Raw genomic sequence first — 115343 nt, 5'->3', positions numbered from 1 at the left:
CATCTTTTTCATGAGAAACGATGATACGACTTGGAAATAGATTGTCATGAAGTGCTTTTGATTCTCTTAAAAATTCTGGACTAAAGATAATACGATCTGTTTGGTATTTCTTTCTAATCCTTGCGATAAATCCAAGTGGAATCGTTGATTTAATAACAATAGTAGCTCGATCATTAAGAGCAAGAGCTTTTTCAACTACTGTTTCTACATGAGTTGTATCGAAAAAGTCAATCTCACTATCATAGTTTGTAGGTGTTGCTACTACGATGATATCAGCGTTTTTATAAGCGTTATTAGAATTTAAAGTTGCCTTTAATTGTAAATCAGCTGTTTTTAAGTAGTACTCAATATCATCATCTTGAATAGGTGAGAGACCTTTATTAATGAGGTTTACTTTTTCCTCAACAATATCAATGACTGTAACCTGATGTTTTTGTGATAGTAAAACACCAAGAGATAGACCAACATAACCAGAACCTGCAATAGAAATTTTCAATTTTTCAATCCTTTCTTCGAATATATTAGATGAGCGTTTCTTTTTTACGGGTACCCCATTCTGCATTTCTTATCGTAAAGAGTGAATATAGTTTCAAAGGTTGTAGCACAAAAAGATGCAAGGCACCATAAAAAGGTGACAACAAGAAAGCTAAAGGATGCTTAACCATGTAGTGCACATTACGGCAAAGCGCTACAAGGAAGATAATAATTAAGAAAGCAGCAACCTTTAAGAGATTAAATTCTTGAGCTTCACCAAGAACAAATCTAATAATTGAACCAATTAACATGAAGAACATAGCAACTTCTGTTACTGTCCAGATTGCTACACTTGGAGTAGTCATAAGCTTCTTAAAGGAGATAATAGATTCCCTAAAGAATGATTTATTCCAACGATTTTGTTGTTTTAAGTAAACTTTAAACTTATCTGGGACATCTGTATCACAACGTGCAGTTGACTGATAAACAGTTCTACCTAAGTCAGTTGCATAGTTGGTTAGACATCTGTCATCACCAATACTTACTGGAATTCCCAAGAATGTTTGTGAAGTGTAACGTTCAATATTTGGAACGATAACTTCTCTTCTATAGATACTTAATGGTCCTGAACACACAAGGATATTCCCTGTTACGGACTGAGCTGCTCTTTCAACACCAAATGCATTGTCATAACGGATGTCTGTTAAACGTGTTAAAAGATTGATTTCACGATTACGTGCATTTAAATGCCCTGTTGCTGCATAGACATTTTTATCATTAAAGGCTTTTAATAACTCTTCTAGAGCATCAGGATAAATGTAGGTATCTGAATCCACGGTCAAAAAGACGTCAGCGTCTGAGCGCTCAAAAGCCCATGCTTGAGCATGTCTTTTACCAACGTTTTCAGGCAGACGGTGAACAATTACCTTATCTGAAAGCTTATTCTCGTTGACATAATCTTCGATTAGTTTTATACCCGTTTGGTCAGCACTACCATCATCAATGATGAAAATTTCGTCAATAGGATAGGTTTGAACCAAAATACTCTTTAATGTATCTAAAAGTCCATAACCATCTTCATTATAAGATGGGACAATTGCTGCCACCTTATAATTTCCTACTTTACCTTTATAAGGCCGATAAAAAAAAGATAGGCCCATTTTTACTGACAGATAAATTATCAAGATGATTCCGTACACGGCTAAACTACCTTTTGTTCCAAATACAAAGACATTTAATAATACGATGAGTAACCATAATATAATAAACGTCACAAAGGTGACCAAGTTCCTTATTTTTTCCATTGTTTCCTCCTTGTTAATTAGCTTGTCTCACCAATAATCCCAATCACTTTTAATATGACTTTTTTTGCATAAATAATCTTTAAAGGTAGTGGAATTTTTAAGCTAAAATAAATTATAAGTGAGGCAAAAAACTTATTCAAACCAATAATTTATATCAAAATTAATATTTTGAGCTCAAAACAACCTTTTAAGGTGTCTTCCAAAACCCTTTAATAACAGAGTTTTATGAAAAGTATAAACAAAAGTTATGGTTTTCAATATATTTTCATAATCCTTGAAAAATAGGTTGAAAAGAGGCCTTTTAAAGAGAATTATTAGAAGAAATAGAAGTTTCCAATAATCACATATTTGTAATTTCATTCATTAATTGAATATTTTTTTATATTTTTAAAGCCATCTAGGCAGCCAAAAAAACTAAAAATCTTTCTCAAATACTAGGCAAACTCTTCATTATTATTTTTTACTGACCTATTTTTTATCCTATATAAGGGTCTAAGCCAAACAAGTGTAGCTTAGCTGATAAAAGAGCCAAAAAGGGCTCCTAGCACCCTGCTGAAAAGCTTTAAATCTATACTGGTCTTTGATTACCTGTTCTTAAAATGAAGAAACAAATGGGAGGCTAATAGCTTTTCTTGACAAATAGATTAAGCTGAGCCTTTCTAGCCCTCAAAAGCAATAAAAAAACTGAAGAAAAATAACTTTCTCTTCAGCCTGAGAGCCCACTTAGGAGCGCTCATATATTAATTAGAGGCGAGCATTTAATTCTGCACTGAGGTCTTCAAATCCTGGTTTACCAAGCAATGCAAACATGTTTTTCTTATAAGCTTCTACACCTGGTTGGTCAAATGGATTAACGCCATTTAAATAACCTGAAATAGCAATAGCAATTTCAAAGAAGTAGATGATATAACCTAAGGTAAATTCGTCCTGTGCTGGGATGGTCAAGTAAGTGTTTGGCACACCACCATCTGTGTGGGCAAGAAGAACGCCATCAGTTGCTTTTTTATTAACAAAGTCAACATCTTTTCCTTGTAGGTAACCTAAACCGTCCAGATCTGCTTCTTCAGTAGGAATAGTGATGTTTTTACGAGGTTTATCAACACGTACAACTGTTTCAAACATATTGCGGTAACCTTCTTGGATAAATTGTCCAAGTGAGTGCAAGTCTGTTGAGAAGTTTGCAGAAGTTGGATAGATACCTTTTTGGTCCTTACCTTCAGATTCTCCCGCTAATTGTTTCCACCATTCACTAAAGTATTGTAGAGAAGGTTCATAATTAGCTAAAACTTCAGTAATGTAGCCCTTACGGTACAAGATATTTCTAATAACTGCATATTGGTAAGCTTCGTTTTCAGAAATTTTTTCTGATGAATAAGCTTGACGAGCTGCATTGGCACCTTCCATCAATTTAGTGATATCAGCACCTGAAGCAGCAATTGGAAGTAGTCCAACTGGTGTTAAAACAGTAAAGCGTCCACCAACACTATCTGGAACAACAAATGTTTCCCAGTTATTAGCATCTGCTTCTACTTTCACAGCACCTTTTTCTTTGTCAGTAGTTGCATAGATCCGTTTGTTTGCTTCTTCCTTACCATATTTTTCAATAAGAAGTTCTTTGAAAACACGGAAAGCAATTGCAGGTTCAGTTGTTGTCCCTGATTTTGAGATCACATTAACAGAGAAATCCTTGTCTGCCACATAGTCCACTAAGTCCGCAAGATAGTTGGATGAAATAGAGTTTCCAGCATAAAGAATTTGAGGTGCTTTACGATCTTCTGCAGTTTGTAGATTGAAGAAAGAATTAGTAAGGAAATCAATGGCTGCACGTGCTCCCAAGTAAGATCCACCAATACCAATAACAACAAGCACTTGACTGTCAGATTTGATTTTTTCAGCCGCCTTTAAAATACGAGCAAATTCTTCTTTATCGTAGTCTTCAGGCAGGTTCAACCAACCAGTCATTTCTGAGCCAGGACCAGTACCTTGACGAAGAGCAGCATCGGCCGCAGAGACATGCATTTGCATAAAGTCTAATTCGTGCGGTGCAATAAATTGTCCTAAAACTTTTGAATAATCATATTTAATATGTGACATTTTTTACTCCCTTTATTTTCGCTTTCACTATAATCATAACCTTTTCCAGCTAAATTTTCAATATAAACTACTCTATTTAATAATCTTTTCACAAAGTTTGCAAGTAGATTTTCAATCCCCTTCTCTGCTCTGTCCTTATGACAATTCTAAAATACCAGTTTCGCATAAGGAAACTGGTAGTAAATATCGAATAAATAAACTGGATCTTAGACAAGTTGATTTTGTGACTGACCTCTAGTAAGGATATCATTGAAGTTTTCAAATGAAATTGAAATCATATCTGTTAAGGCATCTGATGTATATGAACCAATATGTGGTGTCAAAATGACACGAGGATAGAGTTCACACATGCGATCAACCAATGGATCTCCTGTTTTTCCTTTGAAATCTTTATTGAAGAAATCTTTTTCACGAGTGATAACATCAGTCGCAAAACCTTTTAATTTTCCTGATTCTACAGCATCCAAGATAGCTTCTTCATCAGTGATTTCAGCTCGAGCTGTGTTCACTAAAATAGCGCCATCTTTCATTTTAGAAATTAATTCACTATTAAAATGATTTTCATTAACACCAACGATATGCGGCACATGTAAAGAAACAATATCTGATTGGGCTAAAAGGTCTTCTTCTGACTGATAGTCTAAGTATTCTTTTGCTAGGTCATTTTCATAAATATCGTAACCAACAACCTTGGCACCAACTGCTTTCCACAGTTTAGCTTCAGCTAAACCAATGCGACCAGTTCCAATGATCCCAACTGTCAAATTAGATAGTTGAGGTGCAAACATGCTTTGGTTGACCACAAAATTACCTTGCTGTGCATTATGTATAGCTAAAACGGTATTGCGATGCAATTGCAGAGCTAAATTAAATGCCAACTCAGCCACTGCATAAGGTGAGTAAGTTGGAACATAGGCAACTATTTGTTGATTAGCCTTAGCAGCCTCAAGATCTATATGAGCATAGCCAACTGTCCGTGTAAAGACATACTTAATACCGTAAGTATTTAAAATATCCAAGTTGGTCTTATCAGCAACATTGTTAGCACGCAAGAGTACAGCATCATGGCCTTTGGCTGTTTCAACATTGTCATGACTTAAATTTTCAGGAACCAGTGTTAAGTCATAATGGTATTTATTTAAATTTTTAAAGTATGGAATTTCGTTTTCACGAACACCGTAACAAATTATTTTCATTTTATAAAATCACTCCACTTGTGTGTAAAGCTGTCAGTACAACCACCCAGAAAATAATAGCAATAACTGATAGGACTGAAGTTACTAGTGAGGCATTAGAAGCAAGTACTTCTTCTTTCTCAAAACGAATAGCGTAAGAAACCGCAACCGTTGCCGGAGGAGTTGCTAACATGATCATTACACCTACAATAGCATAGTAGCCAAGTGGGAAGAAGCTGTTGATAGCAATCATGATAGCTAAGAAAATAGCTGGAACCAAGATGAGTTTAATAGCTGTATAAACCCAAACAAATTTATCTTTGATAGCTTCTTTCATAGAGATAGAAGCTAAAGTCATCCCGATTGCTAACCAAGCAAGTGGAGAAGATAGACTAGCTAAAAATCCTAAAGCTGTCACAAACCATGGCAGGGTTAAGTCAAAACGGAAAATAGAAACTGTTAATTTAGCAGGTAAGTCACTGCCAACAGTGTATAAAGGATTTGCTACAACTGTCTGTGGAAGTGATTTTTGGAAAAACCATAGAATCATCCCTACAAAAGTTGCTAGGACAATTGGGTTTAAAAAGATTGTCTTCAAATGCTTAGGATCAAATTTTTGATCACTCATTGTCATTAAAGCATAAGAATATAGGAAAACACGGTAAGCAATGTTAAACAAGTTAGCATAGATAACTGCTTCAGGATTTTCCTTCATGAAAAAGGCAGTAATAATTGGGATACCATAAAAGGTTGTTGAACCAAAGGCAGTTAAAACTGTCATAGTATCACTTTTCTCTTTCGGCAAGCCTTTATAGATTAATTTGCCTAATAAAATCAGAATGATATAAGCAATGAAGCCAAAAATAAAAATATTGCGGCCTGACGTAAAAGTCTTAGCATTGATATCTGACAAGAAAGCTTTGAAGGCAAGAGCTGGCAAAGCAACTGACAATAAGACACTAGATAATACCTTTGCACCATTTTCAGGAACAAGGTTTTTCTTGCGGACATAGTAGCCGAGCATGATAATCATAACAGTTGAAAAAACTGCTCCACGTAGGGATACATTGCTAAAAACGGCACTTGTAATTTCTAAAAAATTCATTTCATCTCCTAAAATAAAAATGTGAGTCATATCACATATTCTACCGAGATATTATTTCTTTGTCAATATGTATTTTGTCTCGTTTTCATAGGCCTAAGGCTTATAAAACCTATTCTAATCACTAAAGCAAGTGTCTTTTTTCAGCTACTACTATTTAAAATAGCATGATTTTTGCAAAAAAAAGAGAAAACAAGGAGTTTTCTGAAAATATTTAAGTGTTTTCAATGCTTTTTTGCAATAAGATTGACCGGCTTTTTCTACGACAAAAGTGTCTTATGAACAATTTTTTCCTAAAGTAAACCCATTTTATTGAAAACTTTTTATCAGCTGGCCTTTCTTAACTAAGAGCTGAAGCCAGCTTTTAGGACTTGATCCTAAGGCAAAAAATAGAGCACACGCCATATTGCATCAATTACAAGTTGTTACATATTCTTATAAAAGCCTTTGTTATAGGCGTTTCTAAATTTACTTTTACAAGTTATTACAAACTTTTACTATTTTTTTGCCCCTTTTTTGCCCCCTGTAGGAGATAATTGCAAAACAAAAAATACCCCCAGCCATTGCTGAGGGTTTTGTCTTATCTCGAGGAGCTTTACCTCCATGATTTTTTGCTGACCGACATTGATGTCGATCACATTAATTTACCCCAGAGACTAATACGATTACCATCTTTATCAGTCTGGCCAATAGCTAGATAGTTACGCTTACCAGATCCACCAACATAGCTAATCCAGTAGTAACCATTGGCGTAACCCTCACTGTCAAAGCTGACAGTATCACCTTGTTTGTAACTACCTACTACTTCGCTCGCAAGGCTTGGCCAACGTCTGATATTAATCTCTGCAACATCAAGCGTAAATGTACCAGATTTCGGCGTCTCTACGATAGCTTCGGAGTTTTGTGGTGCTGTATCTACTGCCTGACTGGTATGGTCAACGGGTAATCTAATCCAGCCGACAATACCAGTAAAGTCACGAGTATTAAAGCGAGCCGGTCCGCCTACTTGCAGACTATCCCAGTTGCCGTCAATGTTTTGTTCAACAGTTTTAATGGTATAGCCATCACTGTCCTCAATAACAGCTCCTGTGTGTCCGTATGGGCTTCCAGCTACCTCCATGACAAATAAGTCACTGGCTTTGGGATTGACTCCAGGAGCATTATAGATAACCTCTAATCCTTGTGCGGCTGCACTATTTAACAGGTCAATCGCATTGCCCCATAAATCGATGCCGAACCAGTTTTTGACGATAAAGCATGGTAAGTCAACACACTGCGTTCCATAAGCACCGTCTTTGTCAACACCCATACCTGAATTGGCAAGATTAACACAGTATTGTACAATTTCCTTTGCGGTTGTCATTGTTTCCTCCTTATTAGTTTTTAAGGCTTCGGCATCCCAAGATTGCAAGCTATTTTCCTCAATCAACTGGATAAGCAGCTCTGCGTATCCACTCGCTGTGGCATAACCTGCGTCCTTAATGGCATGACAGGCCTTTCTGTAGTCAGTCTCACCAATCACAACTTTGTAGCGTGGATTATCGTTTAAAAATTTACCGTGATCAATAATACTATCGGTCCAACTATCATATGCCCTAAAGCGGTCTACAATGTCCGTGACCACACCAGGCTGATATTCCTCTTGCGTTTTAGTATTAAATGACTTACCAGTCCAGCTTGCATCTGCCTTAATACCAAATAGAGCGTTATGTGGGGCATGCTTACCCCAACCGCTCTCTAAGATAGCTTGCGCTGCAGTCAAGGATGGCAAGATTTTGTAATTTGTCCAGCCTTCTAAGCAGCCTTGCTTAATGTCATCTAAAAAGGTCATCTGTCCTCCTTATCTAAAAATGGATAAAAGATAAGAGCAACCACAGACAGTGGAAAATATAGCACTATGATAGCTATGATAACGGCTAGTTGTGTGATTGCTTTTCTCATGCTACCCTCCTATTTTTTGGGCTCGTGGTAAGTCAAGGCTTGCTCACTGTCAGACAAGCCTTTTGTAGTTGGGTCTGTGACAACCCCAAGCAATACCAAAAGCGTTACAGCTGTGTTGGCGATATCCGCAATATTGGATGGTAATTTAATACCTAATTGCTGCGCTAGTAAAAAGATAGCTCCTAAAATAGCCATCAAGGTTACTTTGTTTTGTAGTCGTAATTTTAAATTGATCATGCTTCACCTCTCATAATATCTTTAAGTTCTCTTACCTCACGATTGAGGTTTTTAATTTGCTCGGTCATTGTGATAAGCGTTTTGTTTTGTTCGTCATGCTCCTCAAGACGCCTAGCATTTTGACGAGTGACAATTTTTAAATGCTCAACCTCAGATTGCAACAGCGTAATATCTGTCGCATGCTTGATGGATTTTGCATTAAAAATATTGTAAGTCGTTACGATAGCTAAAATAAAGCCACCAAGACCAAATATCAACTCTGTTGCCATAACCTACCTCGCTAATCTTGTTTAACGAGATCCGCATATTTGATGACTGTTACTTTTTCCTCTGACTCGAGCTCCTCTAAGGTTTGTTTGTCATACTCAAAAGTCTCATTGACGTGCACAAAGACTAGATTTCCTTCGCCTGCTTGGTCTTCGTGTGCTGCATCTACGACAGTAAAGACATCATAGGCTTGGTACTCACCTTTTTTGACAGGCTCGATAAGCTCTAACATGCCTTTGTAGATGTCGGGCTCTACTCGGCCCCCGCTAGTCAATACATGGATGGTTTGTAGATTAATCATCTTTTGTGTGCGCTCTGCGGATACCTTAGCTAGTCCAGCAGCTGCTTGAGCTGTTTTGGCAGTCTTGGCAGTTTCTTGCGAGATTTTCTCTAGGTCATCAACTTTTTGGACAGCTTCGCCCATAGCGATTTCGACATACTCTGATTTTTTAAACTCTTCGAGCGCTGCTGCGATAATTTCTTTATCATTTGTGCCTGTTAGGTCTCGCTTAATCAGTTGTGGGATCACAGCACCGTCTTCTGCAGTGATGATAACGTGTGTACTTGCGACTGCTCCTGTGCCATCATATTGTGGGTATTTTCCTGTGACTTTCCAATTTCTCATGTTTATTCTCCTTTAACTTCAGGTTTTGTCGCTTCATCCAGTTGTGCATTAAGTTCTTCTATTTCGATTTCGCGCTGTGCTTTTAATTGTGCATTAGCTAATGTTAAATTAGCAACTTGGATTGTTAAATCATTGATAATTTTATTTAATATTTTTTCGTTCATTTTTTCTCCTGTTATTGTTATAACTGTCTCATATGTTTGTTATACTCGTTGATGATGTCTTTAGCCGCTGTGTTCCAGTTCCACGACGCTTTATTAGCGTGTAGCCAACATCGTGACAAAGCGAGCACTGCATCGTATAAATTATTTAAATCTACTATTTTTTTAAGCTTTGTTGGGCTCATCTTAAAGCCTCGAGAAATATTAAAGTCATCAAAAAAGTATATACTGTCTCCATATAGTTCCACCTGATCAACAGTTGACTCATGATTTGTACCTTTTGCTCCTCTAAAACATCTAAGTCCAGCAAAACGACCTGATGACATCGAGTTGATACCATCACCAGATGAGGTAACTCCGATTGCAGCATATACCGACCCGACACCACCATCAGATTTTGCTAACACATCATTAAAGTGTACAAATCCTGTATGAGTACCCTTTTTTCGGATGAGCGCATTGTAATTACTGTTAAAATTAATAGATGCATTGCTGTTAAAATCTATTTGAGATTTATTTAAATCTATAACCATTGCGCCATTGCGGGATTTAATAACTTTACCCTCGAGCAAATCAGTAATCGCATGTCCGATTTTTGCTTTAATAAAATTTGCATCTAATCCAACAATGCTACTGGCATTAAGATTGATAACTCTGACTTTTGCAGCGTCAATCGTACCTGCTATGATTTGATCAGCTTTAATTTTAATAGCCTCTGCAATTTTTGTAGTAAATGTACCTGCAACAACCGTGTTACCGTCTAAAGATATTTGCTTACCAGCAATTTGTACACCGTGACTATTTAGATTGATGGCAGATACAATCTCTTTACCTGACATTTTGCTAGATGGTAATTTACCCTTTATAGCAAGCATAATACTATCACCGCTTGATCTGATAACACTGTCTAAGTCTCCTCTTGTAACGCGTTGATCAATCAAACCTTTTAGTTGCGTAAAATTTGATTGTATTTCGCCATCGTGACTGGATATCCTACGCTCGTAGCCTGCTACGGTCTCTTTAAGACTGTTATAGTTCCCTTCGGCAGATTGTAGACGTTTATAGTAACTCCCGATTGTTGACTGTATATGGTTAAACGCACCTTCGCGGTCTTTAATCTCTTGAGTGATTTTGTTAGCAGTTTGTTGTACTGTTGACTGATAGCCACTGATTTGACTAGATAAGGCTGAGCGGACACCCTCGACCGACCGTGTAAATTCGGTTCGTAGGCCCTCAAGACGATTTTCGTATTCTTCGGTTGTCCCTGCTGACGTCGTGGTTATTTTAGCTGATAGCTTGCGTATCTCATCATCATACTTTTGCGATAGCCCTTGGGCAGAGGCCTTAATCTCAGCTTGCAAGCCTAACTTATCATCACGCATAGTGGCTTTTAAGCCATTAATGCCTGCTTGATAGCTAGTTGATAGTCGCCTATCGGCGTCTTGATACTCACGTCTGATGCCATCAATGGTGTCATTTATGAGCGCTAGCTTTTTGTCTGTATCCTCGCTGATACGACTGGCGACACCTCTTGCGCTACTGATAATCTCGGTCTTAATCGTACCATCGTAGTACTCCTGCAACATGCCACGGTTAGTCAACTTGATTTTTGACCACAGATTTGAGTTTTCGGTGTCTGTTAGCTCTAGACTAATCTCTTTAAGATCCTTAAAAATCCCCGTTGGGTTGCCGCTACCCTCAACTACCACTGGAGCGACGTAGCTAGTGGCTTTATCCCCTCGCTCAATCATGAGCTGGTTAAAATGCGCTGTCCCTAGACAGTTGCTAGCTAATCTGACTTTTTGGTTATCGTCCTCTGCGGTAAACGTGTAATGCACACGTCCATCTTTACTGATGACAAGGTTTGACTCGTCTAATGTTAATGTTGGATCTCTGCTCAATTGTTACCTCCTTAAAATGCAAAGGCTATTGTGTTTCTTGAATGATTTACAAAACGCTCAACGTTGCTCAATTGAGTTATCGTAATCAAGTAATACGTATTAGCTTTTGTAAAATCAACTTTTGCACCGTCTGCAAGCTTTACATTATTTATATAAACGGCTTTGATGTCACCAGAACCTATCAATGTCCTATCAACATCACCGACAAGAGCGTATAGATACATGGAGTTTGTGCTCTCTCTGATGTCCAAACTACCTGCAACTCGAATAGTCTTTTTGATAAACGATGTGACAACTTTTTTATAAATCAATGTGCCGTCATACCAAACGGAAGCTATTTCTTTGTCGTTGACATAAACAGCCTTTAAGTTACTTTTTGGTAAATACTCTGGCACACCAGGTTCGAGTGCCGAGGGTGACTGATAATTATTTTTATTAGCCCTGTACACATCAGCTTGTGTACTGGAGATGATTTTGTAGATGTCAACATCTCTGCCTGCATCAAAGCTGTACGCATCAACTGACAAAATGTAAAATTGACCGATTACTAAATCTCTAAAAAAAGTAATCGAGCCAAGAGTGCCGCTGCCAACAATTTGTTTAAAGAGTCTTTTTGGTATCTCTTGCACTGCCATCGCTAAGCCCTCTCGAAGACAATCATACCTGAGGTATCATGCGGCACACTACCTTTATCAACCACACGGACTGATAGGTATTGGCCTGTCATCTCGTCTTTTAACTTACCGATGTTGTTTAACTGATGCTGTATCTCAGCTAACCTAACATACCCAGATAATTGACCTTGACGGACAATATCTCCTGGTAGCTCGGCATTTTTCCCAGGAGGCCCCACTTCTCCTCGCTGACCATCAGCTCCTCTTTGACCAGGTTCGCCTTTATCACCTTTGGGGCCTCGTGGGCCTTGGAGTTGTTGGCGTTGTTCTGACGTTAATTGCTCAAAGGTCATTTTACCGTCAGCACCCTTAGGGCCTTGCGGGCCTATTTCTCCCCGAGGACCTCTAAAATCGCCCTCGACAATAGCCTGTGAGCCATCATCTAACCTAAGAGTTAATTGTCCGCTATCAACTGTTCCACTAACAACCTTGGCGCCAGTGTCTCCTTTAGGACCCTGCTCTCCCGTGGGGCCGGGCGGACCTTGCGGACCTGTATCGCCTGTGTTCCCTTTTGGTCCTGTAAGACCAGTAGGACCCTGAGGGCCAGTTTCTCCAGTTTTACCTTGGGGGCCAGTAAGGTATTTGAGGGCACTAAAGCGGCTATGACCATCACCAAATTTGGCAAATCCTGTATCAGTCTCAAAACCAATTTCCCCTTCAAGCAAGATGACATCACTACGAGCCCATTCTTCGGCAGTCATCCGCTTGAATTGAACTCGTAGCGGTATATTTTCCGTCATTGATTACCTCCATCTAAAATGATTTGTGGGCTATCTGACCATTGCCCCGTGATTGTGGCATTGTTACCATCCACAACCTCTTTATAAGCCATCTCCAGAGCTAATTCCTGCGTGTCTGACGCATTTAAAGCTATTTGCTTAGATTTATACCAATCACCCGTTAAAGTACCTGTATAACTCAAAGGCAGGACGTTGATGACCTCTTTATCTTTAGTTAAATTAAAGGTCTGTGCTTCCATTTTTGCCTTGGTGGGTGTCAGCACCAGTTTGACACCTTTATTATTAGCCTGTGTCAGTGTGATAGCCACTTTTTTGAGTAGCTCGCAAGTTTGACTAAAGCTAATCGTGTAAGTCTCGCCACGTTTAAAGCCACCGTCATTAGCTTCAACTTCAATGTAATCTTTGTCATAGGTTTTGGTGCGGTTAGGGTCGCCAACAAGCAAGTTTTTGTTGTAACGAGTCTTACCGTCTGTCCCTATGATTTCAGCGTTTAATCGTGCGGTCTCGCTCGTCTCGCTGACCTTATTTTTGAGGTCGTCAAAACTTTGCTTAAGTGATGGGATGTCATCGACTTTGATAGACTCAGTAATTTTTTTGATGGCTTCTTCAGGCAAAGCTAGATTTTTGAGCGTTTCTCTAAACTCTTCAAGCTCTTTATCGGTGCGTTGGTTGATTTCTTCTTGCGCTTTTTTAGCTTTTTCGAGTTCGGCTATTGCGGCATCATAGGATCTTTGACCAAAGTCCAAGTCTTCAGTATCAATGATTTTAACCCATTGATTACCATCCCATAGCCATGTCCGCTGATACTTACCATTTTTCTCAAACCAGTAATCGCCTATCTTGTGCTCAACGTTGTCATCGGGCTTTTCGTACCATACTTTATTACCATTGATGTCTAGGAGATATTTAGGCAAGTTAAGCTCAAACTGCTTCTGGTTATTGACAATCACTTTTTGGTTGTTTTCTAGCGCGTTGATACGCTCTGAGACCCCGCCTGTTAAACTCTTAGAGATTGACTGGCCAATCGTGCCCAACTTGATAGTATGATTGCTATCTGTATAGACGTCATAGACAATCTCCACAACTTTTTCGGTCTCAGTTGTAATGCCGAATTTCGGATAGTAAAGCGGTACAATGTCGCAAAGCTCGACCTCCTCCATAACCCTAAAATCTTGGTAGTCAAGCGTTTGCGATAAATCGATATAATCAACCTCTATGCTGACTTTAGGGGCACCTACGTTGTTATCTTTAAGGTATTTCTGAGCCAGCTTTCTGATTTCTTCGACTGTTGGCTCTTTTTTACCTTTGTCATCGTTAAAATGACTAGATAAATCAACCATTTGGATTCTGCGTTGAGCATATAAGTCAAGATACTGACCATCAATGATAAATTCAGGCAGCGTCACCAGCTGTTCTTCGGGTTGTTCATGCTCGCCTACATGCGGCTTACCAGAGGCTTCTTCTTGCGGTTTTGGTTGTGGCGTATATCTAACAAACGGATAGATAGAGGTGTAGTTGCCATCTAGCAATCGCTCCTCCTCTACGCTGACAATATTGCGACCATACTCTAGCACAGTAGGTGCTTTGCGTCCCATTTGTTTGTGTAAGATGATCGTGCGATTATCAAACTCGTACTCACCGCCGAAGACGTCTAAAATTGAGCCAGAGACACCTCCTAGAGCGCCACGGGCATTACCGATTTTATCGACTTCCCAGTTAAAGCTGCCAAGCGTTAAGATGTCACTTTTAACGTCAAAAGTATCATCACCAACAAGGTTTTCTTTCCAGATTTCAAGAGCTGATTCAGCTCCTACGCTCGCACCGTTTACAAACGGCTTTAAAGCAATATCTTGTGTGCGCATTGAGATGTGACGCGCAAAAATCTCGATGTGATCTTTGCTATTTCGTAACACTCGGTTTATCTCAAAAGTCTGCCACTTGGTTCTGCGACCTGCATCAGACTTAATTTTCATCTCCTCTTTAAAAACAGAGGCAAATACTCCATCAAGAGGATATTTGATATATAGCGAGTAATTGCCGTTACGCTCACGAGTAGCTTTAACCTCGTAAGCGTCCGCAATCTCTCCAAGACCAAAAGTCCTGAATTTAGTCTCTTTGGCCTCGTATAAAACTGGTATCATACTTTAACCCCCCAGTTTGGTGTTGCGGTGATAGTAAAGTTACCAGTCCACGAGATTTTATTTTGTCCAACATCAAGTAAAGGCATCCGGTGGCGCTCTGTCCGCACGATATTATCCCAAGCAGAAAGAACATCTTTATAGACAAGGTGTCTCTCCATGTCTATAACAAGCTCACCTTGTACGTTTTCGAGGCCTGTCTCAAAACCATTGATAGTTAAAACGCCATTGCCTGTACCTTTGATTTTTAAGATAGGTTTAGCCTGAACATTGCCAGGGTTTTGTAAGGTACCGCCGTTGACAAGAGATACCTCTTGCTTGCCTGTTTTTAGGTATTTGATAGGGTGGATTAAAAAGTTAATTTTTAGTCTGCCGAACTGTTTTAAAATCTCATCTATCTCAAAAAGATTGACGACACTAGCACAATAGATATAACCCTTGTCCCAAGACAAAACTAAATCATGCCAACCTTTGACGTGTAACCACTCGCTTATTTTTTGCTCATAAACTGTGACATCGCCAACCAAAGAAAACGGGAAGTCTTGTTCGATGGCTTTCAAACGACTATTGTCCTTTAAGAGTACACCGTCGCGTCCATTAACTTCAATTAAATCAATGTCGTTACTCGTTGACTTAATAGATCGTTCACGCTCTAGCAAAAGACCAAAGCTATTACTTTTTTTGCCATTAAATTCAATGTATCGCATTAAGCCAACCTCCCTTCCTCTCCGTTTATATAGTATGCAAGCTCTCTTAGGAGACGTCTCATATTTTCCTGACTAAACATACCATCAGAACCGCTTCTGTTTGTAGCGTTCAGCGTGTAGTTATTTGTGATGTTTCTGTCATCCTTATCCTTAAGTAACTTAATTAACTCGGCAAGTTGCGGATCAGCATTAACTACTACAGTTCCTTTGTCATTCACAGATTTAAGACGACTTGCTAGGCTAGCAATCTTGGTATCGTTAAAACCTATACCATTTTCATAGTGTGGGAATAGTTGTTTTGTACGACTAGCTTTTAAGACTTTCGCTCCTCTTGGCATATTAGGAAGAAAGACATTACGACCTTCTGGTATGAAAGATAGCCCATTTGGATAAACAACTAATTCACGATAAGTAGGTCCTTTTTGGTCATTGACCAAGGCAGGTCCCCCACTGTGGTAGTTTGTACCGTTTTCCAATCCCACAAAGTTTTTTATAGCATTGATGCCGATTGTGATTGTTCTAGGGATGCCTGCTAAAGCACCCAAAACTTGTGACACAACACCACCTGTATTATTTTGTGCGTTGATATGTATAGGTCCATTTTGTTTAGGACTATTGACAGCCCTATTAGCACTAGCTACATCTGGTCCAGTCTTATCTGATGCTTTCACATCAGCTGGAACTCTCTGTTTAACATTGTCAATCTTACTTTGTGCTGATTGAGTATCGCCAGCTGTTTTATCCGTAGCATTAACGTCAGCTGGTGTTGTTTGTTTAACGCTATCAAGAGCTTGTTGTGCGGACAGAGTTGGTTCTTGTGTTAAGTTTTTCGCTAGCAAAACCTTTTCTTCTGGTGTCAACGCTTGCCATTGCGCTAATAACTCTTTGCTATCAAAAATTTCAATCATAGCCTGTTGCCCATCGACAACTAATTTTTTCTGCTCGAGAGTCATGTTTTGCCATTGTCCACCTGCTACAAGCATTTCTGCTAGTGCTGCTCGACCTGTTGGTTCAACATCTGCATTTTTGACCATGATTTCAAAGCTATTCCAGCCCTCGGCTGTTGACAATAGCTCGTTTAAACTTTTCTGAGGGTTATCGCTAGTAAAGAGACTATCCCACTGTGCATTAGCTGCGGCAACCTCTGCCGTAGCGTTCGTGGTATTACGTGATAAAACTTTTAGTGTTTCGCCGGATTTTTCCGTATAATAAGCCAATTTTCGATAAGCGTCATCGTAGCTAATGCCAAGTTTTTGAGCCATGTCTGATGCCATTTGGCTTATTCCTTGATGGATTTCCTCTTGACTCTTACCAGATTCTTTTAACCGTTGAACACGTTCTCGTTGAATAGCAAGGTACTGATCACTTAAAGCTTTAGTCTTTAAATTGTGCTGCATATTAAGTTCTGTAAGTCTATTCAAGACTTCTTGTCTAGCAGCCAATTCTTCAGCACTCAATTTACTAGTGTCGTTACCAAATTGCTTCAAAATCTCTTTTAACTCTGCTTTTTTTGTTTTGTAAGCAGAATTTTCTTTATTGAGCATCTTAACGGTGTTTTCAGATACTTTTTCCAATTGTCGGGCGTTCAACGAATCTAACTCGTTATTCAAAGCTGCTGTTAAAGCTTTCTTTTCCGATGCAGAGAACTTCATCAAATCAAGCTGTGTGCTAATCATTCCTCTTTGATTGCGCAACACTAACTCTTTTTCCGTCGCAGAAAATTTGCTCATATCGCCATTATGTCTTTCCATAATAGCTTTTATCTGAGTGTTCATTCCTTTAACATTATTAACAACCGCTTCAGTCTTGGATTTTAAAGTATTTATAGTTTTTTCTGACAACCCCAATTTTTTAGCTAAGTTTATATTCTTATCTAATTTTGATTGAGCTAACTTTTCAATACTTCCAACCAAGTCGTCAAAAGCTTCGGTTACTTTCTTGACGCTACCTACGCCCGCTTCAAACATTTGTAAAGAGTTATTTGTCTCATCAACTTTTTTCTTAAAGTTGCTTAGAGCTGTCGCTTCTGTGGCAGAAATAGCTGTTCCCCACTCTTCCGTACGCTTTTTAGCTTTATGAATGCTATCAGCGATTAGACCTATACCGATAACCGTTGCGCCACCTAGCAGCACACCCCAAGTTACAGGGGTACTGAGTAAAGCAACCGCGCCAGCCATTCCGCCCATAGAAGTTGCTGCAGCTTCAGCGCCAACACTAGCCGCCACTGCGCCAGATTTAAATGTTCTTAACCAACCAGACAAAGCCCCCAAGCCTTGACTCATTTTTCCAATCCCTCGAATTGTACTTCCGATGATTCCAATGCTTTTACCAAAAATAGATAAGGCTGGTCCTGCTGCAGCTGCTATAAGCCCCCATTTGACAATTTGCTGTTGTTGCTCTTTGTCAAGAGAGTTAAATTGTTTGGCTAAGTCAGCCGCCATTTGAATGATTGGTTTCCCTGCTTCAAGCCCGTTTCTCAATGCATCAACTAGAGGTCCACCAAATTCAATGGCTACATCATTAATTTCGTTTTTAAGCATTTTTAGTTTAGATTCTGTTGTCTCGTAACGTTTGTTAGCTTCATCAGTCAACGCTGTATTTTCTTGCCAAGCCTTATTAGATATTCCAAGAGCCTTGCCTAATGTTTCAGATGCTAAACCTAAAGATTTAAGCATGTTAGACTGACGTACACCACTGAGACCCAATTCATCTAGTACTTTTGTAGCACTTTCGCCTTTTTTATCCAACCGCCCAAGGCCTTTGATAAATTCCTGCAAAGCGACAATTGGCTTTTCTTTCCATGCTCTAGCAAAATCAGCGGATGACATATTAGCGATCTGCGCAAATTTGGTTAAATCTTCACCACCCGCCGATACTGCACGCTCAATGGCTGATAATGACTGAGTCATTGCCGTGCCACCAGCTTCTGCCTCGATACCAACGCTTGACATAGCAGTTGCTAAGGCAAGCATTTCTTGATTTGTTAAACCTGCAAGTTTTCCAGAAGCGGCAATACGGTTTGTCATTGCTACGATGTCTCTTTCAGTTGTTGCGAAGTTGTTACCCAATGCGACAACAGCACTGCCAAAACGCGAATACTCAGATGATGCTAGTCCTGTAATATTTGCAATTTTAGCAATAGATGTCGCTGCTTCTTCTGCAGATAGATTGGTAGATTCTCCTAAATCAATCATTGTACGAGAAAAACTAAGGATGTCTCCTGTTTTAATCCCTAACTGACCTGCCGCCTCTGCAACGTGAGCTATTTCTACCGCGCTAGCTGGTAGTTCTTTAGCCATATCCCTAATCCCTTGAGATAATTTTGCATAGGAAACTGTTGCTGTTTCATCAACGGTTTTCTTGACACCAGCGAACGCAGACTCATAGTCAACAGCTGCTTTAATCGCATACCCTGCGCCCGCAACAATCGGAGCGGTGACTCCTCTTGTAAATGCAGCACCAACTCCAGCTACCGAATCGCCAAACGACTTCATCTTGCTGCCGACTCTTTCAGCGGCTTTACCAAAGCGAGTAAAGACACTTGTTTCGGTAGCTAAAGCTCGCAATCTGTTTTGCAATTCTGTGACTTTCGCAGCAGTCTCCAGCATAGCTGATTTTGCGCCAATCAGTTTTTGCTTTTGTTCAGCAGTAGCATTGTTGACATCACCGATTTCTTTTTTTAAGTCGCTATACTTTTGAGATTGAGCCTTTAACAAATCTTGATAACCTTTTAAGGCGCTACCCGTTTCAGTATAGACTGCTTTAAGCCCCTTAATTCGCCCACCATGACCTTGGAAACTTTTTTCAACTGCTTTTAACGAGTTATCTAAACCTTTCATGTAGGTTTTGAGATTTCTTGTGTTCGACATAAAGGGTGATATGTCTAATGTAGCTGTTGCTACTAAATCACCTATATTCCCCATTTAGTCTCCTTTCTAGCCGAAAAGGAATGGAAATGCCTTATCCAAGGTTGTTTCAATCACTTCTTCTTTTTCGACAGTTTCGATTTCTAGCGCTTGTACCATCAATTCGATATCAGATAAGCGCATTCTTTTAATATCTAAAATGGTATAACCGTTTTTCAAAAGGCTCTGTATCCACAAGAGTAAGTTTTCCTTTGCCTCTTGAGGGGTTATTGTTCCTTTTTTTCGATTTCTTCTTCCTCTTGCTCTCCTCCGAGCGCGGCGATATAAAGGTCGTTAAGCGTGTTAAAAACACTCATGTCAGATTGCTTAAGATCATCAACTGTAAATTGACCACCATACATGTCAACAAACATTTGCAAATAAGCTTCGTTTAATTTCCTATGTGCTTTAGAATCAAGTCGTCTTTTCTCATCGCTAAACACGGCGCTTTGTCTAACTTGATGCTCAACAGCCAAAAGATTATCTTCGACATTGATAAAATCCTTCGCAAAAGTCTTGTCAACTCCGCCTTTTTTTAAGGTAATTTCGTACATATCTACTCCTTATCAAAAATAAAAGGTTGGATTTAAAATCCAACCTTAGACAACTTCATCTCCATGGTGACTACCAGAAAGACCATCAGGGATTCGATGGTCTTCCGTTACGACTTTGGGAAAACTAATTTTTTAAAGTTTTCGAAATCGAATCCAGAAGCGTCTTCGCGACCAATGAGAATAACCTCTCCTCCTTCGCCACGTGATACGAAGTTCCCTGTAACAGTATCTGATTTCGGGTCTGGAGCACCTTCTTTTGTCTGTGCTTCCATGCCAGGAATATTGAATTTCCCTTTAAGTAACCCTACCCAAATTGCCTTGCCAGCTTCGTCGCTTGTACGGAAGATGCATGCGATGTCATTTGGTGTAAGTGACTTGTTGTATTTCTCTACACCATTATCAACAGTGATTCCAAAAAAATCTTTGCGTGCATCAGACGTTAAATCTAGCACCTCAATTTCAAGTTTTGTTTCGGTAATACCACCAGATAAAACTACGTATGGCCCATCATCTGCTGACACGGTAACCAATTCATTGGTAATATCAAGTTTTGCGGATTTCATACCGGGTAATTTTTTGGTTGTTTTTACCTTATCTTTGTCATCAACTACCCCATATTCAAAATCACGTAGTCCAAATTTTACTTTTCCCATCTATTAGCTCCTTTTCTTTAATAAAAATCAAAATAGCGGTATTTTCTTACGTTCATTAGTAAGTCAATATCGCTATCTTTATATCTTGGTTTTTCATTGGCGGTATATCTTTCAAACCCACTTTTTTTTAAAATATCATCTATACATTTTGCAATCTGGTCAGATTCTGATGCTGTTCTGCACCAAAAATTAATCGTAACCCGTTGCTCGTTACACAGTATCTCATCATCAGCATAATCAGCAGGACCATCTAACGTTGTATTGATCCGCATAAAAGGTGCTAAATCTACTTTGCGTAAGTCAACTGGGTTATCCGGAATATCATAAGTAAATATGCCTTGCTTAAACCCATTTTTAAAAGGACCACCTCTGAGCCTATCCATCAGCTCGTTTAGTGTCTTATCATTGCTTAATAATTTATAAGCTGTCGTTTCAGCGATCAAAGTCCTAGTCCCTCCTTAACTTTTGCTGCATAGATTTCTCGAGCTCTTGGCGTCATCTGATTGATTGTTATTTCCTTGAAGTCCTGACCGCGTTGATAAATCGTCCCATCATTGGGATAATGAGCGCGCCAGCCAGTCGCTTTGCCATAGCCGATTTCTTTTGAAACAATGCCGACATTAGCACCTTTGAAACCGCTGATAACAGTATCTTCCTGTAGTCGCTCATCTGTTTCAAACGCATACACAGGCGTGTTTGCCTTTAGTGCTTTTTCAAACTCTTTAGCAACTTCGGTGACTGCTAATTTTGCGGTTTTTGGGGCTTTCACTTCAAGCTTCGTGAGATTGGCTAGAATTTCATCTAAACCTTTTGTCATGATAGGCTCACCCCGCTGATCATAATCATGTCCTTCCCAGAATCGTCAGGTTCAATTTTATCTATCTTATAGATACGATTGTTAAATTCAACAAACATCGTGTTATCGATAGATAACTTAGGATTATACCTAATCAAAAAGACCTTAGTATCTTTGTTGGTAGGTAGGTTGCTAGCATTTTGAAACTTGGACTGGTAGTTAAAATCTCTTAATTGAGTTTTTAGCACCTCTGCCCAACATGTATAGATGTCTTTTCTGATTGCAGAGATAACCTCTCCGTCTTCATTCTGACCGCCAGATTGACTAAAGATAGTTATCCTGACGTTCATCTTGCGTGTGATCACGATTCATCACCCCTCAGTCTTAATTGATGGATAATGTTTAACACACCATTAGCCAGCGGATAGCGCACACTATCCGCTGACAAACCACGGTGTTCGTACTCTTCCTTGACTTGTTTTTTGACGGCTAAAGCAAATTTAGCGCTATCTTTGAACGTGTCTGCGGTTGAGCCATTTTCTATTGCAAAACAGATTTGTTCTTGTGCCGATTTAATCATTTCTTCGATGATGTCATCTTCAAACTCAAAGTCAATTTTACAATAGAGCTTTACACTGTCTAATAATTCTTTCGATACAGCCATAGCTATACCTCTTCAACGCCTGCTAGTGCAAGTAAATCTGATTTCAATGTCTTACCACTAAAGTCAATTCCCTTGCTTGTTAAATAGCGCTTAATTTCCTCTACAGTGCTCTTACTAGTTGGTTTCGCCACTTCTTCAGTGGCCTTATGAGGGCAATTGTGCTGGTGTAAATGTTACATAGTAACCAGCTTTGTCGTCAACTTTAGAAACGCCAAAGCGAAGAACCGCTTGTAAATATTGACCGTAAATTTCGTTATTTGCCCAACGAAGACCTAAGTCTTTACGATCGGCAAATAATACACCACGTTTGAAATCTCCAACAAATGCTGTATCTTTACCTAAAACCTCATCAGCTAGTACAAAAACAGGTTTTCCAAGAAATACTTTCCCAGAAACAGAAGTGATCGAATCTTGCAATAGGTAACGACCATTTTTATCTTTTAGTGTATCCATTGTTTGATAGAAACTTTGAGATACGATAAATGACACGTTGTAAGCAGGGTCTAAATCAACGTTGAGAAGCTTCTTGATTTCGTCTAAGTTTTTTACTGTCTTAGCTTCGAATTTTTTGAGAATTGTTGCGATAGCATCATTGGTTGTATTAACTTTCATTTGACCGATTGTTTCAGCAACAATACCAACCAAATCTACATCTGCGTCGTCAATTGACTCTTGAGACAACGGGATAGCTCCACGGTAAGTTTTAACTTCCCATTCCACGTTTTTAAATTGTGGTTTGCCGAGCTTTGGATTTTTTTCTAGCTCTTCTACACTTACCATTTTTTCGGTCGCACGTTGCAATACCGGCCATTTTCCTGATGCTTTTTTAGCTGGGTGGATGCTAGTGAATTGTTTCAAATCAACAACTGTCTTAACTTCACGAGCTGGTGTGTAAAGAATCTCTTCACTAGAGACAGGTTTTACATCTGTTTTCTTAACACCGTCCGTTTTAGGATCTACAGGAGTTGTTTGGTTAAGTGGGATAAGAACCTCGTCTTTCCCTTCAAAGCGCAAAGCTTCGTTAGTTACTGTTCCTTTTGAACGAATAAATTCGTTAACGCTTTCGCGGTATGTTTTAGTTTCTTGTGGCACTTCTTTTCCTCCAGTATTTTCTGCACCGCCTTTTTCAATGCTAGCTTCATACAATTTCAAGTCGTTTTCTGCTTCTACTAGGTTTGCTTTAACTTCTTCAACTTCTGCTTTAATTGAGCGAGCAGTTTCAAGGTCATCTGACTCCAAAGCGTTTTTTACTTCTGCTGTTTTAGTAGCAATTGTTTGGTTTAAGCCAGCGATAGTCGCTTTAATTTCTTTAATTTTTTCTTCGAACATAAATTCCTCCAATAAAAAAGAGCCTATAGCCCTTGTAAAATTTCTTCTTTTTCGATTTCTAGCAACATGTTGCTAATTTCTTTTTTACGTTTATTTCTACTTGCGTAATAATCATCAATTACCGCTTGTGGCAACATTGAATTATCAATGCTAGCGACTGCTTCAAACGACATCACTTCGTCAGCAAAACCTTTTTCTACGGCATCTTGAGCGGACATAAACGTTTCATTTCGCATCAAATCCATGATTTCATCTTCCGATAACCCTGTTTTTGCGACATAGGCATTCACGATAGCTTTATCGCTAGATTTCAGAGCGTTAGAAGCTTTGTCTAGATCATCGCTATTACCAGACACCCAATTAAAAAGTGCTTTGTGCACCATCATCTGAGCGGTTGGACTCATGACGACCTTATCAGCTCCCATAACAGCCACTGATGCTGCGCTTGCAGCCATACCAGTGATTTCTGCGGTTACTTTTCCTTTATAATTTCGCAAAGCCGTATAGATTTCACTTCCAACAGTGACTAGACCACCATTTGAATTAACTTCCAAGATAATATCGCTATTGTCTTCGGGAAGGTTATCAAAAATACTTTTTGCACTAACAGCTTCCATTCCGTAATAGTCGTAAACTTCTTGAGAGTTATTTGATATTAGTGGCCCTTTAAGATTTATCCTCTTTGGCATTTACCTCACCTCCTTTCCCTTTGATACCAATCTTGTCCTGATATTCTTCTTTTTTGTCTAAAAAGACGTAGTTTAGGCTCGACTGATACCTATCCATATTAGGATCTGTAGATTTTTGCTTACCAAGTTCGACAAGGCCTTGGTTAGGTGTCAATATTTGATTATTGACTAGCTTAACAATCTCGTCTACATTACGACCTGTGACACTTCGTGTGTCGAATTCGATACGATAGAGACGTCTGTCATTGTCGTTTAGTGTTTTCAGCCCTAATTCGCTTGTAATTGCGTCAAAATAAAAAGGCAAGTCATTTGTGACATAATCCTCTATCAGTTGAGCTACAGATTGGTTAGGGCTATTAACACCTAATTTATAACTTGGTACTCGTAAAGCCTTGGCAATCTGAGCGGTTGAAAAATTGTTACTCGTGATTAATTGCAAGACGTTAGTATCAATTTCTAGCGGTGTATATTCCATTGTGCTATCAAATACTAGCGGACTTCCACCAACAGAACCTTCTCGCATTTTCTCAAAGTCTTGTCGCGCTCTTTGCCGTGCTTCTCCACTTAATTGAGCACCTTTCATGGTTAAGATACCGCTAGAAAATCCATCTTTGAAGAATTTAATTAAGGTATTGATACCGCCAGTTTGCAAATCAATCTCATCTCCTAACGACAATAGCGGAGATCTGCCAAGGATTGTGTCATGGCTAAAGAATTTCCAGTGTATGACATCATGAGCAAAGCATTTAATTTGTTTACCAGTCAAAGTGTCAGTAAAAGTGTAGACAATATCATGATTGTCCGTTTCCTCAACTGTTGTTTCTGATGGTCTGTAAAACTGAAACTGCAAAGCCTGACCTGTTTTTGGATTGCGCAGAATTCGGGAAAAGGAGTTGCCGGTCAAAATGGCATTGACTGCCATAGCAAATTTCCAAGTCCTAGCACTCGCATTATTTGTGGATTTAACATTTAAAAGATAATTAATATCTTCGTCATGGATAATATCGCCGTTAACGTCCTTTTTAACAAGAGGAAACCTAGCAATATCTCCAGCAATAATAGACGTTGCTGTTAAAATATCGCTGTTTTTTAATGCCGATACACCTAAGTATTTTTGAGAGACATCACCAGCCAAAACAGATGATATATAGTCATCGTAGGACACCTTTGAACTGCCCAAAGGTTGAAAAAAACTCATAGATTCTCACCTCCTTTCTACCGAAGGCATAATAAAAAGCCGTATCGCTACAACTTAGCTTGATTTGTAAAGGGGTCGAATTCGATACGGTTAACCTTTATTTGCCTCGTTTGCTAATCTGCAAATGCTTTATTTGAAACTTTGGCATAAACATCTACGTAAGTCTCTTTTTTATCGCCATTGTGTGTGACCTCTGCATAATCACCACATTTTTCACCCGTTTTAATTTGATTTGTACTGACAAGCGCTTTCCAGTTCTGCAAAGTCTTGCTGAACCAGACTACAAAGCAGTCTTCTGGTTTAATTTCACGACCAGAAAGACGTGTAAATTCTTGTGATGCTAGTTCTTTAGCTTTTCTGTATATCCCATATTATTTCTTTCCCCACTTCCGTTTATAATTTTTCTCAATGTAGTTAACGTCAATTGCAATATCTGCAATAGCTGATTGATTATCTAAAGCTAAGCCTTTAACTGCTGCCAACTCGTTATTTGTTGCTTGAGCATTTGCTGACACAATGGCTCGTAATTCAGTGACTTCTTTAATTAGCATCACAACTGCTGTTTCCAATTTACATTTTTTCTTAATACGTTTATTCATGTCTTCCTCCTATGCTATCTACGTAGGTAGCTAAAATAACTAAGATAAGACCACTTGATATAAAGCCGACCTTATCGCCAAACAAAAAAAGACCGTATATTAACAGTCCTAATCCAATCAACAAGATTAATGTATGTATGTTTTTTAAAATAAAACCAATCAAAACAGCGTCTCTCCTCCTAAAATTTTCTCACTTGTCCAGTAACCAGAGCCGTCAAATGGCTCTAAGTAACAAACTGCATACCCGTCTAAAGCTGCGTCCAGAGGGTCTATCTTATTGCTATTCTTATTCTTATCAATCCTCATACCATTGTTATCAGTCTTGATATAGGCGTTGTTTACAGCCATGGTCAGCAAAGGGTTACCAGAGTGCTTTATTTTACCTTTTTTGAGGTCGTCACGGAATTGTTTTGTCGGCATGTTCAAAACCATTGTCGTTTGACTAACCTCAATCAGAGGCCACTCTGGATGCCTTTTTTCAATCATTGTAAGTAATGTTCCAAATTGATAAGGGTCATAACAAATTCCATTAACTTCCCAGTCATTTGTATAGACCATCTCTTCAATTTTTTCTAGGACACGCTCATCATCAATAACCCCGCTTTCAAGTGTTGTTATCTCACAATAGCCTTGACGTTCTAAATTACTGTAAGACACTCCGTCGCGTTTTTCTTTGGCCGTCAACCCGTACTTTGTGGCGACAAAAGAGAAGCTATCCAAATACCAATAATCATCCATCATGATTACAGGACTAATGGCAAATAAATCACTAACACGGCCTACATCAACACCGATCCAAACCCTACGCTTTGTAGTGTCTGGTTTTTCAATTTTGGCATCTTCCCATGTTTGCTTGTCGATATAAGATTCCTCACTAGATTGACGCCACATATTAAAGTTTTTTACTAGGACCTTATTAATTTCACCAGTCTCCAAAGATGTTGATCGGCGTTTCCTGAGGTAATCCATTATTTTTTCATTAAGCGCTTTGACTTCTAAAATTGGATTTGACTTAATCCAGGTTGATTCATCTTTTATTTCTTCTTCTGAATCTTGCTCAGCAATATAAGCAAAGTAGCTGTCATCTTCGATTTCGCCATTTAGTAATTTCTCGACGTAGTTATACTCAATTGTGTGCATTGGTACATTTAGATCAAGTCCAGCTGTTGAGATAATCAAGATTAATGGATTGTCTAACTGACCTTGACCAGATTCCAATAACTCAATCATTTCATTTGTTTTTGATGCTGCATACTCGTCTAAAACTCCAACATATGGCTCAAAGCCATCAACTGCACCAGTATCGCGACTAAGTGCTCTGATGTACGATTCATCCTTTTTGTTAGTCAACTCATCTCGCATGACTTTTGTAGCTTTTCTGATATCTACATCCTTTGCTCTTAATGCCTCAAGCTGTTTCTTAGCCATGGTCCATGCGATCTTAGCTTGCGTCCTATCATTAGCTGTACAAAACAACTGGCGACTCATTGCCGGATTATGGCCGAACAAAAACTCATAAAGCAAGATACCAGCTATTAAAATTGTTTTACCGTTTTTACGAGCTACTGATATAAGAGCCTTTTTAAATCGTCTAATGCTTGTGTCAGCTTTTTTCCGCCAACCGTAAATGTTACCAACATTAAACTTTTGAAACTCAGCCAATGGATATGGTTTACCAGTTTTTACATCTGGTAATAATTCCATAAAATCTATGACGTTTTGAGCTTTTTCTGGAACATAAGTATAAACATATGGAGCTAGATTAATTTTTTTGAGGTCATCCAAATGACGGATACAAGCTTTGATAACTTTTTTTCCTGCCACACGAGTACCGTCTACAACATCTTTAGCATAATAAAAAGCGCTGTCTTTATAGACATCGCTAATTGTTGAGTAATCGTAAGTAATTGTGATAACCTCCTTTCAAATTATCCTCCAAATTTATCAAACAAACTTTTCGGTTTTTCTTCTTCTTTTGGTATAAACATTTTCATACGGCTATCAACTGTTAGCCCTAACTGACTTGCACTGCTTCTAATGTGAGCCGTCGCTTTTTCTAAAGTTAAAATAAGCGGACTTGGAATCAATCCTTTATCTAGATCGTTCGTAAAATAACCAACCTCATCTAATTTTTTTGCAGCTGCTTTATATATCGCATACCATGTACAATAACTTTCTAAGATGGCTCTATCAAGATTCCTAAGGGGTAGGTTTTGGAGATCATCTATAATTCTTTTGTATTCAGCCCTTGCAACTTGATTTAAATGTTTTGGCGGTGTTATTTGTAGTTTAGATAATCCGTCAGAAGCCTTATTCTGTGCGGTTTCTCTTGCTATTTTTTCTTCTTTTGTGAGGTGTTTTTTTGTTGTTTCAACCACCTTTAATTTTCTTCCCATAGAACCTCCTTTACACGAACTTTACAGTTTTAAAAATTTCAAAAAGGGAATTTTTTGCACGGAAAAGGGCGCGTTCTTTATTTTCTGAACGATATAGCCCCGTTCAAAATGAATGGGGGTAGTTTCCGAATGTTTGTGCCGTATATTGTTTTTTTATAGCCATTTATTCGCTATGGCTTTTACACCTTTCTCTTATCGCTTTACTGTCGTTACAAGCTTTACAGCTTGCTTGCAAGTTATTCCAATCTAATCTTTTGTTCCAATCTTTTTTACACTAATAATGTGGTCAGTCATAGTCGCTTCGCCACCACACATAGCACAAACATAATCGCTTTGTAATAAGATTTGCTTACTTGTCTCTCTCCATATCTTAGAGTTATAAAACTGTTTAGTCTCTTTATCATACTTCCAGCGATTGCGATTGTAATCACGATACTCTGCTGATCTATCGTCGTAGTCGACCGTTGTACGCCTACCTCCAGCAATGGTTAGCTTCTGCGGCCTCATACCCTAACCTCGCCAATTAGTCTATTGATATGATGAACTAATGTTGTGTATGGGATAGTATAATCATTGTCAACGTATATATTACTTACTTCTTTATCCCATTGTGATTTGCTGTACGGATATTTATTTGATCTCATTTGTTATCTCCTGGTTTTTGTGTATTTTATACACATTATGTATTGACATCCACCTTATTTATGTGTATAATATAAGTATAGAAAGTGAGGTAAGCAATATGCCAAGAACCGCAAGAGAAATCATCAAACTCTTGAAAAAGAACGGCTTTGTAAAAGTCAGTCAAAACGGTAGCCATGCAAAGTACAAAAACTTTGAAACAGGCAATATCACAATCGTGCCCATGCACAAAGGTGATATTCCAAACGGTACCGAAGACGATATTCTCAAGAAGGCAGGGCTGAAATAAGCCCTGGCCATCTTGGTTATTGTTTACCTAGAAAGGAAAAAATTATGTTAATCTATCCAGCTATATTTACACACGATGACGAAACTAGCTCAATTGGCGTTCGTTTTCCAGATGTTCCTGAAGCTATTACTTTCGGCAACAATTTAGAACACGCCTATGAAATGGCTGTCGAAGTCTTAGGTTTTGCCCTCGAAGACTATGCTGACTATCCAAAGGCTAGCTCCGTTTCCGATTTAAAAGAACAGTATCGTGATTCTGATATTGCTTTAATTGGCATTGATATGATTGCCTACATGAAAAAATATCACTCCAAAAAAGTCCGCAAAAACGTGACTATCCCTGAATGGTTAAACGACGCAGCCGAAGATAAAAACCTCAATTTTTCTCAAGTCCTTACTGAAGCGCTTGAATTAAAATTGCAAGCATAAGAGCCACTTAGTGGTTCTTTTTTGCATAATAAAAAGCCACCACTAAGTGATGACCAATCTCGTCCACGCTATGACCTGATAACAGTTACCACATGCAAGTGTGTACCTTTAACATAACGCTACTAATAATAGGAACAGTCGGAATCGAACCGACACAGTGCAATTGCATTCGAGGCTCTACCTCTTGTAGCTTTCCAATCACTACTCTATGTTCCTAATGCCTTCAACCAATAGGCAGCTGTGACCGTTTTTTTAATTATCGACTACAAACTGGTACGCATTGTAAAGAGACAACATGCAGTCTTAATCCTACTGAGGCGGCAGGATTCGAACCTGCTCCTCTAGATTAAAAGTCTAGCGCTCTGCCACTAAGCTATATCTCGTTGTATTTAGGTTTGACATAAAAATAAAATGGAGTTTCAACACGAGGAACCAAAACAGGCAATACTTGTCTCTTCCTAAATACTTCATGCTACCATAATATCACTTAGAATGGATATTTTGGGAATAAATGGATATTAGATTTTGAATACCTGATTTCCTGATATTCTGAAACGTTTTTGGATGACCGTTTAGTTCAATCGAGATATCTTTCCAGCTCATGCCATTTACATAGAATAGTCTTAGGACTGCAGTTTCAATTGGATCATGAAGCTTGTCAATCATATATACCAGCTCACTACGTTCATCGTATAACATACTTATCTCAGCTTCTATCTCTTTTGCTTTATCTACAATTTTTATGTTCAGGTCTTCTGTACTATTTGACTCACTATCTCCTTTTGGTTCATCAGAAAATTGTGGGGACTTTTGAATTCCTGCTTTTAGAGAAGTTAACTCATCTTTTTTTGACCTAATGATAGTATCAAATAACCTTAATTTCTTTAGTCTTATAATAATCTCTTCAGTCATTTGTTACCAACTTTCTAGTAATTCTTCCTTAGTTTTAGCAGTTAAGAGGGTTCTAATTTTTTCGCCGTCTGGTGTCACATAGTTATTCCAAAACTCACTATCTGTACTAGCAGTAAATCCTGTTAATTGTACTGGTAAATAATATACCTTGTTTAAATTAATATTCATTTATTATCTACCCCCCATTTCCAGTAAGTTCAGCAATTCTAGCTGTCTTCTTAGCTAGTTGCTCATGACACCTATCAATCTGTTTCTGTAATCCTGATATTTGTTGTTGATAATCATTACTAGCGAACTGATATCCAGTATAAATCCCTGCAACAAAAACAATAAAGACAATACTAAATGCAATAATATTTTTTCTCATCGCCTACCATCCTTCCACTTGATCAACTGTCCATCTTGATTAGACTTCCAGTCATTAGGAACTCTTGCTGATGTATTTTCAACATAGACAATCTTTTCTATGATAATTGTCTTGGACCTACTCTCAATAGCAGCATCATCCCAACCGACTAGCCAAGCTGGACTAACATCTAACACTTTTGCAATAGCCTCAACAGTTTGCAATGATGGTTCTGATGTTCCTTTATAATAATTAGCCATGGTGGTTGCTTGTATGCCGCACAGTGATGCAAATTCTTTTTTATTCAATCCTTTTGATAATCGAAGTTCAGTTAACCTTTCTGCTAGTTTCATGAGTTTACCTCTTTTGCTTTTTCTTCAAGCCATTCCCAGATGAGATGGAATTGACCATTAACTAAAGAGTCGTTTCCAAACAATTCACAGATAGCAACAATTGATTGATTGGCCCATTCCCAATATGCTAATGTTCCAAAACCAACCTCTTGCATTTTCTTATTACTTTGTCTCATCCATTCTGGAACAACTCTTTCAAAAAAATCTATATAATCAATTTTCATAATTGTTCAACCTTTACGTAAATTCCAACTGTATCTGCCCAAAACTTTTCGATTATTTCTGATGCTACTTGCGCATCATCATTCCAGAATCCTATTTCAGTCATGCAATCCTTAAGCAGCTTATTCAAATTATCTGTGTCAGGCTTGGATGTTTTATACTGGCCATTGATTGACTTCTTAGTCATCGGAAATAACCACTTGACTGTCAGCCTGATTGGTCCACTTATTTTCTGATCAGGCTTGTATGCAGACAACAAACTCATGTATTTTGCCCTGGCCTCCTTAAGTGTGTCAGGTTCATAAAACTGTGGTTTCCCATTTACCACACGGACCTTTTTTTGTTGATGAGTAGTCGTCGGTATTTTTTTCATTGGAATAAAAAATTCAATTGTCATGATCGATACTATCCAAATTTATTTTTTCAATTGCTGCACGTTGTTCTAAAATTTTTAGATACGCACCCATTGCATGCCACTGAGCCAACAATAATTCGATTGGGCATTTTAGTTCAAAATCTAAACTATCAAGGTAATATCTATTAATTATTACTGACAATTTTTCGGCACGACTTTTAAGTTCTTTATACTCAGTCACCATTCTTTTTTCGTATTCTTCCATTTTTGTCACTTCCCATCTTTTTTATTTTCGCGCTTAGTCAATGTCAAGGGACATGGTTACAGGGTTACAAGGGGGAGGTTCTAGACCCCCTTGTTCCTGTTCATGTACCTATTGACCAATTGGGACATTTCCCTAAATATTCCTTGAGGAACGAAAGGAATATTCTGTCCCTCAATTTTGTCCCTCAAAAGTCAGGGACATTTTCGATAAATTCTCGAGTTTGTCCCTATTTTTGTCCCTGAAAATCGAGCAATAGGGACACGGACATTTTCGAGTTTGTCCCTATTTTTCAGGGACATTTTCGAGGGACACTTTCGAATTTGACCCTCGATTTTGTCTGTCCCTGTCCCTGTCCCTCTGTGAAATATTCACAAAATTTTATTGCTTTTGAGGTTCTTCTATTGGTAAAATTTGTTTATTTTTAACTTCAAATTTGCCATTTTCTTTTACCCATCTGCGGATAGTTTTTTCAGAAACTGGCTTATCTTCAGTAGAGAAATATTCGATTAAGTTATCGATTGTGACTGGTTCTGTCCCATCATTTAATGAATTAATAGCAGTCTCTACTTTTTGAGATTTCTTTTCCCTGGACTCTTTTGGGCTCTTTTTCTCAAAGTTTTTCTTCCAAGGTGGTGTGCTATCTTCCAGTGATATATCAGCTAAAACACCAGAGTTATCAACTTCATGGACTGGATAGCTGAACCACATATTAACTGGTTTAAACTTAGCAAACTCACGTAACGTTCCTTCAACTCTCCAACCTGTACTGATTTCTATGGCATGTTTAACTGATTCTGCTTTATCAATATATGGCTTACGTTTTAAAATATCAGGTATAGCTTTATCAAAATGTTGCTGCATCTGAAATCGACTTTCTAAATCGTCAAGGCTAATATTTGTTTGATAATAATCTTGATTCAATGTTTGAATGGCTTCTTGATAAACTTTAGCAACTGCTTTTTCTGACCTTGCCTTGACTAATTCTTCAGTTAAGTCAAGCTCTACTAAGTCAATCAATGCATCAGGATCACGAGCAAACACTCCTGAACCACTGGCACGGTCCATTGACTTTTTACCACCTTGGCTACCTTTTGAATGGTGATGACAATAGATAACTGCTGAACCTAATTCAGTTGCTACTTTGTCAAACTGATTGGTGAAATGGGCCATTTGGTCTGCACTGTTTTCGTCACCAGTAAGCACTTTGTAAATTGGGTCAATAATGATAGCTTGATAATTCTTTTTGAGTGACCTACGAATTAGCTTTGGTGCTAATTTGTCCATTGGTACTGTCTTCCCACGTAAATTCCAAATATCAATATTATGGATATTATTTGGTGCTAGTCCCATGGCTGCATAAACATCTTTGAAACGATGTAACGCTGATGGTCTGTCTAATTCTAAGTTAACATATAAGACACGACCTTTTTCACAGTCCCAACCAAGCCACTGTTTCCCTTCAGCAAGTGCAATTGATAATTCAATCAATGCAAATGATTTACCTGCTTTAGATGGACCTGCAATTAACATTTTATGACCTTGACGTAAAACTCCTTTGATTAACTCTGGAGCTAAGTCAGGCATGTTGTCCCACTCGTCTGCTAGTGTTTCAGGATCAGGAAGGTCGTCGTTAAGGTCCTCAATCCATTGATACCATTCTTCATAGTTTATTTTACCTATGTTAGTATCAATTAAAAATTGTTTGTGCCCATCACGAGTGACACCAGGCATACGAGATAAACGACTAGGGTTGCGGTTTTGTGTATCAATATCTAGCCCATTTTTTCGACAAATTTGATAAATGTAATCAACACGCTTACGATATTCTTGATAGTCTCTAGCATCTACTTTTACGACTGCATGAAGTGATTTATTACCACTGTGAACTAATGCTGCAATTGGCAACTCAAGTTCTTTGAATAAGGCATATTGCTTACCAAGTTCCATGCTATCTGATTCAACAAGTGCATATCGGAAATCAGTCACGTTATCATTTTTGACGCCATTTCCATCCAACGGATTAAATCGAATCCATGCACCCGCCTCTTTTTTATAATCCCCAAAAGTCGCTCCTAAATCGTCAGGATATTTTTGAAGTGATTGAATAAGTTCGCCGGCTGTTCTATCGTATGATCCTTTTGTTGGCTTATAGATTGTCTTCCCATCATCGGTTGTAATTGGATAAGTCTCGGTGACATATCCAACCTTATCAGTTGATTCAAATAAAGTATCTATATAAGTGATTAAATCTTGAACTGGTGACCAATTAGTAGGCTCTTTGATTTCCTTTGCTTCTACCCAGTTCTTATCGACGATTTTATAATCACGGTCTATTGTGTCATCCCAGCCTAGTTCATGAGCATCATCGCTATTGCGATATTCTGATTCCCACCCATAATCTTTGGCCAGTTGTGTAATTGTTGCTCCTGTTATAGTACCAAGTCCGTTGCCTTGGAAACTATCCCATTTTGCGAAACACTCACCCTTTTTGTAACGGACATCTGCTTGAGACCAAACGTCCCAATCCATTGCAGTATACCCTTCGTGTTTAAGGGCAAATCCAACATTCACCCATTCTTGATAAGAAAGTTTTGACGGATCAATATATTCAAGTAATGGTAATAAATCAAACTTTTCTTCTGTCATTCTTTTCTCTCGCTTCTTTAACTATTCTTTCAATATTCCATCCTAAATTTAATTGATTAATTACAGTCCAATAAGTCACATTTAACTTGTCAGATAACTCAGAAATAGTATATTGTTTACCTTGATATGATATACGCCTATTATTAGTTTTGTTATTTTGTTGAAGTTTCATGTTAACCCATCGGCAATTAGAAGGATGATAATCTTTTTCTGGATTTATTCTGTCAATAGTTAATGAATCTTCATATCCATTTGATAATGCCCATAATCTGAACTTAATAAAAGTATGCCATTCATTGCAAACTGCTATACCTTTACCACCATAATATTTATAGTTATCATTTTTAAAGTTATAGCATCTATTCATCATGCCTTTCCAAATTCTATAAAGTCTTGTACTTGAATAACCTTGTGCTTTTTCGTTTTTGCGAGCACATCCACAAGATTTTGTGTATCCACTTCTTAATTTACTACCAATTACAACAGTCTTATTTCCACAATCACAGATACAATTCCAACGAGCATTGCCACTCTTGGAATTTTCTTGATTACGATTAATAACTGTCAATGAACCAAATCTAAGTCCATCTAATTCTTTTAAGTGACAATATTCTCCCATTTTATCTCCTACTCTGGCTGATAACTATTTACTTCAACACCTCTTGGGATTCTCCATCCGTTTGCGGCAATACGATTGATCATATTGCTAGCTTGTTCAAATTTCCACATCCCAACATTTTTAAAACCATAAATTTCAAGTCTTCTAATCTGTTTAGGGGTTGTTAAACCACTATCTTTACGTTTATTTAGGCGGTCAAGCAATTTACTAGCTTTACCAGCATTACCAATGTCATCTGTGTAGATTCCATATTTTTCAAGTGATTTCAGTTGTTTTTCAGAAGGTGATGCCATTTCCCATCCAAAAGATGGAACATAGTCAGCTAAATCTTCTGCTTGGATAGACATTTCAAATTGTAGTGGATCAACTAGCTTGCGTTTTCTCTTACGCATTTCTTCTAGTTGTTTAGCAAGTGCTTCTTCTCTCTCAGAAACAACATCCTTTGCTGCCACTTCCTCAGCTTCAATGAGTTCAAATGATACTTCAGTTTCTTCAGTCATGTTTTCAATCATCTTTTTAGCCACTTCTGGGCTATCTGTGATTAAGTGTGCTGGTCTACAAAGTTCATGGCGTTCTGTGTGCCATAAGAAATCTAATAGTAATAGATTTTCTTTACCTGGTGCTAAACGTGTCCCGCGACCCACCATTTGACTATATAATGCACGTACTTTTGTTGGTCTTAGGACTACAACACAGTCAACTATTGGGCAATCCCATCCTTCAGTTAATAGCATTGAATTGCAAAGAACATTGTATTTGTCTTTATCGAAGTCTTCTAGGATTTGAGCACGGTCTTGTGAATCCCCATTCACTTCTGCTGCTTTAAATCCTTTTTCATTTAAGATATCTCTAAACTTTTGACTAGTTTTGACAAGCGGTAAAAATACTACTGTTTTTCTATCTGAACACTGTTTAACCATCTCATCAGCAATTTGTTCCAAATAAGGATCTAATGCAGTTCCAACTTCACTTGCTTTAAAATCGCCTGCTTGTTGACTGACACTTGATAGGTCCAATGTTAGTGGAATTGTTACGGCAGTAATTGGTGATAAGAAACCTGATTTAATAGCATCAACTAACGAGTATTCATAAGCTAGACTATCGAAATATTCTCCAAGATTGCGCTTGTCGCCTCTGTCAGCCGTAGCAGTAACTCCTAACACATTACTCTCTCCAAAGTGTGTTAGGACTCTCTGATAACCATCCGATATAGCATGATGTGCTTCATCAACTACAATTGTGTCAAAATAATTAGGTGGAAATTGTCTCAAACGTTTCTCTCTCTGCATCGTTTGGACAGACCCAACAACAACTCTAAACCATGAACCTATCGAGGTATTCTCAGCTTTCTCTAAAGCTGTCCCCAATCCTGTTGCGGTTATTAGTTTATCGCTTGCTTGCTCCAATAATTCTGATCTATGAGCTAAAACAAGAACTCTTTCACCTTGTCTAACTCTGTCTTCAATAATTTTCGAAAAGACAATTGTCTTACCACAGCCAGTGGGAAGGACAAGTAGAGTCCTCTTCTTGCCTTCTTCCCATTCTTGCTGTACTTTAGACCTCGCCTCTTCCTGGTAAGGTCTAAGTTTCATTAGAATCCTCCCCAGTTACCTTGAGTTTGTTGAGTTGCTTGTGGTTGTTGCATTGGTTGTGTAGGCTGTTGTGGAGCAAAGTTTTGAGCTGGTTGAATGTTGGCATTTAATACTTTTGTCCAGTCGACTTCGTCAGCATAGATCATTGATTTGATATTGTCATATTCATTATCAGCATATTGGCCAGTTCCTTTACGTTTGTTGATACGAGCAACACCCTTTGCACCAACAACAGTATTCCAATTCATTTTTAATGGTTCACCATGTTTCTTTTGACCAATCGCTCCAAAGAAAGCTGATAGCATACCTTCAGTAGAACTATGTAGAAATAAATTATGAGTTAAGATTGAGATACCTTCTGTCGTTTCAATTTCAATAGTAATAATAGCTTTATTACATGCCGGTAATTTCGCATCTTGACTTTTTGGTGTATGTCTTGCACGTTCGAAGTTTGTTACTGTAAATTGATAATCACCGGGTGTTAATTGTACAAATCCTGAGCTATCTTTTTCGATTACGTCATCCCATCCAAATTCACGATCAAAGTTATTAGTGTTAAAGTCTGTCATTTTTGTTTCTCCTATTTTCTATTAAGCTAAAATTGTAATGTTAGTTTGATCAGCAAGTTCTTCTTTTAGGTAGTCAGCAATGTTATTGATTGCATCTAATCGCCATTTACCACCATCTGCCTCAAATAAGGCCATATTCGCTTGTTGGTTAATACGGAAGATAAATTGGCTAGATGGTTGCTCAACTTCTGCAAATGTTCGATAAGGGCGAAGTGTCACTGGATTTGGTGCCTTTGCTTTAGCAAGACTAGCAACACCTTGTTTAATTGTCGCAGTTTGTCCAACACCATCGTCAATAATTTCTGAACCATTTTCAATTTTCAAGGCACTAGCAAATTCGATTACAGTGTTACGATCATCAGCATCAACAAATAATGATTGCAAACTAATATTAAAATCAGCAGCTGATTCATATCTACCAAAATTAACCTGAGGAATGATTGCTTCAACACTTACCAAAACATTACGATTCAATTCGTCATCATCTTCTTCACAGACAATAACTTCACGAGGTCCTTCTACAATAACCATGAGACGTTTTTTATCAATTCCATTTAAGTCAGATTTTAGATAGTCAACTAGACTATTCAATGTATTTAAATTTAACGTAGACGAATGATGTTTTGTTTTAAGTTCGGTAAGTGCATATTTATTTCTGTCATAATATTCTTTACCATCTTGACCTGTAATTGTTTGTGGCGCTTCATTCGCCAAATTTACAGCATATTGCATAGCATCTTTGATATTTTCTGTCATGTTAGTTACCTGCTTTCTTTTGTTTATTAAAATCAATTACGTCTTCATTGATACCTTTTTCGAGGTGATCAATTGGTTCGCCGATGTCAGTTCTTAGCACTGCTTCATCGTCAAAATAAGTTTGACCAGGGATTTTACTTTTTAATTCATTTGCATATACTGTTCCATCTTTCTGACCAACTAAAACAGTTGTTGCAATACCTGTTTGAGGCGCTAATGTTGATTTAACTTCCATTGATGTACTAACGACTTCTCGAGTTTCATCTGGTGTCATTGTAAGAGAAATTGTTAGTTTACGTTTTATTTTGATATCAGTGTTAGGATCAAGAATATTATCAAAAACTTTTTCAAGTTCTTTATCTACTTTTTCTTGTAGACCACCTTCACCAATTGCTGATAAGTCTAATTTGATTGTTTTATCCATTGTTTGTTATACCTCGCTATTATTTCTAATTCCCAAAATCTATGCCCCCTCCACGGTAAAGGGTATGTCTGGATTTGTTCTTACCTGTGTTTTAATTACTTCCAAAGTCGGAATCCAATTGGCTACAATCATATCCCAATAATCAGTTGGGAAGTTTTCCACTGGTGTATCAACTGGGAAGTGATTACGAATGAATGCAACTTGTTGTAATTCTTGTGGCGTTACATCCTCAGGTTGCATTAAGTCAATTAATGCTTTAGGCAAGGCTGGTGGATATGATACTTGTTGAGATGGTGCTTGTGGCGATGGTTGCACTGGTTCAGATGTCTGAGTCTGTTGAACTTGATTATGTGCGGGTTCGTGTGCGGATTGAGCAGGCGCCGGTTGTTGTGTTGATGGCATTTCTGCTACTGGCTGACTTGATGCTTGTGCGAATATATGTGCGATTGCAGAATAATCAAGTGGCAATTCAGGCGGTAGGCCATGACGATTTTTAGCATCCCAAGCTGGATGATGTTGCGTATAAATAACACGCTGGCCACCAGTTGCTTTTTTCTTCTTGGTGTCTGATGTCATAACGACTGTTTTGTAGTTGGCAAATAGGACCATGTCAGCCCATTCTTTAACTAGTGGTGCAGTTTGCGAACTTGTCTTTTTACCAAGCTTTAATTCATAACGATCGTATGCTCCCATCTCATCAGGTTGTTCAAATTTACGCATTTGAGCATGAGCTGTCAGTACAATATTAATTCCAACTTCAATTAAATCTTGCAATAGATTTAGGAACCGTCCCATTTCTTCTCTGACATATGTGTAACCATTGCCATAACCAAAGTCTTCAATTCCTTTTTTGCCATGCTGTGCGCAGACATCTTCAACTATCAGGCTTTCAGCCCAGTCAATAGTATCTATGATTAAAGTTTTGCAGCATGTTGGATTAGCTTTTATAAATGCTATTTGATTCTTTAGCATTGTGTAACTTGTCGGTTTATCCTCCATACGAGCGACATCCATGTTATCTGTTGAGCCTTCTGTGTCTATAAATAGCGGTTCTGGGAATTGTGCAGCAAAGCTTGACTTACCAATTCCTTCAGGGCCATAGATAACGACACGTTGCGCCCTTGCTCGTTTTCCTCTAGTAATTTGCATTAGTTTATTCCCTTTCTAAAAGTCCCATTTTTTAGGTGCTGCAACTGGCTGATGATTTTCGTTTTCGATTGAGTAACCATCTTCAATGATGATTGAACATTCATCACCAGTTGATACACGAGTTGCAATAGCTTGAAGTCCTTCTTGCTCTAACCAAACCCCAAATTCTTGCAATGTGTTATTGTCCATTTGCTCTAACTTATCAATAAGAACAAAGCCGCATTCAGGTTTTAACTTGCGGACAATAGCTGTGGCAACCATAAGCTGTTGTGATCCTGACATGTTATCCCATTCTTGACCTTGGTAAAGTAGCTTACCGTCATCAACTGATAAACCTTCCAGTGGCAAGTCAGCGTTTGTTAATAGATTACGTTTAGACTGTCTGATTTTCTCAATGTCATTACTTAACACTTCATACTTATCACGGTATTGTTTAGCGTCTTCCTCAGCCTTATCCTTGTCTAAGTTAGCCCGAACTTTGCGATTGATTTTGTCAATCTGTGCAATGTTATCTTCAATCTCAACAGTTGACTGGTCATTTAATTCCATGGCATCAGTATTAGCAATCTTCAAGTCATGGCTAAGTTGTTCTGTCTTAGCTTCAGCTTCAGCTAACAACTTGCGAAGTCTATCAACTTCAATAATTGATTGATCATATTCATAGCGGATTTTTTCAACATTTTGACGTTTACGAGCATTCTCACCATTTTGTGCTAAGATTGCTTGTTGCTGTTGAATTAATTCAGAAATTGAAATCAATTCCTTCGGTGCATCTGGAAAATATATTTGTTCTTTGGCGAATTTCTCTTTTTGGTCAGCAATTACACCGATGGCATGTCGTTGGTTATAGACCTCACCTTCTTTTAATTCCAACTCAGCTAGTTGATCACCAACTCCAATGATTTGAAGTAATGTTTTTGCCTTATCAGCTGGAGATTGTTCCATAAACTTAGGAAGATTAATCGCCAATTCTTCAACAAAGCTATCTAACAATTGCTGACCTGCTTTTTGTCCATTTGGATCAATAACTTTTAGACTTGCATTTTTTCCTTTACGCTCAACTACAAGACCATTTGACATAGTAATTTTAAGCGTAGGCGGAACCTGTGAGCCATCTCGCATTGCTTGACTAGGTTTGTACTTATTACCACCTAATGCCCATGCAATTGAATCTAATACACTTGTTTTCCCTTGATTATTATTCCCACCTATGATTGTTAATCCAGCTGCAGATGGTTCAACTTTCACTGCTTTGATACGTTTGACGTTTTCAATTTCAAGCTTATTAATCGTCACTGTCATTTCCAAGTCCTCCTATTATTAATTTACTTTCAGTAATGACTTTTTCAGAACTGATGATTTGTGCATTTGCCAAGCCATAGTTTAGTAAGGCATCTGTTACTTCCTTAAGTGTTAAGTCACATTCATTTGCAATATTTGCAATTTCATCATAGATATTATTTGAATATCTAATTCGTGAATATGTGTTTTTGGGTTGTCTTTCTACTTCAATCATTGTCACCACTCCATTCTTTTTCCAATAAGTTGCGGTCAATTTGATCTAATTCTTTAAGTCCATACTCAAGATGAGATTGTTTGATAAATCCGGCCGTCATTAAGACATCAAGCAAATTTGCTTTTGCGACATTTACAAAATAGTATTCTGTCATTTCATTTGTTAGTCGTTGATTCTCATCTTTTAAGAACTCGTTTTCGTTAATTACTTCCTGGATCATATTAATGTTTCTCCTAATCCCATACGCTTGTTGTAGTCGTTTTTACTCTGTTCCCATCCGTCATTTTGAATAGTCCATTGCTGCTCTTGCTTAGGTTCTTCCTTAGCAAAGATAAGTTTTTTAAGTAGTTTAATCATTTTGTTACTAACTCCATTTCTTTTTTCCAAGCATCAGTTTTTCTGTATTTTAGGTATTCTTCAAAACCTCTTAGTGTAACTGTGTGTTCGTTATCCCTGAGGTATTTCAATTGACTAGGAAGCTTTCGCATTTCTCTTCTTCGTTCGCCAACTTGTCTGACTGAGTAGCCTTTTATTCTAGCTATCTCTTTATCAGGTAAGCCAATATCGACAAACTCAAAGTCAAATGCTTTTGTAAATGTTGCTATATCCATTTTGTCCCTTTCTGTGGTATAATTACGTTAATATGTTTTAGCAAGTCGCTGTTCCCGCAGTGGCTTTTTTTGTGTATTATTCATTTTCAAATAACTCCCAAGGCTCACGAATACTGAGAATTTTTGAAACTTTGACTTTTAAATCAACACTACCCTTACCCTTAGTAAGTAAGTCAGTAATTGTTCCTGAGCTCCGCAAACCAACTGCTAATGCCAAGTCGACCCTTGTCCAGCCCTTTTCTTTTAATCGATGTTCGACTAGAGCTGACCATTTTTTATGTTGTTGACTCATTTTTTCTCCTTTCTGATATAATTAAAATAAAACTGTTGAGGATAAAATGCCACGTTACTCTGATTACAAATCTGCAAGAATTGAACTTGATAAAATTGAACAAAAACCAGAAAAATATCTAATAATCCACTATTCATGCGAAAGCTTTTATAACTTGAATGGAAAAACTCCAAAGATTGCATCAATTTCGGTTAGAAAGTTTAGTAATGGTCAAACAATGAATTTTTCTATTCATCAATTTGCTGAAATTTTGGACATTAAAATTAGTGATGACAATTACAAAACGGTTGAAAAAGAATTACTTACTAGTTTTTTCTCTTATGTTGAAAAAAACTATGACAAAACTTGGATTCATTGGAACATGAGAGATAATACTTTTGGCTTTCACGCTATTGAACAACGCTTCAAAGTCCTTGGTGGAGAACCCAAAATTATTGATGATGATAAGAAAGTAGACTTAGCATATCTATTCAAAAATCTCTATGGCGGATCATATATTGACAATCCACGTATTGAGAAACTACTTTTAAAAAATAAGTTGCAACCAAATCAGTTTCTTTCTGGTGCGCAAGAAGCAGAAGCGTTTAATAGTGCTCAATATAATGAATTAAGCATGTCAACATCTAGTAAAGTCAATACTTTTTCGAACTTTATAACGTATGCAATCAATGACCAACTGAAAACAAATGTCCCAAAATGGAAAATAAGGGGTACAAATATTATTGGTCTTTATACAACATTTACTTCAACTCTGTTTGGAAAGTTTTTAGTCTGGGCAATCAATTTCATTATCGGTGGAATAGTCGGAGCAATGATCGCCAAATACTTTTAGAATTTAGTTCAAGTTTTACTTGTTCTAGCTCTTTTTTAGCGTCTTCTTTAGTTATCAATGTTGGCTTGTCATACCAATCTAATTCAAGATAATACTTCTTATCAGATACAGATAGTTGTTCAGTAACCCATTGAAAATGTTCTAAGCGTCTTTGTAATTCATCCAAAACCTCACCTCCTGCTCCCTAATGGGAGTTTTTTTATTAAATGCAAAGCGAAAATATTTGCGAAATATTTAATTTAATGATTGACTTTTTTAAATCAATAGATTAAAATCAAGGTATAGTAAAAACACCGACAATAACGCTAATAAACTACTTATAAACTCGCCAAAGTTATATTTTTTAGTTTTATTTTTCGTTTTTTGTTTCGCTTTTATATTCGCTTTACATTCTATATTGTAATCTATTGATTAATAATTGTCAATTGTTTTTAATCAAAAAATTACATTATTTTTTGTTGAGCCTTAGAAAGGTTGACATATCAATGTTTCCAACATTTGAAAAAATCAAAGAACTGGCTGATAAACAAGGAATCTCAATAAATAGATTAGAATCAAATCTGGGTTACAGCAGAAATACTATTTACAACCTAAAAACCAAAAAGCCAAATGCAGAACGTATAGCCGAAATCGCTGACTATTTTAACGTCTCAACAGATTACTTACTTGGTCGCACTGATAATCCACAAATAGCAAAAGATGGTCAAGAATATACTTCTGATGATCTAAGAGAAATGGCCAAGAACGCTAAGACATTCGATGGTAAACCAGTCACTGAAGAAGATATTGAAGCCATTCAAAACATAATAGAAATTTACTTGAAGGGAAGAAGCTAGATGAAAAGAATCCATATCTTTATTGATGATTCTGGACGGCTAGAACCTCATTCAAAATATTTCGTATATGCTGGGTATTGCTTTATTGAGGATAAATCCAAAAATAAAGCTAAATCAATTTATAAAAAAAGAGTGAAGCAAATTGCTGATGAGAATAACTTTGATTTTGAACTTAAAGCCTCAAACTTAAAAGATTATAACCATCGCAACTCTTTGTATAAAGTTTTACGTCAAGAGTTGACTTTCTCCGTAGCTATAGATAATCACTATTTGAAAGATTATATCGTACAAGATAAAAAATCTCGTCAAAGATTTAAGGATTATGCCATACGTAGAATTATTAAAAAGCTTTTTAATAAATTGATATCACATGGATACGTTAACGCTGATGATGATATCGAATTATTTTTAAACATTGATCAACAAGGGTTTGCTACTAATGGCCTATATGGTTTAGGTGATGGAATTTTTGAAGAATTACATGAGGGAATTTATAATTTTAGTTATGGCAAATTTTTTAAACCAATTTTAACTGGTGATTTTAAAGTGTGTACAAAATCATGTGTGTCTGAAAACGATTATCTTATCCAAGCAGCAGATATTTTAGCAAACAGAATATGGAATTCATATACTATTAATGATTATAACTTACGAACAATACCTAATCATACATACCTGAAACTACCATAAAAAATAAAAGTTTTTCATTGACAAGAATATTAATGGTGTAGTAAACTAAACTTACAGGTTCAAGTACACTGTTAAATCAAACGGATTCGCGAATGATTATTTAAGCGTATGTTAAGTACGTCGCCTTCGTTTGGAAGCCCTTGTCAACTCGACAAGGGCTTTTTTTAATACTAATTGAAGGGAAGATAGTCTATGACTATTGATGAGGTCGTTGACTTATACGGAGTCACGCTTGCTTATTTTGATAATGAACTATGGCCAAGACCTGGTATCTATATAGATGAAATAAAAGTTGTTTTTGTAAACAGGACTTTATCTGAGGAGTCCAAAAAGAAAGTTATTTTCCATGAGCTGGGTCACATTGATCACGATTCTGGCCAATATCAAAGGCGACATGAAGAATTTGAATTGCAGGCAAATAGACATATGATTAAATGCTTACTTGAGGAAGAATTTGACAAAGTAGAAGATAAACACGAGTTTAACTACTTGTCTTTTATGCAAAGACATAATTTAAAGACCATAACTGATGAAGTTATGGTCATTGACGAGTATTACAATCTGCTTGATGCAGTGTAAATAAATACGGTAGATTTTTTTTCAATACGGTAGATTTTTTTCAATAATACAACATTTTTTGTTACATTAACCTATTTTATCGGTTATTTCAATATTAGAATACGGTAGATTTTTTAAAAAATACGGTAGAAATTCAAAGGAATTAAATAATGAAACTATTACCAGAAAACAAACACCTAGAGTATAAGGCTGCAAAACGATCACTCCCAAAAGATTTTTGGGAAACTTACTCGTCATTTGCAAATACTGAGGGTGGCCGAGTAATTCTTGGAATTACAGATGATCTAGAAGTGCAAGGCGTCTCAGATCCCGTAAAAATACAAGGAGAACTTTTTACTAATCTTAATAATATTCAAAAAGTTAATAAGAATCTTATTTCTGATAAAAATATTTCTATACAAGAAATTGATGGAAAGACAATAATAGAGATATTTATCCCAGAAGCTAGTATAAGTCAAAAGCCGATTTATATGAATCAAAACCCTAAGCAATCTTGGATTAGAGATTTTGAAACAGACAGGAAGGCTACCGATGAAGAACTTAAGGCGATGTTACGTAACTCTCAGGAAGACTTAGATAGTGATTTATTGGATGGTTTTGATATTTTAGATCTTGATGAAAATAGCTTGAGTGAATACAAAATTTTATTAAGTCAAACAGATAATCGATTCCAATCAATGAGCAATATGGATATGCTTATAGAAATTGGTGCATTCAAAAGGGATAGAAGTGTCACAGGAAAAATTGATTATAAACTTACCATTGGTGGATTATTATTTTTTGGAAAATACAATAGCATTACAAGCGCTCATGGTCTACAAAACTTCCATTTAGATTACTTTAATTACATTAATACAACTGAAAGATGGAGAGATAGAGTTGCTCCTGGTGAACCCGGTTATGCTAATATCAATATTTTTAGTTTTTACAGAACCGTACTCAGCAAACTAATTGCAACAATTGATTCTGAATTTGAGTTAGATAAAAATTTAAAAAGGACTACATATGTAAGGGATATTGAAGTATCATTGCGTGAAGCACTGGCCAATTCGCTTATTCATGCTGATTATTTTTCAGAAAACAGTGTAAAAATTGAAGCATATAATAGTTATTATAACTTTTATAATCCCGGCAAAATGAAGATTTCTGTAGAAGAGTTCATTAATGGAGGGACTCCAAAACCTCGTAACCATACTATAACGAATTTGTTTAGGAAAGTTGGAATTTCAGAAAGAGCTGGTTCTGGTGGACCGCAGATATTTGCAACAGCTCAAAATAATAAGTTAAATTTTCCTAATATTGAATTAGGTCAAAATAGTACCTCTATTCAAATTTGGAAAGTTGATATTGCTGATGCGCATCCTGATCTTGAAGAACAAGAAAAGGCAATAATAAAATTATTAACAAAAGAAATGGTACCACAGACATCTAGAGAAATAAAAGATAAGTTGAATTTATCAAAACATTATTTTGATAAATCAATCAAAAACCTAATTTCTAGAAATTTCATTGAACAAACTGGCCAAGGTAAGGCAACTAGATATTCATTGAAGACAGGAACTCGCGAATATTTAGCTTCGTTACAACAAATGTTTAACATTCTACAAAGTTATCATATTTCAAGGTAATAAAAAAGCCCCACACTATCCACCGACCAAAGCGAAGTGTGAGGCTAACTACGTATAAAAAAACAAGCATTAAATGGCTCGTTTTCTTATACCCATTTTAACATAGAAATGAGGTAAAAATCAATGTGGTCAGAAACATCAAAGACAGGACAAAAAAGATATGTCGAAAGATATAAGGATCCTTACACAGGTAAACTAAAAAGAGTATCTGTAAAAGTGGAGAAATTTACTGCCCAAGCAAAGAACAGAGCGGCTAAAGAACTACTAATTAAAATAAATGAAAAGCTAAGTATCAAGAACGATGTAGAAAAAATACTATTTGGCCAGTTATATGACGAGTTTGAGGAAAGTTGGAAACAAGGTGTTAGAAAGTCAACTGTCACTTCCTCCAGTAATATCAAAGCTGAGATAAAGAAAAGAATTCCGGACGACTATATTGTTAAAAATATTGACCGGAGACTATTACAGAAAATCATTAATGATTTAATCAAAGATGGTCGTTCTCATAACTATGTAGGCAAAGTAAAAGCTAAACTCAATCAGGTCATGAAGTATGCCATTAGAATGGGATATATTAGCATTAACGAAATGGACTACGTAGAAATGCCAAGGAAAGTAATTACCAGGGAAGTTCTTGAGAAGAAAAGGTCCAAGTATTTAGATCAGATAGAGTTTAAGCTATTCATTCAAAATCTAAAAGAAGAAGCAATCTGTGATTACAGAGTTAATAAGTATATCAGGATAGCAGAGGTCCTCTACCTAACGGGCATGAGGTATGGCGAACTTAGTGGACTTAGCTTTGACAATGACCTTGATTTTAAAAACAAAACCATTCATATCAGACATACTTTTAACTTTCCAGAGAAAATACGGACTGCCCCAAAGACAGCCAAGTCAGATAGAATTATCACTGCTCCCAATAGGGTATTTGAAATATTCAAAAAGCAGATGGCTGAGAACTTAAAAAACGGCTTTGAGACGGATTATATTTTCATCAATACAAAAGGTTACCCAACTACTCCAGAACGTGTCATAGGAGCTCTCAAGCGTCATGGACAGAAAGCTGGCATAGATAAGAACATTACAACTCATATCTTCAGACATAGTCATATATCTCTTCTTGCCGAGCTTGGCGTTCCGTTGCCTGCAATCATGGACAGAGTTGGCCATACTGACTCAAAGACAACACTAGAGATTTATTCCCATGTCACAGATAAAATGACCAATTATATCACGGATAAACTCAATAAACTAAATTACTAGACTTTGCCCCTTATCTGCCCCTATTTCAGATTTAAACAAAAAAAGAACCCTGTAAACGTTGATTTTACAGGGTTTTAATTATAAACGAAAATAGAGCACACGCCTGAAATCGCTTAGGGCTGCTGGATTCCTCCCCTGACCCACTTCACGCACAAGCGTTGCTCCAAGCTAATTGTAGCATAAATACATTAATTTGCCAACTCTGAATTTTGCTTCTTTTTTTCTAAAACTTTAAGAGCCTTCTTTTTCTGCCTGCTTTGTCTGAAAAATTCCTGCATGATAGCAGCGCATTCATCTGCTAAAAGGCCTGATTCCAACAAGACACGGTGATTCAATCGTTCATCTGTTAAGATTTGATAAAGACTACCAGCTCCTCCAAATTTTTGATTAGTGGCACCAAAAACTACATGGGGGATCCTGGCTAGACCAATTGCACCGCTACACATGACACAGGGTTCAATGGTCACAAAGAGGCTACTATCCAGCAAACGCCAATCTCCAACTGCTTCATTGGCCTGGTTGATGGCCATAATTTCAGCATGCATAATGGCCTGGTGCAACTCTTCACGGGCATTGTAGCCGCGCCCTATAATCTGCCCATCCTTAACGATGACACAGCCTATAGGGATTTCATCCTTAAGTAAGGACTTTTGGGCCTCCTTAAGAGCCTCCCTCATAAAAAATTCTTTTTCTTCTTTACTGTATATCATTACTCTTTTTTTCCTAAATGCCAAGACTTGTGAGGCAGGGCTATTTCAACAGGAATACCCTCTGAATATTTTTCTGTTTCTTTTTGTAAGATTTCCAAATGCCTGTCTGGGTCAATCCCTTGCGGTGGCAGTGGAGGAATATGTGTTAAAACAAGTTTCTTAACCTGAGCTTGGGCCGCAATTTGCCCTGCTTCCTTGGAGGTAAGGTGAGCCTGATGATTTTCATTGCCCTCATATAAATAAACATCTGCTAAGAATAAATCTGAACCCTGAGCAAAATCAGCCAAGGCTTCAAAATAGCCTGTATCAGCAGTGAACACTAGGATTTGACCAGTCTCTCGTTCAAGAATTCTAAAGGCGTAGCAAACCACGGGGTGAACTGTTTTTATAAAGGTGATATCAAAAGGTCCTATGCTTTGTTTTCCTGCAACATCATAAGCAACTCCCACTGAAACTTCTGGCATGGTCAGCTTTTCAAATTCATGCTGATCTTCATTATGGCCGTAAATAGGAAGGATTTTAGGATTCCATAAATGCTTAGGATAGAGTTGTCTGTAGTGTCTTAAGACTCCTAAGTCAGCCACGTGGTCAGGATGATAATGACTAATAATAACAGCATCTAAATCAAGAGGGCTAATAACCTTTTCCAGTTCATTGAGGGCTCGACTTCCTGCATCCATCAATAGCTGAAAACCATCTTCAGAAGTCAATAAATAAGAGGTTGTACCTGCATCCTTATAGGGATAGGCACCCCAAGAACCCAAGGTTGTAATTTTCATAATCAGTACCTGCTTTCATCCTTTTAGCCATTATATCAAAAATGTCGCCAAGTATCTCCCCTTACTCATTAGTAGAAAAAATCAATCAAGACTCCTACTTAAAGATTTAGAAGCAATTATCCACCTAGATAAAAAGCTCAGCACCTAAGTTCTGAGCTTCTATTTATCACTTTTTAAGTGGAAAAAACCAAGGCTATTTTTAACCACCCTTAGCAGGCTAATCTACAGGTAAGGATTCCCCCTTCTTGATCGTTATCTTTGTCTTCCTGCTTTGAACTGGCTTTTTAAGCCCTGCTATTTTTTAAAAGCCTTATGGATGTAAGCATGAGGAATTCTTAAGGCAATTACTGTTGCAAGGACAACCTTGATGGTATCCCCAGGAATAAAGGCAAGGTTTGAAATTAAGGCTGCCTTCAAAGACATCCCTGTATAGAAAGAGAGCCAGAAAGCCCCAACTAAGTCCACAAAAAGGACACCTGTAAGCCAAATAAATAAGAAAGTGAGAGCCTTCTGCTTTCCTTTATTTGTTTTGTATAGTAAGGAAAAAAGCACTGGCACAAAAATCCATGCAAAGACATAACCTGCAGTCGGCCCAGAAAAGACTGGAATAGTCGTTGCTTTGCCTGAAAAGACAGGTAAAAAGATTCCTAAAATCAGAAATAAGACAAGGGAAATACTGCCTTTTTTAGCACCTAGAATCAGCGCAGTTAACATGATTCCCATATTTTGAAGGACAATAGGAACAGGGATAAAACCAAGTGGTATAGCTGGAATAAAACCTAGGATGATAATGAGAGTTGTCATCATGGCCATATAAACTAAGTCTTTTGTTGAAAACATCTTTACTCCTTTGAAAAATAAATGTCTTTATGCAGTGAGCAATTAGGATTAAATAAACGCAAACAAAAAGGACAATAACCTTTTTCATAGCTTTCTTTGGTTAAGAAATGCTTGCAGGCGCCACAAAGAACAGGGTACTTTTCCTGTGCTTGGTTTGCTAGGAAATGATGGGATCTTAAAGCGTCATGACAGTGGTAACAGGCAAAATAAGCCTGACATTGTCTACACTTTAAAGCCACTATATCACTGTCACCATGGTAATGAAGGCAGCGACTTTCATTATCCAAAGCAATTCCTAAAATATCCATAATTACCACCTTTTTTATAGTTTAAAGAAAAGAAGATTTCTTGTCAACCTTATTTTTTAAAAAGGGTAACAAAAAACAACTGAAAATAAAAAACCGGGAAGACCCGATTTCATTTTTAAAAGTTACGCTTTGATTTATTGTAGCCATATTGCTCTAAGAAGTCCTGGCGGAATTCAAGCAAGTTATCATCAAGAATAGCTTGACGAACCTTTTTCATGAGATTGACTAAGAAATAAAGATTATGGTAGCTTGTCAGACGAATACCAAAGGTTTCATCAGCCTTTAAGAGGTGACGAATATAGGCACGTGTATAATTTTGGCAGGTATAGCAGTTACAATTATGATCCAGTGGGGTAAAGTCTTCAGCAAATTTAGCATTTTTCACAACCAGACGACCCTCACTGGTCATGCAGGTACCATTACGGGCAATACGTGTGGGTAAGACGCAATCAAACATATCTATTCCACGAATGACCCCATCAATAAGACTGTCTGGCGCCCCTACACCCATAAGGTAACGGGGTTTGTTTTCTGGTAACAATGGTGTGGTAAAATCTAAAACAGCATTCATCTCCTCATGAGATTCCCCAACAGCTAGACCACCCACAGAATAGCCAGGAAAATCCATAGCTACCAAGTCCGCGGCTGATTGGCGGCGTAGGTCTTCAAAGCCAGCTCCCTGAACAATTCCAAAAAGTCCTTGGTCATGAGGACGACGATGAGCTTTCAGGCCACGTTCTGCCCAGCGACTTGTTCTTTCAATGGATTTTTTGACATAGTCATAGGGCTGATAAAACTGGGGACATTCATCAAAACTCATCATAATATCTGAGCCAAGGTTATTCTGAATAGAGATGGCTTTTTCTGGTGAGAGGAACATTTTTGAACCATTGAGGTGGTTCTTAAAGGTTACTCCCTCTTCGGTGATATTACGAGAATCTGCTAGTGAATAGACCTGGAAACCTCCTGAGTCTGTTAGAATGGGCTGATCCCAGTTCATAAATTTATGGAGGCCACCAGCCCTGGCTATTAATTCATCACCTGGTCTCAACCAGAGATGATAAGTATTTGAAAGGATAATCCCAGAACCCATCTGCTTAAGTTCTTCTGGTGATTGTGTTTTGACAGTTGCTTGCGTCCCAACAGGCATAAACATGGGAGTTGGAAAAGTCCCGTGTGGGGTAATGATTTCACCAAGTCTTGCACCTGTGTGCTTTTCTTTTTTGATGAGACGATAAGTTATTGGATATTTAGACATTTTTTCCTCGCTATCAAGATAAACAGTCTTGAGCTTCATTTTTTTCATTAAAATTGGCTGATTCTTGCCAATTATTCTCTGACTTTTTATTTTATCAAAAATTAAGTTGCTTGTCATTGTAAGTTAGAGAATATCTGCTCTCATTTTGCTTCTTAGCCATTCCTAAAGCTCCTGACCTGTGCTATAATACTAAAAAAGGAGTATTATATGAAGATTTCTTCTCTCAAAAAAGAAGCCAAAGAGCTATTAAAAAACCTTAAAGGGAAATACCAGTTATTCTTAATACCATTTATCTTACAGGCTTTTCAACTGACCTTACAAATTCGGGAAAATTATCTGATACAAGAAGGGATTCAAATCTCTTTTCTAGCCTCTCTTTTTCCCATCTTGATGAGCTTTATTTTAAATATGTTTTTACTGTCTGCAGCCTTCACGCTTTTGTCTGTTATTCGCCAAAAACGTCAGGAAGTTTCTTTTTCAGATAGTACATTAACCTTCTCCAGAGACTATTTTTTTAAACTACTTTTTATAAAATTGGTTCGTTTTCTCTTACTTTTACTTTGGTCTTTGGTTCTCTTTCTTGGTTTAACCTTGCTTGTTATCGCTTCATTTGCCTATCTGTCCAATGCTCGAGCTGGAACTTCGACCCTACTTTCTACCCTTACTATGATAGGTGGTTTCATCATTGCTTTGGTTGGAGCTTGCATTTCAATTAACCGGCAAATTGCTTATTCCCTAGCTGAATACATTGCTTATGATCAGATCCAAAATAATAACTACCTGAGTAGCCTAGATCCTATTGAAAAAAGTAGGGACTTGATTAAAGGTTATAAATGGAAATTTTTCCTCTTACAACTTAGTTTTATTGGTTGGTATATCCTAGTTATTCTATCTTTCGGAATTCTCTACATATATCTTCTACCTTATCTCACTACAAGTAATCTTTATTTCTATGAAAACTTAAAAAAGAATAAAGAGGCTGCTAGCATTGACGCTGCTGCTTCTACAAGTGATTCCCTCTAAAAAGAACCTAGCAAAAAGGATACCCTTGAAAGGTATCCTTTTTAATAACGTTTTTTTCTCTTTTTTTGACATTCTGGGCAGATGCCATAGGCTATAATAGGGATCTTTGTGATTTGATAGCCAGTTTGTTCATGGGCTTCCTTAGCAACATCCATGACATCAACATCCATAAAATCTGCTATCCGTCCACAATCTTCACAGACCACATTAACATGTTGGTGTCCCATAAAATCGTAGTAAGTGGTTAAGTCATTAGCAATCTTGATCTCTGAAACAAAGCCCTCATCGACTAAAACTTTCAGATTGTTATAAACAGTAGCTAAACTCATATTAGGATAGTCATCCTTTAAATCGCGGTATATCTTATCTGCACTGGGATGCTCGGTAGATATAACCATATAAGTAATAATAGCTTTTCGTGTTTCTGTGATTCTAATGTGCTTTTCTCGCAAATGTTCTAACACATTTTCATAGGCATCCAAAGCTTGTTGATTATGTGAATGAACATCCATAAGCATCTCCTTTTTAACTTAATAATAAGTTATTATAATCTATTTTGAGGCAGCGATTCATAACAATAGCATCACATCCTGCTGCTCTTAGAATAGATTCAGCTTCCTGATTTTCTAAGCCTAACTGAGCCCAAAAGACTTTGGCATCTGTTTGAATAAAGTCTTCAGCCACCTGCGGAAGCGCTTCACTTCTTCTGAAGACATCCACTATATCAACAGTAAAAGGAATGTCCTTTAAGCTAGCATAAACCTCTTCACCAAGAATCTCTTGCCCTTCCAGTCTAGGGTTAACAGGAATAATGCGATAACCCTTATCTTTCAAAAAAGCTGAGACCCTAAAAGCAGCCGTGTCCTGACGGTCTGACAAGCCCACAACTGCAATAATCTTGGCCTGCTTAAGATACTCTTTGATGGTTGTTTGATCCGGATTTTGAAATGTATATGTCATAGCTACCTCAATTTCCACTTTATTATAACACAAAATTTCACAAAGACTACAATAAACTGTATTCTAAAGTTTCATTTTATCCATTATTTTGCTTCATACCAACTTTGGCCAGCATTTTCATCAGCCCTTAAAGGAACTGATAAAGAAACCGCCTCCTCCATGGTTTTCTTAACCAAGGTCCTGATCGCTTTTAGCTCATTATTTGGAACTTCCAAAACAATTTCATCATGTACTTGGAGAAGCATCTTACTTTGATATTTCCCAGCTTCAAGCTCTTTATCTAAATTAATCATAGCAATTTTTAGAATATCAGCTGCGCTTCCCTGGATAGGGGAGTTAATGGCTGTACGCTCCGCAAAAGATCTAATATTGAAATTACGAGAATTGATGTCCGGTAATTCACGACGGCGTTTAAAGAGAGTCTCAACATAGCCCTTGTCTTTGGCCTCACGGACAACCTCATCCATATAGCGTTTTATACCTGGATAACGTTCAAAATAGGTATCAATGTAAGAACGGGCCTTTTTACGGCTAATGCCCAGATTATTTGACAAGCCAAAATCAGAAATCCCGTAAACGATACCGAAGTTGACTGCCTTGGCATTACGTCGGTCGTTGGCTGTAACATCCTCTTCTTTTTCAATACCAAAGACACGCATTGCTGTTGACGTATGGATGTCTGCATTATTTCTAAAGGCAGCTATCAAATGTTCATCACCAGAAATATGTGCTAGAACACGCAGTTCAATTTGGGAATAATCTGAGCTCAGTAAGACAGAATCTGCTTCAGACGGAGTAAAAGCCTTTCTAATCAAGCGTCCTTGTTCCATCCGCACAGGGATATTTTGAAGATTAGGATCAATGCTTGATAAACGACCTGTCTGAGTCAAGTCTTGTACATAACGGGTATGGATCTTCCCATCTTCCATAATATAGTCTTGTAAGCCAATGACATAAGTTGATTGCAACTTGGCAATTTGACGGTAGTCTAAAATCTTGGCAACAATAGGAGCAATTGGCGCAAGACGTTCCAAGACGTCAACTGCTGTTGAATAGCCTGTCTTTGTCTTCTTAGTCAACTCGGTAGGCAACTGCATTTTCTCAAATAAAATGCTTCCCAATTGTTTGGGTGAATTAATATTAAACTCTTCACCGGCTAATTGATAGATTTCTTCTGTTAAACTGGCAATAATACTTTTATTTTGTTGAGCCATTTCTATTAGGCTGTCTTTATTAACCTTTATGCCATTGATCTCCATCTTAGCCAAAACATTTGCTAGTGGGAGTTCAATATCAAAAAAGAGAGCTTTTTGATCATTGTCGTCTAATTTAGATAAGATCTTATCCTTACTGTCAACAAGAACTTCTAGTTTACGTGCCAGGTGTTCAAAGAGAACCTCTTTTCCTGGCAATGCCCGTTTAGCCCCCTTGCCATAGACAAGATCGTCAGAGTCAAGGCGTAAATCTGTATGCAAACGCGCAATGGTTGATAATTCATTATCTTCAACATTGGACAGGAGATAGTTTCCTAGTCTAGCATCATAAGAGGCCTGAGGAACATCAATACCCAAGTGGCTGAGCAAGACTTTTGCCCGCTTGAAGTCATAAGTAGACATGGGTTTTTCTAAAAACTTCTTGAAGGCAGCTTCTCTGAGTAAGCTTGTATCATCTGTTAGGTAAATATGATCTTTATTCCCCCAAGCAAAGGCCACAATGTCTTCTCTGTGGTAGTTATCTTTTAAGACCTCAAAATAGATTGAATCCTCATCAGTGAAGTAATCTTCCTTTATATCTTCAACTATCTGATAGTCAATGTCTTCTTTAACTTCTTCTTCAGGTGCATCCTTAAGAAGGCCAGCCTTTAATTGAACAAAGCCCATTTCATCATAAAAGGCAGCTAGACTTTCTACATCTGGTCCATGATAGAGGATATCATCTAAGGCAACTGTGATTGGAGCATTGGTTTCAATAGTAGCTAGGGTTTTTGATAAAAAGGCTTGGTCCTTATCATTGATCAAGTTCTCTTTCATCTTAGAAGCTTTAAAAGAGTCGATATTGTCATAAATCCCTTCTAAGCTGCCATATTCATGTAAAAGTTTTAAACCAGTCTTTTCACCAACCTTTGTAACACCAGGAATGTTGTCCGATTTATCTCCCATCAGCGCCTTGAGATCAATAAATTGTTGAGGAGACAATCCCATTTTCTCCATCAGATAAGCAGGAGTATATTCTTCAAATTCAGCAACGCCTTTACGTGATATTTCAACGACGGTATTAGCATCTGTTAGTTGGATCAAATCCTTATCACCACTAACAATGGTAACATCAAAGGGAACTTCTGTTTTTTCTGCCATCTTGTCCAGCGTCCCAATGATATCATCTGCTTCGTAATTTTCAAGTTCATAAAAAGGCACACCTAGGGCTTTTAACATCTCCCTAATGTATGGAAATTGTTCTCTAAATTCATCTGGTGTCTTTGCTCGTCCAGCCTTATAATCTGTGAACATTTCTGTTCTAAACGTTGTTTTGCCCGCATCAAAAGCCACCAAGACATGTGTTGGTTGAACCCGGTTCATCATATGCGTCAGCATCAAATGAAAGCCATAGATGGCATTGGTGTGGAGACCACTTTGACTCTTGAAGCGATCGATTTGATTATAAAGTGCAAAAAAAGCACGAAAGGCTATTGAAGAGCCGTCAATTAATAGTAGTTTATTCTTGTTTTCCATACCTCCATTATAACACATGCTAAGGGCATTATCTCCTGTAGAAACTCATTCTTTCCAAATAGAAAGAACCCCTGAAATTAATCAGAGGTTCTCTTCTTTAATCAGTCCATTCTGCTACTTTTTTAGGATTTTCTTTGATCCATTTTTTAGCAGCATCCTTTACTTTCATTCCTTTGTTAACGTCTAGCATGACTGCTTCCATATCTTTTTTAGTCCATCTAAATTTCTTGATAATCTTCACCAACTCAGGCTTATCTTTAGCTAAGTTTTTGTGAGCAATGGTATGAATATTTTCAGCAGAACCATAGGATTTCTTAGGATCTTTTAGATATTTCAAATCATACTTGGCAAACATCCAGTGTGGAGACCAGCCCGTAATAACGATCTCTTCTTTCTTTTTAATAGCCTGATCCAGGGAGGTTGTCATCGCTCCTGTTGAGGCTGATGTTAATTCCCAATCAGAAAGATTAGAGTAGTCTTTTAGAGATTGTTTAGCCGCACTCATAATACCTGCTCCTGGTTCAATCCCCGTAATTTTCTTGCCGGCCTGACTAGAAAGGTCTTCAATACTGTTAACATCCTTCATATAGGCTGGAACAACTAGACCCAGTTTAGTTCCTTTCAGGTTAACTCCAAGGTCTTCAATATTCTTTTTATATTTTTTATATTGTTGGCCGTGGGTGACTGGTAACCAAGCACTAACTGAAAAATCGGCATTGCCATTGGCAACACTTTGCCAGGCAACCGCATTATCAAGAGGGGTCATTTCAACATCGAAACCGTCTTCTTTTAAGACTTCTGCAATAACATTTGTTGAAGCAACCTCTGAATCCCATTGAACATAAGCTATTTTTACCTTTTGTCCCTTACCTGAACCATGGGCTTTTAGGTTAACATAGCTTCTTCCGAGAGCTGCCAAAACAAAGACAAAAAGTGTGGCTACACCAACCCATTTGTTGACCTTATCAGTTTTTTCTTTGTCCTCAGATCTGCTATTAAAGGTTTGCGTAATCCTATCCAGCACAATGGCCAAAATAACCAGGGCTAAACCTGAAACAAATCCAGTACCGATATCGGCATGTTGTAAGGCAGATAGGACTTCACGTCCCAAACCTGGTGCACCGATCATTGACCCTGTAACAACCATTGATAAGGCTAGCATCATGGTTTGATTAATACCAGCCATTATAGTGTTTTTGGCTAAAGGTAATTCAACCTTTAACAGTTTTTGTTTGCCAGTCGAACCAAAGGCATCAGCGGCTTCAACCAGCTCTGTAGAGATTTCACGAATACCTAAATTGGTAAAGCGTACTGTTGGGGGAAGAGCAAAGATGACAGAGGCAAAGACACCTGGCACCATCCCAATACCAAAAAAGGCAACTGCCGGAATCAGATAGACAAAGGCTGGCATGGTTTGCATAAAGTCCAAAATAGGATTAATAATATGCCCCACTGTGGGTTTTTTAGCCATCCAAATACCTAGCGGAATCCCTAGGACGATTGAAATTAAGCTAGCTACTAGAACCAAGGTAAAGGTATTGATCAAATGTTCCCATAACCCTTGGTTATAAATGAATAAAAGTCCTAAGCAGGTGAACAGAGGTAGGGGCCATTTCTTCTTTGCAAGGAAAAAGACAGCCACTGTCGTAAAGAGTATAAAGACTAATGGATTAATAAATAGTAAGGTATTGGTTATCCAATCCATCAGGAAACCTCCTACCTTTTGTAAAAAGTCAAAAAGACCAGAAAAGGTATGAGTAATCCATTCTGTTATATTTTCGACCAGCTTAGCCACTGGCAGCTTGTTTTGTAATATATTGTCCAAAATAATATCTCCTCCTTATTAGCTCTTGGCCTGAAGCTCTTGCTCTTCTTTTTCAAGCTCAGCCATTTCTCCATTCTTAGGATCAGAAACAGCGACTTTTTCATCTTCCTCATCAGGAATATTAGCCAAGGCTTCAATTACCCGTCCACGAATGATAACACCCAATAAACGATTATTATCATCAGTAACTGCAATTGGTGTTGAGGAATCATAAATTAAAGGCAAGATATCTGTAATCACTGTATCTTTAGAAACTGTAATAACCTCTCTATCAATCACTTCAGATAGGGGTAGGCCTTTTTTACGTGCCTCACTAGCAGCGTCCGCCGTTAGGGTTCCAAGGAGCTGTCTGCGGCGGTTGGTCGCCATCAGCATTGAAACTTGCTCTGTATGCATCCGATTTAGAGCCACCTGTGGACCATCAATTTCGATTGTTGCAGTAAAGGGTTTAATCATGATATTTTGTGCTGTTAAGACCTTAGAGCGGTCAACGTCTTCAACGAATTCACGAACAAAGTCGTTGGCTGGGTTGGTCAGGATTTCTTCTCCCGTTCCAATCTGCATGATTTGTCCATCTTTCATAAGGGCAATTCTATCGCCGATACGAAGTGCCTCATTAAGATCATGACTGATAAAGATGATGGTCTGTTCACTTGTATCTTGTAGCTCTACCAGTTCATCTTGCATGTCGCGTCTGATCAGTGGATCCAAGGCTGAAAAAGCTTCGTCCATAAGGAGAATCTTTGGTCCATTGGCCAGGGCACGCGCTAGACCAACACGCTGTTGCATCCCACCAGATAATTGGTTGGGATACTGATCCTTCAGGTTTAACAAGCCGGCATTTTCAAGGGCCTTCTCAGCTCTTTCCTGCCTCTGAGCCTTTGGAACACCACGCAGCTCCAAACCAAATTCGGTATTTTCCAGAATGGTTTTATGAGGGAAAAGCGCAAAACTTTGAAAGACCATATTAACATCATGACGTCTGACCTGGCGTAACTTTTCTGCATTCATCTTAGAGATATCTTTTCCAGCTAGACTGATGCTTCCCATAGAAGGTTCAATAAGGCGGTTGAGCATGCGAACCAAGGTTGATTTCCCACTACCGGACAAGCCCATGATAACAAAGATTTCACCTTCTTTTACTTCAAAACTAACATCATAAACACCGATGGTTGAGCCGGTTTTCTTAAAAATCTCGGACTTGCTCTTTCCCTGCTTGACCATCTCTAGAGCAGCTTTTTGTCTTTTACCAAATATTTTTGTTAAATGTTTAACTTCTAGTATATTTCCCATTATAAGCCTCTCTTTAAACTTCTTTCTTCTCATTTCAAAAATAATAAAGTTAGAATTTGTATTTTTTGAAACAGAACACAACAATGTTATCATGTATGGTCACTTTTGTCAAATATTAAAACTCTCTAAAGACCTTTATTTTTCAAGCCTTTTCATCATTTTTATCATTAATTTATTCCGAAAATTTAATCCAAAAAACCCTCAAAGTAACCATAAAAAGAGATAGAGTTTACTTTTTCTCTATCTCTTCTTGCTCTTATTTTTGACAGCGGTAAACCTCAATATGCTGCGGGAGAACCTCAACAGTTATGGGCAAATAATCACCCTTGTCACCATCGGTATTTGTTTGCAACTCAGCATCTTTAACAGCTATGGTCACTTTTGATAATTTTTTATAGCTGACCTTCTCATCACTTTTTCCATTTTTTGAGAATAAATTGGGCAAGGCAGCCAAGCTTTCTTTGACATTTTTATCTTGAGTGATGACCAGATGCAAGTAGCCATCATTAGTTTGAGCATGGGGTGTGAACTGATTCATGCCACCAATAGAATTGGTCAGAGCAATCAAGATAAGAGAACTTTCCATCCTTTCTTTTTTGCCATCATAAGCCAATTGAAACTCATAAGAAGTATTGCTTAGGAGATTTTGCACAGCTGAGATAAGATAGGCCAGAGGACCTAACTTTGTTTTATCTTCAACTTCAACATCAATAAGGGATTCAGGAATATTACCTATAGCTACAATATTTGTAAAATAGTGGTCATTAACCTTACCAATGTCTAGCGGATGTGTCTGATCTAAAAGCATGGTCTCAATAGCTTCTTTGGGATCTAAAGGAATATCTAGTGCACGCGCAAGATCGTTCACGGTTCCTAAGGGGAAAAAGCCAAAATGGGGTCTATAGTCTTCTTCAGCTATCCCACTGACTCCTTCATTAACCGTTCCATCTCCACCCATCACAAAGACACTGTGATAATGATCCTGAGCTGCTTTTTTAGCAAAATTTTTGGCGTCTCCTGCCTTTTTGGTATATTTCACCTCTACCTGATCAAAATAGCTGGCTAATTTATCCTGGGCCGCTTTTTGATAGGTCTTAGCTTCTTCGCCTCCTGCAGAAGGATTGACAATCAAAACAACTTTTTTCATAAGTTCTCCTCTCTAGAAAAACGACTTTCTTTCATTCTAGCATAGGAAGCTCCAAGTATAGGTAAATAAAGCCTCAAAAAACGACCTTAACTTGTCTATTAAGATCGTCTTTTTTATTTTAAAGTAAGGCTTTAAATTGAATATTAGAGTCTTCAAGGAAGCAATCGTCAAAACCACGAGGATGATGGTATTCAATCCTATTTTGGTCTTGAGGATAGGTATATTTACCACCAACTTCCCAAATGAAAGGATGGAATTGATACTGCAAGCGTTCCTTACGCATTTTCCAGAGTTCTAAGATCTCATCTGTTGAAGCCATAAAGTTTGACCAGATATCGTAGTGAACTGGGATAATGACTTTGGCACGGAGATTTTCTGCCATTCTAAGAAGGTCAACTGAAGTCATTTTATCCTGTATTCCAAGAGGATTTTCACCGTAGTTATTTAAGGCCACATCAATCTTATAGTCACGGCCATGTTTTGCAAAATAATTTGAAAAATGAGAATCTGCACCGTGGTAGATAGTTCCACCAGGTGTCTCAAAGATATAGTTAACAGCCTTACGAGCCATTTCCTCATCAGTTACAGGTAGACCTGCTAGTTCACCATCTTGAGAATCTGCACCTTCAACTGGTAGGGTCACCAAACAAGTGCGGTCAAAGGATTCTACTGCAGTCACTTTCATGTCTTTAAAGGCAAAGCTGTCGCCTGGCTTCACAATCATGATGCGATCTTCAGGAACGCCCCATTTCTTCCAGATTTCACCACATTCATAAGGTCCAACAAATTTCACATGATTAAGCTTTGGATTGTTGATAATAGCTGCCGCAGTATTGATATCAATATGGTCACTATGGAAGTGAGAAACCAAGTAGTAGTCTAATTCATTGATAGCAAATGGATCAATAACCATTGGTTGTGCCCGTAAATTAGGTTGCAATTTGCGAACACCCGCCATATTAGCCATTTGATGCCCACGAACCATGTCTTTTACTTTTTTAGTTGATTTTCCACGGTTTGACCAGAGGTCCATAACAATGTTAGCACCGCCAGGTGTTTTTACCCAGATACCACAATTGCCCAGCCACCACATTGAAAAGTTATTTTCTGGGACAATATCTTCTTCAATTTCTTCATTTAACCAGGTTCCCCACTCTGGAAAAGTACTCAAAATCCATGATTCACGTGTAATATCTTGAACTTTAGCCATTCAAATTTCCTCCAAGTTTCATTATTTCTACATTATTAGTATAGAACGAAGCGAGCCTATAAAAAAGACCAAGTGTCACACATGTATGTGTTCAAAAATGGACTGGATTTGTGTAGGTACTAGAGTTACTCAATCCCTTTGCAACTGCAACAGATGCTTTGCTTGTTGCCTTTCTGTATAGGGCGACCATAGGGAACGGGCACTCCTGAACAGGTGACTATTGTTACTTTGCTCCGCTATTTTCTCAGGGCATACTAAAAACCTCAGTTATGTTTTTTCTACGTCATAGAAAAACTGAGGTACCTTTTTTGATATGTCGACACTCACAACAATTCGCGGTGAATGAGTTTTTCAATTTTGGAAGTCAGCGCATAGCGGTCTGATTCATCTTTGACAACTGCCTCGATAGCCTTGGCCAACTCGGTGGAGAAATGTGAATGGTCGGTCAGACGCCCCTGCTTAGAGAAGCGAATCAGCTTGATAATGTCATCATCGCTTAAAATGGGATTGACAATGAGCATGGGAACTTTGGTTTCCAGAGCATCCGTTGTGGCAACAATCATATCCACTGACAGAAGGTCATAGACACTCTGATACTGCTCTGTTGTAAAGACCGCTTCAATCTGACCATTGGCCAAATACCGTTGGCACTGCTTGAGCAAGAGTTTTTGAATGCCGATACCATCATCGGACACAATAACCAACTTGGTCTTTTCTTGGTCGACAGTGTTATTGCGTAACTCTCCACCTAGGTGAATGGTCAGGTAGGCCACATCATCGTCTGTCAGGCTGATGTCCCAATCCTTTTCTAAAATAGTGGCACAGGACTGTGCCATAGCAAACAGTTCTTCGTATTTTTCCTTGATGTGGTCTGTCAGCGGATTGACTGAGAAGATCCCATAAGCTTTGCGGTAAACAAGTGCCTTGCAATGAGTGGTTAACTGCTTCAACAAGTCCTGCTTATGGGTAAAATGCAACTGATAACGGCTCTCCAACTGGTCGATAAAGTGACTAATGGTAGCACGCATGTCCTCATAATCCTGGCTTTCCACATGACGATCCTGATCTTTTCGGAAAGACAACATGAGCATGGCTACCATTCCCACTTCAATGTCATCCAAGTGGAGTTTGAAATTCTGGTAAAGCTCACTGGCTAATTCCTGAGCAATCTGGTACTCTTTGCGCTTCCAAATCAGGTTAAAATCCTTTTTGAGGGCATTTTTGACATCTGAATTAAGCCACATATTGCGGTAACTCAGAAGCATAAAGGGCAAGATTTGCAACATGAATTGGCTATCTTGGATATTAATCGTCTTTCCTAAGCTAGCCTGAGATAAAAAGAGGTACTCGTGGAAATAATCTAGAATATCTTTTGAAAAATAAACTGATAGTCCCTGTGTTTCTGATAGTTTGCGGTCAAACATATCAATGAAGCTGCTGTTCCCCCCTTGATAGACATCAACCAATACTTTATATAAGTATTGAATCAAGGCCATAGGGTGACAATCAAAATAATAACCTCTTGCCTTGGTGGCATGGAGTTGAATTTTGTACTGCTTGTTCTCCAGCTCTTCCCTTAACTCCGTTAAATCATTCAAAATGGTATTACGGGACACATCATTGATTTGCATGAGTTTGTCAATGGTCACTCTCTCGGTGGAAACCGCAATATAAATTGAAGATAGGTGCCGGCGCTCATCACTTTTCATGACGTAATTATAATCAGTCACTTCTTCTAACAATAAACGGCAGACAGCTTTTTGCTCCTCATTTAAAAGAATCCCGATCCGAGGATAAGAGATAATTTGCTCAACCTCTTTTGGTAAAGCCTCATTAATCTTATCAAGCTGGTAATAGACTTTACGCCGCGATTGGTTTAGGGCATGTGAAATAGCCATGACCGTTTCAGGCGCTTCAAGCTTGAGTAAATAAGAGAGCAAATCATAACTCTTTTTATCCAAAATCATCATTGTTACAAACCTCCTCCCTAAAAATCCGTCTTTGTCTATTTTATCACGATTTTAGCGACTTGGCACCTAACTGCTGTAAAGAATCTTTTTAGAGAAGCTGGCTTAAACGACTGGCATCAGCCAGAAGTTGCTCCTTACTTGTTGCGTATTCAAGAGCCAGATAAGGAACATTTGGAAATTGCTGGAGCAGTTGGATAATATCAATTTCCCCCTCAAACAAGGCGTTACTGGTTGAAAGAACTTCCCCTACTTGTAAATAATTTTTGCAATGAAGGTAGCTGGTAAAAGCAGTCAACTGCTTGGCAGCTTGAACGATAGACTCACCGACAAAGGCCCAATTCGCTGTATCAAAGACAAAACCGATAGGCAGATTAGTCTGCTGTGCCAGAGTCATAAATCGAACACAATTAGCTAGGCTCGCTCCCACAGGATCCTGATTATTTTCCACCAAAAGCGGCATGCCTGGCGGTAACACCTTTTCCAAAGAAGACAAGGTTTGAGGAAGCAAGCGGTTAGCATCTCCAATGTTGACTTTTAAAAAGGGAGCCTGCAAAACCTGTGCTTCTTGTAACAACGCATCTATGCTTGGATTAAGCCTCCCGTCAACTAGCAAGTCCTCATTGACACTGTAAAAAAGGGCTATATCAAGTTGATTAGCTTTAGCTTTTAAAACCCCTAATTCTTGGGGAATGTCTCCCAAAAATTCACGACGAACTTCAAAGCGGTTGAATCCCATAGCCTGAACCTGCTCCAAAAGGTCTACTTGGGAAAGTCCTGCTTCTAAATCTTCTTTAAAGACAATACTGTTGATGATAAGGTCTTTTTGTTCTAACATATTTTCTTCTTTCTAATCGTCTTGGGCCAGTTTTGACAAGGCTGCTAGGGAGTGCCAAGCAGGAGCCATCACGGTTAATAATTGCTGATAAAGCTCATATTTTTGCTGATAATAGCGGTTTTGCGCTGAGTTAGGATAGTAGGTATCTTTTACCCTTACCATATCGGCTACCGCCTCGGCTAAGGAAAGGCTATCCAAAGATGCCTTGGCAAGCAAAGCGCCTCCGAGACCTCCAAGTTCACTACCCGATACGGTTTCAATAGGCAGATTGAGCACATCCGCAAACAGTTGCACCCAAGCCTTTGAATGCGTTGCCCCACCAGTCATTCGAATAACCTTAGGTGCTGACCCTTTAGCATTAATCAGTTGAGTAATATGTTGCTTGTGTGCAAAAGCAATCCCTTCATAAACGGCTCGCAACATATGAGATTTGGTCGATTTTGTGCTTAGTCCCAAAAAGCAAGCCTTGGCTTCTGCAACAGTATTATTTCCATATAAAAAAGGGAAAAACAAAAGATCGGTGTAGCTAGCATCAGTCTGCTCTAAAAACGTTTCAAGGGTATCATAGATTGATTCATGACCTTGTTCTTTGATGGTTCGTATTTCTTCTGACATAAGCATTTTTAAGATAGCATCTAGGTTCCCAGCAGAGGTGGGGCTACTAGCCTCTATCAAATAGTCACGATTTGGAAAATAAGAATTCATGTGACCACTTGCTTGGCTAGCAGCTTTTTTGCTTGGATAAGTATTAATATTCCAAGTACCCGAAATCAAACTAAAGGTCTGATCGTTAAGAACTCCTGAGCCGATTGCACAAGCATCAATGTCAAATAGACCCCCAAGAACAGGAGTGCCTTCTATTAATCCAGTAAGTTTAGCAGCTTCTTTGGATACTCCTCCAATAATATCCGCACAATCCACCAATTCAGGCAAGGCTTGAGCCATTTCCTCAATACCAAAAAAACTTAGAATAGCTGGGTCATAAGTCCCTGTTTGAAAATTAATCCAATGATTACCTGAAGCATCACCATATTCTTGATGAACCTTGCCTGTTAGTTGAAAACGAATAAAATCCTTGGCTGATAACACCCAGCCAATCTGATCATAAGAAGCCCTATCATACTCTTTCAACCATCGTAACAAGACAGGAGCTTGAACCCCAACGACATGTTGTTGGGTCAGTCCCCAAAGGTCATCCACCTTCTCTTCAAAAGCAGTTGCTAAATCGTTGGCACGTTCATCTGTGGATAAAATTCCATGACAAAAAATAGCTTGTTGCTTATCTAACAGATACAGCCCTTTGCCGTGGCCAATGGGAATGACAGCTGCAATAGCAGAGCTAGCAATGGCTGATGTGTCGATAACTTCCTTGATGGACGCACCAATGGCTTGCCAGGTAACCTCTAAATCAATTTCCCTGAAACCAGGTGTGTCTTCTATTTTCAAGGTGGGAAAGGAGGAAACGGCTATTTCTTTGCCCTTGTCATCAAATAAAATAGCCTTTATGCTGGTTCCACCATAGTCAATACTCAAAAAATAGCGCATCTTTTATCCTTTCTTAGAAACATCGGAAAACAACTGAAACAAAATCATACTACCACCAGACAAACCGAGTCTCACTCCTCTTTGGTCATGTCGACAGTTGCAGGCCTCTCTGGCTACCTAACCTGTCTGTGAGTTATCCTCAGATGGGTCTATGACCCTTTTAAATACAAGCTCCTTAGCATAACAAAATGGTTTGGGACCTTCTCCTGTCCCAAACCCCTAATCATTTTTAGTATAAGCCTAGTTCTTTTGTGGCAGGGTCAACAGCCTTGCGGTTAGCTTCAACAGCAGACGGTTTGAAGTAAACACGTTCAGCATTATGATAAAGCACATCTTCTAATTCTTCTGGTGTGAAAATAGCAACATGTTCTAGCCAGGTCGCCAATTCCTCATAAGTGTTAAAGGTAGCAGACCAAGGTGAATCTGTCCCCCAAATGATGCGCTTAGCTCCTAAAACCTCTTTGGCAATGCGCACGTTCTTTTCAGCTTTAGGGAATGGGAATTTGTCTGGACTATCTATGTCTTGGATAGCTGAAATATCTGTGTAGATATTGTCCAAGTCCTTCCACATGCTGAGTTCTGCTCGCAAGCGGTTAGGAGTGTCTGCATGGGGGAATGATAAGTGACAAACCACAAAATCAAGACTTGGGTGTAGGCGGGCAAGATTAGCAATAGCATCTGGCTGATGGCTGATTTGATCCCAATTTCCATAATCCACTGTTACGACAAAACCTGGGTATTCTAGCAAGTAGGTCAAGATACGGCTCACATGAGGATCGGTATCTAGACGGAATGGTGTTTTTTGTCCTCGATAACCATGGATGCCACCACCTTGACTAATTTCAAACTTGATGGCACGGAAGCCCAAGACCTCAACATGACGTTGGACAATCTGCATGGCATTGTCAGCAAAAGGATCTACTGAAAAGGCTCCTGTAAAACGCTCAGGGTATTTTTTAATCGCTAGGTGAGTATAGTAATTTTGATAACCATTGAGATGTCCTTGAAGGATAACAGCTTTCTCAACCTCATTAGCGTCCATAAATTGTAAAAAGGATTCTGCAGTAAAAGCGTGATCTCCATAGCCATCTGGGATTAATTTGATTAAATCCCCATCATCCCAAATCGCATAACCATTTCCAACTGCATTCAAGCGACCTTTGCCATTAAATCCTGCAATGGTGTTAACAATATGAGCATGTCCATCGATTTTTTTCATTTTTCTTTCCTCCACTAAAACTAATCTTCCGCAATAAAGATTTTTTCACAAGACCCTTCAAAACCACTGTTTTTATCTGACATGACTTTCAAATAACGATAGATGGCTTCTCTTCTTGTTCTCAAAAGAAGCAAGAAAGCCAAATAAACAACAATGGTTAAACCAATATAGAAAGGATTACCAGAAATCCAGGCAAAGAGCACAATCGCTGTTAGGGGATGAGCTAGGAGATTAAAGCTCATGATAAGAGTAACACCAGCAGGCAAGGCAGTTCCAAATTGTTTAACAGCCTCAGTGTAAATTGGACCAAGAGCGCTAGCAGCGTATAGGCCTAAACTAAACCAAACGATCCCATTTAGTATAGCTTTTAGGATATTACCTCTCGTTACTGCAATCATAGCCTCAATCATAAAAGGAATAGCAATCAAATCCACCACAGGGAGGGCCTTGTTCCCCGGTAAAATCAAGGAAATCACTACCATAATAGGAACCAAAACCAACCCAGCAATAATAGTGGCTGGTTCACCAAATCCTACCCCATCATCAACAGCAATAAACCAGCGTTTTTTGTCAGAGAGGGTAGAGCTTTCGGCATTTTCTTTTTTCTTGTTGCGTTCAACAGCTTCTGCCAATGGGGCAAAGGCTTGGGCAAATACCCCTGTGATCAAAGGAAAAATAGTCATCACTGCAGCTAAAACCACAGCAAAGGATAAAATACCACCCCAAGTTTCAATGGACATGAGATTTTTGAGACTGCCCAAAACCCCAATGATTACCCCTAGAATAAAGCCCAAGGTCATTGGCTCACCAAAGATACCTAACTTGGTTTTAAGAGACTCTGGATTCAATTTGACCTTATTAATACCAAGTAAATTCCATAAAGGATCAAGGATCAAGGCAGGAATCAAGGTTTCAATATTATGAATCGAATTAATCGTGGCATTTTTAACCCCGTAGTATTCTGACCAGCGATCCGCTAAAACTTCGGACATGACAAGTGAATAGAGTAGGACAAAGACCATGAAGGCAAAGGATAGCACAAAGTTTCCTGTTGCAGCATAAGCCATGGTTCCCCAAATCATGTAGCCAAAATTATTCCATAAGTTCGATGGTACAAAGACACGCGTAATCCCAGTTAGGAATAAAACAAGTTCGATTAGTAACCCAAAGACAAAGAAAGACAGACCGATTTCAGAAGAGAAGGCTGTCAAGGAACCAGCCTGCCAACCAATATCTACAATAGGCAAATTTAACCCAGTCGTGTCAACCATTTGTTGGATATACTTGGTTACCATTGGGGCAAAGGCAGAAATAATCCAACCAAACCCAGTCAAACCGACACCTGCACGCAAGGCACAAAAGAAGGCACGTTTAGGATTGACTTTTAGAAAAAGACTGACAATAAAAATCATTGCTGGTACAACCGTAGCTGCACCAAAGACATCAAAAAATTTGTGTAAAGCTTCTAACATAGTTTCACCTTTTTGTTTTATTAAGCGCTTACATCTATCTCTAAAAAAATGGGAAACCCATTTTTCTAAGCAAGTAAGGCTTGATTAGCGTGATGCATTGACCACATTGACAGGTTTTCCATCAAAGAAAGAGAGAATGTTGTTGGCAGCCTCCTCAGCTAGAGTGATACGACCTTCAATTGTTCCTGTTCCCGCATGCGGGCTCATGATGACATTATCAAGCTGACGAAGTTCTTCAGAAACAGCTGGTTCAAACTCAAAGACATCTAAGCCAGCCCCAGCAATTTGCCCCTCTTTCAAAGCCCAGACCAAATCTTCTTCGGAAACAATAGGACCCCGTGCAGCATTGACCAGATAACTACGGGTTTTCATCGCCCTGAAAACATCTTTGTTAAATTGATGATGGGTTGAAGGCAAATAAGGAGCATGGATGGTTACCACATCTGCTTGGCTTATTAATTGGTCAAAGTCAAGAAAGTGAACACCCAGTTCCTCTTCACGTTCTTGTGGCAAGCGATAAAGATCATTGTAAACCACCTTCATCCCAAGAGCCTTGGCAAATTCAGCCACAGTTGACCCAATTCGTCCCATCCCATAAATGCCCAAGGTAGCTCCTTCTAAGGTCATCCCTTGGAAACGGCGTTCACTTGGATCGAGCCATTCGCCTTGTCGTACCACCTTATCATAGAAAGCTAAGCGCTTGGCAGCAGCCATCATAAGAGTGATGGTCATTTCAGCCGTAGGCACCCGCACAGCTTGAGGGGAATTCGAAACGGTAATCCCTTTTTCTTTGGCATAGGCAATATCGACATGGTCATAGCCAACAGCATTTAAGGAAATCAGCTGCAGATTTTGAGCTGCATCAATCATTTCACGATCCCCTTTTTGCCCCATCAATAACCAAGCGTCGTAGTCCTTGAGGTGTTCAAGGACATACTCTCTTGAAAAAGGGGTATCCTCTGAATAGGTTACCTCACACTGGGCCATCAAATTTTGAAGCCCTTCTTTAGGAACGATGCCTGTCACCAGCACTTTCTTTTTTGCCATAATGTTCCTCCTTTAATATATAATATATTGTCATGACCTTAAAAACTAAGCTCATAGAGAGCTACTTGATTGCTGCCATTATTGGCAGAGAAAAGATAGGATTTCCCGTCCTTGTCAAAGGCCAAGCAATTGCTTGGAGCAACTCCTGCTTCGACAAGATGGGACTCAAAGTCCCCATCAGTATAAGTGAACACCCGAAGTTCTGCCTTCTCAGACCGCCAACCAAAGATAAAACAGGGCACTCCTGAAAGGCTACCGCTCCAAATGGCATGTCCAAAAGGTGTAGGGTCAGGATAATGGTACAATTCTCTGGTAAAATCATGAGAGAAAATCCTCAAACGGTTCCCATGAAACCCTTGGATAATCATATGTTCTTGATTCCCATCTCGGTTAATATCCAGCTGAACAATATCACTGGTCTCTTGACCATAGAGGAGGTCTAAACGCCAGTTACCTGTGTCTGAAGCCTCAGGATAGGTCAGTTTAACAATCCCCTCAACAGCTGTAATCAGCGAGTAGCCATGGCTCTGTGCACTGCAATAGCCATGGTTTTTTAAAAGACGTAAGGGTAATGCTTGAACATCTTCCAAAACCAGCAGGTTTTTGTTGAATCTACCAACAAAAATCTGTCCCTTATCTGACCAATCCTCCACAAAAGTCTTGGAATTGGCAATGGTACAACCAATAAACAAACACTTATCTGGCTGAGTCCCTACCAAATCAAAACGGTGTAAGTAAGGAAAGTCAGCTATTTTTTGAATATCCCATCCCTTCCCATTAAAGGCACCGTAAACGATCTGACAAGCCTTGGCATCAAAGCCAGGATAAAACTTCTGAGTTGCTAAAAAATCCAAACTACCAGGAACCTGAATAATTGACATGGTTCCTCCGACATCTTGCCAAACCACCTGTTTTTTGAATTGACCATTTAAGTCGTAGGCAAAACAGGCAGCATCAATTTCGGAAGCAACCAAGAGAAAATCAGCCCCATCAGCTTGTAAGCGGCAGACGGCATAAGCCGCTGGTAAGGTATCTGAGAATAGCTTTTGAACTCGCATAAACCCTCCTGAACATTATCACAAACTAAAATCATCATGACGACTAACAGGATCATCACAACAAACGAGTTAATCGGTTAACCAAACCTTTAAAAAAAATAGAAGAGAAGATCTGAATTGACAGCGGCCACATAAAAACAAAGGATGCTTTATGTTAATCGGTTAATCAAAGACATTCTCATTATAGCGCTAGTTATTTCAAAAAGCAAGCGTTTACACGTATATTTTTTAAAAATTTAATGAGCCAAGCCCCTCTAGCCCAGCTCATTAGCCATTCTTAAAACGAGTGTCGAATAATCAGCTCATTAACCACTTCTAGTAATTCTGGACTAGCAGCCTGATCTTTTTCTCCTTTTAGCTTTTGAATCAAATGCTCCGCTGCCAAACAGCCAATACCATAAGAATCTTGTTTAATACACGAGACAGCCGGTGTTAAGACCTGCATCCATTCCAAATCTTCATAAGTCCCTAAACCAAAATCATCTGGATAATGATAAGGAGATTGGTTCACAATCTTCATAAAACTTAAGAGGGTTGGTCCATTCATCATTAGAAAGGCTGGCTTGGTAGCAGACTCCTTAATCAGGTTTAGAATGCGGTCTTGGCTACCTTCTTCTCCCAAAACAATCAATCGGTTGCTGCTGGAACCAACCACCTCTTGAAAGCCTTGATAACGGAGCTCTCGCGTGGAAATTCCCTCAATAGGAAATGTCACAAAATAAATCTCCTGATAGCCTGCTTTTAGCATCTCCTGTAAAAACTGCTTGGTTGATTGTTTATTATCTGAAACAATGGTATCAAATTGTAAAGTTGTAGCTTGTCTATCCACCATGACTAAGCTTTTAGGATCAAAGACACTAACAAAGGGGTTGTTAGGATTGACCGAATCCAAAATAATACCTGAGACATTTTGTTGCTTCAAGCGGTGCAGGTTCTCCAATTCAATTTGGAGACTGTTATCTGAGTTAGTAAAGTTAACCGTATAACCATAACGTTGACAGGTGTCATGAATCCCCTTCATCACGGAAGAAATAAAGGGGTTGGTGATGTCAGCAATCACAACACCAATAGTCTGCGTATCTCGGGTGACAAGGCTCTGGGCTATCTTGCTGGGCTGGTAACCAGTAACTTCAATCGCCTGCTTAATTTTTTCCTTGGTGGCTAACGACATTTTTTTATAATTACCGTTTAAATAATAAGAAACAGTGGCTTTTGACACTCCAACTAACCTAGCAATATCACTGATGGTGACTTTCTCAAACATGCCTAACTCCTACTCATCCTGTCATTCGTTACGCGTATTATACCACGATTAGGATAATTTTAAAATAAAGGATGAGCAAGACCCTTGAATTTACCTTTTTCAAGAAGCCTAGAAAAAGGGCAAGCCAATAAGACTCGCCCAAACAATGGTTAACAAAGATGGATACCTTCCCAAAAAGGCAGTTGTCCTAATGCGTATCTCCTTTTTGACCATAATAAGCATTTGGACCATGTTTACGTAAATAATGTTTGTCCATAATGTATTTTGGTGCAGACTCTACGCGTGGATTGATTTGTTCTGTCAAGCGGTTCATTTTAGCCACTTCTTCTAAGACAACAGAGTGGTAAACGGCTTGCTCTGGTGTTTTACCCCACGTAAATGGGCCATGATTACGCACCACGATTCCTGGAACCGCCATCGGGTCAAGACCTCGCTTGCTAAATTCCTCTAAAATCACGCTGCCAGTTTCTTGCTCGTAAGCCCCATCAACTTCTGCTTTTGTGAGAGAGCGAGCACAAGGAACCGGGCCATAAAAATAGTCCGCATGGGTAGTCCCATAAAAAGGAATATCACGGCCAGCCTGGGCCCAGCCAACAGCTTCTGTTGAGTGGGTGTGAACAATCCCCCCCACTTCTGGCCAAGCTTTATAGAGCTCCACATGGGTTGGCAGATCTGAAGAAGGGTTCAAATCACCTTCAACCACATGGCCATCAAGGTCTGTCACCACCATGTTTTCCGGTGTCAAGAGGTCGTAGTCAACACCTGACGGCTTGATGACAATACGTCCTAACTCACGACAAACTTCGGAGACATTGCCCCACGTAAATTTGACAAGACCGTGTTCTGGCAGAGACTTGTTAGCCGCACAGACACGTTCACGCATTTCTTGTAAATTTTTCACCATCTTACTTCAACCCCGCTTTCTCAATGAGTGGGTAAAGAAAGTCCTGAGCTTCTTTGATAGCAGCCCTTGTTTCCTCCACCGTTTCACAGTTTTCTGACCACATTTCAATCAAGAAAGGACCATTGTAGTTGGTTTTCTTGATGACAGCAAACATTTCTTCCCAGTCCACACAACCTTGACCGAATGGCACATCACGGAACTGACCTTTTGAGGTTTCCGTAACAGCATAGGTGTCTTTCAAGTGGAGGGCTGCAATGGATTTGTGGCCATTGTAAAATTCACTCCACAGGTCATTGTGCCAGGCAGAAACATTCCCTGTGTCAGGGTAAACAAAGAGATAGGGAGAGTCAATTTCCTTTTCAACAGCCAAGTATTTTTCAATAGAGTTGATAAAAGGATCATCCATAATCTCAATAGAAAGCATGACTTGGGCTTGCTCTGCCCAATCACAGGATTGTCTTAAATTTTTGATAAAACGGGCACGGGTTTCAGGCGATTTTTCTTCATAATAAACGTCGTAACCAGCTAATTGAATGGTACGTACCCCGAGGTCTTGTGCCAATTCAATACATTGTTTCATCAGTTCAAGGGACTTGGCTTCAATGGCAGGATCGTTTGAGCCTAGTGGGTAACGTCTGTGGCCAGAAAAACAAATGGTTGGGATGCGAATCCCAGTTTCATAAATGGCTTTTACTAAATCAAGTCGCTCTTCCTTAGTCCACTCTAAGCGAGCTAAGCGAGCATCTGATTCATCGACAGACATTTCCACAAAATCAAAACCTAAGTCTTTTGCAAATTGCAAACGTTCACGCCAAGTAAACTGTTTTGGCGTAGCTTTTTCATAAATACCAATAGGACGCGCCATAAGGTTACCCCCAAATACGTTTGATTTCGTCTTTGAATGCACGCGCCGCTGCAGCAGGATCTTCTGCCTCAGTTATACCACGTCCTGCAATAAATGTAAAGACATCAACCCCTTCAAAGAGTTTCAAGGTATCCACATCGAGCCCGCCTGTCACTGACACACGAAAGCCCATGTCAATCAATTTTTTCACCTTGTTAAGGTCTTTTTCGCCCCAAGTTTCCCCAGCAAGAAGGGCATCACGCGATTGATGGTAAATAGCTTGAGAAATCCCAGCGTCAAGCCATAATTGAGCTTGCTCATAAGTCCAATCGCCATACAATTCGATTTGGATTTCCCCACGCTCGCCGCGCTCTTCTTTGATAGCCTTGAGGGCCGCTTCCATGGTTGGAATAGTCGCACAGCAGATACAAGTCATCCAATCAGCGCCGCGCTTAGCATTGTTTTTGGCAACAGTACCACCAGCATCAGCACATTTTGTATCTGCCACGATGATTTTTTCTGGGAAAAGGCTGCGCAAAACCTCAACCAACTCGCTTCCGACTTGAAGCAAGCAAACCGTACCTGCTTCGATAACGTCTACTTCATGTCCAACTGAAACGGCTGCTTTAATAGCCCCTTGCAAGTCAGAATGGTCTAAGGCAACTTGTAAATTTGGAAGATGTGTCATGTGTTTTTCCTAGAACTCTTAGCCACAGTACAAACTGATTAAGAGCTCCTATCCTTTCAATCATTATTGTTAATTCGTCTATCTGAGGATTATCTCCAAAGATTAATTAAGAGTCCAAATCCAAACCGGCTAAGTAAGGACTGTTTTTTGATTCTTCTACCATTGCCAGCACTTCTGCTGAACTTTGGCAAGCCACCAAGCGTTCAATGGCGTTGTCCAGTTCAAACAAGGCTACAATTTGTGGAATAGCCACTGTTGTGTGAATAGAAGGGTCAGTCGCAGCCAACGTCAAGAGAACAGAAACCTCTTTTCCATCTGAGAAAGTTACTGGTTTGGTTAGAGTAATCAAGGCAAAGGCATTACGGTTGACCCCACGACCTGCTTCTGCGTGAGGCATTGCCATCCCTGGCATCAGCACATAATAAGGGCCATATTTTTCTGTTGATTCAATGATGGCATCATAGTAAGCCGATGTCACTGCTCCGCTATCAATCAAAGGTTGGACAGCTAACTGAACAGCTTCTTGCCAAGTATCAGCACTTAACCCTAAACGAATAGAGTTGTTATCTATAAAGGCTTGTTTTAAATTCATAAACATATCTCTTTCTAGTGTTTTTGGTTAAAAACACATCCTTTTCTTGTCTCTTAACTGACTTTTGCTAAAGAGAAAGAGTTGGGAACCTTCGTCACAACTCCTCCTTTTTGTTTCAGAATCAGCTTATAGCACTTCTTGCAATTTGGTTTTGATTTCATTGTCATCCATCAGGTTATCAAGACCAACCAAGTGACCTTTAGTACGGCCATCAAGCTCATGAATCAAGTGGTTTGACGCTACCACAATATCATAGCCAGAAGCTAACGCTTTAGCTTCACCCACAGAACAAGAAGCTGATTGAATATCAGTAACACCAAGTTGACGAAGAGCATTTTCAACTTTCATTTTAATGACCATAGATGACCCCATGCCATTGCCGCATGCTGTTAAGACTTTAACCATTGTTTTTTCCTCCGAAGATGTTATTTTTATTTTTTTGTTAGAATAGCAGCGCTATTTCTTGAAAGTGGTACTTATTGAGCTTCACCACGGTAGTAAGCCTCTTTGTCCTTAGCTTTAGCAAATTGTAATTGTGGAATGGCAAGTAAGAAGATGCAGACAAGCACATAACCTGCAATACCAAGGAATTTGAAGATGTAACCAAATGGCAACCATGGAAGAACCAAGTCGATGTTACCATGGTAACCACCTGTAAGACCTAATAAACCAACAGCTACCGCACCAAGAGAAACTTGTAAAATCCCTGAGATAAAGGACAATGCAACTGCAGCTTTCCAACCACCACGTTTATCAGCGTAAACCGCAATCGCCGCATTATCAAAGAATACTGGAACGAATCCTGTGATAATTAAGATTGGGTTTTTAAAGATAACAAGAAGAGCAATCGTGATCAATTGACCAATCAAACCAAAGGCAAATCCTGAAAGAACCGCATTTGAAGAGCCAAAACCATAAGAAGCTGCAACGTCAACCGCTGGGAATGACCCTGGAAGCAATTTGCTTGAGATCCCTTGGAAGGCATTGGTCAATTCAGAAACGAACATGCGCACACCCTGCATCAAAATGAAGAGGTAAACTGAGAAGGTGAGGGATGTTTGCAGAATATACATGAAGAAGGCTTGCTTAGCTGGGTTGAATGCTCCAGGTCCGATCAAGTCCACATTAGACATGATGTCTGGACCAAGGACAGCCAAGATAGCTCCAAAGAAGACCAACATCAAGGTTGCAGATGCAACAACAGTATCGTGGAAAATGTTTAAAAAGGTTGGTAATTTTAGGTTATCAAGATTTTCTTCTTTTTTACCAAAGAACGGTGCAACCTTATCCACAAACCAAATCGCAAATTGTTGTTGGTGACCAATCGCAAATCCGCCGCCACCTGTTAGGCGCTGGGTTGCTTCAACCGTCATGTTAGAACTGATCGCCCAGTAAAGCCCACAGATAATACCGACCGCCCATGCCCCAAAAGCATTTTGGAATTGAGGGATTAATAAGAGGACAAAAACAGAAATGGTTGCTGCTTGTTGTACCATGATATGACCAGTAATGAAAAGGGTACGCACTTTTGTAATCTTACGAAGTGCAACGAGGAGAATATTGACTCCAAAACCAATCAAGAGAGCGGTTGTAGCAACACTGATAAAGCCCATCTCTTCTAATTTCGTATTGGCAGCAGCAAGACCAAAGTAAGGGTCAATAACAGCCGCTTTCAATTCAAATTTCTTAGCAAGGGCAACCAAGATTGGACGGAAGGTCGTTACCAGACCACCTGCACCAACGTTCAAAATCAGATAACCAACTGTCGCTTTGACAAAACCTGCAAAGACTTCATAAATTGGTTTTTTAAGGAGTAAATACCCGATTAAAACCAGAAGACCTACGAAGAAAGCTGGGTTTTGCAAAATATTTTGCGAGAACCAGTTTAGGGGAGCTAGGAACATTTCCATGAGAACTACCTCTTTTCAAAGTTAATAAATATAATGTTTTTATATGTTCATTATAGGTAATGAAAGCGTTTTAAAAAAGACCAACTATCACACAAAGAAGTGTTCAAAATTAGACTTCAGTTAACTTATTTTAAAATTTAACTATACTTAACGGGATAAAATGCGTAATCCCTTTGCTTTTTCAAGCTCTTGCTAACAAAAAAGACCCCACTGGAACAGGCGCCCAGTGGAGTCTATATAGATATCAACTATTGTTAGTCTTTGGTTTTTACTTTACCACGATATTAACAAGTTTGTTAGGAACAGCAATGACTTTGACAATCTCTTTGCCAGCAATTTCAGCCTGTACTTTCTCGTTAGCAAGGGCTGCAGCTTCTAAGTCTTCCTTAGTGAGGTCTTTAGCAACCACTAATTTCGCCTTGACTTTTCCTTTGATTTGGACAACGATTTCCACATCATTTTCAACCAATTTTGAGTCATCCCAAGTTGGCCAAGCCACATGGGTAATGGACTCATCTGATTGGGTCAAGGTTTGCCATAATTCTTCACCCAAGTGCGGTGCAAATGGCGCTATTAATTGAACAAAACCTTTGGCATAGTCGGTAAATAATTGCTCTTCCTTATTAGCAGCATTGACAAAAATCATCAATTGAGCAATGGCTGTGTTGAACTTGAGGCTGTCAATCTGTTCAGTAACCAATTTAACGGTTTCGTTGTAAACCTTGTCTAGAACTCCGCTATTTTCAGAAACAATCTCTTTACTTGTGATCAGACGGTAAACACGGTCAAGGAATTTACGACTTCCTTCCAGACCTTCCTCTGACCAAGCAATGGAAGCATCAAGAGGTCCCATGAACATTTCATAAACACGAAGGGTGTCGGCACCATATTGTTCAACAACATCGTCAGGGTTAACCACGTTTTTAAGGGATTTAGACATTTTAGCGGGTGCTTGTTCTAATTCCTCACCTGTTTCCATATGGAAGAAGGAACCATCGCGTTTCTCAGCCTTGTCTGTCGCAACAAGGGCACCACGATGATCACGGTAGCTTGTCCCCAAAATCATCCCTTGGTTAAAGAGTTTTTGGAAAGGCTCCTTAGTTGGAACAACCCCTAAATCATAGAGCACCTTATGCCAGAAACGTGCATAAAGCAAGTGAAGTACTGCATGCTCAGCACCACCAATATAGATATCAACTGGCAACCATTGTTTTAGAAGCTCAGGGTCAGCAAGGGCTTCTGTATTGTGCGGATCAATATAACGCAGGTAATACCAGCTTGATCCTGCCCACTGTGGCATGGTATTGGTTTCACGACGCCCTTTGACACCGTCTTCGCGAACCACTTCCAACCAGTCCGTCAAATTAGCAAGAGGTGACTCCCCTGTTCCTGAAGGACGAATATCCTTGGTAACAGGAAGCACTAATGGGAGGTCTTTTTCTGGAACTGCTGTTGATGTACCATCTTCCCAGTGGATGATTGGAATAGGCTCACCCCAATAGCGTTGGCGAGAGAAGAGCCAGTCACGTAGACGATAGGTCACTTTTTCCTGACCAACCTGCTTGTCTTCTAACCAAGCAATCATCTTGGCAATAGCTTCTGCCTTGACTAGACCATCCAAAAAGTCTGAGTTAATGTGGAGGCCATCTTCTGTATAGGCTGCTTCTTGGACATTGCCCCCTTCAAGGACAGGGATGATGTCTAAATTAAAGGCCTTAGCAAATTCCCAGTCACGCTCATCATGGGCAGGAACTGCCATAATCGCCCCTGTTCCATAAGATGCAAGGACATAGTCAGCAATCCAGATTGGCATTTCTTTACCATTGACTGGGTTAATAGCATAGCTACCAGTCCAAACACCTGTTTTTTCCTTAGCCAGGTCTGTACGAGCCAGGTCTGACTTGAGGCTGGCTTTGTGTTTGTAATCAGCCACAGCTTGAGCTTGCTCAGGGCTTGTAATGGCATCAACCAGTTCATGCTCAGGAGCTAAAACAGCATAGGTCGCTCCAAAAAGAGTGTCAGGGCGTGTGGTAAAGACCGTAAAGTCATGCTGGCTATCCTTAAGCTTGAAGGTGACATTGGCACCACTTGATTTTCCGATCCAGTTGCGTTGCATGTCCTTGATAGACTCTGGCCAATCAACCTCTTCTAGATCTTCAAGCAGACGTTCGGCGTAAGCCGTGATCTTTAACATCCACTGGCGCATAGGCTTGCGCACAACTGGGTAACCGCCACGTTCAGAGGTTCCATCTGGTAAGACTTCTTCGTTGGCGATAGCTGTCCCTAATTCTTCCACCCAGTTGACCGGTACTTCAGCTTCGTAGGCTAAGCCTTTTTCATAAAGCTTGGTAAAAATCCATTGGGTCCATTTGTAATAATTAGGATCCGTTGTATTGATCTCACGATCCCAATCGTAGGAAAAACCTAGGGCATTGATTTGGCGCTTGAAGTTGGCGATATTTTCTTTGGTGAATTCTGCAGGGTCATTTCCCGTATCCATGGCATACTGCTCAGCAGGTAGCCCAAAGGCATCCCAGCCCATTGGATGAAGGACATTGTAACCTTGAGCACGTTTGAAACGGCTTAGGATGTCCGTTGCTGTATAGCCTTCTGGGTGCCCTACGTGAAGACCAGCTCCTGAAGGATAAGGGAACATATCCAAGGCATAAAAGTTCGGTTTCTTACTGTCTGTTCCCGTTTTAAAGCTTTTGTTTTCTGCCCAGTAGCTTTGCCACTTAGGCTCAATTTCTTTATGATTGTAAAATGTCATGTGACGTCTCCCATGTAAAAAAGTCTAGTCTTCTTATTATAGCACGATATGAGGCTTTTAGAAATGTTTATTCATTTTCAACCCTTTCAAAGAAAAGGGAAAAAGATGAGCCAGAGACTCATCTTTTGGTTTGGGAGACAATTTTAGTTATGTTTCTTACGTTTAGCGCCATAAGCTAACATTCCTGAACCAGCAATAATAGCTAAGGCTGAAGCTGTGAAGAATGGATTAGATGAATCACCAGTACTTGGTAATTTATGCTCTTCTTTCATCATTCCAGCTGGAGCCATTGGTTTCATTTCAGGTTTCATATCTGATTTTTGTTCAACTTTTGGCTTGTCCATCTTAGGAGCTTCTGGGCTTACTTTTTCTGTTTCAGCTTCTTCAGTAGGTGCTTCAGATTTTTCAGTTTCTGCTTTTTCAGTTTCAACTTCTGTTTCTACTTTTTCAGCTTCAGATTCTTCAGTAGGTGCTTCAGATTTTTCTTCTTCAGATTTTTCTGTTTCTTCTTTTTCAGTTGATTCTGTTTCAATTGATTCTGTTTCAGTTTCTACTTCAGCTTCTTCAGTTTTCTCTTCTGTATTTTCGTTTTCTTTAGCATCTCTTTCAGCTTTGTTTTTCTCTAAAGTTGGAAGAGTGAATTCCATGAAGTCTTTAATACCTTCTACAGTTTTCGCTGATGAAACGATCTTCTTGATAAATTCGCTTGCGCCAAGCTCATCTAATTTAGCAAGAGCTTCTGCTTTTGCATCTTTTAAAGCTTGTTCTTTATCAACTGGAGCTTCTTCGGCTGCTTCTGCCTTTTCAGCTTCCTCAACTTCTTCTACGCCTTCAACTTCTTCAACTTCTTCAACTTCAGGTGCTTCAGCCTCTGTAGATGCTTCTACATCTCCACCTAATTCTTCAACTTTTTTCCTTGCAGCCTCTAATTCACGCTGTGCACTTTCTGCTAGTTTTTCTAGTTCTTTTGCTTTCTCTTTATCATCTCCAGCCGCAGCTGTTTCAGCAAGTTCTTGTGTTTTTGCAGCTTCTTTTTCTCTTGTAGTAAGCATTAATTTAGCAAGCACTCGCTCGCGTTCTTCTTTGCTTAGTTTACCTGCTTTTGGAGTTTCAGCAGCTGGTACTTCTGCAGTAGCAGTTGCTACTGTCGTAGGTGTAGGTGCTGATACTACCTCTTCCGCTGAAACCACTGTTCCACCGATCATAACTGCAGCTGATACAGAAGCTAAACCGTAAGCTGATTTTCTAAGAAAATACTTCATTTTTTTATTTTTTTCCATTTTTTCTCCTTAATTTTGGTAACTTTCTTTTAATTATCGCTACCGATAACGTTAATAACATTATAATTATTAATACTCATTAAGTCAAGATTAATTTATATTTTATTTATTTATCATTTATTTTGCTGTTATATTTCATAAGACCCTTCAAACGCCGACAAAAAAGGCTTTCTCTTTTGATAAACAAAAGGGAAAGCCTTTTTAATTTTTTTATAATTTAACTTTATAACTCAGCTATTTGATAGAGTTCTACTTCTGCGATGGTTTCTGAACCAAACATGTTTAACATGAGTTTTACCTTGTTGTTTTCTATTTCAACAACACGTCCTTCTTGACCCATAAAGGCTCCATCGATAATTTGCACCATATCGCCAACCTTGATATTGGTATCAAAGACATCAACTGTTTGACCCATTGATAAGAGGATAGAACGAATCTCTTCTTCAAGTAAAGGTGTTGGTTTTGAACGGTTCCCGTGAGATCCAACAAACCCTGTAACATTTGGTGTGTTACGAACAACAAACCAAGCCTCATCTGTCATGACCATTTCAACCAAAACATAGCCAGGGAAACGGTTTTCTTCAATTTCCTTAGTCTGACCGTTTTTTTCAACGTTGACCGTTTGGGTTGGAATTTCTACTCGTAAAATGTTGTCAAGCATATTATAAGTTTGAGCGCGTTGTAAAAGATTTTCCTTAACCTTGTTTTCATAGCCAGAATAAGTTTGTAGGACAAACCAACCTTTGTCAAAAGAGTCTATCATAAAATTTCCTTTCATCAGAAAAAAGCCATAAGCGGCTTTTGGAATGACTTTGTTACCTTCATTATAATAAAAGCGACCTATTATGTCAATATTTTCCCTATTTATCAAGCAGAAAAAGACTGAGAATTCCCAGTCTTAATGTATGTCTTTTTTAGAAATGATTAATAATACTCAAAATACCTTTTGATAGTAGTTGGTCAAAGATGAAAATAATAATCGTAAAGAAAGCTGTGTACTCAAGAACTGAAATGAAATCTTTCCAACGTTGTTTTCGATCTGGCCAAGTTGTATCTTTTAAAAGTTTAAAAATACCACTGATAAATCCCATCTGATACTCCTCTAACGTGTTTCTTTATGTAAGGTATATTTCTTACAATGTTTACAATATTTATTGACCTCTAGTCGTGTCGGTTTAGGCGTGCTACTCACAGCAATAGAGTAGTTTCGGCTTCCACATTCTACACACGCTAGGCTTGCTTTTTTCTGTGCCATAACGCCTCCGTAGAAATTATTCTAACATGATTTACTCATTTGTGCAAGCTACCTGATATAGTCAATAATATTATCCCAGACTTTCTTGGCCTTCTCTCTTAAACCTGACTTATCAACAGCGTCGGACAATGACTTAGAAGCTTCTTCTGCTGATTTACGAAGTCCATCAATAATACTTTGTGAGTCCTGTGCATTTTCAGTATGTGTTTCATTGACCCCATAGACGGCCGAAATACCATTTTCTGCATAGGCATTGTCCACCTTAAATTGCTGACCTTTAGTGTAGGGCAATATATAGGAAGCTTGTGTACTAAAGATAGTTGAAGCTGTTCCAGAACTTGAATCTGTCAAGTAATGTTTTTCATCGGTTTTAGTAAAACCTAACCATTGACTAATCACTACATCTGGTGTGTAGCCAATAACCCACTGATCTCCAGCCAGATCGGGATTGAAATCTGTTTCAGTTGTTCCTGTTTTTCCTGCCAAAGTATAGCCATAAACATTGGCGTTAATAGCAGAGCCATTAGAAAAGGTTCCAAGCATCATACTAGTCATCTTATCAGCAACAGTCTTACTGATAACACGCTTAGACTGGTCACTGTGTTCCTTAACTATTTTTCCACTGGCTGTCTCAATCTTTTTAATAAAATGAGCAGAATGCATGACACCATTGTTGGCAAAGGCGGAATAGGCCTGAGCCATTTTTAGAGGACTGGTTGTGACACTACCACCAAGGGCAATGCCTAATTCTTTATTAGCAGAGCCCATGTCTAAACCAAACTTCTTACCGTAAGAAATGGCCTTGTCAATGCCCAATTCTTTAACAGTAGCTACTGCTGGAATATTATAAGAATTGGCCAGAGCTTGATACATAGGGACATCTTCAGATTCATAATTCCCATAGTTATGAGGCTTATAACCGTCAAAATCTCGAAGGGTATTTGGTAATTTTTTATCCATTGACCAGCCTGACGCAATGGCCGGAGCATAAACAATTAGAGGCTTAATGGTAGAAGCAGGGCTTCTTTTGGCCTGAGTGGCATAGTTAAAACTACGTATGGTCTTTTCTTCAGTACTGTTAACCCGACCAATTAAACCTCGCACACCCCCTGTTTTAGGGTCAAGAGCAACGCTGGCAGCCTGGGCTGAAGTTCCATCATGTTCAGATACAGGGAATAAACTAGGGGTATTAAAGGTAGTTTGCATACCTGTTTGGTAGTTCTGATCCAGCTCTGTATAGATTTTATAGCCATTGTTGATAATATCTTTTTCGGAAATACCATAGGTAGAAATAGCTTCATTAATAACAGCATCAAAGTAAGAAGGAAACTTATAGTCATCTGACTTACCAACATAGCTATCAGCCAGACGATTCCCCATTCCCACCTTTTCTGCCTGACTGGCCTGTTCCTTTGTAATCTTCTTGGCATCAACCATGGCAGCTAAAACCGTATTACGGCGGTTTGTAGCATTTTCTATCGAATAATAGGGATTATAGATCTCTGGTCCCTTTAGCATCCCAGCTAGGGTTGCCGCTTCATCTAAGCTTAAATTGGCTGCACTAGTGCCGAAATATTTCTGACTAGCATCTTCCACTCCCCAAACACCATTTCCAAAATAGGCATTATTAAGGTACATGGTTAATATTTCTTTTTTGCTATATTTTTTCGTTAGCTCTAAGGCTAAGAAAAACTCACGAGCTTTACGCTTAATGGTCTGGTCCTGAGATAAATAGGCATTTTTAGCCAATTGCTGGGTGATTGTTGAACCTCCACCAAATCGCCCTGCTGTTGCCACAGCCAAGAGAAAACGTTTGAGATTGATCCCATTGTTAGTGTAGAAGGTCCTGTCTTCTGTCGCAATAACAGCATTTTCCAGGTCATCAGAGATGGCGTCCAGTTCAACATAGGTTCCTTTTTGCCCTGACAAACTTCCTGCATAGGCTCCTGTCTTATCATAGATAACAGTTGTTGCCTTAAGTGCATTTTGAAGGTCAGAGACCTTGGCTGTCTTTGACAGGTAAAAAAGATAAGAACCCAGCACGAGCACAACTGATCCAAAGAGGATCAGAAGGATCTTACCAAGATGATAGCGACGCCAAAAACGCCTGATAGGATTCTGCGGAGAAGGAAGGATAGCTTCTAGTTTCCCCAGCCAGGCAAAATGCTTTTTATCAGACTTTTCTGTTTTTTGGCGACTCCTTTGAAAGGCTGCTTGTTTTTGATCTAAAGAATTGTTTTCTTGATTAGGATAAGCTAGATCTGGCTCACCTTTATTTTCTTTTTTTGCTATTTTTTCCTGATACTTTTTTGGAAAAAACTTTTTTTGCAATAATTCTAAAAATGTCATAGAGTTATTATACCACTAAGGTAGGTCCACTGCTAACATTAATCAATTGCTATGGCTTTTGAATAGGCTATAGCATCTACTTGGAAGTGTAAGCCCTCTGATCCACCGACATGGGCAAATTCCGTTTGAATCGATTTACGAGCAGGGTATTTCCCCTTAAATCTTTCTTTAATTACTTTTTCCATGATTGGGATATCCCAAACGTCACGGAAGAGACAATCCATTTTAACCACTGCCTCTAAGTTTAAACCAACCAAACCAAGACGGCGTTCCATTTCATCAAAGGCACCCTTAATTTGGTCTTCGATAGGGGCTCCTACATTTCCTGTGCAGTAATTTAAAAAATAAAAATCTCCTGCTTCAACCAGTCCTGTATGTGCCCATTCTTCATTCACATCATATCGTCTAATGCTTTTCATCTCATGTCCCTTTTCAAAAATCTTTTTCATCATATTATATCAATTTATTAACAAATACAGTACTAAAAAACGTTAAAAAAGGAGCAAAAGAAAAAGGGTTCAAAAAAAGTTTTTGTCGCACTAATTCTTAACTTTTCTCATTTTCTATTAAAATATTTTTCCCTTAAAAAAAGGTTAAGTATCTGCTTTTAAACAATAACATGCTATAATATTGCTAAGAATCAAAATAGAGATAGAAAGACTTAGGTATCATCATGAATAAATTTGAAGCGTTCAAAGAAACACTATCTGCAGAAAGCCTTAAGGCTATTTACGAGGAAACTAAGCTAGAAGTTGCAAATGATGAAAGAGAAGGAACTGAAGCCTTTTCAACAGCTCTTGCTTCACAAATGGCTATAAACCTTGTCGAAAAATACCATGACTGGCTTCATGAAAAGAAAAAATAAAGAAGAAGCAGGCCTTACCTTGTCTTTTAGTAATCCCTACCCAGATTCCACGGTCAAGGACTTACTAGAGACTAAGCTCCTTATCCCTCGCAAAATCAGACATTTTTTACGTACTAAAAAACATCTCTACATCAACCAGCAGCATGTGAATTGGCAAAGCATGGTTAAAACTGGCGATACAATTAGCTTGCACTTTGATCAGGATGACTATCCTGAAAAAGACATTCTAATGGGTGATCCAACTTTAGTAGACTGTCTCTACCAGGATGAACATTTGATTATTGTCAATAAGCCAGAAGCTATGAAAAGCCATGCTAACCAACCTGGCGAATTGGCACTGCTTAACCATGTTTCAGCTTTTTGTAATCAGACCTGTTATATTATTCATAGACTTGATATGGAAACAAGCGGAGCCATTGTCTTAGCCAAAAATCCTTTTATCCTACCTATTATGAATCAACTGTTAGAGCAAAGACAAATTCACCGGAACTATTGGGCCTTGGTGACAGGTTATATGGATAAAAAAGAGGTGGTCTACCAAGATCCCATTGGGCGTCACCGCCATGACCGTCGTAAGCGTGTCGTGGATAGGCGAAATGGTCAGCCTGCTTTTACAAGAATCAATCTTTTAAAAAGGTATCCCAACCAGACTAGTCTTATTAATTGCCAATTAGAGACTGGGCGAACTCATCAGATTCGTGTTCATCTAGCCCATCATGGGCACCCTTTAGTGGGTGATCCACTCTATGAGGAAAAGAAAAGTAGGCAAAGACTGATGTTACATGCTCACCACTTAAACTTTATCCACCCCCTCACACTTGAAAATATCAGTGTAGAAGCTCATTCAAACAGCTTTGAAAAAGGACTCCATCTTTAAAGATGGAGCCTTTTTTATTCTTTAATCAATGCCATGCCATCTTTTTCAAGATTAGGATTTTGGCCATCTTGCCAAATATGAACAGATAGTCTGTCACCACTTATGTGTACACCATAGGCTGATCTTTCTCCCACACTTCCATCAATGGTGAACACCGAGGCATCAGCTGGAGAAGCAAAGAAGATTTGATAGCTTCCATTGCCCTTGTCTTCACACTTGGTCGCCTTAACGGTCATACTTTGATCCTTTTTCTTTGGATCCTTAAAATCTATCTTTCGGGTAATGCTTCCATCTTCAGAAAAGGTCACGGTGTAAAGGACTTGATCTTTCTCACCCTTCCACTTTCCAAGAAGCTTTTCTGGAAAAAGAGATGGCTCCTTAAGCTGATTCTCCTCACTCACAAGGTTTATTTTCTTTCTACCTTTTTGACTTACCAAATACTTATTAGCAGATTTTTTTAAGATTAGCTGGCCGGACAATTCCTGAATAATATGGCCAGATGTCCCTTTAGCAGTGTCAGTCTCCTTCTTATAGCTATAATCATAGGTTGCTGAAAAATCAAGTAGATAGCTTGTTTTACCAACCTGACTTAGCTTATTCAAGGACACATTTGGGATGGCAAAGGCAGAGGCTTTTCTACTATCTGTTTCTAACTTCTCTTTGACACTTTCTTTGAGCCCTTTATAGAAATCATTTTCAACGCCATTTTCAAAAACATCTGCCACTGTAGCAGAGTCTTGTCCCTGGCTGCTATAAATCATCAACTGGTCAAAGGCTGCTAGGAGATAGGATCCTGCTTTTTCATCATCTAAGAGCTTATCAACATTCAAGGTCAGATGAGCATCTTCTGGAAGGTCTGCCAGATTTTGGCGCTTTGATTGCACCTTGCCATCTGGAAAGCTCTTTTTGACATAGGCCTTAACTGTTCCTGATATAGGGTAATCCTTAACCTGACATTTCCCATCACTTAGAGTGCCGACACGGCTGTCATCAAAATAAAGCTCTCCCTCTTTCAAATTACTTGTTACAGTGATATTTTTGAAAGTCACAGTCAGATCTAAGTTTCGATTTTGCCCATCATACTTCTTAGAAACTTCTATTTTTTTATTCTTATAGTGACCACTTATACTGGCAGTGTAGTCAGCAAGAGGTAAACGTTTAACCTCTGTTTTGAAATGTTCTGAAGTGGACGTGGCTACCTTTTTTTGATTGAGTAAAATGTCAACATCAGGAACATTGGTTTCCATGGTTAAGGTGATTGGTTTAACAGCTACACGATAGTCTGGGAAAAGGAAAAATTTTCGCCCAACAGATGTAATATAAAGCTCATCTTTAGAAGTGGCTCTTTTTAGCTTGATCGCAGTTTGGCTGATCTCTTCTTTCTTTAAAGGCTTGTAGTTAGCAAAGCGAGCTTGGTCATTGGTTATTTTTTCACCAGTATCAGCCCACACTAGGTATTCCTTTATATTTTCAAAAGCACTAGCAGAATGGCTACTTCTAGCCTGTAAATAACGATTAATAAAGGTGGTTTTTGAATAATAATAGGCTCCAAAGCCAAGTGAGAACAAGACAAGCAAGCCCAAAATCAGACCTGTTAATTTAACCCACTTTTGCCTTAAAAAAACTTTCATTTGAAGTCAGTCCTCTTTCATTTCTATTGATTCTCTTATTATACCAAATTTTTCTTTTTTTCAAAAAACCGCCCTGTATTGAAGCTCAAAGACCCCAAGTCCTCTCTCTTTATCAGAGGCCTTAATCATCATTTTCAAAGGTTTAGACAAATGACAACTATCTCTTTTTCATTAAAATTGTTGAATTAAAAGAGGGACTATATTATAATGATCACGGAAGCGCTAACATTATTATTGGAGGACTATTATGAACAAGAAAAAAATAATCTTGGGGGCAGTGACCGCACTTGCAGCTCTGGGATTTCAATCCTCAGCATCAGCATGCACAGGATTCATTATTGGTAAGGATTTAACAAAAGATGGTTCTACTCTTTACGGACGTACAGAGGACTTAGAACCAAACCACAACAAAAACTTTCTTGTCAGAAAAGCAAAAGATAATAAAAGTGGGGAAAAATGGAAAGATCAAGCCAATGGCTTTGAATATCCACTACCAAAACACTCTTTTAAATACACCGCTGTTCCAGATGTAACACCTGAAGAAGGTGTTTATGATGAAGCTGGTTCTAACGAGTATGGGGTGTCCATGTCCGCAACAGTATCAGCGTCAGCTAATAAGAAAATTCTAAAAGTTGACCCTTATGTCAAGGATGGTTTGGCAGAATCTTCTATGGCTAGCGTCATTCTACCAAGTGTTAAAACAGCAAAAGAAGGTATTCAATTAATTGCTAAGATCGTTGACGAAAAAGGTTCAGCTGAGGGTAATATCGTTACTATTGCTGATAAAGAGGGCATTTGGTACATGGAAATTTTATCTGGACATCAATATGTAGCCATAAAATTCCCAAATGACAAATTTGCAGTCTTCCCAAATACCTTCTATCTAGGTCAGGTTAACTTTGATGACAAAGAAAACACAATTGCTTCAGCAGATGTCCAAAAAGTTGCTCAGAAAGCTAAAAGCTTCAAAAAGGTTGATGGAAAATTCCATGTTTCTAGGTCTTATAATCCACCAATGAATGATGCCAATAGATCACGTGCCTTTTCTGGTATTAAATCTCTAGATCCAGATTCAAAAGTCACTTACAAAGATGATAATTATGAATTACTACAAAGTACAAATAAAAAATTCACCTTAGAAGATGCTCAAAAATTACAACGTAATCGTTTTGAAGGTCTTGATTTAAAACCTTTGGATCAGATGGAACTTGATGGAAAGGGTAAACCAAAATCCAAAGAAGCAATCAAAGGCTATGCTTATCCTATTTCAAATCCAAATGTCATGGAAGCACATATCTTCCAACTAAAAGATGATGTTCCTGCTGAGCTTGGCGGCGGCGTTATGTGGCTATCAATTGGTAGCCCACGCAATGCACCTTACCTCCCTTACCTAGGTAATATCAGCAAAACCTATAAAGCTTATCAAGAAAAGAGCACCAAATATAATGGTGACTCTTGGTATTGGACTATTTCACACATCAATGACATGGTTGCAGCAAACCCTAAAAAGTTTGGCACAGAAGTGATTGACGAAATGAAAAAACTGGAAAAAACCTGGATGACTGAACAAGAAACCACCACTAAAGAAGTCTCTGATTTAGTCTCTAAAGACCCAGCTGCAGCAGAAGAAAAAGCTAACAAGGTTTCAATGGATCGGGCTGAAAAAACCTTTAAGCGCCTCAAAGAAATTGAAAAGAAACTTGTAAAAGAAAGCAAAAAAGTTAAAAAAGCTAAGTCTAAAAATTAAGCAGGATAAAAGCACTTGATTGAAATCAAGTGCTTTTAAGGAGGTTATGATAGGATGCTATTTCTTAAAGGAAATAGATCTTATTTGGGATAAGTCCACTATAACTAAGAAAGCTTAAATAAAACTTAAGCATGCCTTACTTTTATCATTAGCAGACAAACTATAGTCATAACCACTTGAGAAAGCCTAGTATTAGGCTTTTTTAGATTTAAACAATTTAAGAACAAAGGCAAAAGTCAAACTTGATGCCATTAGGTTTAAGAAGAAACTATCTTTGTCACCTGCAACTGGTAAGTACTCCTTACTTGCTTTAAAGACTTGCAAAGGCTTCTTCTCTAAAGGCATTTGTTCTTTAGCCACTAGCACTGTTTGTGAAGCTCTTTCTTTTACTGGCATTGATCTTTCTGCCTTAGCTTCAAGGGTTCCAATGGCTATAATTCTAGCTTGCGCAGGAACGATGCTCTCTGCTGCATAGACAATATTTTCAAAATGGCTGTCTGCGCCTGCCTTTACAAAGTGGTAACCTTGTAAATTCCTTGTTGAACTGCCATCTTTTCCTTCTGCGACAAGCTTTTGACTACCTAGAGCTAAGCTATCATCTGAAAGATACTGAGTCTGATAAGCTATCTTTGTAAAGACTGATGAGCCTATTCTATAAAGGACAATCATTGGACGCATGGTCTTTAGAACTTCCTCTGTCATACTTGAACTGATCTGTCCTGTCACCGGATCAATACTATAGTGGGTTGTCATCCTCTTAAGACCGTCTTCTCCCATATCTGAGACTAGGACTTGCCACTGACCTAAGGAATCATCAGTAACTTCTTGATAGATAACGCTCTTAGGAAGAGTCATATTAGAAACTGAAGCTTGAATACCTCTGGTTATAATTTGATCTTTGGCAGCTTGATCAGACACAAGTTCTGTCTTTGAAATCAATTGATTATTAGCATCCAATGAATAGCTTTTTCTAAAAATTTCTTGCCCTGTAAGCCCTGTTTGAACTAGGTCACTTTGGCCACTAGGGTCATAGGCCTTATTAGGATCACCCAGGTAGATGGTTTTATAAGGTATTGTCACTATAGTCTCTTGCGGTTTTGCACCATAGACAACCTTACCATTAACAGGGGCAATCTGACTAGTTCTTACAGTATAAGGAATCACCTCTGCTGTCCTTGGATAATCAAACAATCTATGATAGAGGTCAGCAAAGTAATACTCGCTAGCAGCAAAAGGACTGTAACCGTCTCCTGTGGTCTGATGGGCTTGGCCATCATATGGTGAGATAGCATACTTGGTGTAAGGAGAACCAAAGAAACGATGCATGAGATATTGGGCAAAGCCTTCTGCAAAAGCTTCTTCATTCTTTTCAGAATAATAGGACCAAACATCTGGCCGAGCAAAATAAGTATGGTAGACATCCAAGAATTCTTGAGTATCAGAAAAAGCCATTACAGTACCTAGTGTATTATCTGTATTCCTATCAACACTCTCTTGGTACATACCACTCTTATAGTCAATCAAGTGGGTCATCTCATGTAAGATTGTTTCCATTAGATTAGTAATAGTAGTGTTAGGAGTATATTGTAAAAAGATTGAGCGATCTGCTGAGTTGGCCAAGCCTAAAGTTAGAGGTCCCATATTAGGGATTTCATTATCATAGATGGTCAAATCGTTGATAAGACGCTGAACTTCTTGGGGAAGTGATCTGATCCTGCTTTCTAGATCTGTTTTTTGCGCCGCTGTCATTAAGCTGGTATGACTATAGTCAATGTTCGTTACGACCTCATCCTTATAGGCATTATAACGTTCAGTCAGGGATTTGAACTGACTCTCAATCATTTCCATGTAGGATGCTTGTTCTTGGCTTAGTCCTCCTAAACGCGTCAGCTCTGTTTCAGCTAACTTAGCACGAAGGTAATCTGCTTTAATATCAGCATAAAGTGCGTCATTTATGACATTACTATTGTTATATCTTAAAAAATCATCCGTTGATGTTGTTAGGTCTGTTGGAACTATGTCAACACCATAGTCCTGAGATGAGGCAGTCCATAGGTCTTCTCTACTACTTACCAAAAGTCGAGAATAGAAATCAAGGTCATTAGTCAGTCCCAGTTCTTTTCTAAGCTCTGCATTATTAGGATCAAGCATTTCTCCTGTTATAGTCCTAATAATTTGCTTACGACTTGTGCTGCCATCTGGATTTTGAACATCCACATAAGCATAGATATAGTTTTCACTAAACTGCGCATATTCTCTGACGGTGCTTTCTTTGGTGTTGTAGTCAACTGTCACTGGAGGTAGGGAAACAAATAATTTATCAATGGCAATACGGTCGCTTGGCTGGGTCTTGGTCTGATCCACATGGTAAAAGTTTTCATTTGTCCACTTGTAGGCTTGAGACAAGACTTCAGGGCTAACTGGAGCTGTTGATTGAGTCTGGATCTTATAGTCTGTAATTTTTAGGATTTGTCCATCTTGGGCTGCAATAATAAGATTATCACCAACTGGCTTGCTCACATCAATACTATATTCCGTTGTGGCAGGAAGGGTCTCTTGCACTTGACTAGTTGTTTTTGTTCCCAGTACGATGACTGTCTCTGTAGGCTCTATTCTTTCAACAATGGTCTGTCCATTAAGACTTCTATAAATCAATTTACCGCTAGTACCTTGGGTCTGTACCTGACGGTAACCTACAGGCTGGGTCGCATCAGAAACATAACGAATAGGACTTTCAATGAGAGTCTCTTTCACTATGGGACTAGTGTTATCAACTGTACTTGCGGTGCTTGTCGTACTTGGTTGACTTGGGGTTGTTGCTGCAAGTTCTGTGCTGCTGCCTACTGCAGCAGAGTTGACTTCCTTAGCAGGTTCTGAACTACTTGCTAGTGGCTGGACCTGAGAAGTCGTCTGTCCTGCTGGAACTTCTACAGTAAGTGTAGAAGTTACTGGTCCAACTGCTGTCACTTGATCTGCTGCCACCAGGGATGTCGTTAAAAAGACGCCTAATAAAACACTTCCAACCCCTAGGATTGTCTTACGGATACTAAAAATCTGACTCTCTTTTTTGACCATGTCAATACTCCATATTTAATTGTTTTGAAATTTTAACTTTCCTACAATGATTGTACCATAATTAAGGACTTAACTCCAAGCATATTTACCTGATCTTGACAAAATAATTATCAAAAAAAAGAGAGCCCCATTTTTTTAGCCTGGGACTCTCTTTGTACTGGCCTTTGCTGGCCTATCTGGTTTTCTTTTTAAAGCAAGCTTCTTACATCATACCGCCCATCATACCTGGGTCCATTCCCGCTGGCATTGATGGCGCTGATTCTTCTGCTTTATTAGCCACTACAGCTTCTGTTGTCAGAATCAAGCCTGCTACAGAGGCTGCATTTTGAAGGGCTGAACGACTGACTTTGACAGGGTCAATAATGCCGGCTTCGATCATATTCACCCATTCACCACTGGCAGCATTAAATCCTGTTCCTGCTGTGCTATTTTTCAATTTGTCAATAACTACAGAGCCTTCGTAACCAGCATTATGAGCGATTTGACGGACTGGTTCTTCTAAGGCACGTAAGACAATGTTACGTCCTGTTGCCATATCGCCTTCAAGCTCTAAGCTTTTTACCTTTTCAATAACGTTGACAAAGGCAGTTCCCCCACCGGCAACGATACCTTCTTCAACTGCAGCACGTGTTGCATTCAAGGCATCTTCGATACGTAGTTTCATCTCTTTTAATTCTGTTTCGGTAGCTGCTCCGACTTTAATGACAGCTACTCCACCAGCTAATTTAGCAAGACGTTCTTGTAATTTCTCACGGTCAAACTCAGAGGTTGTGGTTTCCAATTGTGATTTAATAAGACCCACGCGTGACTGGATAGCTTCAGAGCTACCAGAACCTTCTACAATCACAGTTGTGTCTTTATCAACAGTGACCTTAGCTGCTTGTCCAAGGGCTGCAATAGTTGCATCTTTCAACTCTAAGCCTAAGTCTTCTGTAATAACAGTACCACCTGTTAGGATAGCAATATCTTCAAGCATGGCCTTACGACGGTCACCAAATCCTGGAGCCTTAACAGCTACTACATTGAAGGTACCACGTATTTTATTGAGAACCAAGGTTGGAAGAGCTTCGCCATCCACATCATCAGCGATGATAAGTAAGGGACGATTAGTTTTAAGAACTTCTTCAAGTAGGGGTAGGATTTCTTGGATGTTTGAAATCTTTTTATCAGTAATCAAGATAAATGGATTTTCTAAGTCTGCTACCATTTTTTCATTGTCTGTTACCATGTATTGTGATAGGTAGCCACGGTCAAACTGCATACCTTCAACCACTTCAAGTTCAGTTTCCATACCACGTGATTCTTCAATGGTAATAACACCATCATTACCCACACGTTCCATAGCTTCAGAGATATAGTCGCCGACTTTTTCTGAGCGTGATGAAACGGCAGCTACCTGGGCAATGGCTTCTTTACCAGAAACAGGTTGTGCAATATTTTTTAATTCTTCTACAGCGCTTTTTGATGCCAACTCGATACCGCGACGAATGCCAATTGGGTTAGCTCCTGCAGTCACATTTTTCAAACCTTCACGAACAATAGATTGTGTTAAAACGGTAGCAGTAGTTGTTCCGTCACCTGCAATGTCATTGGTTTTTGAAGCCACTTCAGAAACCAATTTTGCTCCCATATTTTCAAAGTGATTTTCAAGTTCAATTTCTTTGGCAATAGTTACCCCATCATTAGTAATAAGGGGTGATCCAAAGGATTTTTCAAGGACAACATTTCTACCTTTAGGTCCCAATGTTACTTTGACTGTATCAGCCAAAATATCTACTCCACGTACCATTGCAGCGCGTGCATCTGCTGAAAATTTAATTTCTTTTGCCATTTTAATCCTTCTTTCTATAACTGATTCATTTTATCACTTCTTAACCGATAATAGCTAAGATGTCTGATTCTCTGATTAAAGAAACTGTCTCATCATCAACAGTCACTTCTAAGTCTTGACCACTTTCAACCAAAACCTGATCGCCCACTTTTACAGAAGGGGGAACAATCTCACCAGTGATGGTGCGCATGCCAGTTTCGCTAACAGCAAGAACCTGAGCTTTTCGAGTTGACTCTTTATGAGCTCCGGCGAGGACAAAACCACCGACTGTCTGTTCTTTTTCTTCTTCAAATTTTACGACCACTCGGTCACCTAACGGTTTTAACATGTTGCTTCCTCCAATAAATGAAATGTCTTAATTTTTTGGCACTCTTCACTATAGAGTGCTAACTATATTTCTATTTTATCACTTGGTTAAAATTAGTCAAGGAAAAAAAGCTTAGATTTTGTCTAAGCTCCTTTTGTATTATTGAATATCAAACTTAAGTTTTCCATGAGACATTCCAATCTTGAGTTGATGTCCCTCAGATAATTGTCCTGACAAAATGTACTCAGACAATTGGTCTTCAATGTGAGTTTGGAGTGTTCTTCTTAGCGGACGTGCCCCCATTTCAACATCATAACCTTCTTCAGCAAGGTATTTAAGAGCAGATGGCTGGAATTTAAGAGCAATTCCTTTTTCTGCCAGGTTATCTATTAATGGTTTGACCATAATCTGAACCACTTCTCGCATATCTTTTTCACTGAGACTGTGGAAGACTACTTTCTCATCGATCCTGTTTATAAACTCTGGTTTATAAGCTTTTTTCAGTTCTTCTAGAATGCGTTCTTCCATTGCCTTATGGTCACGACTAATATCTTTAGCACCAAAGCCAACAGTCTTATCATCGCGTAAGGCTGTGGCACCTAGATTACTAGTCATAATAATAATGGTATTTGAAAAATCAACGCGGCGTCCTCTGCTATCTGTCAACATACCGTCATCAAGCACTTGTAAAAGGACATTAAAAATATCAGGATGGGCTTTTTCAATTTCATCAAACAGTAGGACTGAGTAAGGTTTATTTCTTACCTTTTCAGTCAGTTCGCCACCTTCATCATAACCTACATAGCCTGGAGGCGCACCATTTAGACGACTGGCAGCAAATTTTTCCATGTATTCAGACATATCAAAACGAATCAAGGCTGATTCATCATCAAATAAGACCTCTGCTAAAGCCTTAGCCAATTCTGTCTTACCAACTCCTGTTGGACCAAGGAACATAAAGGAACCAATGGGTCTTTTACCTGTTCTTATTCCTGATTGATTACGTCTTATGGCTCTAGAAATTGCGGAAACGGCATCTTCTTGACCAATCACGCGCTTATGGAGTTCTTTTTCAAGGTTCAGGTATTTTTGACTATCTGCCTGGCTGATTTTTTCAAGAGGAATACCAGATAACTTGCTCAAAGTAGACATGATGTCTTCTTCGGTCACTGGAATTGGTTTTGCCTTTGGCGATTCCTTAGAGGCTTTAATAAGTTTGGCAAGACCCTTCAAGTCACCATCCATGATCGCCTGGTCAATAGGAGTGATAAAGCCCACTTTTTCTTTTTTCACCAAGCTTTGGACAGTGGCACTAGCCTCATCCAGTAGATCAATGGCAGAATCAGGTAAATTTTTATTGGTTAAATAACGTTTGGCAACTTTAACAGCCTTTTCAACAGCTTGATCAGAAATAGAAACATTATGATAGCTTTCATAGGTTTCTTTTAGACCAAGTAAAATCTCATAGGCATCTTCAATACTTGGCTCTTCAATCAAGATCTTGGCAAAACGTCTTGACAGGGCTGCATCCTTTTCAATATGTTTTTGGTACTCTTCTTGTGTAGTTGCACCTACCATGTGAAGGGTTCCACGCGATAGGGCTGGTTTAAGGATGTTGGCAGCATCCAAGGTACTATCAATGCCACTTCCTGATCCCATAATGGTGTGCAGTTCATCAACGAATAAGATGATATGGCCATCTCTTTCAATATCGTCAATAATCTGGTTCATGCGCTCCTCAAAGTCACCACGAAAACGGGTTCCTGCAACAACACTCATCATATCTAGTTCAAGAACACGCATATCTTGTAACTCATATGGGATTGCTCCATTAACAATGCGTTGAGCTAAGCCATAAGCCAAGGCCGTTTTACCAACCCCAGCATCACCAACTAAAACAGGATTGTTCTTTGTTTTTCGACTTAAAACCTGAACCATTCGTGAAATTTCTTTGTCACGTCCAATAACCGGCTCAAGTAGACCTTGGCTTGCTAGCTCTGTTAGATCTCGGGTAAAGTCTGTTAGGTCTCCTGCTGTGCTAACAGGCTTCATCATCTCAGAGAAGCTGCCGCCAGTTTTTGCTTTTTTAGGTTTTCGTAAATCGTGGATTGCCTTGATGATTTCCTTGCTATAGGCTGCATGTATTTCGATAGCCTTACGTAAATCCGCAAACCTAGGGTCACCTTTACCATTGTCCTTTAGTTTAAAACCAGCCAGTTCCAAAAGTCGGCCAGCCATGGTCTCCGGGTTCAGTAAGATGGCAAAGAGCAGGTGTTCAGAGCCCACTTCTTTGGCATTTGTCACCTGGCAAATAGCAGCAGAAAAGGCTAGTAATTGGTTTAATGTTTTTGATTGTCCCTTTAAAGAAAAATTATCAACTTCTTCTAAGGGACTCTTACCAACTGCTAGAATGGCTGCTGCTTCGTATTCCTCCACTGACACTCTGGATTCAAATTCATTAAAGATTAAACCAGCTATGGAATCCTCTATTTTTACCATAGCCAACAAGAGGTGCCAGCTTTCTAAAAATGAACTCTCAAAACGAGCAGCTTGGCACTGAGCCTCTTTAAAGATTTCTTGCATTTTTATTGAATAATCGTACATCAACTACTTCCCTTTCTATCAATACGCTGGAGCAGACGATAGAGCATTCTTGCTCGAATGTATGGAGCATCCCCACCTAAGACCTCATCAGTAGCCATGGCTAGGATGACATTTCCTTCTCTTTCTGTAATCAATTGCTCATCAAACAGTAATTGGATAGAATCAGTAAAGACTACCTCACTAACCCGATCATCAATAGAGGCAATGAGATTACCTATTAAATGATGTTTATCAGAAAAATGAACCTTGGCTATCCGGATATAGCCTCCCCCCCCACGTTTACTTTCAACTTCGTAACCTCGGCTTTCGGTAAAGCGGGTTTTAATAACATAGTTGATTTGACTGGGAACAACTTGAAAGGAGTCAGCTAAAAGAGAACGCTTGATTTCAGCAATTCCCGACTGAGCCAATAATTCTTTGATATATTCTTCAATACTATCCGACGTATTTTTGGTTGGCATTATCTTTACTCCTCTATAATAATAGCACTACTTTTCATAAAATCTTCCGATTTTTGACTAAAACTGACTTTTATTATATCAAATTGCTGACCCGAAAGGCAAATTATAATTAACGTTTCATTCTTTTCATGCAAAAAAGACGGACATAGCATCCGCCTTTTCTTATCTGTTCAATCTGATTAAGATAATTTAGTGATATTTACTGCTTGAGGGCCACGTTGACCTTCTTCTATGTCAAATTCCACTTTTTGTCCTTCATCTAATGATTTGAATCCGTTAGATTGAATAGCTGAAAAATGTGCGAAGACATCTTGACCATTTTCAGTTGAGATAAAACCGAAACCTTTTTCAGCGTTAAACCATTTAACTGTACCTTGTGCCATATACATCCACTCCCTTTCTAAAAAAACTGTTTGTAAAAATAGAGAGAAACGAAGATGCTCAACACATAATACTTACTCAAAAACTAATTTACGAGTTAACTATATCAAATATGAACAATGTTGTCAAGCTAAAAAATTAAATTTCTTTTAAAAATTTTAAATTAAGATTAAATAGAAAGCGTTTTAATAGTCTTTTTGAACTTCGTCACTTAAGTTTCTTCCTATATATTAGGCTAAAATGTATCTAAGAACCTCTGATCAATAATAGTGCTTATTTCCCCAAGCATAAGCATGACCATACCCACGCTCTGGTTTAGCTAATCTTTTGGCTTGTATTTTAGTCATTTTCTTTTCAAGCTTGACTTGACGCTTTTCTGCTTTCCAATCAGCTTTGCCAATTTGATTTTTTATAAGAACAGAAGTAGAGGCAGTCTCTTCAGTAGGAGCTGGCTTTTCACTGTCACTAATTTCAGGAGCTGACTCTGTTTGCTCAGCAGTTTTTTCAGCTATTTTTCATAGGTGACGGTAAGAACAAGTTCTTTAGTAGGAGAGAAGAGCTGTGAGGCAAGAGTTGTTGACTTGCTATCACTAGATGTAACAGTATAGCCATCAACCTTTGGGATCGTAACCTCCTTGGTTGACAGAGCATCACTCTTCCAAGTGTGACCCTCAATGGTAGAAAGCTCACCATTTTCTCCAATTGTCACAGTTCTCAGTTGGTCTACACTTGCATACTCACCCTTGGCATTGATAGCATAGTAGTATCTTGTAACTTTACCACTTCCTTCTTCTCAGATTGACCAGGAATAAAGAGTACAATGGCTGTTAATCGATCCAATTTAATAGTCTTTTCACCATTATAATGACCAATTTTATTATAAAGATTCTTAGAATTAGAAGCTACAATAAAGGCTTTAGAAAAATCATTGCTAGCATTTATGATTCCTCGGTCATACTCAAAACCATTATTGTATTTATCCATCTGTTCATTTCCGCCATAATACCAACTATTACCTCCCAGCGTCAAACTTCCTCTATCATCAGTTGAAGTATTATTATTAAAAACTACCAGGTATTTGCCATCTTTATGATCAGGCATACCATTTAATCTCAATTCAAATGGGATAACACCTGATTGTGCTTGAGCGTTGGTAATTTTCATTTTTTGATTGATTTCTGAATAATCGGACATTTGGAAGAGTTGCTCTGACAAGCGGAGTTGGGCAATTGCCTTAGCAAAATTTACCGAATCAACATGCTGTGTGAGTAAATTCCAATCAATCTTATTATATTCATCTCCAGAATTGTAAGTATTTGTAGAATCTTTCTTTGTTCTTAAAAATTCTTGTCCAATTTCAGAAAAGTTAATACCTTGTGCAATGCACTCATGGCGGAGGCTAATTATAAGCGGCTGCTATGAAGAGCTAAATCATTCTTATCCTCTGGATTGTATCTCTTTAATAAATCACTCAGAGTCATTCCATCATGACACTGAATAAGGATCTTGAACAGTAACTGTTTGATAGCCCTGATTGTCAACCGTAACTTCTACTTCATTTCTATTATCCTTCTGTACATGCTTAACCGAATCCCCAGCATAGAATGCTGAGATTTCTTCCTGAGTAGCAGCTCTATTTTCATTTAAAATTCTATCTTCATCTATTGTTGGATCTTTTTTCCAAGGATGGTTTAACATTTTCCCAGTTGCAGAATTTCGATAAATATTGTAATCAGGTATCCAGTTACCATCAGATTCTTTTTTATATTTTTTTCTACCTGTATAAAATAAGCATTTGGAATCTTTAAGGTGAAATCATAGGCTATGTTTTTAGCAGTTTCCTTTCCTAACGTAGTTAATCTTTCTTTTGAGATATGGTAAGTCCATAGACCAACTGTATTTTGAGTATGGTCATTTTCATTAACGGTGTCTCCACGTAGCATTTTGATCTCTTCATGTTTTTCAGAGTCTTTTTTCAAATCAGGGTAAAGATTTAAAGTCACTTCCTTGGCAGTGGGTGCCCACAAGTTAATTGTAGCTGTACTATCCTGATGCAAAGTTGCATCTAAACGGCCTGCAATACCTACCATTTTGAAGCCATCCTGGCTACTGGCATCAATTTCCTTGTCTTTGTAAACAAACTTCTTATCAAATTCCTCTGTTTGCAAATTGGAAATCTGTGAATACCAGTTTTTTCCTCCCTTATTTTTACCAATATAAATATTAGTCTCTGTAAACTCATTGACAGTTGCAGTCATATCACCAGTTTGCTTCTGACCATTTTGGAAACTTGCACCTTTATTGATAATGTAGTTAAAGTATGATTGGTTTTTGTCAACTTCAATTTTTACAGGTTTCTTCTCTTCAAATTTCTCATCTGACAGCTTTGTTTCTGGGCTTAGAGCAGCAGCAGAAAAAACTTGTGATTTTTTTGCAGTAGTCAAGCTTATAGAATTATTTTTAGGCTCAGCTAAAAGTTGTGGACTATCTTTTTCAGTAGCTACAGTCGCTGCTTGGGCTTGTTCTGTTGCTCCTGCTATTTCCTGCATTCCTTCTTACTTTTGTTTCTCTACCTTGCATCCCCATAAATCATAATCTCCTTTAGATAAATTAAAATGTTCTACACCCCTTATTATGCAAACGATCGCAAAAATATCAATAATTTTTGCAATAAGAATGTTTTTCTTTTTTTGCTGAAATTAGAAAATTTGGTCTTTCTAATTTTATCGTTTTCATGTTTTTTCTAGACATATGATTCATGCTATTTTCATAAATAAAGCATAGCTTTTTTGCCTTATTTTGACAGAAAAGCTGTTAAGATTAGGCTCCTAGATAAGATTCTTGATAACGAAAGGAAAAATCATGTTCGCAGTAGACAACTATTACCCAACTGACGCAAAAGGCGATTGGCCCACCCACTTCATTGCATTCACCTCAATAAAAAAATAAAAAACCTTGATTTCTCAAGATTTTTTATTGCCTTTTAAAAGGTTTTAGCTGTTGTAAAGGCGGTAGACGGATTTGAACCGACGATCAAGCTTTTGCAGAGCCGTGCCTTACCACTTGGCTATACCGCCACAACACAAATTATTTTACATCAATTCACCTCAAAGGTCAAGATAAATTTATTCCTTCTCCTGCGAAAAAATCCTGTGAAAAATTATTTTTCTCATTATTCATGGCCTTTTCCAATCTTCTTAACCAGTTAATTGCCTTAACCACCTTGTTTAGAACCATTATAATTAACTGAATATTAATTACCCTTTCAGTTGTCAGACAATTCCCATAATTTTAAAGCGCTTTCTTTTGGACTTTTATAAAAACTTTTCCTATAATACAGGTATTAAATAGAAGGAGGACATCACATGTCACTAGTCGGAAAAGAAATAGCTGAATTTACAGCAGATGCTTATCTTAATGGTGAATTTATTAAGGTCACCAATGAAGATATTAAAGGAAAATGGGCAATCTTTTGCTTCTACCCAGCAGACTTTTCATTTGTCTGCCCTACTGAACTTGGAGATTTACAAGAACAGTACGAAACTCTTAAATCACTTGGTGTAGAAGTTTATTCTATATCAACTGACACTCATTTTGTCCATAAAGCTTGGCACGATGATTCTGATGTGGTTAGCACAATCACTTATACTATGATTGGTGACCCATCTCATCAGATTTCACAATCATTTGATGTTTTAGATGAAAATGGTCTTGCACAACGTGGAACCTTTATTATTGACCCTGATGGCATTATCCAAATGATGGAGATTAACGCAGATGGTATTGGACGTGATGCAAGTACCTTGATTGACAAAGTTCGTGCTGCTCAATACATCCGTCAACATCCAGGTGAAGTTTGTCCGGCAAAATGGAAAGAAGGCGCTGAAACATTGACGCCAAGTCTAGACCTTGTTGGTAAGATCTAAAAGACTTCCCTAATTTTATCAAGAGAGGTATGCCTATGGCTTTAGATGAAGAAATTAAAGCACAGCTTAACCAATACTTGGCTATGTTGGAATCTGACCTTGTCTTACAAGCATCACTAGGACAAGATGAGAATTCTCAAAAAGTCAAAGAATTTATTGAAGAAATTGCGTCCTTATCTGATCGCATTTCTATTGAAGACAAGAAACTGTCTAGAACACCAAGTTTCAAGATTGCACAAAAAGGCAAAGAAAGTGGCGTTGAATTTGCTGGTATCCCATTAGGACACGAATTCACATCCTTTATCCTTGCCCTTTTACAGGTTTCTGGTCGACCTCCAAAAGTGGATCAGGATATTATCGACCGCATTAAAGCAATTGATAAACCTTATCATTTTGAAACCTTTGCTAGCTTATCCTGCCATAACTGTCCTGATGTGGTACAAGCTTTCAACATTATGGCTGTGCTAAATGACAAGATTTCTCATACAATGATTGAAGGGGGCATGTTCCAAGACGAAGTTTCTGAAAAAGGGATTATGTCCGTGCCAACAGTCTTTCTAGATGGTGAGATTTTCCATTCTGGACGAGCAACTATCGAACAGCTCCTAGAAAAAATATCTGGGCCAATGGCTGCTGAAGATTTTTCTAAAAAAGGAACTTATGATGTGCTAGTTATTGGTGGCGGTCCTGCTGGTAATAGCTCTGCTATTTACGCGGCACGTAAGGGGCTGAAAACCGGTTTGGTAGCTGAAAATTTCGGCGGTCAAGTGATGGACACCGTTGGAATTGAAAACATGATTGGAACACTCTATACTGAAGGACCAAAATTAATGGCACAGATAGAAGAACATACCAAGTCTTATGATGTTGACATTATCAAATCACAAGCTGTTACATCAGTTGAGAAGAAGGATGATCTGGTTCACGTTGGTCTGGCTAACGGTGCTGAATTAACTGCAAAATCAATTATTTTAGCTCTTGGTGCTAGTTGGAGAAATATCAACGTGCCTGGGGAAGAAGAATTCCGAAACAAAGGGGTTACTTATTGTCCTCACTGTGATGGTCCATTATTTGAAGGAAAAGATGTTGCAGTTATTGGTGGTGGAAACTCCGGAATGGAGGCCGCACTTGATTTAGCTGGTCTATGTAAGCATGTAACTGTTCTAGAATTCTTACCAGAAGTGAAAGCCGATCAGGTGCTTCAAGAACGTGCTGCTAAGACTGATAACATCACAATAATTACAAATGCAGCAACCAAAGATATTGTCGGCAAAGACCATGTTGATGGTATTAACTACACCGACCGCGAAAGTGGAGAGGAAAAACATATCGATCTAGAAGGTGTCTTTGTACAAATCGGTTTAGTTCCTAACACTTCTTGGTTAAAAGACAGCGAAGTGGAATTATCAAACCGCGGCGAAATTATTGTAGATGGCCATGGAGCAACTAATGTACCTGGTATCTTTGCTGCTGGTGATTGTACTAACAGCGTCTACAAACAAATTGTTATTTCTATGGGATCAGGTGCTACCGCAGCTATTGGTGCTTTTGATTACCTAATTAGACAATAAATATTTTAAAAAGTCAGTTCTCCAGTTTTAATAAGCGGAAAGCTGACTTTTTTTATGCCTCTATAAAAGTCCGTTAAGTCAAATTATACCCGAACTAAGTGACTTTTTTCAGCTGAATTCTACATAAGTGTTTGGATTTTTGTGAAACATAGGAGATTAACAGTGTGAAGACAAAGTTCTTGTCTTCACTTTTTTGATATTTTTCTAAAGTGGCTCGGACTTGGGTGTGCTCTCATTCTAGTTTCAAGGAGAGCAGATCAAAAGGTCCACTGGACTAATTCTCTCTAAAAAATTCCGTCGTGGCTTTTTTAAATTGAACTAAGCCACTTATGCCACTGGGAAAACTATCTCATTCGTGATAATAAGTCAGTATTTTTCTCTTCTTGGGAGTATAATAGTATTAAGAATAATTGTGAGGTGCTCCCTATGTTTCACAAAGAAAGTCCTGATTACAATCGCAATCAAGTCGGCTTTTATAGCTTAGATGAGTTAGTCCCAGAAGACCATTTGCTTCGTCAAATTGATCACATCATAGATTTCTCTTTTATTTATGACCTAGTGAAAGATGGATATTGTCTTGATAATGGGCGTCCTAGTTTAGACCCAGTGCTATTGGTGAAACTTCCTCTTATCCAATGTCTGTTTGGCATCCGTTCCATGCGTCAAACCATTAAAGAGATTGAAGTCAATGTAGCTTACCGCTGGTTTCTTGGATTAACTTTGGAAGATAAGATACCCCATTTTACAACTTACGGTAAGAACTACAGCCGTCGTTTCCAAGATAAACAAGTGATTGAAGCCATATTTTCTCATATTTTAGGGTTATGCCTTAATGCTGAGCTGATTGATCCTAATGACATATTTGTGGACGGCACACACATCAAGGCAGCTGCCAACACTCACAAATATATCAATCAGAAAGTAGCGTCACAAGCTAACTTTATGAGTGACCAATTGGAGTTGGAAATTGCTAGAGACAGGGAGAAGCATGGAAAAAAAGTTGCTAGGGCTCGCCAAAGAAAAAGAGCCCACAAATAAGAAAGTATCTACGACTGATCCTGAGAGTGGTTGGTATCATAAGGGGGAACATAAAGATGTCTTTGCCTACACCAGTCAAGTGGCATGTGATAAGAATGGTTGGGTTTTAGCTTATACTGTAGATGCTGGAAATACCCATGATAGTCAAGCTTTTCCAGCACTTTGGAATAAGATAAAAGACTTCCATCCAGACTTTATTATCGCCGATTCAGGTTACAAGACGCCTAGTATTGCCAAGTTACTCTTGGATAATGAGGTAAGAAAGATAAGTTAAGACCAAATGTCTTTTGTTATGATGAGTATTATGATTCTTATCTTTGTCCTGAAAATCACGTCTTGTCCTATTCAACAACAAATCGATCTGGCTACCGAGAATATAAAAGTGACCCCAAAATTTGTGCTTCTTGCCCCCTCCTAGAAAAGTGTACTGAGAGTATCACTCACCAAAAAGTTATCATTCGACATATTTGGAAAGACTATCTGGAAATTTGTGAGGATATTCGGCATCAAAGTGGTATGAAAGAACTCTATAAGCTGCGTAAGCAGAGTATTGAGCGGCTTTTTGGAACGGCTAAAGAATACCACAACCTTTGTTATACGAGAGAAATTGGACTGTCCAAAATGAAAGCTAAGGTTGGACTGACTTTGGCCTGCCTAAATCTCAAAAAATTAGTTAAAATGATGGTGGGAAGGTCTTTTTATTTTGACTTAAAAAGCATTAGTTATCAGATTTTAGAGAAATTAAAGCTAAACAAGAAAAAACAAACTAGCAATTTCGCTAGTTTGTCTTCAATCTGTAAAACTTTTATTGACATATAACCTAAAAAGATACACTAATAACTATCAATAGTAGTCTAACTTGTTAGAATAAAAATTGAGAGAGGCATTATCCTTACAAATAACTTGCTATTAGTGAATTTTTTTGATAAACTATTATAGTCGTGTCTGCGGCAAATACTCATCTTGTACCAATTGTGATCCTGTTGCCTTCGGGTTGGATTGCAAGCTGAAGTATGAGAGAGGAAAAAACATTATAAAGGAGAAACTACTCATGGCAGTAATTTCAATGAAACAACTTCTTGAGGCTGGTGTTCACTTTGGTCACCAAACTCGTCGCTGGAACCCTAAGATGGCTAAATACATCTTTACAGAACGTAACGGCATCCACGTTATCGACCTACAACAAACTGTTAAGTTAGCTGACCAAGCTTACGAATTCGTTCGTGATGCAGCAGCAAACGACGCTGTTATCTTATTTGTTGGTACAAAAAAACAAGCTGCTGAAGCTGTTGCTGATGAAGCTGTTCGTGCTGGTCAATACTTCATCAACCACCGTTGGTTGGGTGGAACTCTTACAAACTGGGGTACTATCCAAAAACGTATCGCTCGTTTGAAAGAAATCAAACGTATGGAAGAAGAAGGAACTTTCGAAGTTCTTCCTAAAAAAGAAGTTGCACTTCTTAACAAACAACGCGCTCGTCTTGAAAAATTCCTAGGTGGTATCGAAGATATGCCTCGTATTCCAGACGTTATGTACGTTGTTGACCCACATAAAGAACAAATCGCTGTTAAAGAAGCTAAAAAACTTGGTATTCCTGTAGTAGCTATGGTTGATACAAACGCTGATCCAGATGATATCGATGTTATCATCCCAGCAAATGACGACGCTATCCGCGCTGTTAAATTGATCACTTCTAAATTAGCTGATGCTGTCATCGAAGGCCGTCAAGGTGAAGATGCAGGTGCTGAATTTGAAGGTGAAGCTAAAACAGATTCAATCGAAGAAATCGTTGAAGTTGTCGAAGGTGACAACGCCTAAGTTGCTAGTTAGAAACACTACTAGTCTTTGACAATTGATCAACTAAACGGGGCAGAAAGCAAACCGCTCTGTCTCGTTTTTTTAATTACTAATTTATTATATCTTATGGAGGATCCCACTAATGGCAGAAATCACAGCTAAACTTGTAAAAGAATTACGTGAAAAATCTGGTGCCGGCGTTATGGACGCTAAAAAAGCACTTGTTGAAACTGATGGAGACATGGACAAAGCAGTTGAGTTGCTTCGTGAAAAAGGTATGGCTAAGGCAGCTAAAAAAGCTGACCGTGTTGCTGCCGAAGGTTTAACAGGAGTTCATGTAAGTGGTAACGTGGCTGCAGTTATTGAAGTAAATGCTGAAACTGACTTCGTTGCTAAAAACGTACAATTTGTTGAATTGGTTAAAGAAACAGCTAAAGTTATTGCTGAAGGAAAACCTGCCAATAACGAAGAAGCTCTTGCACTAGTAATGCCTACTGGTGAAACTCTTGCCGCAGCATATGTTAACGCAACAGCTACTATCGGTGAAAAAATTTCTTTCCGTCGCTTCGCTCTACTTGAAAAAACTAATGAACAACATTTTGGTGCTTACCAACATAACGGTGGTCGCATCGGAGTTATCTCTGTTATTGAAGGTGGCGATGAAGCTCTTGCTAAACAAGTATCTATGCACATCGCTGCTATGAAACCTACTGTACTTTCATACACTGAACTTGACCCACAATTCATCAAAGATGAGTTAGCACAACTTAACCACGCTATCGAACTTGACAACGAATCACGTGCAATGGTTGACAAAGCTCCACTTCCATTCTTGAAATACGGATCTAAAGCACAACTTTCTGATCAAGTTATTGCAAAAGCTGAAGAAGATATCAAAGCAGAACTTGCTGCTGAAGGAAAACCAGAAAAAATCTGGGATAAAATCATTCCAGGTAAAATGGATCGTTTCATGCTTGACAACACTAAAGTGGACCAAGCTTACACACTTTTATCACAAGTTTACATCATGGACGACAGCAAAACAGTTGAAGCTTACTTAGAATCTGTAAATGCTAAAGCTGTTAAATTCGCTCGTTTCGAAGTTGGTGAAGGAATTGAGAAAAAATCTAACGACTTTGAATCAGAGGTAGCTGCAACTATGGCTGCCGCTTTAAACAACTAATAGTTTTAAAGGCACTATTGTGCCAAAACACAAAAAGACTAGGCTCTTACATTTCGTAGAGCTAGTCTTTTTTTATATCTCATAGCTGTGGTAGATGAGAACACCCCTTTACTAAAAATAGCCTATCTAAACTCAAATGCAGCTTGCATCAAGTCTTAGATAGACCATTAATTTAGGGGGACTTGTCTTACTTCACTTTTTTAGATTTCTCTTTCCTAAAGAAACTCAAACTTCCTATGCTTAGGAATAGGGCTCCAAGAGGGGTCAATGAAGTGCCCCGACTACCAGTTTCAGGTAAACTATTAGAAATTTGTTTATTGCCCAAATGATTATAGCTATTAGCTGATTTAAAAGCTTGAGGTGATGGTGTTAGTGGAGTTTTATTATCTGAAGGCTTAGTTGGTGTTGGTGGCGTTGGACTTACCGGTTCTTCTACTAAACGATAGATATAAGTCACCTCAGTTAGACCCTTACTGACTATACCTGTTTCCTTATCACCTGCTTTGATACTTACAAACTCGTAGTTGTGTCCATCTGCAGTTCTAATCTTCAGAGGTTTATGATCAATAGCCGTGTCATAAGCTGTTCCCTGATCAACTTGTTTTTCATCCACCTGATCAGCAGCTATAGACTTGCCATTTTGATCTACATAGTGTACAAGCACATCACCCTTAGGAACTTCTTTGATATAGAAACTACCAGGAGCTGAAAAAGCAGTATATTCAACAACCACATCATCACTATTCTCCTCGGTCTCACTTAAGTACTCACTTTCACTTTGAGACAAGGAGGTTGAGAAGTAAGTAGATTCACTAGAACTTAAGGAATCACTCAGGAGGATACTCTTACTAACCATCAAAGATTCACTAGTCAACTCACTATTTTCTACTGATTCACTTAAGAAGCTACTACGGCTAAAGGCAGCGAAAGCACTAAGGGATTGGCTGTCACTTTGTGAACTGTTGGTAGAGATACTGAGGCTTAAGGAGTCTGATTCACTACTTGATTCACTGTCACTTTGAGACTGACTAGCCAACAAGCTTTGACTCAAAGACATGGATTCACTAGCTTCTAGTGAAAGACTGGTAGAATCACTCAGACTTTCTGAGATTGAGCTTTGTTGACTTTGAGATTGACTAGCAGAGAGACTCATTTCCAATGAAGCAGATTGACTGATAGATGAACTTGCTAACATAGAGTCATTTTCTGAGAGGCTTAAACTATCAGAAAGCGAGCTACTTGTCGAAGCAGACTGACTTTCTGAAAGACTTGAACTTAGGGATTGTTCGTCACTCAATGAGTTACTATTACTTTGGGAGTCACTTATAGCAAGGCTTTGCTTAAGAGATTCTAACTCACTGTTAGCTTCGCTGGCACTTAGAGACTCACTTCCAGCCATACTTTGACTCAAAGAACTGGATTCACTTAGAGAGTCACTGGTAGAAGCTGATTCACTAGCCAAAAGACTAGCCTTATAAGAGTTGGATTCACTTAAAAATTCACTATTTTCTATAGATTGACTCGTTGATTGACTTTGGTCTAGAGAAATAGATTCACTAGTAAATTCACTAAGTCTTAGAGATTCACTGGCTAAGGTACTGTCATTAAAGGCTTTTAGCTCACTAGCTGATTCACTGCTACTAGCAGAGTTACTAAGTGATAAGGAAGCTTCCAATGAACGTGATTCACTGGTGAATTCACTTTGACTCATGGAAAGACTTGATGAAACCCGTTGACTTCGAGACTCTGAGAGACTTTGAGAATGACTGCTACTATTTAATTGACTTTGACTTTCTGACTGAGAAATACTATCCAGAGTTGACTTGGTAATGATATGCGATGCAATAGAGTCTGACTCACTTTCAGATAGGCTAGTTGACTTAAAGCTACTTAGTGAACGTGATTCACTTTCAGAGTCACTACTACTGGTTGACTGACTTAGGGAGTCACTCTTTAACAGTGAAGAAGACTCACTTAAGGATTCACTAGTACTTCCTGAGAGACTTTGAGAAGTCCTACTACTTATAGAAATAGACTCACTTAAGGATTCACTAGCACTTAGGGATTGGCTTCCCAACTTACTCAAACTCAATTGTCTAGAGTCACTAATTGATTCACTAGCACTCAAGGACTGGCTGGCAAACTTGCTAAGACTAAATGACAATGATTCACTAGCAGATTCACTTTTCTCTGTTGAAAGGCTCAGCGATTGACGTTGACTAAGAGAGCTAGAAGTACTAACGGACTCACTCAGTTCAGCTGATTGACTTTTTGACCAGCTATTGCTGAAGGATGCAGATTCACTCACTGACTCACTCTGAACTAAAGACTGACTAAGAAGTTTGCTGCTGCTAAAAGACTGTGAACTACTAGTAGAACGGCTTAAACTAGTGGATTGACTAGCGGCAATGCTCTGACTGGTATGAATAGACTGACTAAGAGACTGGCTCTTCTTTTGAGATAGGCTCAAAGATTGACTAGAGCTAAGTGAGACTGACTGACTAGCTGACTGACTGCCACTCGTTGACTGACTTAAAAGGATACTCCTAGACTGGCTTTGACTGGTTGAAAGGCGTTGAGAAGTCCGTTGACTTAGCGAAGAAGATTCACTAAGAGACTCACTACTACTTAGAGAAAGACTAGCAGAAGTTCTAGTACTTAAAGAGAGTGATTCACTTACTTGCTCACTTCGACTATGAGACAAACTTTGTGAAGTACTTTGACTGGACGAAGTGGATTGACTTGTCGCTAAACTCTTTGAAGATGAAGCCGACAAGGATTGTGAGCTGTTTTCAGAAGCAAGAAGGCTAGCCGATTCAGATGTACTTGCTGATTGACTGTTTAAACGGGACTGACTTAAAGAATTAGAAAGCGCAACTGCCTTTGACTGGCTAATGGATTCAGAAGCACTCTCACTAAGACTAAATAACTTGTCTTCTGCACTGGCATCTGTTGATGAATAAAGCACGCCATAGGTCGCATCATATAGAGCACCTGAATTTCTATGATTACTCAATAAAGATCTTAAAGCTACACCACCCTGGTCTTCTTCTACTAGAGGTGTTGTTAAGACAACAACATAATTTTCTGATGGTAATATATCTGCATAAGGAAATTGTATGGAAAGACCGTTGTTAGCCCATACACCACTTTGAGCATCAAAATAATAATTTTGAGTAATACGAACATTAGTGGCTTCAGGATAGATAGAATAGTCTTCTTTCATTCCTCCAGTCATTGCAGAAGCAGGAACCTTATAAACTTTAACTGTAATATGGTTACTATCTAAGGGAACATTACTACTACTTTCAGGAACATTAAAAATATCCAGATAAATACCTCCTGAGTTATAAATAGTTTTACCAAGAGGGTTGACTTGTGTCACATAACGAACGGTTTTAGCCATACCATCAATATTAGTAATTCTAGAGATAACATTATAAGTATTTGGAGTATTGATGGCCGGTTCATGATAATCAACTGCAGCTGTTTGTGTTACTGAATGAGTTCCTAATGAAACCTTTAAGGTTACATTACTTGTAGGTTTTGGAACGGTCAATTCATCCACAAATAAAGATAAATTACCTGAGGCTACAATGTTCTGTAATTGAGCAACTTCAGATGTAAAAGTATATTTTATGATCCTATTTGTCTCATCATAGCTACCTTTAGCAATAATCTTATTATCATAGACAATATCGGGTATCTCTGTTTGATTGGCAAGCCCATGAGGATTTAAGGTATTGGATAACTGTAAATTGAAGTAATCACCACTACTAGCAGTACCTATAGAAAAGCTAAAATTAAAGCGTGGCTCTTCTCCTTTATCCAAATTATAAGAGCTTCTAATATTATCAAAACTTAATTGAACATTCTGCAAACTATTAGAAATATCTTTAGGAAGAACTGTTGCTGCTCTAATGACAGGAGTAGCCATACGTAAAGTTCTGGGTTTGATAGCTGTATCGGTGGGGTTAACCTGATTGGTAGAGCTATTACTTTGATTGATAGCAGCAGATTCTGAAGCAGAAATAGAGCTTGAAGCCATCAATTGTAAGGATTGATTTGAGCTTTGTGACTGAGAAAGCAGCTGCGACTGTGTTGTACTTAAGACATGACTGCTAGTGTCGGAATTTGATGTAGACTGACTGCTACTCATTGAGCGATCACTAGTGGATAAGATAGCTACTGAATCTCCTAGCGCCAAGGGAGCTTCTGTTGCTGATGTCTCAACAGCAGTCATGGTTTTCATATCCTCAGCTTTAACAGTAGTTGTTAAAAGAGCTCCCCCAGAAATGGCACCTAGCGTTAATATCCCCTTTAAATAACTAGTATGTGACCATAAATCTGAGTCTTCTTGATCCACCTCAGATTCTTTCATACTATGACTTGATAGGCTAGGACCTTTCCCTATATACAAAAAACTGAACTGAGACATAACTGTTCTCACCCAGTTTTTGCCAGATTTGTGCATCTTGACCTTGCTCTTTGAATCTAAAACTCTCACTTTTTCCCTCTTTGTTTTCCCATAAACAACAATCATTAAATTTACCACCATTTTAACGCAAACAGAATTAAAATACAAGATTTTAACTTAAAAGTTGTTAAAATTTTTTCTTTTTAGAATTTTCTGGAAAATTAGAGTGCAAAAAAACTAAAAAAGGACCCAGTTCTTTCAACTAGTCTCAGAGGGCAGGTAAGTCTCTTCATCATCACTTTTTAGGACACTTTTTCTCGAAAAACCTTACTATATCTTGTTTTTTTCTTTAAATACCATTCAAGACCTTGGGGATACCTTTTAAGATTTCTCTAAAAATAAGCATCCAAAAGCGTTGACAAATAGTCTTTTCTTTAATTGTCCTGAAATCAAACAATAGTCCTAAAATTGCAAAACCGCAGGAAAAGTCTTGATTCCATGCGGTTTTTGAAATTTTAATTTTAGAAGTTCTTTTCGTCAAGTTAAGACCAAATCAGTTAAGCTTCTTTTCGTCTTACCAGATAATAATACGATTTTCTGGTGCACGCCACATAAAGTCGGCTTCACTGATACCAAATTCTTCATGGAATTCAGCAAAGTTTGTTAGTGTAACATTTGTACGCCATTCTCCCGGAGCATGAACATCAATATTAGCCATCATTTGCATGAATTCCTCACGCGCCTTCATGCGCCAAATGGTTGCAAAATTGATAAAGAAATCCCGTGCTGAAAAACCAGCTTCCTTTTTAGCTGCTTCAAGGGCACAGGCAACACCACCAAGGTCAGCAACATTTTCTGAAACTGTCAATTTACCATTAACCTTAGCACCATAAGAATCTAAACCATCAAACTGCTCTACAACCTTATCTGTACGTTCTTTAAAGGCTGCATAGTCATCTTCTGTCCACCAATCGTTCAAGCTTCCATGTTCATCAAATGATGCCCCATTAGTATCAAAGGCATGAGAAACCTCATGGGCAATAACAGCCCCAATACCGCCATAGTTGGCAGAAGAACTTTGCTCAAGTGAATAAAATGGTGCTTGCAAGATAGCAGCTGGGAAGACGATTTGATTTTGTTGGGGATCATAGTAGGCATTGACCATATGAGCAGGCATATGCCATTCACTACGATCAACTGCTTTATTCCACTTGCTCCAACCGTGGGCAATTGAAATTTTAGCCAAGTTTTGAGCATTCTCAACCAAGGAAAGATCAGGATCAATAATTTTCTTTTCATAGGTTTCTGGCAATTTCTCAGGATAGCCAATATGCGGCGTAATCACATTGAGTTTGACAATGGCTTTTTCGCGTGTAGCTGGCGCTAACCAATCTGCAGTCTCTAGTCTAGACTTGTAAACATCAATCATCTTAGCTACTTTGTCTTCCACATCTGCCTTAGCTTCTGGAGAGAATTTTTGACCAGCATACCAAAGTCCAAGGGCTTGGTTAAAAGGACCTTGTGCTAGATAAAAGGCTGCTTTTTTCTTGTCCATGGCTTGTGGTGTCCCTGAAAGTGCACGTCCATAAGCTCCTGATTTCACACGAATCTCATCTGTCAAATAAGGATTGTAAGCATTGGCCGCATCTAAGATTAAGTTAGCTTTCAAGAGTTCCCACTTGTCTTCTGAATAGTAGGTAGCTGCAAAATCTTTCCAGAAGCGTTCTTCAGGAACAATGACCTTATCTGGAATTTGACCTAAGATGGTTTTAAAAATGGCATCCAAAGGTAATTCTGGTGCGAACTTGGTGAATTCCTCCCAAGTGTATGGATGATATAGCTTCACGTATTCAGAAGCTTCTTCACGAGATAAGGCATATTGTGCAACTTTCTTATCAAGTTGGATGACCTTATCCAAAAGATCTTTGATTTCCTCAGCTGAAAATCCAAAGTGAGGGAGCAAGTCTTCTTGTGATTGACGCCATATGGCTAAGAGCTCCTGACCTTTGTCATTGCCTTCTTCATAATAAGTTGTATCTGGTAAAATCATGCCAGGTGCTTCTGCCCATAAGACATTTAATTGAGCATTCATAAAGTCTGGTGACACGCCAAAAGGAAAGGCATTAGGTTTACCAGCCAGCTCGTATTCAGCTATCTTGGACGCAAAGTCTGAAAAAGAGTTCAAGTTCTTATATTCTTCAATCAAAGGTAATACTGGCGCCACGCCAACTTCTTCACGTCTGTCATAATCAGTCGTCATTTGATGGAACTTAATAAAATTACCTAAGATAGCATCTTGAGGTTGATCTTTTCCAGCTAACCATTTATCCGTTGTTTCCAACATGAGCTCTTCAATCTCATCGGCCAAGTCTGAAAAACCACCCGTTCTTGGCTTATCATCTGGTATAAC

At 38.7% G+C, this 115343-nt stretch carries 114 protein-coding genes, 2 tRNA genes, 1 other RNA gene and 2 pseudogenes (2 of these 119 running past the window's edge); 17 read left to right on the top strand and 102 right to left on the bottom strand.

The features are described from left to right. The 32 genes and pseudogenes from HBN42_RS05020 to HBN42_RS04870 form a co-directional block, all read right to left on the bottom strand. Positions 1-496, bottom strand: partial view of a nucleotide sugar dehydrogenase gene (locus tag HBN42_RS05020; protein ID WP_165993972.1) — the start only. The gene continues 710 nt to the left of window position 1, outside the view; only the first 496 of its 1206 coding nucleotides appear in the window; it begins with the start codon at positions 494-496; its stop codon lies off the left edge, out of view. 25 nt (positions 497-521) lie between these two features. Beyond that, positions 522-1778: a glycosyltransferase family 2 protein gene (locus HBN42_RS05015; RefSeq protein WP_165993971.1), complete on the bottom strand. Its 1257-nt coding sequence runs from the start codon at positions 1776-1778 to the stop codon at positions 522-524. Between the two features lie 744 nt (positions 1779-2522). Then, positions 2523-3872 carry a glucose-6-phosphate isomerase gene (locus HBN42_RS05010; protein WP_165993970.1) on the bottom strand — a complete coding sequence of 450 codons (1350 nt, stop codon included), beginning with the start codon at positions 3870-3872 and terminating at the stop codon, positions 2523-2525. Positions 3873-4078: 206 nt separating this feature from the next. Beyond that, the gene (locus HBN42_RS05005) at positions 4079-5068 is read right to left on the bottom strand and encodes an NAD(P)-dependent oxidoreductase (protein ID WP_165993969.1); all 990 of its coding nucleotides are present in this window, start codon (positions 5066-5068) and stop codon (positions 4079-4081) included. A gap of 1 nt (position 5069) precedes the next feature. After that, positions 5070-6152 (bottom strand): AEC family transporter, encoded by a 1083-nt coding sequence (locus HBN42_RS05000; protein WP_165993968.1) that lies wholly within the window; start codon positions 6150-6152, stop codon positions 5070-5072. 631 nt (positions 6153-6783) lie between these two features. Continuing rightward, complete coding sequence (locus HBN42_RS04995; protein ID WP_165993967.1) at positions 6784-7980, bottom strand: glucosaminidase domain-containing protein; 1197 nt, start codon at positions 7978-7980, stop codon at positions 6784-6786. 119 nt (positions 7981-8099) lie between these two features. Then, a complete protein-coding gene (locus tag HBN42_RS04990) occupies positions 8100-8327 on the bottom strand; it encodes a phage holin (RefSeq protein ID WP_000609113.1) in 228 nt (75 codons plus the stop codon). Beyond that, positions 8324-8596, bottom strand: a complete 273-nt coding sequence (locus tag HBN42_RS04985; protein WP_011017397.1) for a DUF7365 family protein — start codon at positions 8594-8596, stop codon at positions 8324-8326. The genes HBN42_RS04990 and HBN42_RS04985 overlap by 4 nt, the downstream gene beginning before the upstream one ends. A gap of 11 nt (positions 8597-8607) precedes the next feature. Next, positions 8608-9219 carry a DUF1366 domain-containing protein gene (locus HBN42_RS04980; RefSeq protein ID WP_165993966.1) on the bottom strand — a complete coding sequence of 204 codons (612 nt, stop codon included), beginning with the start codon at positions 9217-9219 and terminating at the stop codon, positions 8608-8610. A 2-nt stretch (positions 9220-9221) separates the two neighbouring features. Beyond that, positions 9222-9383 (bottom strand): hypothetical protein, encoded by a 162-nt coding sequence (locus HBN42_RS04975; protein WP_165993965.1) that lies wholly within the window; start codon positions 9381-9383, stop codon positions 9222-9224. Positions 9384-9400: 17 nt separating this feature from the next. Next, on the bottom strand, positions 9401-11281 hold the full coding sequence (locus tag HBN42_RS04970; protein WP_165993964.1) for a gp58-like family protein: 1881 nt from the start codon (positions 11279-11281) through the stop codon (positions 9401-9403). 11 nt (positions 11282-11292) lie between these two features. Further along, positions 11293-11916, bottom strand: a complete 624-nt coding sequence (locus tag HBN42_RS04965; RefSeq protein WP_165993963.1) for a hypothetical protein — start codon at positions 11914-11916, stop codon at positions 11293-11295. A gap of 2 nt (positions 11917-11918) precedes the next feature. Beyond that, positions 11919-12695 (bottom strand): hyaluronate lyase N-terminal domain-containing protein, encoded by a 777-nt coding sequence (locus HBN42_RS10235; protein WP_165993962.1) that lies wholly within the window; start codon positions 12693-12695, stop codon positions 11919-11921. After that, the gene (locus tag HBN42_RS04955; protein WP_165993961.1) at positions 12692-14836 is read right to left on the bottom strand and encodes a phage tail spike protein; all 2145 of its coding nucleotides are present in this window, start codon (positions 14834-14836) and stop codon (positions 12692-12694) included. Before HBN42_RS04955 ends, HBN42_RS10235 begins: the two co-directional genes overlap by 4 nt. Next, entirely contained in the window at positions 14833-15540 is a 708-nt protein-coding gene (locus HBN42_RS04950; protein ID WP_165993960.1) for a distal tail protein Dit, read from the bottom strand. Before HBN42_RS04950 ends, HBN42_RS04955 begins: the two co-directional genes overlap by 4 nt. Beyond that, positions 15540-19463, bottom strand: a complete 3924-nt coding sequence (locus tag HBN42_RS04945) for a phage tail tape measure protein (RefSeq protein ID WP_165993959.1) — start codon at positions 19461-19463, stop codon at positions 15540-15542. The genes HBN42_RS04950 and HBN42_RS04945 overlap by 1 nt, the downstream gene beginning before the upstream one ends. A 12-nt stretch (positions 19464-19475) precedes the next feature. After that, positions 19476-19625, bottom strand: a complete 150-nt coding sequence (locus tag HBN42_RS04940; protein WP_165993769.1) for a hypothetical protein — start codon at positions 19623-19625, stop codon at positions 19476-19478. A 47-nt stretch (positions 19626-19672) separates the two neighbouring features. Further along, on the bottom strand, positions 19673-19999 hold the full coding sequence (gene gpG / locus HBN42_RS04935; RefSeq protein WP_165993958.1) for a phage tail assembly chaperone G: 327 nt from the start codon (positions 19997-19999) through the stop codon (positions 19673-19675). 107 nt (positions 20000-20106) lie between these two features. Next, positions 20107-20652 (bottom strand): major tail protein, encoded by a 546-nt coding sequence (locus HBN42_RS04930; protein WP_165993957.1) that lies wholly within the window; start codon positions 20650-20652, stop codon positions 20107-20109. Between the two features lie 17 nt (positions 20653-20669). Further along, on the bottom strand, positions 20670-21095 hold the full coding sequence (locus HBN42_RS04925) for a hypothetical protein (protein ID WP_165993956.1): 426 nt from the start codon (positions 21093-21095) through the stop codon (positions 20670-20672). Then, on the bottom strand, positions 21092-21469 hold the full coding sequence (locus HBN42_RS04920; RefSeq protein ID WP_165993955.1) for an HK97-gp10 family putative phage morphogenesis protein: 378 nt from the start codon (positions 21467-21469) through the stop codon (positions 21092-21094). Before HBN42_RS04920 ends, HBN42_RS04925 begins: the two co-directional genes overlap by 4 nt. After that, on the bottom strand, positions 21466-21813 hold the full coding sequence (locus tag HBN42_RS04915; RefSeq protein WP_165993954.1) for a phage head closure protein: 348 nt from the start codon (positions 21811-21813) through the stop codon (positions 21466-21468). Before HBN42_RS04915 ends, HBN42_RS04920 begins: the two co-directional genes overlap by 4 nt. After that, entirely contained in the window at positions 21810-22112 is a 303-nt protein-coding gene (locus tag HBN42_RS04910) for a head-tail connector protein (protein ID WP_165993953.1), read from the bottom strand. The genes HBN42_RS04915 and HBN42_RS04910 overlap by 4 nt, the downstream gene beginning before the upstream one ends. Positions 22113-22114: 2 nt before the next feature. Further along, on the bottom strand, positions 22115-22243 hold the full coding sequence (locus HBN42_RS10205; protein ID WP_001118388.1) for a hypothetical protein: 129 nt from the start codon (positions 22241-22243) through the stop codon (positions 22115-22117). 13 nt (positions 22244-22256) lie between these two features. Beyond that, the gene (locus tag HBN42_RS04905; protein WP_165993952.1) at positions 22257-23441 is read right to left on the bottom strand and encodes a phage major capsid protein; all 1185 of its coding nucleotides are present in this window, start codon (positions 23439-23441) and stop codon (positions 22257-22259) included. Between the two features lie 23 nt (positions 23442-23464). After that, positions 23465-24130 (bottom strand): head maturation protease, ClpP-related, encoded by a 666-nt coding sequence (locus HBN42_RS04900; protein WP_046166085.1) that lies wholly within the window; start codon positions 24128-24130, stop codon positions 23465-23467. Continuing rightward, a complete protein-coding gene (locus HBN42_RS04895) occupies positions 24108-25328 on the bottom strand; it encodes a phage portal protein (RefSeq protein WP_165993951.1) in 1221 nt (406 codons plus the stop codon). Before HBN42_RS04895 ends, HBN42_RS04900 begins: the two co-directional genes overlap by 23 nt. A gap of 113 nt (positions 25329-25441) precedes the next feature. Then, the gene (locus tag HBN42_RS10095) at positions 25442-25693 is read right to left on the bottom strand and encodes a DUF6275 family protein (protein WP_165994182.1); all 252 of its coding nucleotides are present in this window, start codon (positions 25691-25693) and stop codon (positions 25442-25444) included. Between the two features lie 6 nt (positions 25694-25699). Beyond that, entirely contained in the window at positions 25700-25927 is a 228-nt protein-coding gene (locus tag HBN42_RS04885; RefSeq protein WP_165993950.1) for a hypothetical protein, read from the bottom strand. A gap of 159 nt (positions 25928-26086) precedes the next feature. Continuing rightward, on the bottom strand, positions 26087-27841 hold the full coding sequence (locus HBN42_RS04880; RefSeq protein ID WP_165994181.1) for a terminase large subunit: 1755 nt from the start codon (positions 27839-27841) through the stop codon (positions 26087-26089). A gap of 14 nt (positions 27842-27855) precedes the next feature. Further along, positions 27856-28323, bottom strand: coding sequence for a phage terminase small subunit P27 family (locus HBN42_RS04875; RefSeq protein WP_165993949.1), 468 nt, complete (start codon positions 28321-28323; stop codon positions 27856-27858). A gap of 163 nt (positions 28324-28486) precedes the next feature. Further along, positions 28487-28830: pseudogene (locus HBN42_RS04870) on the bottom strand (HNH endonuclease). A 235-nt stretch (positions 28831-29065) separates the two neighbouring features. On the opposite strand from HBN42_RS04870, the gene HBN42_RS04865 reads away from it, so the two are divergent. Both HBN42_RS04865 and HBN42_RS04860 read left to right on the top strand, forming a co-directional pair. Continuing rightward, a complete protein-coding gene (locus HBN42_RS04865) occupies positions 29066-29254 on the top strand; it encodes a type II toxin-antitoxin system HicA family toxin (RefSeq protein WP_159561376.1) in 189 nt (62 codons plus the stop codon). 44 nt (positions 29255-29298) lie between these two features. Then, the gene (locus HBN42_RS04860) at positions 29299-29682 is read left to right on the top strand and encodes a type II toxin-antitoxin system HicB family antitoxin (protein ID WP_165993948.1); all 384 of its coding nucleotides are present in this window, start codon (positions 29299-29301) and stop codon (positions 29680-29682) included. Between the two features lie 312 nt (positions 29683-29994). Here the strand turns inward: HBN42_RS04860 and HBN42_RS04855 are convergent. The 21 genes from HBN42_RS04855 to HBN42_RS04755 form a co-directional block, all read right to left on the bottom strand. Then, a tRNA-Lys gene (locus HBN42_RS04855) sits at positions 29995-30065 on the bottom strand. A 100-nt stretch (positions 30066-30165) separates the two neighbouring features. Next, positions 30166-30594, bottom strand: a complete 429-nt coding sequence (locus tag HBN42_RS04850) for a DUF1492 domain-containing protein (RefSeq protein ID WP_165993947.1) — start codon at positions 30592-30594, stop codon at positions 30166-30168. 3 nt (positions 30595-30597) lie between these two features. Continuing rightward, positions 30598-30762, bottom strand: coding sequence for a hypothetical protein (locus HBN42_RS04845; RefSeq protein ID WP_165993946.1), 165 nt, complete (start codon positions 30760-30762; stop codon positions 30598-30600). A gap of 7 nt (positions 30763-30769) precedes the next feature. After that, the gene (locus HBN42_RS04840; RefSeq protein ID WP_165993945.1) at positions 30770-30961 is read right to left on the bottom strand and encodes a hypothetical protein; all 192 of its coding nucleotides are present in this window, start codon (positions 30959-30961) and stop codon (positions 30770-30772) included. Beyond that, the gene (locus tag HBN42_RS04835) at positions 30958-31293 is read right to left on the bottom strand and encodes a helix-turn-helix domain-containing protein (protein WP_165993944.1); all 336 of its coding nucleotides are present in this window, start codon (positions 31291-31293) and stop codon (positions 30958-30960) included. Before HBN42_RS04835 ends, HBN42_RS04840 begins: the two co-directional genes overlap by 4 nt. Next, positions 31290-31517 (bottom strand): hypothetical protein, encoded by a 228-nt coding sequence (locus tag HBN42_RS04830; protein WP_165993943.1) that lies wholly within the window; start codon positions 31515-31517, stop codon positions 31290-31292. The genes HBN42_RS04835 and HBN42_RS04830 overlap by 4 nt, the downstream gene beginning before the upstream one ends. After that, positions 31514-31912, bottom strand: coding sequence for a RusA family crossover junction endodeoxyribonuclease (locus tag HBN42_RS04825; RefSeq protein ID WP_165993942.1), 399 nt, complete (start codon positions 31910-31912; stop codon positions 31514-31516). Before HBN42_RS04825 ends, HBN42_RS04830 begins: the two co-directional genes overlap by 4 nt. After that, a complete protein-coding gene (locus HBN42_RS04820; RefSeq protein ID WP_165993941.1) occupies positions 31902-32135 on the bottom strand; it encodes a crAss001_48 related protein in 234 nt (77 codons plus the stop codon). The genes HBN42_RS04825 and HBN42_RS04820 overlap by 11 nt, the downstream gene beginning before the upstream one ends. A 378-nt stretch (positions 32136-32513) precedes the next feature. Then, positions 32514-34781, bottom strand: a complete 2268-nt coding sequence (locus HBN42_RS04815) for an AAA family ATPase (protein ID WP_165993940.1) — start codon at positions 34779-34781, stop codon at positions 32514-32516. Further along, positions 34762-35400: a hypothetical protein gene (locus HBN42_RS04810; protein WP_165993939.1), complete on the bottom strand. Its 639-nt coding sequence runs from the start codon at positions 35398-35400 to the stop codon at positions 34762-34764. Before HBN42_RS04810 ends, HBN42_RS04815 begins: the two co-directional genes overlap by 20 nt. A gap of 8 nt (positions 35401-35408) precedes the next feature. Next, on the bottom strand, positions 35409-36992 hold the full coding sequence (locus HBN42_RS04805; RefSeq protein WP_165993938.1) for a DEAD/DEAH box helicase: 1584 nt from the start codon (positions 36990-36992) through the stop codon (positions 35409-35411). After that, the gene (locus tag HBN42_RS04800; RefSeq protein WP_165993937.1) at positions 36992-37561 is read right to left on the bottom strand and encodes a hypothetical protein; all 570 of its coding nucleotides are present in this window, start codon (positions 37559-37561) and stop codon (positions 36992-36994) included. The genes HBN42_RS04805 and HBN42_RS04800 overlap by 1 nt, the downstream gene beginning before the upstream one ends. A gap of 21 nt (positions 37562-37582) precedes the next feature. Then, a complete protein-coding gene (locus HBN42_RS04795; protein ID WP_165993936.1) occupies positions 37583-38317 on the bottom strand; it encodes a hypothetical protein in 735 nt (244 codons plus the stop codon). Position 38318: 1 nt separating this feature from the next. Beyond that, a complete protein-coding gene (locus tag HBN42_RS04790) occupies positions 38319-38741 on the bottom strand; it encodes a hypothetical protein (protein ID WP_165993935.1) in 423 nt (140 codons plus the stop codon). Positions 38742-38780: 39 nt separating this feature from the next. Further along, positions 38781-39890, bottom strand: a complete 1110-nt coding sequence (locus tag HBN42_RS04785; protein WP_165993934.1) for an ATP-binding protein — start codon at positions 39888-39890, stop codon at positions 38781-38783. A 15-nt stretch (positions 39891-39905) separates the two neighbouring features. Continuing rightward, a complete protein-coding gene (locus tag HBN42_RS04780) occupies positions 39906-41192 on the bottom strand; it encodes an AAA family ATPase (RefSeq protein WP_165993933.1) in 1287 nt (428 codons plus the stop codon). Next, positions 41176-41406, bottom strand: coding sequence for a hypothetical protein (locus tag HBN42_RS04775; RefSeq protein WP_165993932.1), 231 nt, complete (start codon positions 41404-41406; stop codon positions 41176-41178). The genes HBN42_RS04780 and HBN42_RS04775 overlap by 17 nt, the downstream gene beginning before the upstream one ends. Beyond that, the gene (locus tag HBN42_RS04770; protein WP_165993931.1) at positions 41399-41626 is read right to left on the bottom strand and encodes a hypothetical protein; all 228 of its coding nucleotides are present in this window, start codon (positions 41624-41626) and stop codon (positions 41399-41401) included. The genes HBN42_RS04775 and HBN42_RS04770 overlap by 8 nt, the downstream gene beginning before the upstream one ends. After that, complete coding sequence (locus HBN42_RS04765) at positions 41623-41763, bottom strand: hypothetical protein (RefSeq protein ID WP_165993930.1); 141 nt, start codon at positions 41761-41763, stop codon at positions 41623-41625. The genes HBN42_RS04770 and HBN42_RS04765 overlap by 4 nt, the downstream gene beginning before the upstream one ends. After that, the gene (locus tag HBN42_RS04760) at positions 41760-42017 is read right to left on the bottom strand and encodes a hypothetical protein (protein WP_165993929.1); all 258 of its coding nucleotides are present in this window, start codon (positions 42015-42017) and stop codon (positions 41760-41762) included. The genes HBN42_RS04765 and HBN42_RS04760 overlap by 4 nt, the downstream gene beginning before the upstream one ends. A gap of 76 nt (positions 42018-42093) precedes the next feature. Continuing rightward, the gene (locus HBN42_RS04755) at positions 42094-42309 is read right to left on the bottom strand and encodes a transcriptional regulator (RefSeq protein ID WP_165993928.1); all 216 of its coding nucleotides are present in this window, start codon (positions 42307-42309) and stop codon (positions 42094-42096) included. 46 nt (positions 42310-42355) lie between these two features. On the opposite strand from HBN42_RS04755, the gene HBN42_RS04750 reads away from it, so the two are divergent. Next, complete coding sequence (locus tag HBN42_RS04750) at positions 42356-43141, top strand: hypothetical protein (protein ID WP_165993927.1); 786 nt, start codon at positions 42356-42358, stop codon at positions 43139-43141. On the opposite strand, the gene HBN42_RS04745 is transcribed toward HBN42_RS04750, so the two are convergent. After that, entirely contained in the window at positions 43098-43307 is a 210-nt protein-coding gene (locus tag HBN42_RS04745; RefSeq protein ID WP_165993926.1) for a hypothetical protein, read from the bottom strand. The genes HBN42_RS04750 and HBN42_RS04745 overlap by 44 nt on opposite strands. A gap of 319 nt (positions 43308-43626) precedes the next feature. Here HBN42_RS04745 and HBN42_RS04740 point away from each other — a divergent pair, with 319 nt between their 5' ends. From HBN42_RS04740 to HBN42_RS04720, 5 genes are all read left to right on the top strand, one after another. Beyond that, positions 43627-43977 (top strand): helix-turn-helix domain-containing protein, encoded by a 351-nt coding sequence (locus tag HBN42_RS04740; RefSeq protein WP_165993925.1) that lies wholly within the window; start codon positions 43627-43629, stop codon positions 43975-43977. Beyond that, a complete protein-coding gene (locus HBN42_RS04735) occupies positions 43978-44667 on the top strand; it encodes a DUF3800 domain-containing protein (RefSeq protein WP_165993924.1) in 690 nt (229 codons plus the stop codon). Between the two features lie 192 nt (positions 44668-44859). Then, a complete protein-coding gene (locus HBN42_RS04730) occupies positions 44860-45246 on the top strand; it encodes an ImmA/IrrE family metallo-endopeptidase (RefSeq protein ID WP_165993923.1) in 387 nt (128 codons plus the stop codon). 149 nt (positions 45247-45395) lie between these two features. Next, the gene (locus tag HBN42_RS04725; protein WP_165993922.1) at positions 45396-46874 is read left to right on the top strand and encodes an RNA-binding domain-containing protein; all 1479 of its coding nucleotides are present in this window, start codon (positions 45396-45398) and stop codon (positions 46872-46874) included. Between the two features lie 123 nt (positions 46875-46997). Then, the gene (locus HBN42_RS04720; protein WP_165993921.1) at positions 46998-48137 is read left to right on the top strand and encodes a tyrosine-type recombinase/integrase; all 1140 of its coding nucleotides are present in this window, start codon (positions 46998-47000) and stop codon (positions 48135-48137) included. Between the two features lie 84 nt (positions 48138-48221). On the opposite strand, the gene ffs is transcribed toward HBN42_RS04720, so the two are convergent. The 6 genes from ffs to tgt form a co-directional block, all read right to left on the bottom strand. Continuing rightward, an RNA gene (gene ffs / locus HBN42_RS04715) (signal recognition particle sRNA small type) lies at positions 48222-48307 on the bottom strand. An 18-nt stretch (positions 48308-48325) separates the two neighbouring features. Beyond that, complete coding sequence (gene tadA / locus HBN42_RS04710; protein ID WP_165993920.1) at positions 48326-48847, bottom strand: tRNA adenosine(34) deaminase TadA; 522 nt, start codon at positions 48845-48847, stop codon at positions 48326-48328. Next, on the bottom strand, positions 48847-49626 hold the full coding sequence (locus HBN42_RS04705; protein WP_165993919.1) for an MBL fold metallo-hydrolase: 780 nt from the start codon (positions 49624-49626) through the stop codon (positions 48847-48849). The genes tadA and HBN42_RS04705 overlap by 1 nt, the downstream gene beginning before the upstream one ends. Positions 49627-49920: 294 nt before the next feature. Then, a complete protein-coding gene (locus HBN42_RS04700; protein ID WP_165993918.1) occupies positions 49921-50466 on the bottom strand; it encodes a biotin transporter BioY in 546 nt (181 codons plus the stop codon). A 2-nt stretch (positions 50467-50468) separates the two neighbouring features. Next, on the bottom strand, positions 50469-50774 hold the full coding sequence (locus HBN42_RS04695) for a CHY zinc finger protein (protein WP_165993917.1): 306 nt from the start codon (positions 50772-50774) through the stop codon (positions 50469-50471). Positions 50775-50889: 115 nt separating this feature from the next. Continuing rightward, complete coding sequence (gene tgt, locus HBN42_RS04690; protein WP_165993916.1) at positions 50890-52032, bottom strand: tRNA guanosine(34) transglycosylase Tgt; 1143 nt, start codon at positions 52030-52032, stop codon at positions 50890-50892. A gap of 207 nt (positions 52033-52239) precedes the next feature. Here tgt and HBN42_RS04685 point away from each other — a divergent pair, with 207 nt between their 5' ends. Further along, positions 52240-53055, top strand: a complete 816-nt coding sequence (locus HBN42_RS04685) for a DUF975 family protein (RefSeq protein ID WP_165993915.1) — start codon at positions 52240-52242, stop codon at positions 53053-53055. Positions 53056-53096: 41 nt separating this feature from the next. On the opposite strand, the gene perR is transcribed toward HBN42_RS04685, so the two are convergent. The 28 genes from perR to HBN42_RS04545 form a co-directional block, all read right to left on the bottom strand. Beyond that, entirely contained in the window at positions 53097-53567 is a 471-nt protein-coding gene (perR, locus tag HBN42_RS04680; RefSeq protein ID WP_165993914.1) for a peroxide-responsive transcriptional repressor PerR, read from the bottom strand. Between the two features lie 13 nt (positions 53568-53580). Then, a complete protein-coding gene (locus HBN42_RS04675) occupies positions 53581-54015 on the bottom strand; it encodes a CoA-binding protein (protein ID WP_165993913.1) in 435 nt (144 codons plus the stop codon). A gap of 83 nt (positions 54016-54098) precedes the next feature. Further along, complete coding sequence (polA, locus tag HBN42_RS04670) at positions 54099-56744, bottom strand: DNA polymerase I (RefSeq protein ID WP_165994180.1); 2646 nt, start codon at positions 56742-56744, stop codon at positions 54099-54101. A 97-nt stretch (positions 56745-56841) separates the two neighbouring features. Next, positions 56842-58569: an ABC transporter permease/substrate binding protein gene (locus HBN42_RS04665; RefSeq protein WP_165993912.1), complete on the bottom strand. Its 1728-nt coding sequence runs from the start codon at positions 58567-58569 to the stop codon at positions 56842-56844. 18 nt (positions 58570-58587) lie between these two features. Next, positions 58588-59862, bottom strand: a complete 1275-nt coding sequence (locus tag HBN42_RS04660; protein WP_165993911.1) for a quaternary amine ABC transporter ATP-binding protein — start codon at positions 59860-59862, stop codon at positions 58588-58590. A gap of 256 nt (positions 59863-60118) precedes the next feature. Further along, complete coding sequence (locus HBN42_RS04655; RefSeq protein ID WP_165993910.1) at positions 60119-61009, bottom strand: diacylglycerol/lipid kinase family protein; 891 nt, start codon at positions 61007-61009, stop codon at positions 60119-60121. 118 nt (positions 61010-61127) lie between these two features. Further along, entirely contained in the window at positions 61128-62219 is a 1092-nt protein-coding gene (ulaG, locus tag HBN42_RS04650) for an L-ascorbate 6-phosphate lactonase (protein ID WP_165993909.1), read from the bottom strand. Positions 62220-62542: 323 nt separating this feature from the next. After that, on the bottom strand, positions 62543-64189 hold the full coding sequence (locus HBN42_RS04645; RefSeq protein ID WP_165993908.1) for a BglG family transcription antiterminator: 1647 nt from the start codon (positions 64187-64189) through the stop codon (positions 62543-62545). 88 nt (positions 64190-64277) lie between these two features. Further along, on the bottom strand, positions 64278-65024 hold the full coding sequence (locus HBN42_RS04640) for a sugar phosphate isomerase/epimerase family protein (RefSeq protein WP_165993907.1): 747 nt from the start codon (positions 65022-65024) through the stop codon (positions 64278-64280). 12 nt (positions 65025-65036) lie between these two features. Continuing rightward, positions 65037-66569, bottom strand: coding sequence for an FGGY-family carbohydrate kinase (locus HBN42_RS04635; RefSeq protein ID WP_165993906.1), 1533 nt, complete (start codon positions 66567-66569; stop codon positions 65037-65039). A gap of 229 nt (positions 66570-66798) precedes the next feature. Further along, on the bottom strand, positions 66799-67788 hold the full coding sequence (locus HBN42_RS04630) for an amidohydrolase family protein (protein WP_165993905.1): 990 nt from the start codon (positions 67786-67788) through the stop codon (positions 66799-66801). 20 nt (positions 67789-67808) lie between these two features. After that, positions 67809-69260 (bottom strand): PTS galactitol transporter subunit IIC, encoded by a 1452-nt coding sequence (locus HBN42_RS04625; RefSeq protein WP_165993904.1) that lies wholly within the window; start codon positions 69258-69260, stop codon positions 67809-67811. A gap of 84 nt (positions 69261-69344) precedes the next feature. Further along, positions 69345-70307 (bottom strand): 2-hydroxyacid dehydrogenase family protein, encoded by a 963-nt coding sequence (locus HBN42_RS04620; RefSeq protein ID WP_165993903.1) that lies wholly within the window; start codon positions 70305-70307, stop codon positions 69345-69347. 38 nt (positions 70308-70345) lie between these two features. Then, positions 70346-71365, bottom strand: a complete 1020-nt coding sequence (locus tag HBN42_RS04615; protein WP_165993902.1) for a hypothetical protein — start codon at positions 71363-71365, stop codon at positions 70346-70348. 277 nt (positions 71366-71642) lie between these two features. Then, the gene (locus tag HBN42_RS04610) at positions 71643-72629 is read right to left on the bottom strand and encodes a LacI family DNA-binding transcriptional regulator (RefSeq protein ID WP_165993901.1); all 987 of its coding nucleotides are present in this window, start codon (positions 72627-72629) and stop codon (positions 71643-71645) included. A 187-nt stretch (positions 72630-72816) separates the two neighbouring features. Next, positions 72817-73533, bottom strand: a complete 717-nt coding sequence (locus tag HBN42_RS04605) for an L-ribulose-5-phosphate 4-epimerase (protein WP_165993900.1) — start codon at positions 73531-73533, stop codon at positions 72817-72819. 1 nt (position 73534) lies between these two features. Beyond that, entirely contained in the window at positions 73535-74398 is an 864-nt protein-coding gene (locus HBN42_RS04600) for an L-ribulose-5-phosphate 3-epimerase (RefSeq protein ID WP_165993899.1), read from the bottom strand. A 4-nt stretch (positions 74399-74402) separates the two neighbouring features. Continuing rightward, the gene (locus tag HBN42_RS04595) at positions 74403-75065 is read right to left on the bottom strand and encodes a 3-keto-L-gulonate-6-phosphate decarboxylase UlaD (RefSeq protein WP_165993898.1); all 663 of its coding nucleotides are present in this window, start codon (positions 75063-75065) and stop codon (positions 74403-74405) included. A 106-nt stretch (positions 75066-75171) separates the two neighbouring features. Continuing rightward, positions 75172-75657 (bottom strand): PTS sugar transporter subunit IIA, encoded by a 486-nt coding sequence (locus HBN42_RS04590; protein WP_165993897.1) that lies wholly within the window; start codon positions 75655-75657, stop codon positions 75172-75174. Positions 75658-75783: 126 nt separating this feature from the next. Further along, positions 75784-76062, bottom strand: coding sequence for a PTS sugar transporter subunit IIB (locus HBN42_RS04585; RefSeq protein ID WP_165993896.1), 279 nt, complete (start codon positions 76060-76062; stop codon positions 75784-75786). A 71-nt stretch (positions 76063-76133) separates the two neighbouring features. Further along, on the bottom strand, positions 76134-77567 hold the full coding sequence (locus HBN42_RS04580) for a PTS sugar transporter subunit IIC (protein WP_165993895.1): 1434 nt from the start codon (positions 77565-77567) through the stop codon (positions 76134-76136). Between the two features lie 268 nt (positions 77568-77835). Continuing rightward, on the bottom strand, positions 77836-80337 hold the full coding sequence (leuS, locus tag HBN42_RS04575) for a leucine--tRNA ligase (RefSeq protein WP_165993894.1): 2502 nt from the start codon (positions 80335-80337) through the stop codon (positions 77836-77838). A gap of 143 nt (positions 80338-80480) precedes the next feature. Further along, complete coding sequence (locus HBN42_RS04570; protein ID WP_165993893.1) at positions 80481-81617, bottom strand: YSIRK-type signal peptide-containing protein; 1137 nt, start codon at positions 81615-81617, stop codon at positions 80481-80483. A gap of 223 nt (positions 81618-81840) precedes the next feature. After that, on the bottom strand, positions 81841-82380 hold the full coding sequence (nusG, locus tag HBN42_RS04565) for a transcription termination/antitermination protein NusG (RefSeq protein WP_207927405.1): 540 nt from the start codon (positions 82378-82380) through the stop codon (positions 81841-81843). A gap of 151 nt (positions 82381-82531) precedes the next feature. Next, positions 82532-82708, bottom strand: a complete 177-nt coding sequence (gene secE / locus HBN42_RS04560; protein ID WP_165993891.1) for a preprotein translocase subunit SecE — start codon at positions 82706-82708, stop codon at positions 82532-82534. Positions 82709-82719: 11 nt separating this feature from the next. Further along, positions 82720-82872 (bottom strand): 50S ribosomal protein L33, encoded by a 153-nt coding sequence (gene rpmG / locus HBN42_RS04555; RefSeq protein ID WP_165993890.1) that lies wholly within the window; start codon positions 82870-82872, stop codon positions 82720-82722. Between the two features lie 48 nt (positions 82873-82920). Next, positions 82921-85221 (bottom strand): penicillin-binding protein PBP2A, encoded by a 2301-nt coding sequence (gene pbp2a / locus HBN42_RS04550; protein ID WP_165993889.1) that lies wholly within the window; start codon positions 85219-85221, stop codon positions 82921-82923. A 38-nt stretch (positions 85222-85259) separates the two neighbouring features. Beyond that, positions 85260-85640 carry a RidA family protein gene (locus HBN42_RS04545; protein WP_165993888.1) on the bottom strand — a complete coding sequence of 127 codons (381 nt, stop codon included), beginning with the start codon at positions 85638-85640 and terminating at the stop codon, positions 85260-85262. A 254-nt stretch (positions 85641-85894) separates the two neighbouring features. Between HBN42_RS04545 and HBN42_RS04540 the strand changes: the two genes are divergently transcribed. Both HBN42_RS04540 and HBN42_RS04535 read left to right on the top strand, forming a co-directional pair. Continuing rightward, on the top strand, positions 85895-86086 hold the full coding sequence (locus HBN42_RS04540; RefSeq protein ID WP_165993887.1) for a hypothetical protein: 192 nt from the start codon (positions 85895-85897) through the stop codon (positions 86084-86086). Then, a complete protein-coding gene (locus HBN42_RS04535) occupies positions 86070-86963 on the top strand; it encodes an RluA family pseudouridine synthase (RefSeq protein ID WP_165993886.1) in 894 nt (297 codons plus the stop codon). The genes HBN42_RS04540 and HBN42_RS04535 overlap by 17 nt, the downstream gene beginning before the upstream one ends. 14 nt (positions 86964-86977) lie before the next feature. On the opposite strand, the gene HBN42_RS04530 is transcribed toward HBN42_RS04535, so the two are convergent. Then, the gene (locus HBN42_RS04530; RefSeq protein WP_165993885.1) at positions 86978-88594 is read right to left on the bottom strand and encodes a zinc ribbon domain-containing protein; all 1617 of its coding nucleotides are present in this window, start codon (positions 88592-88594) and stop codon (positions 86978-86980) included. Positions 88595-88841: 247 nt separating this feature from the next. Between HBN42_RS04530 and HBN42_RS04525 the strand changes: the two genes are divergently transcribed. After that, positions 88842-90341, top strand: a complete 1500-nt coding sequence (locus HBN42_RS04525) for a C69 family dipeptidase (protein ID WP_165993884.1) — start codon at positions 88842-88844, stop codon at positions 90339-90341. Positions 90342-90533: 192 nt separating this feature from the next. Here HBN42_RS04525 and HBN42_RS04520 read toward each other — a convergent pair whose 3' ends face one another. The 11 genes from HBN42_RS04520 to HBN42_RS04470 all read right to left on the bottom strand — a co-directional run bounded on the left by HBN42_RS04520 (position 90534) and on the right by HBN42_RS04470 (position 102077). After that, positions 90534-93416 (bottom strand): hypothetical protein, encoded by a 2883-nt coding sequence (locus HBN42_RS04520; RefSeq protein ID WP_165993883.1) that lies wholly within the window; start codon positions 93414-93416, stop codon positions 90534-90536. Positions 93417-93618: 202 nt separating this feature from the next. Continuing rightward, a complete protein-coding gene (gene groL, locus HBN42_RS04515) occupies positions 93619-95247 on the bottom strand; it encodes a chaperonin GroEL (protein ID WP_165993882.1) in 1629 nt (542 codons plus the stop codon). 40 nt (positions 95248-95287) lie between these two features. Further along, the gene (groES, locus tag HBN42_RS04510) at positions 95288-95575 is read right to left on the bottom strand and encodes a co-chaperone GroES (protein ID WP_165993881.1); all 288 of its coding nucleotides are present in this window, start codon (positions 95573-95575) and stop codon (positions 95288-95290) included. Positions 95576-95713: 138 nt separating this feature from the next. Next, on the bottom strand, positions 95714-98158 hold the full coding sequence (locus HBN42_RS04505) for an ATP-dependent Clp protease ATP-binding subunit (protein ID WP_165993880.1): 2445 nt from the start codon (positions 98156-98158) through the stop codon (positions 95714-95716). Further along, the gene (locus HBN42_RS04500) at positions 98158-98619 is read right to left on the bottom strand and encodes a CtsR family transcriptional regulator (protein ID WP_165993879.1); all 462 of its coding nucleotides are present in this window, start codon (positions 98617-98619) and stop codon (positions 98158-98160) included. Before HBN42_RS04500 ends, HBN42_RS04505 begins: the two co-directional genes overlap by 1 nt. 179 nt (positions 98620-98798) lie before the next feature. Further along, complete coding sequence (locus tag HBN42_RS04495) at positions 98799-99002, bottom strand: cold-shock protein (protein WP_165993878.1); 204 nt, start codon at positions 99000-99002, stop codon at positions 98799-98801. A gap of 506 nt (positions 99003-99508) precedes the next feature. After that, complete coding sequence (locus HBN42_RS04490) at positions 99509-99709, bottom strand: hypothetical protein (RefSeq protein ID WP_165993877.1); 201 nt, start codon at positions 99707-99709, stop codon at positions 99509-99511. Between the two features lie 14 nt (positions 99710-99723). Next, complete coding sequence (locus tag HBN42_RS04485) at positions 99724-100194, bottom strand: hypothetical protein (protein ID WP_165993876.1); 471 nt, start codon at positions 100192-100194, stop codon at positions 99724-99726. A gap of 291 nt (positions 100195-100485) precedes the next feature. Then, a complete protein-coding gene (locus tag HBN42_RS04480) occupies positions 100486-100698 on the bottom strand; it encodes a hypothetical protein (protein ID WP_165993875.1) in 213 nt (70 codons plus the stop codon). Next, positions 100692-101549 carry an early set domain-containing protein gene (locus HBN42_RS04475; protein WP_165993874.1) on the bottom strand — a complete coding sequence of 286 codons (858 nt, stop codon included), beginning with the start codon at positions 101547-101549 and terminating at the stop codon, positions 100692-100694. The genes HBN42_RS04480 and HBN42_RS04475 overlap by 7 nt, the downstream gene beginning before the upstream one ends. Positions 101550-102006: 457 nt before the next feature. Then, positions 102007-102077, bottom strand: a tRNA-Cys gene (locus tag HBN42_RS04470). Between the two features lie 288 nt (positions 102078-102365). Here HBN42_RS04470 and ahpC point away from each other — a divergent pair. From ahpC to tsf, 5 genes and pseudogenes are all read left to right on the top strand, one after another. After that, positions 102366-102926 carry an alkyl hydroperoxide reductase subunit C gene (gene ahpC, locus HBN42_RS04465; RefSeq protein ID WP_165993873.1) on the top strand — a complete coding sequence of 187 codons (561 nt, stop codon included), beginning with the start codon at positions 102366-102368 and terminating at the stop codon, positions 102924-102926. A gap of 35 nt (positions 102927-102961) precedes the next feature. Next, positions 102962-104497: an alkyl hydroperoxide reductase subunit F gene (gene ahpF / locus HBN42_RS04460; protein WP_165993872.1), complete on the top strand. Its 1536-nt coding sequence runs from the start codon at positions 102962-102964 to the stop codon at positions 104495-104497. Between the two features lie 426 nt (positions 104498-104923). Beyond that, positions 104924-106385, top strand: a pseudogene (locus HBN42_RS04455) (IS1182 family transposase). Positions 106386-106586: 201 nt separating this feature from the next. Beyond that, complete coding sequence (rpsB, locus tag HBN42_RS04450) at positions 106587-107354, top strand: 30S ribosomal protein S2 (protein WP_165993871.1); 768 nt, start codon at positions 106587-106589, stop codon at positions 107352-107354. Between the two features lie 121 nt (positions 107355-107475). Then, positions 107476-108516, top strand: coding sequence for a translation elongation factor Ts (gene tsf, locus HBN42_RS04445; protein WP_165993870.1), 1041 nt, complete (start codon positions 107476-107478; stop codon positions 108514-108516). 187 nt (positions 108517-108703) lie between these two features. Here tsf and HBN42_RS04440 read toward each other — a convergent pair whose 3' ends face one another. Both HBN42_RS04440 and HBN42_RS04435 read right to left on the bottom strand, forming a co-directional pair. Beyond that, positions 108704-113023 carry an Ig-like domain-containing protein gene (locus HBN42_RS04440; RefSeq protein ID WP_165993869.1) on the bottom strand — a complete coding sequence of 1440 codons (4320 nt, stop codon included), beginning with the start codon at positions 113021-113023 and terminating at the stop codon, positions 108704-108706. Positions 113024-113507: 484 nt separating this feature from the next. Beyond that, positions 113508-115343: the 3' portion of a M13 family metallopeptidase gene (locus HBN42_RS04435; protein ID WP_165993868.1), read on the bottom strand. 60 nt of this gene lie beyond the right edge of the window; the window shows 1836 of its 1896 coding nt (coding positions 61-1896); the start codon falls outside the window, past its right edge — the gene reads right to left on this strand; its stop codon occupies positions 113508-113510.

Origin of the sequence: Streptococcus catagoni (assembly GCF_011421425.1) — a bacterium.
Taxonomy (GTDB): Bacteria; Bacillota; Bacilli; order Lactobacillales; family Streptococcaceae; genus Streptococcus; species Streptococcus catagoni.
This window is presented reverse-complemented; position numbering and strand designations above follow the sequence as displayed.

Bases quoted from the DNA above. Each gene is read 5' to 3' on its own strand.
- HBN42_RS05015 (WP_165993971.1), bottom strand. From the start codon at position 1,778: ATGGAAAAAATAAGGAACTTGGTCACCTTTGTGACGTTTATTATATTA.
- HBN42_RS05010 (WP_165993970.1), bottom strand. From the start codon at position 3,872: ATGTCACATATTAAATATGATTATTCAAAAGTTTTAGGACAATTTATT.
- HBN42_RS05005 (WP_165993969.1), bottom strand. From the start codon at position 5,068: ATGAAAATAATTTGTTACGGTGTTCGTGAAAACGAAATTCCATACTTT.
- HBN42_RS05000 (WP_165993968.1), bottom strand. From the start codon at position 6,152: ATGAATTTTTTAGAAATTACAAGTGCCGTTTTTAGCAATGTATCCCTA.
- HBN42_RS04995 (WP_165993967.1), bottom strand. From the start codon at position 7,980: ATGACCTTTTTAGATGACATTAAGCAAGGCTGCTTAGAAGGCTGGACA.
- HBN42_RS04990 (WP_000609113.1), bottom strand. From the start codon at position 8,327: ATGATCAATTTAAAATTACGACTACAAAACAAAGTAACCTTGATGGCT.
- HBN42_RS04985 (WP_011017397.1), bottom strand. From the start codon at position 8,596: ATGGCAACAGAGTTGATATTTGGTCTTGGTGGCTTTATTTTAGCTATC.
- HBN42_RS04980 (WP_165993966.1), bottom strand. From the start codon at position 9,219: ATGAGAAATTGGAAAGTCACAGGAAAATACCCACAATATGATGGCACA.
- HBN42_RS04975 (WP_165993965.1), bottom strand. From the start codon at position 9,383: ATGAACGAAAAAATATTAAATAAAATTATCAATGATTTAACAATCCAA.
- HBN42_RS04965 (WP_165993963.1), bottom strand. From the start codon at position 11,916: ATGGCAGTGCAAGAGATACCAAAAAGACTCTTTAAACAAATTGTTGGC.
- HBN42_RS10235 (WP_165993962.1), bottom strand. From the start codon at position 12,695: ATGACGGAAAATATACCGCTACGAGTTCAATTCAAGCGGATGACTGCC.
- HBN42_RS04955 (WP_165993961.1), bottom strand. From the start codon at position 14,836: ATGATACCAGTTTTATACGAGGCCAAAGAGACTAAATTCAGGACTTTT.
- HBN42_RS04950 (WP_165993960.1), bottom strand. From the start codon at position 15,540: ATGCGATACATTGAATTTAATGGCAAAAAAAGTAATAGCTTTGGTCTT.
- HBN42_RS04945 (WP_165993959.1), bottom strand. From the start codon at position 19,463: ATGGGGAATATAGGTGATTTAGTAGCAACAGCTACATTAGACATATCA.
- gpG (WP_165993958.1), bottom strand. From the start codon at position 19,999: ATGTACGAAATTACCTTAAAAAAAGGCGGAGTTGACAAGACTTTTGCG.
- HBN42_RS04930 (WP_165993957.1), bottom strand. From the start codon at position 20,652: ATGGGAAAAGTAAAATTTGGACTACGTGATTTTGAATATGGGGTAGTT.
- HBN42_RS04920 (WP_165993955.1), bottom strand. From the start codon at position 21,469: ATGACAAAAGGTTTAGATGAAATTCTAGCCAATCTCACGAAGCTTGAA.
- HBN42_RS04910 (WP_165993953.1), bottom strand. From the start codon at position 22,112: ATGGCTGTATCGAAAGAATTATTAGACAGTGTAAAGCTCTATTGTAAA.
- HBN42_RS04905 (WP_165993952.1), bottom strand. From the start codon at position 23,441: ATGTTCGAAGAAAAAATTAAAGAAATTAAAGCGACTATCGCTGGCTTA.
- HBN42_RS04900 (WP_046166085.1), bottom strand. From the start codon at position 24,130: ATGCCAAAGAGGATAAATCTTAAAGGGCCACTAATATCAAATAACTCT.
- HBN42_RS04895 (WP_165993951.1), bottom strand. From the start codon at position 25,328: ATGAGTTTTTTTCAACCTTTGGGCAGTTCAAAGGTGTCCTACGATGAC.
- HBN42_RS04885 (WP_165993950.1), bottom strand. From the start codon at position 25,927: ATGAATAAACGTATTAAGAAAAAATGTAAATTGGAAACAGCAGTTGTG.
- HBN42_RS04875 (WP_165993949.1), bottom strand. From the start codon at position 28,323: ATGGGAAGAAAATTAAAGGTGGTTGAAACAACAAAAAAACACCTCACA.
- HBN42_RS04865 (WP_159561376.1), top strand. From the start codon at position 29,066: ATGCCAAGAACCGCAAGAGAAATCATCAAACTCTTGAAAAAGAACGGC.
- HBN42_RS04860 (WP_165993948.1), top strand. From the start codon at position 29,299: ATGTTAATCTATCCAGCTATATTTACACACGATGACGAAACTAGCTCA.
- HBN42_RS04850 (WP_165993947.1), bottom strand. From the start codon at position 30,594: ATGACTGAAGAGATTATTATAAGACTAAAGAAATTAAGGTTATTTGAT.
- HBN42_RS04845 (WP_165993946.1), bottom strand. From the start codon at position 30,762: ATGAATATTAATTTAAACAAGGTATATTATTTACCAGTACAATTAACA.
- HBN42_RS04840 (WP_165993945.1), bottom strand. From the start codon at position 30,961: ATGAGAAAAAATATTATTGCATTTAGTATTGTCTTTATTGTTTTTGTT.
- HBN42_RS04835 (WP_165993944.1), bottom strand. From the start codon at position 31,293: ATGAAACTAGCAGAAAGGTTAACTGAACTTCGATTATCAAAAGGATTG.
- HBN42_RS04830 (WP_165993943.1), bottom strand. From the start codon at position 31,517: ATGAAAATTGATTATATAGATTTTTTTGAAAGAGTTGTTCCAGAATGG.
- HBN42_RS04825 (WP_165993942.1), bottom strand. From the start codon at position 31,912: ATGACAATTGAATTTTTTATTCCAATGAAAAAAATACCGACGACTACT.
- HBN42_RS04820 (WP_165993941.1), bottom strand. From the start codon at position 32,135: ATGGAAGAATACGAAAAAAGAATGGTGACTGAGTATAAAGAACTTAAA.
- HBN42_RS04815 (WP_165993940.1), bottom strand. From the start codon at position 34,781: ATGACAGAAGAAAAGTTTGATTTATTACCATTACTTGAATATATTGAT.
- HBN42_RS04810 (WP_165993939.1), bottom strand. From the start codon at position 35,400: ATGGGAGAATATTGTCACTTAAAAGAATTAGATGGACTTAGATTTGGT.
- HBN42_RS04805 (WP_165993938.1), bottom strand. From the start codon at position 36,992: ATGAAACTTAGACCTTACCAGGAAGAGGCGAGGTCTAAAGTACAGCAA.
- HBN42_RS04800 (WP_165993937.1), bottom strand. From the start codon at position 37,561: ATGACAGACTTTAACACTAATAACTTTGATCGTGAATTTGGATGGGAT.
- HBN42_RS04795 (WP_165993936.1), bottom strand. From the start codon at position 38,317: ATGACAGAAAATATCAAAGATGCTATGCAATATGCTGTAAATTTGGCG.
- HBN42_RS04790 (WP_165993935.1), bottom strand. From the start codon at position 38,741: ATGGATAAAACAATCAAATTAGACTTATCAGCAATTGGTGAAGGTGGT.
- HBN42_RS04785 (WP_165993934.1), bottom strand. From the start codon at position 39,890: ATGCAAATTACTAGAGGAAAACGAGCAAGGGCGCAACGTGTCGTTATC.
- HBN42_RS04780 (WP_165993933.1), bottom strand. From the start codon at position 41,192: ATGACAGTGACGATTAATAAGCTTGAAATTGAAAACGTCAAACGTATC.
- HBN42_RS04775 (WP_165993932.1), bottom strand. From the start codon at position 41,406: ATGATTGAAGTAGAAAGACAACCCAAAAACACATATTCACGAATTAGA.
- HBN42_RS04770 (WP_165993931.1), bottom strand. From the start codon at position 41,626: ATGATCCAGGAAGTAATTAACGAAAACGAGTTCTTAAAAGATGAGAAT.
- HBN42_RS04765 (WP_165993930.1), bottom strand. From the start codon at position 41,763: ATGATTAAACTACTTAAAAAACTTATCTTTGCTAAGGAAGAACCTAAG.
- HBN42_RS04760 (WP_165993929.1), bottom strand. From the start codon at position 42,017: ATGGATATAGCAACATTTACAAAAGCATTTGACTTTGAGTTTGTCGAT.
- HBN42_RS04755 (WP_165993928.1), bottom strand. From the start codon at position 42,309: ATGAGTCAACAACATAAAAAATGGTCAGCTCTAGTCGAACATCGATTA.
- HBN42_RS04750 (WP_165993927.1), top strand. From the start codon at position 42,356: ATGCCACGTTACTCTGATTACAAATCTGCAAGAATTGAACTTGATAAA.
- HBN42_RS04740 (WP_165993925.1), top strand. From the start codon at position 43,627: ATGTTTCCAACATTTGAAAAAATCAAAGAACTGGCTGATAAACAAGGA.
- HBN42_RS04735 (WP_165993924.1), top strand. From the start codon at position 43,978: ATGAAAAGAATCCATATCTTTATTGATGATTCTGGACGGCTAGAACCT.
- HBN42_RS04730 (WP_165993923.1), top strand. From the start codon at position 44,860: ATGACTATTGATGAGGTCGTTGACTTATACGGAGTCACGCTTGCTTAT.
- HBN42_RS04725 (WP_165993922.1), top strand. From the start codon at position 45,396: ATGAAACTATTACCAGAAAACAAACACCTAGAGTATAAGGCTGCAAAA.
- HBN42_RS04720 (WP_165993921.1), top strand. From the start codon at position 46,998: ATGTGGTCAGAAACATCAAAGACAGGACAAAAAAGATATGTCGAAAGA.
- tadA (WP_165993920.1), bottom strand. From the start codon at position 48,847: ATGATATACAGTAAAGAAGAAAAAGAATTTTTTATGAGGGAGGCTCTT.
- HBN42_RS04705 (WP_165993919.1), bottom strand. From the start codon at position 49,626: ATGAAAATTACAACCTTGGGTTCTTGGGGTGCCTATCCCTATAAGGAT.
- HBN42_RS04700 (WP_165993918.1), bottom strand. From the start codon at position 50,466: ATGTTTTCAACAAAAGACTTAGTTTATATGGCCATGATGACAACTCTC.
- HBN42_RS04695 (WP_165993917.1), bottom strand. From the start codon at position 50,774: ATGGATATTTTAGGAATTGCTTTGGATAATGAAAGTCGCTGCCTTCAT.
- tgt (WP_165993916.1), bottom strand. From the start codon at position 52,032: ATGTCTAAATATCCAATAACTTATCGTCTCATCAAAAAAGAAAAGCAC.
- HBN42_RS04685 (WP_165993915.1), top strand. From the start codon at position 52,240: ATGAAGATTTCTTCTCTCAAAAAAGAAGCCAAAGAGCTATTAAAAAAC.
- perR (WP_165993914.1), bottom strand. From the start codon at position 53,567: ATGGATGTTCATTCACATAATCAACAAGCTTTGGATGCCTATGAAAAT.
- HBN42_RS04675 (WP_165993913.1), bottom strand. From the start codon at position 54,015: ATGACATATACATTTCAAAATCCGGATCAAACAACCATCAAAGAGTAT.
- polA (WP_165994180.1), bottom strand. From the start codon at position 56,744: ATGGAAAACAAGAATAAACTACTATTAATTGACGGCTCTTCAATAGCC.
- HBN42_RS04660 (WP_165993911.1), bottom strand. From the start codon at position 59,862: ATGGGAAATATACTAGAAGTTAAACATTTAACAAAAATATTTGGTAAA.
- HBN42_RS04655 (WP_165993910.1), bottom strand. From the start codon at position 61,009: ATGAAAAAAGTTGTTTTGATTGTCAATCCTTCTGCAGGAGGCGAAGAA.
- ulaG (WP_165993909.1), bottom strand. From the start codon at position 62,219: ATGGCTAAAGTTCAAGATATTACACGTGAATCATGGATTTTGAGTACT.
- HBN42_RS04645 (WP_165993908.1), bottom strand. From the start codon at position 64,189: ATGATGATTTTGGATAAAAAGAGTTATGATTTGCTCTCTTATTTACTC.
- HBN42_RS04640 (WP_165993907.1), bottom strand. From the start codon at position 65,024: ATGTTAGAACAAAAAGACCTTATCATCAACAGTATTGTCTTTAAAGAA.
- HBN42_RS04635 (WP_165993906.1), bottom strand. From the start codon at position 66,569: ATGCGCTATTTTTTGAGTATTGACTATGGTGGAACCAGCATAAAGGCT.
- HBN42_RS04630 (WP_165993905.1), bottom strand. From the start codon at position 67,788: ATGAAAAAAATCGATGGACATGCTCATATTGTTAACACCATTGCAGGA.
- HBN42_RS04625 (WP_165993904.1), bottom strand. From the start codon at position 69,260: ATGTTAGAAGCTTTACACAAATTTTTTGATGTCTTTGGTGCAGCTACG.
- HBN42_RS04620 (WP_165993903.1), bottom strand. From the start codon at position 70,307: ATGGCAAAAAAGAAAGTGCTGGTGACAGGCATCGTTCCTAAAGAAGGG.
- HBN42_RS04615 (WP_165993902.1), bottom strand. From the start codon at position 71,365: ATGCGAGTTCAAAAGCTATTCTCAGATACCTTACCAGCGGCTTATGCC.
- HBN42_RS04610 (WP_165993901.1), bottom strand. From the start codon at position 72,629: ATGTTTGAGAAAGTCACCATCAGTGATATTGCTAGGTTAGTTGGAGTG.
- HBN42_RS04605 (WP_165993900.1), bottom strand. From the start codon at position 73,533: ATGGTGAAAAATTTACAAGAAATGCGTGAACGTGTCTGTGCGGCTAAC.
- HBN42_RS04600 (WP_165993899.1), bottom strand. From the start codon at position 74,398: ATGGCGCGTCCTATTGGTATTTATGAAAAAGCTACGCCAAAACAGTTT.
- HBN42_RS04595 (WP_165993898.1), bottom strand. From the start codon at position 75,065: ATGACACATCTTCCAAATTTACAAGTTGCCTTAGACCATTCTGACTTG.
- HBN42_RS04590 (WP_165993897.1), bottom strand. From the start codon at position 75,657: ATGAATTTAAAACAAGCCTTTATAGATAACAACTCTATTCGTTTAGGG.
- HBN42_RS04585 (WP_165993896.1), bottom strand. From the start codon at position 76,062: ATGGTTAAAGTCTTAACAGCATGCGGCAATGGCATGGGGTCATCTATG.
- HBN42_RS04580 (WP_165993895.1), bottom strand. From the start codon at position 77,567: ATGGAAATGTTCCTAGCTCCCCTAAACTGGTTCTCGCAAAATATTTTG.
- leuS (WP_165993894.1), bottom strand. From the start codon at position 80,337: ATGACATTTTACAATCATAAAGAAATTGAGCCTAAGTGGCAAAGCTAC.
- HBN42_RS04570 (WP_165993893.1), bottom strand. From the start codon at position 81,617: ATGGAAAAAAATAAAAAAATGAAGTATTTTCTTAGAAAATCAGCTTAC.
- nusG (WP_207927405.1), bottom strand. From the start codon at position 82,380: ATGATAGACTCTTTTGACAAAGGTTGGTTTGTCCTACAAACTTATTCT.
- secE (WP_165993891.1), bottom strand. From the start codon at position 82,708: ATGGGATTTATCAGTGGTATTTTTAAACTTTTAAAAGATACAACTTGG.
- rpmG (WP_165993890.1), bottom strand. From the start codon at position 82,872: ATGGCACAGAAAAAAGCAAGCCTAGCGTGTGTAGAATGTGGAAGCCGA.
- pbp2a (WP_165993889.1), bottom strand. From the start codon at position 85,221: ATGACATTTTTAGAATTATTGCAAAAAAAGTTTTTTCCAAAAAAGTAT.
- HBN42_RS04545 (WP_165993888.1), bottom strand. From the start codon at position 85,640: ATGAAAAGCATTAGACGATATGATGTGAATGAAGAATGGGCACATACA.
- HBN42_RS04540 (WP_165993887.1), top strand. From the start codon at position 85,895: ATGAATAAATTTGAAGCGTTCAAAGAAACACTATCTGCAGAAAGCCTT.
- HBN42_RS04535 (WP_165993886.1), top strand. From the start codon at position 86,070: ATGAAAAGAAAAAATAAAGAAGAAGCAGGCCTTACCTTGTCTTTTAGT.
- HBN42_RS04530 (WP_165993885.1), bottom strand. From the start codon at position 88,594: ATGAAAGTTTTTTTAAGGCAAAAGTGGGTTAAATTAACAGGTCTGATT.
- HBN42_RS04525 (WP_165993884.1), top strand. From the start codon at position 88,842: ATGAACAAGAAAAAAATAATCTTGGGGGCAGTGACCGCACTTGCAGCT.
- HBN42_RS04520 (WP_165993883.1), bottom strand. From the start codon at position 93,416: ATGGTCAAAAAAGAGAGTCAGATTTTTAGTATCCGTAAGACAATCCTA.
- groL (WP_165993882.1), bottom strand. From the start codon at position 95,247: ATGGCAAAAGAAATTAAATTTTCAGCAGATGCACGCGCTGCAATGGTA.
- groES (WP_165993881.1), bottom strand. From the start codon at position 95,575: ATGTTAAAACCGTTAGGTGACCGAGTGGTCGTAAAATTTGAAGAAGAA.
- HBN42_RS04505 (WP_165993880.1), bottom strand. From the start codon at position 98,158: ATGTACGATTATTCAATAAAAATGCAAGAAATCTTTAAAGAGGCTCAG.
- HBN42_RS04500 (WP_165993879.1), bottom strand. From the start codon at position 98,619: ATGCCAACCAAAAATACGTCGGATAGTATTGAAGAATATATCAAAGAA.
- HBN42_RS04495 (WP_165993878.1), bottom strand. From the start codon at position 99,002: ATGGCACAAGGTACAGTTAAATGGTTTAACGCTGAAAAAGGTTTCGGT.
- HBN42_RS04485 (WP_165993876.1), bottom strand. From the start codon at position 100,194: ATGTCCGATTATTCAGAAATCAATCAAAAAATGAAAATTACCAACGCT.
- HBN42_RS04480 (WP_165993875.1), bottom strand. From the start codon at position 100,698: ATGTTAAACCATCCTTGGAAAAAAGATCCAACAATAGATGAAGATAGA.
- HBN42_RS04475 (WP_165993874.1), bottom strand. From the start codon at position 101,549: ATGCAGGAAATAGCAGGAGCAACAGAACAAGCCCAAGCAGCGACTGTA.
- ahpC (WP_165993873.1), top strand. From the start codon at position 102,366: ATGTCACTAGTCGGAAAAGAAATAGCTGAATTTACAGCAGATGCTTAT.
- ahpF (WP_165993872.1), top strand. From the start codon at position 102,962: ATGGCTTTAGATGAAGAAATTAAAGCACAGCTTAACCAATACTTGGCT.
- rpsB (WP_165993871.1), top strand. From the start codon at position 106,587: ATGGCAGTAATTTCAATGAAACAACTTCTTGAGGCTGGTGTTCACTTT.
- tsf (WP_165993870.1), top strand. From the start codon at position 107,476: ATGGCAGAAATCACAGCTAAACTTGTAAAAGAATTACGTGAAAAATCT.